At 59.5% G+C, this 115,343-nt stretch carries 102 protein-coding genes and 1 tRNA gene (1 of these 103 running past the window's edge); 50 read left to right on the top strand and 53 right to left on the bottom strand.

Translation table 11 applies throughout. The annotated features are described in order from the left end of the window. Together speD and KGB23_RS12530 are read right to left on the bottom strand one after the other, a co-directional pair. Window positions 1-350, bottom strand: the 5' portion of a protein-coding gene (speD, locus tag KGB23_RS12535) for an adenosylmethionine decarboxylase (protein ID WP_223431298.1). It extends 445 nt beyond the left edge of the window; only the first 350 of its 795 coding nucleotides appear in the window; it begins with the start codon at window positions 348-350; the stop codon falls past the left edge of the window. A 238-nt stretch (window positions 351-588) separates the two neighbouring features. Then, on the bottom strand, window positions 589-1,011 hold the full coding sequence (locus tag KGB23_RS12530; RefSeq protein WP_007941657.1) for an OsmC family protein: 423 nt from the start codon (window positions 1,009-1,011) through the stop codon (window positions 589-591). Window positions 1,012-1,242: 231 nt separating this feature from the next. Between KGB23_RS12530 and crp the strand changes: the two genes are divergently transcribed. After that, window positions 1,243-1,887, top strand: a complete 645-nt coding sequence (crp, locus tag KGB23_RS12525) for a cAMP-activated global transcriptional regulator CRP (protein ID WP_046045393.1) — start codon at window positions 1,243-1,245, stop codon at window positions 1,885-1,887. On the opposite strand, the gene KGB23_RS12520 is transcribed toward crp, so the two are convergent. The 14 genes from KGB23_RS12520 to KGB23_RS12455 all read right to left on the bottom strand — a co-directional run bounded on the left by KGB23_RS12520 (window position 1,884) and on the right by KGB23_RS12455 (window position 17,530). Next, window positions 1,884-2,585 (bottom strand): biotin/lipoate A/B protein ligase family protein, encoded by a 702-nt coding sequence (locus KGB23_RS12520; RefSeq protein ID WP_223431297.1) that lies wholly within the window; start codon window positions 2,583-2,585, stop codon window positions 1,884-1,886. The genes crp and KGB23_RS12520 overlap by 4 nt on opposite strands. Window positions 2,586-2,652: 67 nt before the next feature. Beyond that, entirely contained in the window at window positions 2,653-3,489 is an 837-nt protein-coding gene (gene trpC / locus KGB23_RS12515) for an indole-3-glycerol phosphate synthase TrpC (RefSeq protein WP_223431296.1), read from the bottom strand. Next, the gene (gene trpD / locus KGB23_RS12510; protein ID WP_095127233.1) at window positions 3,486-4,535 is read right to left on the bottom strand and encodes an anthranilate phosphoribosyltransferase; all 1,050 of its coding nucleotides are present in this window, start codon (window positions 4,533-4,535) and stop codon (window positions 3,486-3,488) included. Before trpD ends, trpC begins: the two co-directional genes overlap by 4 nt. 9 nt (window positions 4,536-4,544) lie before the next feature. Continuing rightward, entirely contained in the window at window positions 4,545-5,138 is a 594-nt protein-coding gene (locus KGB23_RS12505; RefSeq protein WP_033056198.1) for an aminodeoxychorismate/anthranilate synthase component II, read from the bottom strand. Between the two features lie 114 nt (window positions 5,139-5,252). Then, window positions 5,253-6,734: an anthranilate synthase component I gene (trpE, locus tag KGB23_RS12500; protein WP_223431295.1), complete on the bottom strand. Its 1,482-nt coding sequence runs from the start codon at window positions 6,732-6,734 to the stop codon at window positions 5,253-5,255. 72 nt (window positions 6,735-6,806) lie between these two features. Then, window positions 6,807-7,625, bottom strand: a complete 819-nt coding sequence (locus KGB23_RS12495) for a phosphoglycolate phosphatase (protein WP_150658518.1) — start codon at window positions 7,623-7,625, stop codon at window positions 6,807-6,809. Continuing rightward, window positions 7,622-8,296 (bottom strand): ribulose-phosphate 3-epimerase, encoded by a 675-nt coding sequence (gene rpe / locus KGB23_RS12490; protein ID WP_008035979.1) that lies wholly within the window; start codon window positions 8,294-8,296, stop codon window positions 7,622-7,624. Before rpe ends, KGB23_RS12495 begins: the two co-directional genes overlap by 4 nt. A gap of 90 nt (window positions 8,297-8,386) precedes the next feature. Further along, window positions 8,387-9,535, bottom strand: coding sequence for an iron-containing alcohol dehydrogenase (locus tag KGB23_RS12485; protein ID WP_223431294.1), 1,149 nt, complete (start codon window positions 9,533-9,535; stop codon window positions 8,387-8,389). A gap of 238 nt (window positions 9,536-9,773) precedes the next feature. Then, entirely contained in the window at window positions 9,774-10,598 is an 825-nt protein-coding gene (locus KGB23_RS12480) for an ABC transporter permease (RefSeq protein ID WP_223431293.1), read from the bottom strand. Window positions 10,599-10,610: 12 nt separating this feature from the next. Beyond that, entirely contained in the window at window positions 10,611-11,858 is a 1,248-nt protein-coding gene (locus KGB23_RS12475) for an ABC transporter permease (protein ID WP_223431292.1), read from the bottom strand. A 169-nt stretch (window positions 11,859-12,027) separates the two neighbouring features. Further along, a complete protein-coding gene (locus tag KGB23_RS12470) occupies window positions 12,028-13,071 on the bottom strand; it encodes an ABC transporter substrate-binding protein (protein WP_046045383.1) in 1,044 nt (347 codons plus the stop codon). 49 nt (window positions 13,072-13,120) lie between these two features. Beyond that, window positions 13,121-14,245, bottom strand: a complete 1,125-nt coding sequence (locus KGB23_RS12465) for an ABC transporter ATP-binding protein (protein WP_150658514.1) — start codon at window positions 14,243-14,245, stop codon at window positions 13,121-13,123. Between the two features lie 255 nt (window positions 14,246-14,500). Continuing rightward, the gene (locus tag KGB23_RS12460) at window positions 14,501-15,130 is read right to left on the bottom strand and encodes a response regulator transcription factor (protein WP_003210977.1); all 630 of its coding nucleotides are present in this window, start codon (window positions 15,128-15,130) and stop codon (window positions 14,501-14,503) included. Beyond that, complete coding sequence (locus KGB23_RS12455) at window positions 15,131-17,530, bottom strand: PAS domain S-box protein (protein ID WP_223431291.1); 2,400 nt, start codon at window positions 17,528-17,530, stop codon at window positions 15,131-15,133. 73 nt (window positions 17,531-17,603) lie between these two features. On the opposite strand from KGB23_RS12455, the gene KGB23_RS12450 reads away from it, so the two are divergent. Next, on the top strand, window positions 17,604-18,593 hold the full coding sequence (locus tag KGB23_RS12450) for an alpha/beta hydrolase family protein (protein ID WP_223431290.1): 990 nt from the start codon (window positions 17,604-17,606) through the stop codon (window positions 18,591-18,593). 100 nt (window positions 18,594-18,693) lie between these two features. On the opposite strand, the gene KGB23_RS12445 is transcribed toward KGB23_RS12450, so the two are convergent. Genes KGB23_RS12445 through KGB23_RS12435 form a run of 3 tightly spaced genes read right to left on the bottom strand, consistent with a single transcriptional unit; the run spans window position 18,694 to window position 21,150 of the window. Next, window positions 18,694-19,461, bottom strand: coding sequence for a TerB family tellurite resistance protein (locus tag KGB23_RS12445; RefSeq protein ID WP_046045379.1), 768 nt, complete (start codon window positions 19,459-19,461; stop codon window positions 18,694-18,696). A 1-nt stretch (window position 19,462) separates the two neighbouring features. After that, window positions 19,463-20,134 (bottom strand): N-acetylmuramate alpha-1-phosphate uridylyltransferase MurU, encoded by a 672-nt coding sequence (murU, locus tag KGB23_RS12440; protein ID WP_223431289.1) that lies wholly within the window; start codon window positions 20,132-20,134, stop codon window positions 19,463-19,465. Then, on the bottom strand, window positions 20,131-21,150 hold the full coding sequence (locus KGB23_RS12435; RefSeq protein WP_223431288.1) for an aminoglycoside phosphotransferase family protein: 1,020 nt from the start codon (window positions 21,148-21,150) through the stop codon (window positions 20,131-20,133). Before KGB23_RS12435 ends, murU begins: the two co-directional genes overlap by 4 nt. A 130-nt stretch (window positions 21,151-21,280) precedes the next feature. On the opposite strand from KGB23_RS12435, the gene KGB23_RS12430 reads away from it, so the two are divergent. The 11 genes from KGB23_RS12430 to KGB23_RS12380 all read left to right on the top strand — a co-directional run bounded on the left by KGB23_RS12430 (window position 21,281) and on the right by KGB23_RS12380 (window position 35,471). Continuing rightward, the gene (locus tag KGB23_RS12430; protein ID WP_223431287.1) at window positions 21,281-24,082 is read left to right on the top strand and encodes an LPS-assembly protein LptD; all 2,802 of its coding nucleotides are present in this window, start codon (window positions 21,281-21,283) and stop codon (window positions 24,080-24,082) included. Next, complete coding sequence (gene surA / locus KGB23_RS12425) at window positions 24,063-25,379, top strand: peptidylprolyl isomerase SurA (protein ID WP_223431286.1); 1,317 nt, start codon at window positions 24,063-24,065, stop codon at window positions 25,377-25,379. The genes KGB23_RS12430 and surA overlap by 20 nt, the downstream gene beginning before the upstream one ends. Then, a complete protein-coding gene (pdxA, locus tag KGB23_RS12420; protein ID WP_223431285.1) occupies window positions 25,376-26,365 on the top strand; it encodes a 4-hydroxythreonine-4-phosphate dehydrogenase PdxA in 990 nt (329 codons plus the stop codon). Before surA ends, pdxA begins: the two co-directional genes overlap by 4 nt. Continuing rightward, the gene (rsmA, locus tag KGB23_RS12415) at window positions 26,362-27,180 is read left to right on the top strand and encodes a 16S rRNA (adenine(1518)-N(6)/adenine(1519)-N(6))-dimethyltransferase RsmA (protein WP_056741305.1); all 819 of its coding nucleotides are present in this window, start codon (window positions 26,362-26,364) and stop codon (window positions 27,178-27,180) included. The genes pdxA and rsmA overlap by 4 nt, the downstream gene beginning before the upstream one ends. Before the next feature lie 121 nt (window positions 27,181-27,301). Then, a complete protein-coding gene (gene apaG, locus KGB23_RS12410) occupies window positions 27,302-27,682 on the top strand; it encodes a Co2+/Mg2+ efflux protein ApaG (RefSeq protein WP_008147202.1) in 381 nt (126 codons plus the stop codon). After that, window positions 27,682-28,563 carry a symmetrical bis(5'-nucleosyl)-tetraphosphatase gene (locus KGB23_RS12405; protein WP_223431284.1) on the top strand — a complete coding sequence of 294 codons (882 nt, stop codon included), beginning with the start codon at window positions 27,682-27,684 and terminating at the stop codon, window positions 28,561-28,563. The genes apaG and KGB23_RS12405 overlap by 1 nt, the downstream gene beginning before the upstream one ends. A 33-nt stretch (window positions 28,564-28,596) precedes the next feature. Then, the gene (glpE, locus tag KGB23_RS12400) at window positions 28,597-28,926 is read left to right on the top strand and encodes a thiosulfate sulfurtransferase GlpE (protein WP_030130002.1); all 330 of its coding nucleotides are present in this window, start codon (window positions 28,597-28,599) and stop codon (window positions 28,924-28,926) included. 296 nt (window positions 28,927-29,222) lie between these two features. After that, complete coding sequence (locus KGB23_RS12395; protein WP_033056218.1) at window positions 29,223-31,145, top strand: PrkA family serine protein kinase; 1,923 nt, start codon at window positions 29,223-29,225, stop codon at window positions 31,143-31,145. 202 nt (window positions 31,146-31,347) lie between these two features. Next, on the top strand, window positions 31,348-32,619 hold the full coding sequence (locus tag KGB23_RS12390; protein WP_046045371.1) for a YeaH/YhbH family protein: 1,272 nt from the start codon (window positions 31,348-31,350) through the stop codon (window positions 32,617-32,619). Continuing rightward, a complete protein-coding gene (locus tag KGB23_RS12385) occupies window positions 32,616-34,178 on the top strand; it encodes a SpoVR family protein (protein ID WP_046045370.1) in 1,563 nt (520 codons plus the stop codon). The genes KGB23_RS12390 and KGB23_RS12385 overlap by 4 nt, the downstream gene beginning before the upstream one ends. Window positions 34,179-34,241: 63 nt before the next feature. Beyond that, window positions 34,242-35,471: a multifunctional CCA addition/repair protein gene (locus tag KGB23_RS12380; protein ID WP_223431283.1), complete on the top strand. Its 1,230-nt coding sequence runs from the start codon at window positions 34,242-34,244 to the stop codon at window positions 35,469-35,471. Window positions 35,472-35,565: 94 nt separating this feature from the next. Here KGB23_RS12380 and folK read toward each other — a convergent pair whose 3' ends face one another. Together folK and folB are read right to left on the bottom strand one after the other, a co-directional pair. Further along, window positions 35,566-36,084 carry a 2-amino-4-hydroxy-6-hydroxymethyldihydropteridine diphosphokinase gene (gene folK, locus KGB23_RS12375; protein ID WP_223431282.1) on the bottom strand — a complete coding sequence of 173 codons (519 nt, stop codon included), beginning with the start codon at window positions 36,082-36,084 and terminating at the stop codon, window positions 35,566-35,568. After that, window positions 36,075-36,431, bottom strand: coding sequence for a dihydroneopterin aldolase (gene folB / locus KGB23_RS12370; protein WP_150658500.1), 357 nt, complete (start codon window positions 36,429-36,431; stop codon window positions 36,075-36,077). The genes folK and folB overlap by 10 nt, the downstream gene beginning before the upstream one ends. A 74-nt stretch (window positions 36,432-36,505) precedes the next feature. Here folB and plsY point away from each other — a divergent pair, with 74 nt between their 5' ends. Further along, window positions 36,506-37,075: a glycerol-3-phosphate 1-O-acyltransferase PlsY gene (plsY, locus tag KGB23_RS12365; protein ID WP_223431281.1), complete on the top strand. Its 570-nt coding sequence runs from the start codon at window positions 36,506-36,508 to the stop codon at window positions 37,073-37,075. Window positions 37,076-37,110: 35 nt separating this feature from the next. On the opposite strand, the gene tsaD is transcribed toward plsY, so the two are convergent. Next, a complete protein-coding gene (gene tsaD / locus KGB23_RS12360; protein ID WP_046045367.1) occupies window positions 37,111-38,136 on the bottom strand; it encodes a tRNA (adenosine(37)-N6)-threonylcarbamoyltransferase complex transferase subunit TsaD in 1,026 nt (341 codons plus the stop codon). 199 nt (window positions 38,137-38,335) lie between these two features. Here tsaD and rpsU point away from each other — a divergent pair, with 199 nt between their 5' ends. The 5 genes from rpsU to KGB23_RS12335 all read left to right on the top strand — a co-directional run bounded on the left by rpsU (window position 38,336) and on the right by KGB23_RS12335 (window position 46,880). Further along, complete coding sequence (gene rpsU, locus KGB23_RS12355) at window positions 38,336-38,551, top strand: 30S ribosomal protein S21 (protein ID WP_002551877.1); 216 nt, start codon at window positions 38,336-38,338, stop codon at window positions 38,549-38,551. 482 nt (window positions 38,552-39,033) lie between these two features. Continuing rightward, window positions 39,034-41,001, top strand: coding sequence for a DNA primase (dnaG, locus tag KGB23_RS12350; protein ID WP_046045366.1), 1,968 nt, complete (start codon window positions 39,034-39,036; stop codon window positions 40,999-41,001). 67 nt (window positions 41,002-41,068) lie between these two features. Beyond that, window positions 41,069-42,919: an RNA polymerase sigma factor RpoD gene (rpoD, locus tag KGB23_RS12345; RefSeq protein WP_223431280.1), complete on the top strand. Its 1,851-nt coding sequence runs from the start codon at window positions 41,069-41,071 to the stop codon at window positions 42,917-42,919. 122 nt (window positions 42,920-43,041) lie between these two features. Further along, the gene (locus tag KGB23_RS12340) at window positions 43,042-46,788 is read left to right on the top strand and encodes a bifunctional diguanylate cyclase/phosphodiesterase (protein WP_223431279.1); all 3,747 of its coding nucleotides are present in this window, start codon (window positions 43,042-43,044) and stop codon (window positions 46,786-46,788) included. Between the two features lie 15 nt (window positions 46,789-46,803). Next, window positions 46,804-46,880, top strand: a tRNA-Ile gene (locus KGB23_RS12335). A gap of 80 nt (window positions 46,881-46,960) precedes the next feature. Here KGB23_RS12335 and KGB23_RS12330 read toward each other — a convergent pair. Continuing rightward, window positions 46,961-47,266, bottom strand: coding sequence for a helix-turn-helix domain-containing protein (locus KGB23_RS12330; RefSeq protein WP_056741296.1), 306 nt, complete (start codon window positions 47,264-47,266; stop codon window positions 46,961-46,963). Next, the gene (locus tag KGB23_RS12325; protein WP_223431278.1) at window positions 47,259-47,624 is read right to left on the bottom strand and encodes a type II toxin-antitoxin system RelE/ParE family toxin; all 366 of its coding nucleotides are present in this window, start codon (window positions 47,622-47,624) and stop codon (window positions 47,259-47,261) included. Before KGB23_RS12325 ends, KGB23_RS12330 begins: the two co-directional genes overlap by 8 nt. 492 nt (window positions 47,625-48,116) lie before the next feature. On the opposite strand from KGB23_RS12325, the gene KGB23_RS12320 reads away from it, so the two are divergent. After that, window positions 48,117-48,425 carry a DUF3077 domain-containing protein gene (locus KGB23_RS12320; RefSeq protein WP_056741294.1) on the top strand — a complete coding sequence of 103 codons (309 nt, stop codon included), beginning with the start codon at window positions 48,117-48,119 and terminating at the stop codon, window positions 48,423-48,425. Between the two features lie 54 nt (window positions 48,426-48,479). Here the strand turns inward: KGB23_RS12320 and KGB23_RS12315 are convergent, their stop codons facing one another. Next, window positions 48,480-49,136, bottom strand: coding sequence for a peptidase M41 (locus KGB23_RS12315; RefSeq protein ID WP_223431277.1), 657 nt, complete (start codon window positions 49,134-49,136; stop codon window positions 48,480-48,482). Between the two features lie 111 nt (window positions 49,137-49,247). Here KGB23_RS12315 and KGB23_RS12310 point away from each other — a divergent pair, with 111 nt between their 5' ends. The 10 genes from KGB23_RS12310 (at window position 49,248) to KGB23_RS12265 (ending at window position 60,161) form a co-directional block, all read left to right on the top strand. Further along, a complete protein-coding gene (locus tag KGB23_RS12310) occupies window positions 49,248-49,709 on the top strand; it encodes an Lrp/AsnC family transcriptional regulator (RefSeq protein ID WP_007980298.1) in 462 nt (153 codons plus the stop codon). A 156-nt stretch (window positions 49,710-49,865) separates the two neighbouring features. Continuing rightward, window positions 49,866-51,548 carry a flavin monoamine oxidase family protein gene (locus KGB23_RS12305; protein ID WP_223431276.1) on the top strand — a complete coding sequence of 561 codons (1,683 nt, stop codon included), beginning with the start codon at window positions 49,866-49,868 and terminating at the stop codon, window positions 51,546-51,548. A gap of 12 nt (window positions 51,549-51,560) precedes the next feature. Then, window positions 51,561-52,355, top strand: coding sequence for a carbon-nitrogen hydrolase family protein (locus tag KGB23_RS12300; RefSeq protein WP_223431275.1), 795 nt, complete (start codon window positions 51,561-51,563; stop codon window positions 52,353-52,355). 48 nt (window positions 52,356-52,403) lie between these two features. Beyond that, complete coding sequence (pqqF, locus tag KGB23_RS12295) at window positions 52,404-54,836, top strand: pyrroloquinoline quinone biosynthesis protein PqqF (RefSeq protein WP_223431274.1); 2,433 nt, start codon at window positions 52,404-52,406, stop codon at window positions 54,834-54,836. Window positions 54,837-54,991: 155 nt separating this feature from the next. Further along, the gene (pqqA, locus tag KGB23_RS12290) at window positions 54,992-55,066 is read left to right on the top strand and encodes a pyrroloquinoline quinone precursor peptide PqqA (protein ID WP_009045898.1); all 75 of its coding nucleotides are present in this window, start codon (window positions 54,992-54,994) and stop codon (window positions 55,064-55,066) included. Between the two features lie 75 nt (window positions 55,067-55,141). Next, window positions 55,142-56,053 carry a pyrroloquinoline quinone biosynthesis protein PqqB gene (pqqB, locus tag KGB23_RS12285; RefSeq protein WP_223431273.1) on the top strand — a complete coding sequence of 304 codons (912 nt, stop codon included), beginning with the start codon at window positions 55,142-55,144 and terminating at the stop codon, window positions 56,051-56,053. A 144-nt stretch (window positions 56,054-56,197) separates the two neighbouring features. Further along, window positions 56,198-56,950: a pyrroloquinoline-quinone synthase PqqC gene (pqqC, locus tag KGB23_RS12280; protein WP_223431272.1), complete on the top strand. Its 753-nt coding sequence runs from the start codon at window positions 56,198-56,200 to the stop codon at window positions 56,948-56,950. Further along, a complete protein-coding gene (pqqD, locus tag KGB23_RS12275; protein WP_223431271.1) occupies window positions 56,947-57,222 on the top strand; it encodes a pyrroloquinoline quinone biosynthesis peptide chaperone PqqD in 276 nt (91 codons plus the stop codon). Before pqqC ends, pqqD begins: the two co-directional genes overlap by 4 nt. Next, a complete protein-coding gene (gene pqqE, locus KGB23_RS12270) occupies window positions 57,215-58,369 on the top strand; it encodes a pyrroloquinoline quinone biosynthesis protein PqqE (protein WP_176471511.1) in 1,155 nt (384 codons plus the stop codon). The genes pqqD and pqqE overlap by 8 nt, the downstream gene beginning before the upstream one ends. After that, complete coding sequence (locus KGB23_RS12265) at window positions 58,335-60,161, top strand: S9 family peptidase (protein WP_223431270.1); 1,827 nt, start codon at window positions 58,335-58,337, stop codon at window positions 60,159-60,161. The genes pqqE and KGB23_RS12265 overlap by 35 nt, the downstream gene beginning before the upstream one ends. A gap of 141 nt (window positions 60,162-60,302) precedes the next feature. Here KGB23_RS12265 and KGB23_RS12260 read toward each other — a convergent pair whose 3' ends face one another. The 4 genes from KGB23_RS12260 to KGB23_RS12245 form a co-directional block, all read right to left on the bottom strand. Continuing rightward, window positions 60,303-60,461, bottom strand: coding sequence for a YqaE/Pmp3 family membrane protein (locus KGB23_RS12260; protein ID WP_007904205.1), 159 nt, complete (start codon window positions 60,459-60,461; stop codon window positions 60,303-60,305). A gap of 83 nt (window positions 60,462-60,544) precedes the next feature. Beyond that, window positions 60,545-60,865, bottom strand: coding sequence for a helix-turn-helix domain-containing protein (locus KGB23_RS12255; protein ID WP_223431269.1), 321 nt, complete (start codon window positions 60,863-60,865; stop codon window positions 60,545-60,547). After that, the gene (locus KGB23_RS12250) at window positions 60,858-61,214 is read right to left on the bottom strand and encodes a type II toxin-antitoxin system RelE/ParE family toxin (protein ID WP_223431268.1); all 357 of its coding nucleotides are present in this window, start codon (window positions 61,212-61,214) and stop codon (window positions 60,858-60,860) included. Before KGB23_RS12250 ends, KGB23_RS12255 begins: the two co-directional genes overlap by 8 nt. Window positions 61,215-61,467: 253 nt before the next feature. Continuing rightward, complete coding sequence (locus tag KGB23_RS12245) at window positions 61,468-62,751, bottom strand: aspartate aminotransferase family protein (protein WP_223431267.1); 1,284 nt, start codon at window positions 62,749-62,751, stop codon at window positions 61,468-61,470. A gap of 169 nt (window positions 62,752-62,920) precedes the next feature. Here KGB23_RS12245 and KGB23_RS12240 point away from each other — a divergent pair, with 169 nt between their 5' ends. Next, complete coding sequence (locus KGB23_RS12240; RefSeq protein ID WP_223431266.1) at window positions 62,921-63,850, top strand: LysR family transcriptional regulator; 930 nt, start codon at window positions 62,921-62,923, stop codon at window positions 63,848-63,850. Between the two features lie 227 nt (window positions 63,851-64,077). Here KGB23_RS12240 and KGB23_RS12235 read toward each other — a convergent pair whose 3' ends face one another. From KGB23_RS12235 to KGB23_RS12225, 3 genes are all read right to left on the bottom strand, one after another. Further along, entirely contained in the window at window positions 64,078-65,856 is a 1,779-nt protein-coding gene (locus tag KGB23_RS12235) for an acyl-CoA dehydrogenase C-terminal domain-containing protein (RefSeq protein ID WP_223431265.1), read from the bottom strand. Window positions 65,857-66,043: 187 nt separating this feature from the next. Further along, the gene (locus KGB23_RS12230) at window positions 66,044-67,840 is read right to left on the bottom strand and encodes an acyl-CoA dehydrogenase C-terminal domain-containing protein (RefSeq protein ID WP_223431264.1); all 1,797 of its coding nucleotides are present in this window, start codon (window positions 67,838-67,840) and stop codon (window positions 66,044-66,046) included. Between the two features lie 90 nt (window positions 67,841-67,930). After that, window positions 67,931-69,220: a GGDEF domain-containing protein gene (locus tag KGB23_RS12225; RefSeq protein ID WP_223431263.1), complete on the bottom strand. Its 1,290-nt coding sequence runs from the start codon at window positions 69,218-69,220 to the stop codon at window positions 67,931-67,933. 407 nt (window positions 69,221-69,627) lie between these two features. Here KGB23_RS12225 and KGB23_RS12220 point away from each other — a divergent pair, with 407 nt between their 5' ends. After that, on the top strand, window positions 69,628-71,211 hold the full coding sequence (locus tag KGB23_RS12220; RefSeq protein ID WP_223431262.1) for a hypothetical protein: 1,584 nt from the start codon (window positions 69,628-69,630) through the stop codon (window positions 71,209-71,211). Between the two features lie 88 nt (window positions 71,212-71,299). Here KGB23_RS12220 and KGB23_RS12215 read toward each other — a convergent pair whose 3' ends face one another. The 7 genes from KGB23_RS12215 to bioB all read right to left on the bottom strand — a co-directional run bounded on the left by KGB23_RS12215 (window position 71,300) and on the right by bioB (window position 78,383). Further along, the gene (locus KGB23_RS12215; protein ID WP_056741279.1) at window positions 71,300-73,105 is read right to left on the bottom strand and encodes a phenylacyl-CoA dehydrogenase; all 1,806 of its coding nucleotides are present in this window, start codon (window positions 73,103-73,105) and stop codon (window positions 71,300-71,302) included. A 278-nt stretch (window positions 73,106-73,383) separates the two neighbouring features. Next, window positions 73,384-73,680, bottom strand: a complete 297-nt coding sequence (locus KGB23_RS12210) for a pyrroloquinoline quinone biosynthesis protein PqqE (protein ID WP_150658478.1) — start codon at window positions 73,678-73,680, stop codon at window positions 73,384-73,386. Window positions 73,681-73,787: 107 nt separating this feature from the next. Further along, a complete protein-coding gene (gene bioD, locus KGB23_RS12205; RefSeq protein WP_223431261.1) occupies window positions 73,788-74,468 on the bottom strand; it encodes a dethiobiotin synthase in 681 nt (226 codons plus the stop codon). Next, window positions 74,465-75,277, bottom strand: a complete 813-nt coding sequence (gene bioC / locus KGB23_RS12200) for a malonyl-ACP O-methyltransferase BioC (protein WP_223431260.1) — start codon at window positions 75,275-75,277, stop codon at window positions 74,465-74,467. Before bioC ends, bioD begins: the two co-directional genes overlap by 4 nt. Beyond that, a complete protein-coding gene (locus KGB23_RS12195) occupies window positions 75,270-76,001 on the bottom strand; it encodes an alpha/beta fold hydrolase (RefSeq protein WP_223431259.1) in 732 nt (243 codons plus the stop codon). Before KGB23_RS12195 ends, bioC begins: the two co-directional genes overlap by 8 nt. Further along, window positions 75,994-77,172, bottom strand: coding sequence for an 8-amino-7-oxononanoate synthase (bioF, locus tag KGB23_RS12190; protein WP_223431258.1), 1,179 nt, complete (start codon window positions 77,170-77,172; stop codon window positions 75,994-75,996). The genes KGB23_RS12195 and bioF overlap by 8 nt, the downstream gene beginning before the upstream one ends. 155 nt (window positions 77,173-77,327) lie before the next feature. Further along, window positions 77,328-78,383, bottom strand: coding sequence for a biotin synthase BioB (bioB, locus tag KGB23_RS12185; RefSeq protein WP_223431257.1), 1,056 nt, complete (start codon window positions 78,381-78,383; stop codon window positions 77,328-77,330). A 92-nt stretch (window positions 78,384-78,475) separates the two neighbouring features. Here bioB and KGB23_RS12180 point away from each other — a divergent pair, with 92 nt between their 5' ends. The 5 genes from KGB23_RS12180 to rarD all read left to right on the top strand — a co-directional run bounded on the left by KGB23_RS12180 (window position 78,476) and on the right by rarD (window position 84,268). After that, window positions 78,476-79,216 carry a ComF family protein gene (locus tag KGB23_RS12180; RefSeq protein ID WP_223431256.1) on the top strand — a complete coding sequence of 247 codons (741 nt, stop codon included), beginning with the start codon at window positions 78,476-78,478 and terminating at the stop codon, window positions 79,214-79,216. A 63-nt stretch (window positions 79,217-79,279) separates the two neighbouring features. Continuing rightward, window positions 79,280-80,044 (top strand): TOBE domain-containing protein, encoded by a 765-nt coding sequence (locus tag KGB23_RS12175; protein WP_223431255.1) that lies wholly within the window; start codon window positions 79,280-79,282, stop codon window positions 80,042-80,044. A gap of 58 nt (window positions 80,045-80,102) precedes the next feature. Continuing rightward, window positions 80,103-82,004, top strand: coding sequence for a PhoX family protein (locus KGB23_RS12170; protein WP_223431254.1), 1,902 nt, complete (start codon window positions 80,103-80,105; stop codon window positions 82,002-82,004). Window positions 82,005-82,214: 210 nt separating this feature from the next. After that, entirely contained in the window at window positions 82,215-83,189 is a 975-nt protein-coding gene (locus KGB23_RS12165; RefSeq protein ID WP_033056251.1) for a serine/threonine protein kinase, read from the top strand. A 191-nt stretch (window positions 83,190-83,380) separates the two neighbouring features. Beyond that, window positions 83,381-84,268, top strand: coding sequence for an EamA family transporter RarD (gene rarD / locus KGB23_RS12160; RefSeq protein WP_223431253.1), 888 nt, complete (start codon window positions 83,381-83,383; stop codon window positions 84,266-84,268). A 103-nt stretch (window positions 84,269-84,371) separates the two neighbouring features. On the opposite strand, the gene KGB23_RS12155 is transcribed toward rarD, so the two are convergent. After that, the gene (locus KGB23_RS12155) at window positions 84,372-84,890 is read right to left on the bottom strand and encodes a glycine cleavage system protein R (RefSeq protein ID WP_007947710.1); all 519 of its coding nucleotides are present in this window, start codon (window positions 84,888-84,890) and stop codon (window positions 84,372-84,374) included. A gap of 477 nt (window positions 84,891-85,367) precedes the next feature. Here KGB23_RS12155 and KGB23_RS12150 point away from each other — a divergent pair, with 477 nt between their 5' ends. Then, window positions 85,368-87,545 (top strand): malate synthase G, encoded by a 2,178-nt coding sequence (locus KGB23_RS12150; protein ID WP_223431252.1) that lies wholly within the window; start codon window positions 85,368-85,370, stop codon window positions 87,543-87,545. 78 nt (window positions 87,546-87,623) lie between these two features. Here KGB23_RS12150 and KGB23_RS12145 read toward each other — a convergent pair whose 3' ends face one another. Beyond that, entirely contained in the window at window positions 87,624-88,070 is a 447-nt protein-coding gene (locus KGB23_RS12145) for a response regulator (protein WP_223431251.1), read from the bottom strand. A gap of 253 nt (window positions 88,071-88,323) precedes the next feature. Here KGB23_RS12145 and KGB23_RS12140 point away from each other — a divergent pair, with 253 nt between their 5' ends. From KGB23_RS12140 to KGB23_RS12105, 8 genes are all read left to right on the top strand, one after another. After that, window positions 88,324-90,264: a putative nucleotidyltransferase substrate binding domain-containing protein gene (locus KGB23_RS12140; RefSeq protein WP_223431250.1), complete on the top strand. Its 1,941-nt coding sequence runs from the start codon at window positions 88,324-88,326 to the stop codon at window positions 90,262-90,264. After that, entirely contained in the window at window positions 90,261-90,968 is a 708-nt protein-coding gene (locus KGB23_RS12135) for a PolC-type DNA polymerase III (RefSeq protein ID WP_056741265.1), read from the top strand. The genes KGB23_RS12140 and KGB23_RS12135 overlap by 4 nt, the downstream gene beginning before the upstream one ends. A gap of 182 nt (window positions 90,969-91,150) precedes the next feature. After that, a complete protein-coding gene (locus KGB23_RS12130; protein ID WP_033053398.1) occupies window positions 91,151-91,669 on the top strand; it encodes an RNA polymerase sigma factor in 519 nt (172 codons plus the stop codon). Further along, window positions 91,666-92,640, top strand: coding sequence for a FecR domain-containing protein (locus tag KGB23_RS12125; protein WP_223431249.1), 975 nt, complete (start codon window positions 91,666-91,668; stop codon window positions 92,638-92,640). Before KGB23_RS12130 ends, KGB23_RS12125 begins: the two co-directional genes overlap by 4 nt. 239 nt (window positions 92,641-92,879) lie before the next feature. Then, window positions 92,880-95,309, top strand: coding sequence for a TonB-dependent siderophore receptor (locus KGB23_RS12120; RefSeq protein WP_223431248.1), 2,430 nt, complete (start codon window positions 92,880-92,882; stop codon window positions 95,307-95,309). 72 nt (window positions 95,310-95,381) lie between these two features. Further along, a complete protein-coding gene (locus tag KGB23_RS12115; RefSeq protein WP_223431247.1) occupies window positions 95,382-96,512 on the top strand; it encodes a PepSY-associated TM helix domain-containing protein in 1,131 nt (376 codons plus the stop codon). After that, a complete protein-coding gene (locus KGB23_RS12110) occupies window positions 96,509-96,688 on the top strand; it encodes a hypothetical protein (RefSeq protein ID WP_074871475.1) in 180 nt (59 codons plus the stop codon). Before KGB23_RS12115 ends, KGB23_RS12110 begins: the two co-directional genes overlap by 4 nt. 68 nt (window positions 96,689-96,756) lie before the next feature. Next, window positions 96,757-97,386, top strand: a complete 630-nt coding sequence (locus KGB23_RS12105; RefSeq protein WP_223431246.1) for a glutathione S-transferase — start codon at window positions 96,757-96,759, stop codon at window positions 97,384-97,386. 210 nt (window positions 97,387-97,596) lie between these two features. Here KGB23_RS12105 and creD read toward each other — a convergent pair whose 3' ends face one another. From creD to KGB23_RS12085, 4 genes are all read right to left on the bottom strand, one after another. Further along, on the bottom strand, window positions 97,597-98,967 hold the full coding sequence (creD, locus tag KGB23_RS12100; protein WP_223431245.1) for a cell envelope integrity protein CreD: 1,371 nt from the start codon (window positions 98,965-98,967) through the stop codon (window positions 97,597-97,599). Between the two features lie 271 nt (window positions 98,968-99,238). Continuing rightward, on the bottom strand, window positions 99,239-100,660 hold the full coding sequence (gene creC / locus KGB23_RS12095) for a two-component system sensor histidine kinase CreC (protein WP_223431244.1): 1,422 nt from the start codon (window positions 100,658-100,660) through the stop codon (window positions 99,239-99,241). Next, a complete protein-coding gene (creB, locus tag KGB23_RS12090; RefSeq protein ID WP_223431243.1) occupies window positions 100,660-101,340 on the bottom strand; it encodes a two-component system response regulator CreB in 681 nt (226 codons plus the stop codon). Before creB ends, creC begins: the two co-directional genes overlap by 1 nt. A 74-nt stretch (window positions 101,341-101,414) precedes the next feature. Next, a complete protein-coding gene (locus tag KGB23_RS12085) occupies window positions 101,415-101,921 on the bottom strand; it encodes an ATP-dependent zinc protease (protein WP_095127169.1) in 507 nt (168 codons plus the stop codon). 334 nt (window positions 101,922-102,255) lie between these two features. Between KGB23_RS12085 and KGB23_RS12080 the strand changes: the two genes are divergently transcribed. Continuing rightward, entirely contained in the window at window positions 102,256-103,143 is an 888-nt protein-coding gene (locus KGB23_RS12080; protein ID WP_223431242.1) for an acyltransferase, read from the top strand. 1 nt (window position 103,144) lies between these two features. On the opposite strand, the gene KGB23_RS12075 is transcribed toward KGB23_RS12080, so the two are convergent. Further along, a complete protein-coding gene (locus tag KGB23_RS12075) occupies window positions 103,145-103,705 on the bottom strand; it encodes a DUF2780 domain-containing protein (RefSeq protein ID WP_223431241.1) in 561 nt (186 codons plus the stop codon). 215 nt (window positions 103,706-103,920) lie between these two features. Here KGB23_RS12075 and KGB23_RS12070 point away from each other — a divergent pair, with 215 nt between their 5' ends. The 3 genes from KGB23_RS12070 to KGB23_RS12060 are packed head-to-tail and all read left to right on the top strand — an operon-like array spanning window position 103,921 to window position 105,871. Then, window positions 103,921-104,511 (top strand): fasciclin domain-containing protein, encoded by a 591-nt coding sequence (locus KGB23_RS12070; RefSeq protein ID WP_223431240.1) that lies wholly within the window; start codon window positions 103,921-103,923, stop codon window positions 104,509-104,511. 53 nt (window positions 104,512-104,564) lie between these two features. Then, window positions 104,565-105,200 carry an RNA polymerase sigma factor gene (locus KGB23_RS12065; RefSeq protein ID WP_223431239.1) on the top strand — a complete coding sequence of 212 codons (636 nt, stop codon included), beginning with the start codon at window positions 104,565-104,567 and terminating at the stop codon, window positions 105,198-105,200. Then, window positions 105,197-105,871, top strand: a complete 675-nt coding sequence (locus KGB23_RS12060; protein WP_223431238.1) for an anti-sigma factor domain-containing protein — start codon at window positions 105,197-105,199, stop codon at window positions 105,869-105,871. The genes KGB23_RS12065 and KGB23_RS12060 overlap by 4 nt, the downstream gene beginning before the upstream one ends. 248 nt (window positions 105,872-106,119) lie before the next feature. Here the strand turns inward: KGB23_RS12060 and fdhA are convergent, their stop codons facing one another. From fdhA to glyA, 7 genes are all read right to left on the bottom strand, one after another. Beyond that, the gene (gene fdhA, locus KGB23_RS12055) at window positions 106,120-107,319 is read right to left on the bottom strand and encodes a formaldehyde dehydrogenase, glutathione-independent (protein WP_007947729.1); all 1,200 of its coding nucleotides are present in this window, start codon (window positions 107,317-107,319) and stop codon (window positions 106,120-106,122) included. Between the two features lie 86 nt (window positions 107,320-107,405). After that, entirely contained in the window at window positions 107,406-108,263 is an 858-nt protein-coding gene (purU, locus tag KGB23_RS12050; RefSeq protein WP_046045318.1) for a formyltetrahydrofolate deformylase, read from the bottom strand. 210 nt (window positions 108,264-108,473) lie between these two features. Beyond that, window positions 108,474-109,106, bottom strand: coding sequence for a sarcosine oxidase subunit gamma (locus KGB23_RS12045; RefSeq protein WP_046045317.1), 633 nt, complete (start codon window positions 109,104-109,106; stop codon window positions 108,474-108,476). A 91-nt stretch (window positions 109,107-109,197) separates the two neighbouring features. Further along, window positions 109,198-112,215, bottom strand: a complete 3,018-nt coding sequence (locus KGB23_RS12040) for a sarcosine oxidase subunit alpha (RefSeq protein WP_223431237.1) — start codon at window positions 112,213-112,215, stop codon at window positions 109,198-109,200. Next, window positions 112,212-112,541 (bottom strand): sarcosine oxidase subunit delta, encoded by a 330-nt coding sequence (locus KGB23_RS12035; RefSeq protein WP_123368610.1) that lies wholly within the window; start codon window positions 112,539-112,541, stop codon window positions 112,212-112,214. The genes KGB23_RS12040 and KGB23_RS12035 overlap by 4 nt, the downstream gene beginning before the upstream one ends. A 14-nt stretch (window positions 112,542-112,555) precedes the next feature. After that, on the bottom strand, window positions 112,556-113,806 hold the full coding sequence (locus KGB23_RS12030) for a sarcosine oxidase subunit beta (protein ID WP_007947735.1): 1,251 nt from the start codon (window positions 113,804-113,806) through the stop codon (window positions 112,556-112,558). A 23-nt stretch (window positions 113,807-113,829) separates the two neighbouring features. Beyond that, window positions 113,830-115,083, bottom strand: coding sequence for a serine hydroxymethyltransferase (glyA, locus tag KGB23_RS12025; RefSeq protein WP_223431236.1), 1,254 nt, complete (start codon window positions 115,081-115,083; stop codon window positions 113,830-113,832). Window positions 115,084-115,343: the final 260 nt, after the last annotated feature.

Below are 115,343 nucleotides of genomic sequence, written 5' to 3'. Positions count from 1 at the left end.
ACCGTGATGTGGCTCTTGTCGAGGTGGGCCAGGATAATTTCAGGCAGCGGGCCCGGGGACTCTTCGATCTGACTGTCGGTCGGGGTCACCGGCTCTTCAGAGATCAGAATCGTGACGCTGGCGCCTTGGGGCTCATAATCCTGACTGGCGATGTTCAGGATGTTGGCACCAATGATATCGACAACTTCTGTGAGGATCTGCGTCAAGCGCTTCGCGTTGTACTCTTTATTGATGTACTCGACATAAGCCTGTTGGTCTTGCGGGGTTTGCGCGTAGCAGATGTCATAGATGTTGAAGCTCAAGGTCTTTGTCAGGTTATTGAACCCGTGGAGCTTGAGTTTGCTTTTCACCGTTAAAGACTCTCTATGTATTGCGGCCCGGCCGCATGATCAAGCATGCCCGTCAGATGCGAACGACACACCTGCGTAGGACGGTTAACACCTCTTCACAATGGCGACTTTGGTTGTCTGTTGGAGTGCGCGGCCTGTCGGCGGACAGGCCACTACCCTGAAAAAAGTGGCGCATTGTGCAGACGTCAGCTTGGGATCGCCACAGTCTGCACTGCCTTTATGATAGTTGAATGTCGATTCAACCGAGCTCGATGATCTCGTAGTCATGGGTAATTGCCACGCCAGCCGCACCGAGCATGATCGACGCCGAGCAATACTTCTCGGCAGACAGCTCGATGGCGCGTTTGACCTGGGCTTCTTTCAAGCCTCGGCCCTTGACCACGAAGTGCATGTGGATCTTGGTGAAAACCTTCGGATCTTCGGTGGCACGCTCAGCTTCGAGGAAGGCTTCGCAGCTTTCAACGGCCTGACGGGACTTCTTGAGGATGCTGACCACGTCGAAATTGCTGCAACCGCCAACACCCAGCAGGAGCATTTCCATCGGCCGGACACCCAGGTTGCGACCGCCGGCATCGGGCGGACCGTCCATGACCACGACATGACCGCTGCCGGATTCGCCGAGGAACATGGCTTCGCCAGCCCATTGGATGCGTGCCTTCATCGCCAAGACTCCACTGTATAAAAAAGGGTCGCCAGCTTAGCACAGGGGCCTTGATTGACGGCGTCTCGCCTTCCTACGACGCAAGCCGCTGCGCTGTAGGTAAATTCTCGAATATTGCAGGAAGTGTCTGTTAAGCTGGCGCCAATTCACTGGCGCATGGCCAGCTTTGTAGCAACCTCAGCGACTCATAAGAAAACCAAACACACCGTGAAGTCTTTTCGGGATACAACCATGGTTGCTATTACCCCAACACCCAAAATCAAGAACCTCGACAAGCTGCTGATGCACTGCCAGCGCCGTCGTTATGCGGCCAAAAGCAACATCATTTGTGCCGGCGATCGCTCGGAAACCCTGTTCTTCATCATCAAGGGTTCGGTCACCATCCTGATCGAGGATGACGACGGCCGCGAAATGATCATCGCCTATCTGAACTCCGGAGACTTTTTCGGCGAGCTGGGCCTGTTCGAACAGGCCGGCCTGGAACAGGAACGCAGCGCATGGGTGCGCGCCAAGATCGAATGCGAAGTCGCGGAAATCAGCTACGCGAAATTCCGCGAGCTGTCCCAACAGGATCCAGACATTCTTTACGTGCTCAGCGGACAAATCGCACAGCGCCTGCGCAACACCACCCGCAAGGTGGGTGACCTGGCATTCTTCGACGTTACCGGCCGCGTCGCACGTTGCCTGCTGGAACTGTGCAAGCAGCCAGATGCAATGACCCATCCCGACGGCATGCAGATCAAGGTGACCCGTCAGGAGATCGGGCGGATTGTCGGTTGTTCACGCGAGATGGTCGGTCGCGTACTCAAGGACCTGGAAGAACGCAACCTGGTGGACGTCAAAGGCAAGACCATGGTGGTCTTCGGTACGCGCTAAACCCTGAACATGTCTGCCAGCAACTGGCGGTACAACGTGTCGAGTCGCCCCAACGCATCAGGTGCTGCATATTTTTCATGAAGGGCAATGTGGCTCTCGGCGCGAACTCGCTGCTCCAGGCCACAGGCTTCATTGAAACGGTTAACCGCCGCAACCATCGACTCACGCTCGTTATCGAGCAACAAAGCACCGTGCACCAACCCTACCGGACGCGTACCGCCCTTGCTCTGGCGCCAGCGTTGAGCCGTGCCGACCATCTTGCGCCCATCAAGGTTGACGTTGAAACGCCCATCACAGAACGCCCCCTCTATTTCGCCCAAAGACGAAACGCCGCCCAGTTCATCGAGTAACTGACAAATCGGATCGCACAGCCGGCGATAACCGGTTTCGATGCGGTTCTGGTCACCCTCGCTACGCGGTGGCGCGTAGACCAGTGCGATGTTGATCGTTGAGGCCGATTGCGGCACCGGTTCACCGCCGGTTTCACGCAGCAACACCGGCCAACCTGCCGCCGCCGACACCTCGCACGCGGCCTCGAACCCAGGCAGACGATTCAACCGTCGCGGCATGACCAGCGCCTTGTCACTGGGCTGCCAGAACAACAGCCCAAATTCCGAATCGCCGGTGCACACATGGGCCAACAGATCCTGTTCGGCGAGCAGGCCGGCTTCGACGGTCAAGGCGATGGGCTGGGTCATGACAGTAGACATCCTTTGTTTGGGGTATAAAAAAGCCGGCATCGCCGGCTTCTTCATCAAGTCACGTTCAGTCGAGTGTAGAACCGCTCACCGCGATACCACGCTCAGGAAAGAACAGACGCTGCAGCTCGGTGCCCGGGCTTTCGGCGCGCATGAACGCTTCGCCAACCAGGAACGCGTACACATCGCTGATTTCCATCAGTTCAACATCGGCCCGGTTGAGAATGCCACTTTCGGTGATCACCAAGCGATCACGCGGGATACGCGGCAACAGATCGAGCGTGGTTTCCAGATTGACTTCGAAGGTGTGCAGGTTGCGGTTGTTCACGCCGACCAACGGAGTGTCGAGGGTTTTCAAGGCCCGCTCCAACTCGTCGCCATCGTGAACTTCCACCAGCACATCGAGGCCGACACTTTTGGCGACGGCAGCCAGCTCGGCCATTTTCACGTCATCCAGTGCGGAGACGATCAGCAGCACGCAGTCGGCGCCCAACGCGCGGGCTTCAATGATCTGGTACGGATCGATCATGAAGTCCTTGCGGATCACCGGCAGTTTGCACGCCGCACGCGCCTGTTGCAGATACACATCGGCGCCCTGGAAGTAATCGATATCGGTGAGCACTGACAGACAGGTCGCGCCGCCCTTCTCGTAACTCTTGGCGATGTCGGCGGGAACGAAGTTCTCGCGGATAACGCCTTTGCTCGGTGAAGCTTTCTTGATTTCTGCAATGACCGCTGGCTGCTTGAGCTTGGCCTGAGCCAACAATGCCTTGGCAAAACCACGGGGTGCATCGGCCGCCTTGGCCAGACTTTCCAGCTCTGCCAGGCTTACGCGAGCGCTACGCTCGGCGACTTCCTGGATTTTACGGGCCAGAATGTTTTCCAGAACCGTCGGTACACTCATCCCTCATTCTCCACTTTGAATACCGCGGTAAATGCACCCAACTCCTCCAGTTTTTCCCGAGCGAGGCCTGTGTGCAGCGCATCGTGCGCCAGGGCAACGCCTTCTTTCAAACTGCTGGCATGGTCGGCGGCGTACAGCGCGGCACCGGCATTGAGCACAATCATTTCCGCGGCTTTCTGACCGTTCTCGGTCTTGCGCTTGCCCAGGGCATCGCGAATCAGCTCCAGCGAGGCCGCCGGGCTATCCACTGCCAGACCGTGCAGGCTCTGGCTCTTCATCCCCAAGTCTTCTGGCTCGACCCAATACTCGGTGATCTGGTCATCCTTCAATTCCGCCACAAAGGTCGGCGCTGCCAGACTGAATTCGTCCAGGCCATCCTTCGAGTGCACCACCAGCACGTGCTTGCTGCCCATACGCTGCAAGACTTCAGCCAGCGGCCGGCACAACGCCTGATTGAACACGCCCACCACCTGATGCTTCACACCGGCCGGATTCGTAAGCGGGCCGAGCATGTTGAACAGCGTGCGCAAGCCCAGCTCCCGGCGCGGGCCGGCGGCGTGCTTCATGGCACTGTGATGGGTCTGGGCGAACATGAAACCGATGCCGACGTTGTCGATGCAGCGTGCGACCTGAACCGGCGTCAGGTTCAGGTAGATACCCGCCGCCTCCAGCAGATCGGCGCTGCCGCTTTTGCCCGAGACCGCACGGTTACCGTGCTTGGCGACGGTACAACCGGCGGCCGCGACCACGAACGAGGAAGCGGTCGATACGTTGAAGATATTGGCACCGTCACCGCCGGTGCCCACCACATCGACAACGCCGTCGAGGGTCTTGAGTTCGACCTTGTCCGCCAGCTCGCGCATGACCGACACGGCGCCGACGATTTCGTCGATGCTTTCACTCTTCATGCGCATGGCCATCATGAACGCGCCGATCTGCGCATCCGTGCATTGACCGGTCATGATTTCGCGCATGACATCGCGCATCTCATCGGTGCTGAGGTCGAGCTGTTCGACGATACGGCTCAGGGCTGTCTTGATATTCATGAAAAGTCCTTAGCGCGTGCCGCCGGTTTGTTTGAGGAAATTAGCGAACAGCTCGTGGCCCTGTTCGGTGAGGATCGACTCAGGGTGAAACTGGACGCCCTCGATGTTCAGTGTCTTGTGGCGCAGCCCCATAATCTCGTCGACCGAGCCGTCTTCAAGCTGGGTCCAGGCGGTCAGCTCCAGGCAATCGGGCAGGGTTTCGCGTTTGACGATCAGTGAATGATAGCGGGTGACCGTCAGCGGATGGTTCAGGCCTTCGAAAACGCCTTTGTCCTCGTGGAACACCGGGCTGGTTTTGCCGTGCATGACCTGACGGGCGCGCACCACATCACCGCCAAAGGCCTGGCCGATGGACTGATGCCCCAGGCAGACGCCGAGGATCGGCAATTTACCGCCAAAATGTTTGATCACATCAATCGACACGCCGGCTTCGTTCGGCGTGCAAGGGCCGGGGGAAACGACGATCCGCTCAGGGTTGAGGGCTTCGATTTCTGCAATGGTGAGCTCATCGTTGCGCACGACTTTGACCTGGGAGCCGAGCTCACCGAGGTATTGCACAACGTTGTAAGTAAAAGAGTCGTAGTTATCGATCATCAGCAACATGGCTTAAGAACCTCTTGAATTTACTGACTTTGAATACAGCCTTCGAATGATTTACCCGCAGCGTCCTGCACTTTGTCAGTCAAAGCGACATGTCATACGGGCAACGTTCTTCGGTCAGCTATCCGGGGTTTGTTCAGCCAGGGCCACTGCACGGAACATCGCGCGGCGCTTGTTCAGGGTTTCTTCCCATTCCAGCGCCGGTACCGAGTCGGCAACGATGCCGCCACCGGCCTGCACGTGCAGTTCGCCGTTCTTGATCACCGCGGTGCGGATCGCGATTGCGGTATCCATGTTGCCGTTCCAGGCGAAGTAGCCGACGGCGCCGCCGTAGACACCACGCTTGACCGGTTCCAGTTCGTCGATGATTTCCATCGCGCGAATTTTCGGCGCACCAGACAAAGTGCCCGCCGGCAGAATCGCCCGCAGTGCGTCCATCGCCGTCAGCCCGGCCTTCAGTTGGCCGGTGACGTTGGAAACGATGTGCATCACGTTGGAATAACGCTCGATCACCATTTTTTCGGTGAGTTTCACCGACCCGATTTCCGAGACCCGACCGGTGTCGTTACGACCCAGGTCGATCAGCATCAAGTGCTCGGCAATTTCCTTGTCGTCGGACAGCAGGTCTTTTTCCAGTGCCAGGTCGGCCTCTTCATTGGCGCCGCGCGGACGGGTGCCGGCGATCGGGCGCACGGTGATCAGGTTGTCTTCGACCCGCACCAGCACTTCCGGCGAACTGCCGACGACGTGGAAGTCGCCGAAGTTGAAGAAGTACATATAAGGCGTCGGGTTGAAGCAACGCAGCGCCCGGTACAGATCGATCGGCGCAGCCTTGAAGTCGATCGACATGCGCTGGGACGGCACGACCTGCATGCAGTCTCCGGCCAGGATGTATTCCTTGATGGTGTCGACGGCTTTTTCGTAATCGTCCTGGGTGAAGCTCGAACGAAACACCGGATCAGCAGACTGTTGCTTGCTGAAATCCAGGCCACGGCGCGGGGTAATCGGCTGGCGGAGTTTTTCCAGCAGCTCCTCCAGACGCGCCTGACCTTGCTCGAAAGCATCGTCCTGCGAGGGATCGGCCAGGACAATCGCGTGCATCTTGCCGGCGAGGTTGTCGAACACCACTACCGCGTCGGAAACCATCAGCAGAATGTCCGGCACGCCCAGTGGATCCGGGTTCGGGCATTTGCCCAGACGCTTCTCCACATAGCGCACGCAGTCATAACCGAAGTAACCCACCAGGCCGCCATTAAAGCGCGGCAGGCCTGGGATGGTCGGCACGTTGTAGCGGGCTTTAAATTCTTCGACGAAGGCCAGTGGATCTTCAGCTTCGTGGCTTTCGATCTCGATGCCGTCGTGGGTCACGCTGACGTGATGGTCGTGAACCCGCAGCACGGTGCGGCACGGCAGGCCGATGATCGAGTAACGCCCCCACTTCTCCCCGCCCTGCACCGATTCCAGCAGGTAGGAGTTGGGCTCGTCGGCCAGTTTCAGGTAGATCGACAGCGGTGTGTCGAAGTCGGCCAGGGTTTCGCAGGCAAGCGGGATGCGGTTGTAGCCGGCAGCGGCCAAACGCAGGAATTCTTCGCGGATCATGGGGTAGCCTCGTGGCTTGAGGGTCTAACAGTCAGGTATGCAAACGCGCCGGGTATGCCGGCCAGGAACAAGTCAGGCGCGCCAACGCCAGCGGGCCAGGGCCTTGATGACTTTCATCCAGAGTTTGCGAGTGACCACCACGATGGCGTTTCCAGAAGGGGGTTGAACAGCGTCGGGCAACGTTATCTCAGCGGCCGGATCCAGGCAACCGCGAATTAACTTGCGCAGATCGTCGATCACCAGCGCCGGCGACTCTTCGGCAATCGGCCGGCCATGGTTATAGCCGTAACTGAGCGCCACGCATTTGACCCCCGCCGCTTTCGCCGCCAGCACATCGCTACGCGAATCACCGACGAACAAGGATTGCGACGCCGGGATATTGGTCATTTTCATCACGAAAAACAGCGCTGCCGGGTCCGGCTTTTTCTGTGGCAGGGTGTCGCCGCCGATGATCAAGCGGAAATAACGGCCGATTTTCATCTGATCCAGCAGCGGCGCGACGAAGCGCTCCGGTTTGTTGGTGATCAGCGCCATCTCGACACCCTGCTTGTGCAGCCATTTCAGGGTGTCGCGCACGCCGGGGTAAACCACCGTCAGCTCGTGACCGTCCTCATAAAAACCGTTGAACAGCTCCAGGGCATGCTCGGCCTCGACTTCATCGACACCCTCGGCGTCGATGTGGTTGGCCAAGGCCCGGCGTACCAGCGTGTGCACGCCGTTGCCCACCCACTCACGCACCGATTCGATGCCGGCAGGTTGACGCCCGAGTTTGAGCAGCATGTTATCCACAGCCGCTGCGAGGTCGGGGACCGAATCGACCAGCGTGCCATCCAGATCGAACATCACCAGCCGCGGCAGAGACCCCGGGAACAGCTGCTCAAAGCCACTCATGGGCGGGCCAGCGCCAGTTCGGAACGCATCTTTTCAATCACCTCTTGGTAGTTCGGTGCATTGAAGATCGCCGAGCCGGCGACGAAGGTGTCAGCGCCAGCAGCGGCGATTTCACGAATGTTGTTCACGTTCACTCCGCCGTCGATTTCCAGGCGGATGTCGCGCCCGGAAGCATCGATCAGCGCCCGCGCTTCACGCAGCTTGTCGAGGGTGCCGGGGATGAACTTCTGCCCGCCGAAGCCCGGGTTGACGCTCATCAGCAGGATCATGTCGACCTTGTCCATCACGTACTTGAGCACGTCCAGCGGGGTCGCCGGGTTGAACACCAGGCCCGACTTGCAGCCACCTTCGCGGATCAGTTGCAGGGAACGGTCGACGTGCTGCGTGGCTTCCGGGTGAAAAGTGATGTAGGTCGCGCCGGCTTCGATGAAATCACCGACGATGCGGTCCACCGGGCTGACCATCAGGTGCGCGTCGATCGGCGCGGTCACGCCGTACTTGCGCAGTGCGGCACACACCATCGGGCCGATGGTCAGGTTCGGCACGTAGTGGTTGTCCATGACATCGAAGTGCACGAAGTCGGCGCCAGCGGCCAGGACGTTGTCCACTTCTTCACCCAGGCGGGCGAAGTCGGCGGAGAGAATCGACGGAGCAATTACGAAGGGCTGCATGACGCACCTTTTTTGAGCAGAATCACGATGGCGCGCATTGTATACCTCATGCTTTGACCCGCGCACCGTGGCCGCGATGATTGACCCGCCCTAGTAAGCCGCTCGGTAGATCTTCTCGATATCGATGGCACTCAATTTGCGCGGATTGTTGCGCATCAGGCGCTCAATTCCCGCCGCCTCCACCGCCATGGCCGGGATGGCATCTTCTGGAACGCCGAAGCTGTGCAGGCCGGGCGGGATTTCCACCGCAGCGCACAACTCGGTCATCGCCTCTACGGCCTTGTCCGCTGCGTCGTTGGCGCTCAGATGAGCGGTCTTCACCCCCATGGCCTCGGCGATATCTTGCATGCGCTCCACGCAGGCCATTTTGTTCCAGGTCATGACATATGGCAGCAGCAAGGCGTTGCTGACGCCATGGGCAATGTTGTAACGGCCGCCCAGCGGGTACGCCAGCGCATGCACCGCGCCGACCCCGGCATTGCCGAATGCCATACCGGCCATCAGGCTGGCGGTGGCCATGTCTTCGCGGGCCTGGAGATTGGACGGATTGGCGTAAGCCTTCGGCAGCGCCTTGGCGATGAGCTTGATGGCGCCGATGGCCAACGCGTCGGTAATCGGTGAGGCGTTCAGCGACAGATAGGATTCGATGGCGTGCACCAGTGCATCGACGCCACTGGCGGCAGTGACACTGCGCGGACAGGTCAGGGTCATTTGCGGGCTGACCAGCGCCACGTCCGGCAATAGATAGTCGCTGACGATGCCTTTCTTCAGTTGCGCGACCTTGTCGGAGAGGATCGCCACGTTAGTGACTTCCGAGCCAGTGCCGGCGGTGGTCGGAATGGCGATCAGCGGCGGGCCTTTGCGCGGCACCTGATCGATGCCGAACAGATCCTCCAGCGCCCCGTGATAACCGGCGTAGGCCGCGACACTTTTAGCGATATCGATGGCACTGCCGCCGCCCAGGCCGATCAGTCCGTCGTGCCCGCCCTCGCGGTAGACCCGCATGCAGTCTTCGACGATGGCGATTTCCGGGTCTGGCAGCACACGGTCAAAAATTTCGTAGGTTCGGTCGCCCAGCTGCGCCAGCGCCAGCTCGACCGTGCCGGACTTGACCAGTGCGGCATCGGTGACGATCAACGGGTTGTCGATGTCCAGGCGTGTCAGTTCAGCCGCCAGTTGCTCGATGGCACCTGCGCCGGTGATCAGTTTGTGAGCGATTTTGAAAGAGGAAATACTCATGTGCGCAGCCTCTTATAGATAGGGGAGCTGGGCACAAGAGTAGCTGGGGATTGGGGTTTGTCTGCTTTCAGGCAGTGAATGACTTCATATCCATGACAGGGTCGACACAAATCAACTGTGGGAGCGGCGGTGCGACGATTCGACTTGCTCGCGAAAGCGTCAGCACATCCAACATCTATGTGACTGAAAGACCGCTTTCGCGAGCAAGCCCGCTCCCACATTTTGACCGTGTACGGCCTCAGACCTGAGCGGTACGCAGTTTTTCGCTACGGCCGCGCAGCCATTCCAGGGTCAGCAGCAGGATTACCGAGAAGGCAATCAGCAGGGTCGCTGCGGCAGCAATCGTTGGGCTGAGGTTTTCGCGGATGCCGCTGAACATTTGCCGAGGCAACGTCGCCTGTTGGGGGCCGGCGAGGAACAGCGTTACCACCACCTCATCGAACGACGTCGCGAAGGCGAATAGTGCCCCCGAGATCACTCCCGGCGCGATCAACGGCAAGGTCACGCGGCGGAATGCCGTCAGCGGCGAAGCGCCAAGGCTGGCCGCCGCACGCACCAGGTTCTGGTTGAAACCTTGCAAGGTAGCCGACACGGTAATGATCACGAACGGCACACCCAACACCGCATGCACGACGATCAGCGAGACAAAACTGTTACCAAACCCCAGCGGAGCGAAGGTCAGGTAACTGGCCACACCAATGATCACCACCGGCACCACCATCGGTGAAATCACCAGCGCCATCACCAGCGGTTTGCCGGGGAAGTCACCCCGTGTCAGGCCGATTGCCGCCAGCGTACCGAAGATCATCGCCAGCACAGTCGCCGCCGGAGCAACGATGATGCTGTTCTTCAGCGAACGCATCCACTCGGCCGAAGCGAAGAAGTCCTGGTACCAGTGCAGCGAAAAGCCTTGCAGCGGGTACACCAGAAAACTCCCGGAGTTGAACGACAGCGGAATAATCACCAGCACCGGCAGGATCAGGAACAACAGGACCAGCCCGCAGAGAATGCGCAAGCTGTAAAACCACATCCGCTCAATGGGCGACATATAAGGACTCAGCATTTCGTTCTCCCCTTAGCTCAGACGCAGGCGACTGGCGCCCACCAGCCAGCTGTAAATCAGATAAAGCACCACGGTCGCCAACAGCAGCAGCCCACCGAGTGCGGTCGCCATGCCCCAGTTGATGCTGGTGTTGGTGTAGAAGGCGACGAAGTAACTGACCATCTGATCGTTCGGGCTACCCAGCAAGGCCGGGGTGATGTAGTAGCCGATGGCGAGGATGAACACCAACAGGCAACCGGCGCCGACACCGGCATAGGTCTGCGGGAAATACACCCGCCAGAAACTGGCGAACGGATGGCAGCCGAGGGAAATCGCGGCACGCATGTAGGTCGGCGAGATGCCTTTCATCACGCTGTAGATCGGCAGAATCATGAACGGCAGCAGGATGTGCACCATGGAGATGTAAACCCCGGTGCGGTTGAACACCAGCTCCAGCGGTTTATCGATAATGCCCATCGCCATCAGGCCGCTGTTGATCAAGCCACCCGATTGCAGCAACACGATCCACGCGGCGACCCGCACCAGAATCGAGGTCCAGAACGGCAGCAGCACCAGAATCATCAGCAGGTTGCTTTGACGTGATGGCAGGTTCGCCAGCAAGTAAGCCAATGGATACGCCAGCAGCAGGCAGATCATGGTGATGATCAGCCCCATCCAGAAGGTCCGGGCGAAGATGTCGAGGTAGATCGCCTGATCGGGCGTGGCCGGGGCGATTTCGCCGAGATCGTCGATACGGTGATCGACCGCCGCCAGTAAATAATAAGGCGTGATGCTGCTGGTGTTGCGGCGCACCGCTTGCCAATAGGCCGGGTCGCCCCAGCGCTCGTCGAGACCTTCCAGCGCTTCTTTATAAGAGGCCGGTTCGGTGGCGAACGGTAAAGCACGTGCAGTTTTGGTCAGCAGGCTGCGGTAGCCGGCCAACTCCATGTTCAAGCGCTTGGACAGGTCGCCCAGGGTCTGATTCTTGCGGGCTTCAGCGAGGTCTTCGCTGGCCGCCTTGTAAACCGGTTCAGCGGGCAGGCCTCGGCCATCCCAACTGGCGATAGCCGCCACGGTGCGCGGCATGCCGCCGACCACTTCCGGGTTACCAACGCTTTTGTAGAGCAGCGCCACGATAGGCACCAGGAACACCAGCAACAGAAACAGCACCAACGGCGCGATCAAGGCTTGTGCTTTCCAGCGGTTGATCCGCTCGGCGTGCTTGAGCCGCTGCTTCAAGGTGGGGTCGGTGCCCGCGTTCAGGGGAATGGCGGTGGCCATGGCGTACTCCGGAAATCTTTGGATGGGCGGCATCACATAGCGTGATGCCGCATTGCATCAACTCTTGAAGCAAACACCAGCCCTGTAGGAGCTGGCGCAGCCTGCGATCTTTTGGCGGCTTTGAGACCGCTGAAGATCAAGATCAAAAGATCGCAGCCTTCGGCAGCTCCTACTTGGCAGCCCAGGAATTGAAGCGCTGTTCCAGTTGCTCACCGTTGTCAGCCCAGAAGCTGACATCGATCTGCACCTGGTTGGCGATGTTTTCCGGGGTGGTCGGCATGTCTTTCAGGACATCCTTGGCCAGCAACGGTACGGCCTGGGTGTTGGCCGGGCCGTAGGCGATGTTTTCCGAGTAGGTCTTTTGCTGCTGCGGCGCCACCGAGAAAGCGATGAATTTCTTCGCCGCTTCAGCGCGTGCCTTATCCAGACCTTTCGGGATGGCCCATGCGTCGAAGTCGTAGATACCGCCGTTCCACACGACTTTCAGGTTGCTTTCTTTCTGCACGGCAGCGATCCGGCCGTTGTAGGCCGAGCTCATGACCACGTCGCCGGAAGCGAGGTACTGCGGCGGTTGCGCGCCGGCTTCCCACCACTGGATGCTTGGTTTGAGCTCATCGAGCTTCTTGAACGCGCGATCCTGACCATCCTTGCCGGCCAGTACTTTGTAGACGTCTTTCGGCGCAACGCCGTCGGCCATCAGAGCGAATTCCAGGGTGTACTTGGCGCCTTTGCGCAGGCCACGTTTGCCCGGGAATTTCTTGGTGTCCCAGAAATCCACCCAACTGGTCGGTGCGGAGGCCAGTTTGTCGGCGTTGTAGGCCAGCACGGTCGACCACACGAAGAAGCCCACGCCGCATGGCTGGATGGCGCCTTTGACGTAGTCTTCGGACTTGCCGAACAACTTCGGATCAAGCTGCTCGAACATGTCTTCGTCGCAACCACGGGACAGTTCTGGCGATTCAACTTCTACCAGGTCCCAGGACACGCTCTTGGTGTCGACCATAGCTTTGACCTTGGCCATTTCGCCGTTGTACTCGCCCGCCACGATCTTGCCGTTGCCTGCCGCTTCCCACGGTGCGTAGAAGGCTTTGACCTGCGCGGCCTTGTTCGCCCCGCCAAAGGACACCACGGTCAGGTCCGGGCCCGCCGCCATTGCGTGTGCCGCACCGATCATGCCCATGACCAAAGCGGTGAATTTCAGGGATCTCAACATTTATTGTTCTCTCCACGTGCAGGGTTGTGTTGTTGAAGCAGGGGGGCGATCAATGCGCCTCTAGAAGTGGGTCGAGCGCGCGAACGTGTTCGACCTGCCAGCCAAGCGGTACCACGTCGCCGACGGCCAGCGCGGGATCGAGCTCGGCAATCGGTTGTTTCACAAAGAAATCGGTCTTGCCGCAGACTTCCAGGCGAACCCGGACGTGGTCGCCCAGATAGATGAATTCCGCCACCCTCCCTGAGAAGCGGTTGACGCATTGATCGCTTGCGCCGTTGAGGCTAATGCGCTCGGGGCGAATCGACAGCGTGACGGGTTCGCCGGTCTTGCCGACGTTGACCGCCAGGGCTTCGACCTTTTCACCGCGACCCAACTCAACCACGCAGCGGTCGCCGGTGTGGCTGTGCAAGCGGCCATTGAGGCGGTTGTTCTCGCCGATGAAGTTGGCGACGAAGGTATTTTTCGGTTCTTCATACAGAGTGCGCGGCGGCGCGATCTGCTGAATCTCGCCCTGGTGGAACACGGCCACGCGATCGGACATGGTCAGGGCTTCGCCCTGGTCGTGGGTCACGTAGACCACAGTCACGCCGAGGCGCTGGTGCAGATGCTTGATCTCCATCTGCATGTGTTCGCGCAGTTGTTTGTCCAGTGCGCCGAGGGGTTCGTCCATCAGCACCAGTTGCGGTTCGAACACCAGGGCGCGGGCCAGGGCCACACGCTGCTGCTGACCGCCGGACAGTTGTGCCGGATAGCGCTGGGCGAAGGTATCGAGCTGAACCATGCTCAGGACTTTTTTGACCTTGTCGTTGACATCGCTCTTGTTCAAACCGCGCACGGTCAACGGGAACGCCAGGTTCTCGGCAACGGTCATGTGCGGGAACAACGCGTAGTTCTGGAACACCATGCCGATGTCGCGCTTGTGCGGCGGCACGTTGTTGATGGAACGCCCGGCCAGCTGGATTTCGCCTGCGGTCGGTGTTTCGAAACCGGCGAGCATCATCAGGCTGGTGGTCTTGCCGGAGCCGGAGGGCCCGAGCAAGGTGAGGAATTCGCCTTTGCGAATCTCCAGGTTGAGGTCTTTGACGATCAGGTTCTCGCCGTCGTAGCTTTTTTGTACTCCACGAAAGCTGACCAGAATATCGCTGGCCCCTGCGCTTGAATCGACCTGGCTCATACCCACACCTTTGTTGTTGATGACTGCTGTGGACTAAGCCTAGTGGACGCTGCCGACCACGCAAATCGGGGCGCAGGAGAGAATGACCTCAGCCAGATGGAATGTTGGGGGTAGGGATTGCCCTACAAGGATGGCGGGATTGGATAGGGGCAGCGGCAATCTTGAAGCTGCAAGCCGCAGGAACGGGCAAAAGAAGGTTGTCGGGCATGTCGCAAATGGACATGGCGACGCTTCATCCCTGTAGGAGCACAGCCTTTAGAGGAGTTTGTGTTCCATCGCGTACTTCACCAGTTCCGCCAGGGAGGTGATGTTGAGCTTCTGCATCAGCCGCGCCTTGTGGGTGCTGATGGTTTTACTGCTCAAGGCCAGTTGCTGGGCGATGTCGTTGACGTTGGCGCCCTGGGCCAGGCGCTCGAACACCGAGAACTCGCGCTCGGACAGCAACGAGTGCAACGGCCGCGAATCGGTCAGGCCGACTTCGAAGACCATGCGGTCGGCCAGGTCCGGGTCGATGTAGCGCCCGCCCGCCGCGACCTTGCGGATCGCCGTCAGCAGCAGTGCAGGATCGCTGTCCTTGGTCGCATAACCGGCGGCGCCAACCTTCAACGCACGGGCGGCCATTTGCGCTTCGTCGTGCATCGACAACACCAGAATCGCCGGCGGATTGTTCAGCGCACGAATCCGCGGAATCGCCTCCAGCCCGTTAACCCCTGGCATGGAGATGTCCAGCAAAACCACTTCGCAGGGAACATGGCGCAAGGTCTCGAGCAACTGCTCACCATTGCTCGCCTCCCCTACCACCAGCAAATCCTTGGCCAGGCCGATCAATTGCTTGATGCCTTCGCGGACGATGGTGTGGTCTTCGGCTACCAATACACGGATCACTTACTTCTCCTCATCCAGCGGCACTCGCACGCTCAGGGTCGTGCCTTCACCCGGTTCACTCTCAAGCGACAACTGCCCGCCCATGATCAACACTCGCTCGCGCATGCCGACCACCCCGAAGGATGTTGCTCTACCGGTGGCAGGGACAAATCCTACGCCATCATCGCTGACGGTCAGACACAACTCGTCGCCTTCCAGCGCCAATGTCAGTTCGACAGTATGCGCCTGGGCATGGCGCATGACATTGGTCAGCGCTTCCTGGAGTATCCGGAACAGGCCAATCGCCTTGGCATCACTGAGCACCGGCAGATTCTCCGGCACCTGCACCAGACACGGAATCTGCGTGCGCGCCTCGAATCGGCGAGCCTGCCATTCAATGGCCGAGGCGATCCCGGCGTCGAGAATCGGCGGTCGCAGCGCCGTGGCTACATCGCGAACCAGTTGGAATAGCTGAGCGATCAGTCGCTTCATGCTGTTCAAGCGTTCGTTCAGACCGGGGTCGAGCTGCGCATAGGCCAGTTCGCACATGGAGGTTTCCAGCTTCAGCACGGTCAACATCTGACCCAGTTCGTCGTGAACTTCCCGGGCGATGCGGGCCTTTTCCTCTTCCCGCACACTCTCCAGGTGCGCGGACAACTCACGCAACTGCTCGCGAGAGCTGGCCAGTTCCAGTTCGATGCGCTTGCTCTCGCTGATGTCCCAGACGATCCCGTCCCAGACATAGGCGCCGTCTTCGAGTCGGCGGGTGATGGCTTTGATCTCGGCCCAGCGCTGTTCGCCGGATCGGGTGAGAATCCGTCCCTGCCACGACCAGTCACTGTCAGTATCCAGCGCATGGTCCTGGGTTTGGTGATAACTGGCCTTGTCGTCCGGGTGCACCAGGCTGCGCAGGCCTTTGTCGCGATGGGCCAGGGTGGCCGGTGCGTAACCCACCAGGCTCTCGCTGCCTTCACTGATGTAGGCAAAATCGATCTGCCCCGTCACCGGCGCCCGTTCCAGACGAAAGACCAGTCCTGGAACGTTGGCGGCGATCCCTTGCAGCCGCGCCTCGCTTTCCCGCAACGCAGCCAATGCACGACGGCGCTCGGTGACGTCGTTGAGGTAGACCACCAGGTATTCTCCGTCGCGAAACCGCAAAAAGCTCAGCGAAACATCCACCGGCAGATTGCTGCCATCCGCCCGTATGCAGTTGGTTTCAAAACTTTGCGGGCCGTCCTCACTGGCCCGGGCGCGTTTCCACAGGTTCAGCCAGCGGTCCATGTGCAAGCCGGGCTCGAAGTCGATCAGCGGCCGATCAATGATCCCGCCCGCCGGATAACCCAGCATGGTTTCGGCCGCGCGATTGGCGTAGCGCACATGGCTGTCCCAGTTGACCCACAGGATGCCGACGGTGCTCTGATCGATGGAAAACTGAGTGAGTCGCAAGGCTTCTTCGCTGGCGGCACGCAGCGCAATGTCTTCGCGCGCAGCCCGCAAACGATGCTCAAGACTGTGCTGCTGCCGACGCTGCCAGAACACGATGGCCATGCTGCTCAGCATCACCACCGCCAACAACAGACAGAGGTTTTGCCAGAAACCCGGGGACTCGGTCAGCCGCGGGTATTTGGGTTGCAGCCATTGGTTGTGCAGTTGCTCCAGGTCCTTGGCCGGGATCGCCCGCAACGCACTTTCGACGATGCCGGCCAGTTCCGGCCAGTCCCGGCGCGTGGCCACCCGCAACAGTTGCGGCAGGCCGATGTCGCCCACCACCACCAGACCGGCGAACTCTGGCTCGGCGGACAAACGCCCCAGCTGCGCTTCGTCGACCACGGCGTAACTGGCCTGCTGACTCAACAACAGTTGCAGCGCCTGGCGCTCGATCGGTACGCCTTGAAGGTTCAGGTGCGGGTAATTGCTGCGCAGGTAATCGGCGGTGGCGCCGGGCATGCGCACGGCGACGCGGGTCTGGCTGTCGAGTTTTTCCAGCTCTACCACGCCGGTGCTTTTCTGGTCGCTGACCACCAGTTGCGGCACCCGCATATACGGGTCGGAAAACTGCCAGAGCCGCAGGCCATCGGGTGTTTGGGTCAGCCCCGGAGCGATGTCGATTTCACCCTCGCGTGCGGCGTCTTCCAGCTGCGCCAGGTCGGGAAAGTTGCGCCAGCTCAGTTCGACTTTAAGCGCCTTGGCCAGCCACTTCATCAGCTCGACATTGACCCCGGACAAACGCTGCAAGCGGCGATCGTATTGGGCGTAGGGCACTTGCAACACAAGCCCCACGCGCAATTCGCCATGTTGCGCCAGCCATTGCTGCTGGCCCACGGACAATTGCGCGACATGCACCGGTGGCGCGGGAGCCGCCCAGCCCATCAAGGGAAACCACAAACAGCCGATAACCCACAGGCAGCGAAAACGCATCATCGAAATCTCACACACTGACAAATACTGACCAACCCATTAGGCTGCCGGAATAACTTCTGGCCTGGAATATCCGATGCCCCCTGTCTACCGCCTGGCACTGCCAGCATTGTGCCTGTCGCTGATCCTGCCTTGTGCCTTTTCTGTCGAGGCCGCCGACCCGGCGCCAGCCACTACGGAAACACCCGCCGAAGAAAAACCGGTCGAGCGCCAGCCGCTGCTTGAGCGTAGTCAGGAAGAAGCGTCTGCACTTGAGCGACAGATCCCTGCTCAGGAACAGCAGCAACTGCAAGCGGGCAGCGACACGTTTCTGGCCTTGTGGAAACCGGCCAATTCCGCCGCCCCCAAAGGCGCGGTGATTATCATCCCGGGCGCCGGCGAAACCGTTGACTGGCCGCAAGCAATCGGTCCATTGAGACGGAAATTGCCGGACGCCGAGTGGAGCAGCCTGAGTATCACCTTGCCGGACCTGCAAAGCGATGCCATTGCGCCGCGTATCGTCGAAGTGCCGCCCACACCAAAAGCCCCTGACGCCGGCAGCAAAGACTCGACCACCGCAGCGCCCATCGAACAAGCGGCGGGCGGCGAAGCGGAGGTGGCGGACAAGGCGATCGCCGAAACCACCGAGGAACAGGCCAAAGCCGACGCTGAACGAATCTTCGCCCGCATCGACGCCGCGATCGCCTACGCCGAACAGCAAAGCGCTCGCAGCATTGTCGTGCTGGGGCATGGCACTGGCGCTTACTGGGCCGCGCGCTACCTGAGCGAGAAGCAGCCCTCGCAAGTGGAGAAGTTTGTGATGGTCGCCGCTCAGATGCCGGTGAAAGCCAAACCAGAGCTGGCCGAACTGACACCGACCCTGAAGCTGCCCACCGCAGACATCTTCTATATGGATAGGCCGCTGGACCGCAACCTGGCGCTGGAACGCTTACAGGCCAGCAAACGCTTGAAGACTTCGGGGTTCAGTCAGGTTTCGCTCAAGGCTTTGCCGGGTAATTCCAATGCAGAGCAAGAGCAACTGTTCCGTCGGGTGCGGGGCTGGTTGAGTCCACAGACCGCGAATTAAGCAAAAGCAAAAGATCGCAGCCTGCGGCAGCTCCTACACCGGGTTATGCGTACACCTGTAGGAGCTGCCGCAGGCTGCGACCTTTTGATCTTCCCGGCCACTAGCGAAAATCCCGCCGCTCGCGAATCAATGTGTAGGCGCTATGCAGTTCGCGAGTCTTGTCAGTGGCTTCGCGCACCTGCAGCGCCGTCGCACCGCTGCCGGCGATCTTGTCCGGGTGATGGCGACTCAGCAGGCGTCGATAAGCACGCTTGATCTGCGCCGGCTCACTGGTCGCCGAAACGCCCAAAAGCCGCAGGGCATCTTGATAGGTCAGCACGCTGCTGGCCTGTGCAAACTTGTGCTGCTCGTAATCGGCCGACAGAGCCCGTACCTGTTGTGACGACCAGCCCAGCCATTTACCCCACTGCCTGATCAGCTCTCGCTCAGCGCTACCGGCGCGGCCATCGGCCCAGATCATCCGCCAACAGGCGCGCAAGACGCCTTCGGCGGCATGAGGTTGATGACTCAAGCGGCGCAGGTAACCGCGCAACCGGTCATCTCCCGACTTGCCGCGATTAAACGCCGCAATGGCCCGACGCTGGGCCGACTCGGTCATGTCCAGCGAGCGCATTTCCTGACGGGCCTGCTGGATATGCCCTTCCACCACCCGTCCATCGCACTTGGCCAGCCGTCCCAACAATACAAACAGCAGTTCATCGTTGCGCAGCACCGAGCGGCCACCGAGCCTTTCTCGCAAGTGCGCCCAGCTTTGTATGTGCAAGTGCCGATCCAGCACCTGCCCCAACAAGGCGCCTAGCATGGCCCCCGGAATGCTGGCGATGTAAAAGCCCGCTCCGGCTCCAATCAGAGTCCCTGGCCACAACATGTCAGCGTCTCGCTTCTAACAGGGTTTCGACTTCAGCCAGACGTTCGTGAGTGCCGACATCCACCCAATGTCCATTCAAGCGCTCGCCGGTGACGTGTCCATCGGCCATGGCCTTGCGCAGCAGCGGTGCAAGCTTGAAGGCGCCGGCGGAGCAACCGTCGAACAGCTGCGGGTGCAGGACCGCGATGCCGCTGTAGGTCAGGGTTGCAGTGTCCGGTTGGCCGTCGCGTACTTGCCCGTCGATCAGACTGAAATCGCCGGTCGGGTGATGGGCAGGGTTATCCGCCAACACCAAATGCGCCAGCCCGGTGATCGGTTGGTGCAACACGCTGAAGTCGTAGTCGGTCCAGATGTCACCGTTGACCACCATAAAGGCCTCGTCACCCAGCAACGGCAGCGCACGGAAAATCCCGCCTCCGGTTTCCAGTGGCTCACCTTCCGGCGAGTACTGAATACGTACGCCGTATTGCGAGCCATCACCCAGGTAGTTTTCGATCAGTTGGCCGAGCCAGGCATGGTTAATCACCACCTCGGTAAACCCCGCCACCGCCAAGGCCTTCAAGTGATACTCGATCAACGGAATACCGCCAGCGCGAACCAGAGGCTTCGGCGTGGTCAAGGTCAGCGGGCGCATGCGCTCGCCTTTCCCTGCAGCCAGAATCATTGCCTTCATGCATTCACTCCAGCACGCAGACTCAGCAGCAACACATCCAGCTCGGCCAGTTCAGGGCGGCGGGCGATCACAGCGTCTATATAAGCGAAGAAGCGTGGTACATCACCGAGATAACGCGGCTTGCCGTCGCGGTGGCAGATGCGGGCAAAGATGCCGATCACTTTCAGGTGCCGCTGCACACCCATCAGGTCACTGGCACGCAGGAAATCTTCGAAGTCGGGCTGGACCGGGATCCCGAGATCGCCCGCTTGCTGCCAGTAGGCTTCCAGCCAACCGCGCACACGCGCCTCGGGCCAGCTGAGGAACGCATCCTTGAACAGGCAGGTCACGTCGTAGGTCACCGGACCATAGACTGCATCCTGGAAATCCAGCACGCCGGGATTGGGCTCGCTGAGCATCAGGTTGCGCGGCATGTAGTCGCGGTGCACCAGCACTTTGGGCTGGGCCAGTGCGCTGTCGATCAATAGCTCGGTCACGTTCTGCCAGAGCATTTGCTGCGCCGAGTCGAATTCGATGCCCAACTCGCGCTTCACGTACCACTCAGGGAACAATTCCAGCTCGCGACGCAGCAGCGCCACGTCATAACTTGGCAGCGGTGCAACCATCGGCAGCTGCTGAAAAGCCAACAGCGCTTGCAGGGCATCCTTGAACAAATCGTCGGCATTTTCGCTGTCGATCACGTCCAGGTAAGTCTTGTTGCCCAGGTCATTGAGCAAAAGAAAACCACGTTCGAGGTCTTCGGCATAAATTTGCGGAACATTTATTCCGGATTTCGCCAGCAAAAAAGCGATATCCACGAAGGGTTTACAGTTTTCCTGGGGCGGTGGCGCGTCCATCACGACGAAGCTTCTGCCCTCGCCTTCCCAGCGGAAATAACGTCGAAAACTCGCATCACTGCTGGCCGCGGTCAACGTGGCCGGGGGTACGACGCCCCAGTCCTGTTCTGCAAAGAGGGCAGCCAATTGCTCATCGAGCCAAACTTTCAGGTGTTGCAAACGTACATCTTGGTCAGGCATTGCAAGGGTCTCCGACGGCGCTAGCCGTCAAGCGGGTCATGCTTTATTATCCAGCATCTTTTTCAGACCATCGAGAGGCGTGCGGCCCACACCGCGGGCAGATGGCACGCAGGAAGCCCGGACTAATAAGATGGCATTGAAATCCCCCGCGTTTCGTAAAAAATTTCCGTTGTTGGTTACCGGCAGTCTGCTGGCCCTGCAACCTCTAGCCACTTCGTTCGTGGTCGCCGCGGAACAGTATGACTGCTCAGTCTCTGCTTCGGGTGCCTGGAACTGTGCGCCAAAATCTCCAGCAGCTGCGCTACCACCTCGCCCCGTCCATGACGGCAGTGCGGCGGCAAGCACGAGCGGCGAGACTCCGGCTGACAGCGGTTTAAGTCAAGACACCGGCGCAAAACCTGTGCTGGTGACCGAATCCAAGGGCCGCGGCCTGAAGTCGCGTAGCGAAGACTACAGCCACCTCGATTGGGTTCCGCGCGAGAAGCTCACTGCCGCGCAATTGGCCGAAACCGGTCCTTACTGCGCTGGTTCCTATATCGAACCGATTCGTCCTGGCATGAATGACAAGACGAATAAAAGTGACGCTCCGACCTTTCTCGGCGCCAAAGCCTCTCGCTATAAGCAGGATGAGCAGGTCGCGACCCTGGCGGGTGATGTGGTCATGCGTCAGGGCAGCATGCAGGTCGAAGCCGACGAAGCAAACCTCTACCAGGCCGAGAGCCGTGGCGAACTGAGCGGTAACGTCCGTGTTCGCGACAACGGCGCTCTGATCGTGGGCGACCACGCCGACGTGCAGCTCGACACCGGTGAAGCCAAGGTCGACAACGCCGAATACGTGATGCACAAATCCCGTATCCGCGGTAATGCGCTGTACGCCAAACGTGCCGAGAACGCGATCATCCGCCTCAAGGATGGTACGTACACCACGTGCGAACCGGACAGCAACGCCTGGCAGCTCAAGGGCAACAACATCACCTTGAACCCGGCCACCGGCTTCGGTACCGCGACCAACGTGACGTTGCGGGTCAAAGACATTCCGGTTCTATACACGCCGTACATCTATTTCCCGATCGACGACCGTCGCCAGTCCGGCTTCCTGCCACCGACCATCGGCACCGGCAGCGATACCGGCTTCATGCTGGTCACACCGTATTACTTCAACCTGGCACCGAACTACGATGCCACGTTGTACCCGCGCTACATGAGCAAGCACGGGCTGTTGATGGAAGGCGAATTCCGTTACCTGACCCCGTCCAGCGAAGGTCAGTTCGGCGCCGCGTACCTCAACGACGAAGATACCGACCGCAGCAAGCAGACCGACTACCAGAAAAACCGCTACATGTATAACTGGCAGCACAAGGGCGGTCTCGACTCGCGCGTTCTGACACAAGTCGATTACACCAAGATCAGCGATCCGTATTACTTCCAGGATCTGCAAACCGATCAGATCGGGGTAAAAAGCTCTGACTTCGTGAACCAGCAGGGTTCTGTCACCTATCGTGGTGACAGCTACACCGCTCGCTTGAATGCACAGGCTTATCAGCTCGCGACCGTTTCGGACATTACGCCGTACGACCGCTTGCCGCAGATCACTTTCAATGGTCAGTTGCCGACTCACCCTGGCGGCCTGAATTTCGACTACGACACAGAAGTCGTACGCTTCGACCGTGATTTGAAGAACGGTAACTTCGTTAACGAAGACGGTACCGTTGAACCGCGCCTTGATAACAACGTTACGGGACTGGCACGTGCCAATGGCGACCGTTTGAATCTCAAACCGGGTGTCAGCCTACCGTTGGACTGGACTTATGGCTTCGTGAAGCCATCTCTCAAGTACCAGTACACCCAGTACCAACTGGATCTGGACGGTACCGGCAAAAGCCAGATTGACGCGCAAACCGCGGAGCAGCAAAAGCTCAACGGCACCTTCAGCAGCAGCCAGAACCGTGGCGTGCCGATTGCAAGCATCGACAGCGGCCTGTACTTCGATCGCAATACCCAATGGTTCGGCAAGAACTATCGCCAGACCCTCGAACCGCGCCTGTTCTACCTGTACGTCCCTGAAACGGATCAGGAAGACATTCCGGTATTCGACACCACCGAATACACCTTCAACTACGCGTCGCTGTTCCGTGACAACCGCTTCTCCGGCTCCGACCGTGTCGGCGACGAGAACAAACTGTCTCTGGGCATCACCAACCGCTGGATCGAAGAAAATGGCTTCGAACGTCAACGCATCAGCGTCGGCCAGGCCTTGTACTTCAAGGACCGCGAAGTCCAGTTGCCGGGTATCGATGCAAAAACCCGCGACGACGCGCATGCTAATGTCTCGCCTTATGCGCTGGAATACGAATATCGCTGGAACCGCGATTGGCGCACCACGGCCGATTACAACTGGGACCCTGACAGCCGCAGCCCTCGCTCCGGCAGCGCGATGTTCCACTACCAGCCTGAAGACAACCCGAACAAGGTCATCAACGCCGGCTATCGCTATCGTAATGACCAGGTCCGTTACGACCAGAACACCGGTAAATGGCAAGTCGGCGGTGGTGACTACGGCACCCCAGGCCAACCTGGCTACGTGAAGGACTACTACAAGATTGAGCAGCACGATTTCTCGGTGATCTGGCCGATCGTGCCGCAATGGAACGCCATCAGCCGCTGGCAGTATGACTACAACCGTAACCGTACCCTGGAAGCTTTCGGTGGTTTCGAGTACGACAACTGCTGCTGGAAACTGCGCCTGATCAACCGTTACTGGGTCAGCTATGACGAATTCAGTCAGAACGCCCCGGAAAACGAAAAAGGCGACCACGGCATCTTCCTACAAATTGTTCTGAAGGGACTCGGCGGCCTCACCGGCGCCAAAGTAGAGAGCTTCCTCGACAAAGGCATCCAAGGTTATCGTGAACGTGAAGACCAAGCTTTCTGATTGTCTGCGCCCGCTGATGCTGGGCGCGCTGTTCCTGGGTACCGCGGCGAACGCCGCGGTGCAGTCCATCGATAAAGTGGTGGCCATTGTCGACAACGACGTGGTCATGCAGAGCCAACTGGACCAACGCGTTCATGAAGTTCAGCAAACCATCGCCAAGCGTGGTTCTGCCGTACCGCCGGCCAACGTGCTGGATCAGCAGGTACTTGAACGTCTGATCGTCGAAAACCTGCAACTGCAGATCGGCGAACGCTCCGGTATCCGCATTACCGATGAAGAACTGAACCAGGCTGTCGGCACCATTGCCCAGCGCAATAACATGTCGATTGAACAATTTCGCGCCGCCCTGACTCGCGACGGTCTGTCTTACGACGACGCACGCGACCAGATTCGCCGCGAGATGGTCATCAGTCGTGTGCGTCAGCGTCGTGTGGCCGAGCGTATTCAGGTTTCCGAACAGGAAGTGAAGAACTTCCTCGCTTCCGACCTTGGCAAAATGCAGCTGTCCGAAGAATTCCGCCTGGCCAACATCCTGATTCCTACGCCGGAAAGCGCCAACTCCGACGCGATTCAGAACGCAGCCAAACAGGCAGACGCGGTTTACCAGCAGCTCAAGCAAGGCGCTGACTTCGGTCAGTTGGCAATCGCCAAATCCGCCAGCGAAACCGCACTGGAAGGTGGCGACATGGGCTGGCGTAAAGCCGGTCAATTGCCACCTCCGTTCGATCGCATGCTGGGCACTATGGCTGTCGGCGACATTACCCAGCCAATGCGCACACCGGGCGGCTTCATCATCCTGAAGATCCTCGACAAGCGTGGCGGTGAGACCCAGACACGCGATGAAGTGCATGTGCGCCATATCCTGGTCAAACCTAGCCCGATCCGCGACGAAGCAAAAACCAAAGCCCTGGCTCAATCGCTCTACTCCCGTATCGAAGCGGGCGAAGATTTCGGCGAACTGGCGAAAAGCTTCTCGGAAGATCCGGGTTCCGCCCTCAACGGCGGCGACCTGAACTGGATCGACCCGAATGCACTGGTGCCTGAATTCCGTGAAGTGATGGCCAAGACCCCACAAGGTCAGCTGTCCAAGCCATTCCAGACCCAATATGGCTGGCACGTTCTGGAAGTCCTTGGCCGTCGCGCCACTGACAGCACCACCCAGGCTCGTGAGCAGCAAGCAATGACCGTATTGCGTAACCGCAAATACGACGAAGAACTGCAAACCTGGCTGCGTCAGATCCGTGACGAAGCGTACGTAGAGATCAAACTCCCTGGTGCAGACCAGGCAGCGCAGTGAAACCCAAACGTTTCGCGCTGACACCCGGCGAACCGGCCGGCATAGGTCCTGACCTGTGCCTGCTGCTCGCCTCGCAAGCCCAGCCACATCCCCTGATTGCCATTACCAGCCGCGACCTGCTCCTTGAGCGGGCCGTGCAGCTGGGTGTGGTTGTCGATTTGCTGCCGGTAAACCCGGACAACTGGCCGGATGTACCCGCGCCAGCCAACAGCCTGTATGTCTGGGATACACCGCTCAACGCCAAGGTCACCGCCGGGCAACTGGACAAGGCCAATGCGGCTTTCGTTCTCGAAACCCTGACTCGAGCTGGCCAAGGCTGCCTGGACGGGCATTTTGCGGGCATGATCACGGCCCCTGTGCACAAGGGCGTGATCAATGAATCCGGGATCGCCTTTTCCGGGCACACAGAATTTCTCGCCGACCTGACCCATACCGCACAAGTGGTGATGATGCTCGCCACTCGCGGATTGCGCGTGGCGCTGGTCACCACTCACCTGCCTCTTCGCGAGATTGCCGATGCGATCACGCCGGAGCGTCTGGAACGGGTCACGCGAATCCTGCACGCCGATCTACAAGAAAAATTCGGCATTGCCCGGCCACGCATCCTCGTCTGTGGGCTCAACCCCCATGCCGGCGAAGGCGGACACCTGGGCCATGAAGAAATCGACATCATCGAACCTACATTAGAGCGCCTGCGCGGTGAAGGAATGGACCTTCGTGGCCCCCTGCCCGCCGACACTCTGTTTACCCCCAAATATCTGGAGCACTGCGATGCAGTGCTGGCGATGTACCACGACCAGGGCCTGCCTGTGCTGAAGTACAAAGGCTTCGGCGCGGCAGTCAACGTGACCCTCGGCTTGCCGATCATCCGCACATCGGTCGACCACGGCACTGCCCTGGACCTGGCCGGCAGCGGCAAAATCGATACCGGCAGCCTGCAAGTCGCCCTGGAAACCGCCTACCAGATGGCCGAGACCCGTTTATGACCGAGCATTACCAACACCGTGCGCGCAAGCGCTTCGGCCAGAACTTCCTGCACGATGCCGGCGTTATCGACCGCATCCTGCGCGCCATTCGCGCCAAGCCTGAAGACCACTTGCTGGAAATCGGCCCTGGCCAGGGTGCGCTGACTGAAGGCCTGCTTAACAGCGGTGCCCAGCTGGACGTGGTGGAACTGGACAAGGATCTGATCCCGATCCTCAACCAGCAATTCGCCGGCAAGAGCAACTTCAACCTGCATCAGGGCGACGCACTGAAGTTCGACTTCAACAGCCTGAACGCTGCGCCGAACAGCCTGCGGGTGGTCGGTAACCTGCCGTACAACATCTCTACGCCGCTGATTTTTCACCTGCTGCATAACGCCAGCCTGATTCGCGACATGCACTTCATGCTGCAAAAAGAAGTGGTCGAGCGCCTGGCAGCAGGCCCTGGTGGTGGTGACTGGGGTCGCTTGTCGATCATGGTTCAGTATCACTGCCGGGTTGAGCATCTGTTCAACGTTGGCCCCGGCGCGTTCAATCCGCCGCCCAAAGTCGATTCGGCTATCGTGCGCCTGGTGCCTCACGCGGTGCTGCCGCACCCGGCCAAGGATCACAAGTTGTTGGAGCGCGTCGTGCGCGAAGCCTTTAACCAGCGCCGCAAGACCCTGCGCAATACCCTCAAGCTGCTGCTGAGCAACGCTGAAATCGAAGCCGCTGGCGTTGATGGCAGCCTGCGCCCCGAACAGCTCGATCTGGCCGCCTTCGTGCGCCTGGCCGACAAGCTCAGCGAACAAGTCCTACAGACACCCGCCGCCGACTGACAGGCAATGAGCGTTATCGGGTAGGACACCAGCCTTCATGTCTGGTTTACTACCCGATACTTGGCCTAGACTGAGTTCTATCAGCTACGCCCCGCGTTCCGCTTCGTTTAAGGCCTCTTGCATGTCCGATCCTCGTTACCAGGTCGACGTCAGCGTCGTCACCCGCTATCTGGCAGAACAATCGCAACCCGAGCAAAACCGCTTTGCCTTCGCCTACACCATCACCGTGCACAACAATGGCGAGCTACCGGCCAAGCTGTTGTCACGGCACTGGGTGATCACCGACGGTGACGGGCATGTCGAAGAGGTTCGCGGAGCCGGCGTTGTTGGCCAGCAACCGTTGATCGAGGTGGGCGAGAGCCACACCTACAGCAGCGGCACCGTCATGACCTCCAAGGTCGGCACGATGCAGGGCACTTATGAAATGGTTGCCGACGACGGCAAACACTTCGACGCCATCATCGCCCCATTCCGTCTGGCGGTGCCCGGAGCCCTGCACTGATGGCAACGTATGCCGTCGGCGATCTGCAAGGCTGTCTTCAAGCATTGCAATGCCTGCTCAAGCAGGTCGCCTTCGACCCGACACAGGATCGTCTGTGGCTGGTCGGCGATCTGGTCAACCGTGGCCCGCAGTCCCTGGACACCTTGCGCTTCCTCTATAGCATCCGCGAATCGCTGGTGTGCGTGCTCGGCAACCATGACCTGCACTTGCTGGCGGCCGGAAAAAACATCGAACGCCTGAAGAAGTCCGACACCCTGCTCGAGATTCTCGCAGCGCCCGATTCCGCGGAGCTGCTGGAGTGGCTGCGTCAGCAAAAGCTCATGCATTACGACGAACAGCGCGATGTCGCCCTGGTACATGCTGGCATTCCGCCCCAGTGGTCACTGCGCAAGGCCTTGAAGTATGCCGCCGAAGTCGAGACTGCATTGCGCGATGACAACCTGTTGCCGCCCTACCTCGATGGCATGTACGGCAACGATCCGGCGAAATGGGACAACGACCTCAAAGGCGTGACACGCCTGCGGGTGATCACCAACTATTTCACCCGCATGCGGTTTTGTACCGCCGAGGGCAAGCTTGACCTCAAAAGCAAGGAAGGCCTCGACAATGCGCCACCGGGCTACAAACCCTGGTTTCAGCACAAAGAGCGCAAGACCAAGGGCCTGAAAATCATCTTCGGCCACTGGGCCGCACTGGAAGGCCGATGCAATGAGCCGGGCATCTCGGCCCTCGACACCGGTTGTGTCTGGGGTGGCGCCCTGACCCTCATGAATGTCGACAGCGGTGAACGCCTGTCTTGCAAATGCGACGAGCATGGCCTTGCCCTGCCGCCAGTCGCCGCACTTACCCCCGAACCATCGTCAGCCAGCGCCCCGCGCTAGACTGCGCTTTCAGCCGAGCCACAGGAGCCCGCCATGAGCGAATTCAAACGTATCCCCCCAGAACAGGCCCAGGCCCTGCGCGAACAAGGCGCAGTGGTGGTCGATGTTCGCGACCCAGCGACCTTTGCCGCACTGCACATCGCCGGCTCGAAGCATCTGGATAACCATTCGCTGCACGCCTTCATCCAAGGCGCCGACCTCGACGCACCGACGGTGGTGGTCTGCTATCACGGCAATTCCAGCCAGGGCGCCGCCGCTTACCTCATTAGTCAGGGCTTCTCCGACGTCTACAGTATGGATGGCGGTTTTGAGCTGTGGCGTACGACTTATCCTTCGGAAACGGCGCAAGGCACTTCCGAATAATTTTTTTGTAACGCGCAAGCCCCGGCCCCCGCGGGCTCGCGCGGTGGCAGACGAACGGTCTGCCACAACTAATTACGTATCTCGCCTTTACCTCCCGAATTCCCAACTATCCTTAAGCGCAGGCCATCCAAAACAGGGGAGAGCCGGTACACCGGCGCGCGGGTCATCGGGAGTAGCTTTCGGGGTAGTCAGCTTCGAAAGAGTTCTGGGGGGTAAACAGCGACTGCATATTCGGTCGCTGCCAGCATCGACTGAATGATCCGGCGTCGGCTCCACGTATCGAGCGAGGTGACGTCATGAGTATCTTTAGCCACTTCCAACAACGCTTCGAGTCCACACGCCAGGAAGAACTCTCGCTGCAAGAGTATCTTGAGCTGTGCAAAAGCGACCGCAGCGCCTACGCCTCCGCCGCCGAGCGTCTGTTACTGGCCATCGGTGAACCGGAGCTTCTCGACACCTCGGCCAACTCGAGGCTGTCGCGAATCTTTTCCAACAAGGTAATCCGCCGCTATCCGGCCTTTGAAGACTTCCACGGGATGGAAGAATGCATCGACCAGATCGTGTCGTATTTCCGCCATGCCGCTCAGGGCCTGGAAGAGAAGAAACAGATTCTTTATCTGCTCGGCCCTGTGGGTGGCGGTAAATCGTCCCTGGCCGAAAAGCTGAAACAACTGATCGAAAAAGTGCCCTTCTACGCGATCAAGGGCTCGCCGGTATTCGAGTCGCCTCTGGGTCTGTTCAACGCCACCGAAGATGGCGCGATCCTCGAGGAAGACTTCGGCATTCCACGGCGCTACCTCAACACCATCATGTCGCCATGGGCTACCAAACGCCTGGCCGAATTCGGCGGCGACATCAGCCAGTTCCGTGTGGTGAAGCTCTATCCGTCGATCCTCAACCAGATCGCCGTGGCCAAAACCGAGCCGGGAGATGAAAACAACCAGGACATCTCGGCGCTGGTGGGCAAGGTCGATATCCGCAAACTCGAAGAATTCCCGCAGAACGACGCCGACGCCTACAGCTACTCGGGCGCACTGTGCCGGGCCAACCAGGGCCTGATGGAATTCGTTGAAATGTTCAAGGCACCGATCAAGGTGCTGCACCCACTGCTGACCGCCACTCAGGAAGGCAACTACAACAGTACCGAAGGTCTGGGGGCGATTCCGTTTACCGGGATCCTGCTGGCCCACTCCAACGAATCGGAATGGCACACCTTCCGCAACAACAAGAACAACGAAGCCTTCATCGACCGGATCTACATCGTCAAAGTGCCGTACTGCCTGCGGGTCAGCGACGAAGTGAAGATCTACGACAAGCTCTTGTTCAACAGTTCCCTGGCCAAGGCTCACTGCGCGCCTGACACCCTGAAGATGCTTGCCCAGTTCACCGTACTCTCGCGACTGAAAGAGCCGGAAAACTCCAACATCTACTCCAAGATGCGCGTGTATGACGGCGAAAACCTCAAGGACACCGATCCGAAGGCCAAGTCGATCCAGGAATACCGCGACAACGCGGGTGTCGACGAAGGCATGAACGGCCTGTCGACCCGCTTCGCGTTCAAGATCCTGTCGAAAGTGTTCAACTTCGATCCGCACGAAATCGCCGCCAACCCGGTGCACTTGCTTTACGTGCTGGAACAACAGATCGAACAGGAACAATTCCAGGCGGAAACCCGCGAACGCTATCTCCGCTTCCTCAAGGAGTACCTTGCACCGCGTTATATCGAGTTCATCGGCAAGGAAATCCAGACCGCCTACCTCGAGTCTTACAGCGAGTACGGCCAGAACATCTTCGATCGCTATGTGCTGTACGCCGACTTCTGGATCCAGGACCAGGAATACCGCGACCCGGAAACCGGCGAGATCCTCAACCGCGTAGCGCTGAACGAAGAACTGGAGAAAATCGAAAAACCGGCCGGCATCAGCAATCCGAAGGATTTCCGCAACGAAATCGTCAACTTCGTACTGCGCGCCCGGGCCAATAACAACGGCAAGAACCCGACCTGGCTCAGCTACGAAAAACTGCGGGTGGTCATCGAGAAGAAAATGTTCTCCAACACCGAGGACCTCCTGCCCGTCATCAGCTTCAACGCCAAGGCCAGCAAAGAGGACCAGCAGAAGCACAACGACTTCGTCACACGGATGGTCGAGCGGGGCTACACCGACAAACAGGTTCGACTGCTGTCCGAGTGGTACCTGCGGGTCAGAAAATCACAATAACCCGCTGCCGGTCAGACCGGTTGTCGTCAGCCAGAGGCCTGTGTACGCATTTTCTGTTACACAGACCTCTGGAAGGTGTTCGAAAGTCGGTAGCGAGGTTCAGGCAGCGTCCAAAAGCGCTTGGGGGAGTGTGAACATCCCTTGGCTCGGTCGATGCTGCATAACCGCTCGCCCCTTTCAGGACAGCTTCTAAGGAGCAGTCATGAGCTATGTGATCGACCGACGTCTCAATGGCAAGAACAAGAGCACGGTGAACCGTCAGCGGTTTCTGCGGCGTTACCGTGATCACATCAAAAAGGCTGTCGAAGAGGCGGTCAGTCGGCGCTCCATTACCGATATGGAGCACGGCGAACAGATCAGCATCCCCGGTCGCGACATTGACGAGCCGGTGCTTCACCACGGTCGCGGTGGCAAGCAGACCGTCGTGCACCCGGGCAACAAGGAATTCACCAGCGGCGAGCACATTGCCCGCCCGCCCGGAGGTGGCGGTGGCAGAGGCCCCGGCAAGGCCGGCAACTCAGGCGAAGGGATGGACGAATTCGTCTTTCAGATCACTCAGGAGGAATTCCTCGAATTCATGTTCGAGGACCTTGAGCTGCCGAACCTGGTCAAGCGCAACCTGACCGGTACCGACACCTTCAAGACCGTTCGTGCCGGGATCAGTAACGAGGGCAATCCGTCGCGGATCAACATCATCCGCACCTTGCGCTCGGCCCATGCACGGCGAATCGCCCTGTCTGGCAGCAGCCGGGCAAAATTACGCGAAGCCAAAGAAGAACTTCTGCGCCTGAAGCAGGAAGAGCCAGACAACTTCGGCGATATTCAGAAAATCGAAGCAGAAATCGAAAAACTCAGTGCGCGGATTCATCGCATACCGTTCCTCGATACCTTCGACCTCAAGTACAACTTGCTCATCAAACAACCCAACCCCAGTTCCAAAGCGGTGATGTTCTGCCTGATGGACGTGTCCGGCTCCATGACCCAAGCGACCAAGGACATCGCCAAGCGTTTCTTTATCCTGCTGTACCTGTTTCTCAAGCGTAACTACGACAAGATCGACGTCGTGTTCATCCGCCATCACACCAGCGCCCGGGAAGTGGATGAGGAAGAGTTTTTCTATTCTCGCGAAACCGGCGGCACCATCGTTTCCAGCGCCTTGAAACTGATGCAGGAAATCATGGCCGAACGCTATCCGAGCAATGAATGGAACATCTATGCCGCCCAGGCCTCCGACGGCGATAACTGGAACGACGACTCGCCAATCTGCCGCGACATTCTGATCAACCAGATCATGCCGTTCGTGCAGTACTACACTTACGTTGAGATCACCCCGCGCGAACATCAGGCCCTGTGGTTCGAGTACGAACGCATCGCCGAAGCCTTCTCAGACACTTTTGCCCAGCAACAACTGGTCTCGGCCGGCGATATCTATCCGGTCTTCCGTGAACTCTTCCAGCGCAGGTTAGTGACATGACCGCCAAAGAGCAGAAGCGCCAACCCATTTCCACCGGCTCCGAATGGACGTTCGAGCTGATTCAGGCCTACGACAAAGAAATCAGTCGTCTGGCGGCTCGCTACGCGCTCGATACTTACCCTAACCAGATCGAAGTGATCACCGCCGAGCAGATGATGGACGCCTACGCCTCCGTCGGCATGCCGCTGGGTTATCACCATTGGTCCTACGGCAAACACTTCCTCAGTACCGAAAAATCCTACTCTCGCGGCCAGATGGGGCTGGCGTACGAGATCGTGATCAACTCGGACCCGTGCATCGCCTATTTGATGGAAGAAAACACCATCTGCATGCAGGCGTTGGTCGTCGCCCATGCCTGCTACGGGCATAACAGCTTTTTCAAAGGCAACTACCTGTTCCGCACCTGGACTGACGCCAGCTCGATCATCGATTACCTGGTCTTCGCCAAGCAATACATCATGCAGTGCGAAGAGCGCCACGGTATCGACGCGGTCGAGGACCTGCTGGATTCCTGCCACGCCCTGATGAACTATGGGGTCGATCGCTACAAACGCCCCTATCCGATTTCCGCCGAAGAAGAACGTCGCCGGCAAAAGGATCGGGAAGAGCATTTGCAGAAACAGATCAACGATCTGTGGCGGACCATTCCAAAAGGTGCGGACAAGTACAGTGACAAGGACAACGCGCGCTTCCCCGCCGAACCTCAGGAAAATATCCTCTACTTCATCGAAAAACACGCACCACTGCTGGAGCCATGGCAGCGGGAAATCGTGCGGATCGTGCGCAAGATCGCTCAGTATTTCTACCCGCAACGTCAGACTCAGGTGATGAACGAGGGGTGGGCCACGTTCTGGCATTACACCCTGATGAACGACCTGTATGACGAAGGCCTGGTGACCGACGGGTTCATGATGGAGTTTTTGACGTCCCACACCAGCGTGGTCTATCAACCTGGCTTCGACAGCCCCTACTACAATGGCATCAACCCCTACACCCTCGGCTTTGCCATGTACCGGGACATTCGCCGCATGTGTGAACACCCGACCGAAGAGGACTACCGCTGGTTCCCTGAGATTGCCGGCACCGACTGGCTGTCGAGCATCAAGTTCGCCATGAGCAGCTTCAAGGATGAAAGCTTCATCCTGCAGTACCTGTCACCCCAGGTGATCCGTGATCTGAAGCTGTTCAGCATTCTTGATGACGATCAGAAGGACGATCTGCTGGTCCCGGCCATTCATGACGAAGGTGGCTACCGCATCATCCGTGAAACCCTGGCGGCGCAGTACAACCTCGGTAATCGTGAACCCAACGTGCAGATCTACAGCATCGACCGGCGTGGTGACCGCTCGCTGACCTTGCGTCACCAGCAACACGACCGCAAACCGCTGGGCGAGTCCACCGAGGAAGTGCTCAAACACCTGCACCGACTCTGGGGCTTCGATATTCATCTGGAAACCCTGCAAGGGGACCAGGTGATGAAAACCCATCATGTTCCGCCCAGAGGTGAACACAGCGAAGGGGACTACGGCCGGCTGGACCTGGCTGTCATCCATCTTTGATCCTGTTTGTGCCTCCGGAGGTTCGACGCAAAGGTTATTCTGTCGGGCTAACGGAGGTTTTTTATGCAGATTTATAAAGTCGGCGGCGCGGTACGCGATCGCCTGCTAGGCAAGCCTGTCACAGACATCGACTGGGTTGTGGTTGGCGCCACCACTGAAGAAATGCTCGCCAAGGGTTTTCGCCCGGTGGGTGCGGATTTCCCGGTTTTTCTTCACCCCAAAAGCGGTGAGGAATACGCCCTCGCCCGGACCGAGCGCAAAAGCGGACGCGGTTACGGCGGCTTTACCTTTCACGCCAGCCCCGAAGTCACCCTCGAAGAAGACCTGATCCGTCGTGACCTGACCATCAATGCCATGGCCGAAGACGATCAGCAGAACCTGACCGATCCTTACCACGGCCAGCGCGATCTCGAGGCGCGCTTGCTTCGTCACGTTTCCCCCGCGTTCGCCGAAGATCCGCTCCGGGTTCTGCGTGTTGCTCGCTTCGCTGCTCGTTATGCGGGGCTGGGTTTCACCGTCGCGCCGGAGACACTGGACCTGATGCGCCAACTCAGTGAATCAGGTGAACTTGAAGCCTTGACCGCTGAACGCAGCTGGAAGGAAATTTCCCGCGCCCTGATGGAAGATCAGCCACAGGTGTTCATCGAGGTGCTGCGAGAGTGTGGCGCTCTCAAGGTATTGATGCCGGAAGTCGATGCCCTGTTTGGCGTACCGCAACCGGAAGCCCACCACCCGGAAATCGACACGGGCGTGCACACTTTGAGCGTGCTGGAGCAAGCGGCACGGCACAAACAACCACTCACAGTGCGCTGGGCCTGTCTGCTGCATGACCTCGGCAAGGGACTGACGCCCGAGGAGGAGTGGCCGCGACACATTGCTCATGAGCACAAGGGCTTGAAGCTGATCAAAGCGGTCAACGAACGCTTCAAGGCGCCGAAGGACTGTCAGGAGCTGGCACTACTGGTGGGCAAATATCACACCCACGGCCATCGCGCCCTGGAGCTGAAGCCGTCGACGCTGCTGGAGTTGCTGCAAAGTTTTGACGTTTACCGTCGGCCGCAGCGGTTCGAGGAATTTATCGCGGCGTGCGAGATGGACGCGCGCGGACGCAAAGGGCTGGAGCAGCGAAGTTATCCACAAGCGGATTATTTGCGGGGAGCGGCGAATGCTGCTCGGACCGTGGCGGTCCAGCCATTGCTGGAGAACGGATTCAAAGGACCGGAGCTGGGTGAGGCGATCAAGCGAGAGCGGCTCAAGGCATTGAAGACTTACAAAGAGGCGGCGTCCGCCTGAAAAAGCTTCGCGAGCAAGCCCGCTCCCACATTGAATCTGCGTCGTACACAAATCAAATGTGGGAGCGGGCTTGCTCGCGAAGGCGTCATCAGCATCACAACAATTCTGAAGGGGTCAACTGCTCACCGCGCCACTCAAACGCCACCGGTGCCAACACCTGATCAATCTGCGCCTCGCGCCACAACACGGCAAAGCTCTTGCCTACACCCGGATGCACGCGATCCGGTGCGATCAGCGACAACGGCCACAGCACAAAGGCGTTTTTCAGAATTTCTGCCCGCGGCAGGATCAAGCCATCGAAGTTGCCCACCAGATCACCGAACAGCAAAACGTCGATATCCAGCGGCAAACCTTTGCGGTCCGGCGCATAACGGCCATTGTCCGCCTCGATGAATTTCAGCCGGCGATCCAGTTCCATCAGCGGCAAATCGGTAAATGCCGACACCACAAAATTGAAGAACGGCCCGCTCTTGATCCCCACCGGCTGGCTTTCGAACACCGCCGAGCAGCGTATATCCACCAGAAAACCTGTCAGGGCTTCCAGGCCAGCCTGCAAATGGGATTCGCGCTCGATATTGCTACCGAGCCCGAGAAACACCTGAGTCAGCGACATCCGCGCTCGATCTCCACGCCCACACCACCTGTGGCAGCCGGGATGGCACCTGGCTTGGTCAGCTTGAGGCGCATCCAGGTGATGCTGAATTCGCTCATCAGCACTTCAGCCAGACGCTCGGCGAAGGTCTCGACCAGCTGGAACTGCGCCTGCTCGGCAAAAGCCTGGATACGCGACGACACACTGGCGTAATCGAGCGCCAGCGTCAGGTCATCACCGGCGGCGGCCGGACGATTGTCCCAGGCGAAGCTCAGATCAAGACGCAAGCACTGTCGGATGCCTCGCTCCCAATCGTAGGCACCAATCACGGTGTCGACTTCCAGGCCCTCGATAAACACTCTGTCCAAGCACTTTTCTCCGCTGCACGACAAGGGCGCAATGCGCCGTTAGAATCAGGGCGTCCTCGCCCGGAATAGTTAGCATGTTTTGGTTACTGGCGACCCTCGCCTACCTGCTCGGCTCTCTGTCCTTCGCCATTTTGCTCAGCCGCCTGACCGGTAACCCCGATCCGCGAATGAGTGGCTCGGGCAATGCCGGTGCCACCAACATGTTGCGCCTGGCCGGCAAAAAACTCGCCGTCCTGACCTTGACCGGGGACCTCTTCAAAGGCCTGCTGCCCGTACTTATCGCCGGCGTTGCGGGCCTTTCGCTTCAGGAGCAGGCCTGGATCGGCGTCTGTGCCGTCATCGGTCACCTGTTCCCGCTGTACTTTCGTTTCCGCGGCGGCAAGGGTGTCGCCACCTCCGCCGGCATGCTGCTGGGGCTCTACCCGCCCGCCGCACTGCTGGCAGTCTGCGCCTGGCTGCTGACGTTCTACCTGACTCGCACCAGCTCACTGGCAGCCTTGATCGCCACACCGCTGACCCTGCCGCTACTGGCCTGGCAAGAACCGGCGGCATTGCTGCCCATGAGCGCACTCACGGGGCTGATCGTCTGGCGCCATCGGGGCAATCTACGCGACCTGTTTGCCGGGCGCGAACGGCATTTTTAAATACCGGGCATGAGCGCCGCTCATCCCGCACATCATCACAGCGCCGACAATTGCTCCATCGGCCAACGCGCCTGCACGCTGATCGCCAGGCTTTCATGCTGACCGGCCTGTAAGCGCTGGCAGCCGGCAAACGCGATCATCGCGCCATTGTCGGTACAGAACTCCGGACGGGCGTAAAACACATCGCCCTTCATGTCCCCGAGCATTTTCTCCAGTGAAGTACGCAGTGCCTTGTTGGCGCTGACGCCGCCAGCGATCACCAGACGCTTCATACCGGCCTGTTTCAGGGCACGCTTGCACTTGATGGTCAAAGTCTCCACCACGGCCTGCTGGAACGCCAGCGAGATGTCGCAACGGGCTTGCTCGCTGTCGTCCCCGGCGCTGACACTCTGCTGCCAGGTGTTCAGGGCGAAGGTTTTCAAGCCACTGAAACTGAAAGCCAGGCCCGGACGGTCGCACATCGGGCGCGGGAACGTGAAACGTCCTGCAACCCCTTGCTCTGCCAGGCGCGCGATTTCCGGGCCACCCGGATAATTGAGACCCATCATCTTCGCGGTCTTGTCAAAAGCCTCACCGGCGGCATCGTCGAGAGTTTCGCCCAAGAGCGTGTATTGACCGATCCCGTCGACCTGAACCAGCTGCGTATGACCGCCAGACACCAACAAAGCGACGAACGGGAATTCGGGCGGTTGCGACTCCAGCATCGGCGCCAGCAAGTGACCTTCCATGTGGTGCACACCCAGCGCCGGAATACCCCAGGCGAAGGCCAGCGCCTGAGCACAGGAAGCGCCCACCAACAAGGCACCGACCAGGCCAGGACCCGCGGTGTAGGCGATGGCGTCGATTTCGGTTGGCACACAGTCAGCTTCGGCCAACACCTGACGAATCAAGGGCAGCATGCGCTTGACGTGGTCACGCGAGGCCAGCTCCGGCACGACCCCGCCATAGGCGCGGTGCAGGTCGATCTGGCTGAACAGCGCGTCGGCCAGCAGGCCGCGTTCACTGTCATATAATGCGACACCGGTTTCGTCGCAGGAGGTTTCTAATCCCAGTACTAGCATGGGTTTGCGCCTTGTTTAGGCTGAATTCGAAGGCGCGCATAATAGTCGCCACGGGATGCCCCGACTAGCGGTTTTCGATCAGAGGCTTTGCATTCCGGTCGATGAGGGGTTAACATCCGCAACCCTTAAAAACCGACGTCTTCAAGTGCTCTTTTGCCACGAGGATGTTGACCCCGGTAATGAATGAAGGTAGCTCTGGATGCCAGCCGTCAAAGTAAAAGAGAACGAACCCTTCGACGTAGCTCTGCGTCGTTTCAAGCGCTCCTGCGAAAAAGCCGGTGTACTGGCTGAAGTTCGTAGCCGCGAATTCTACGAGAAGCCTACTTCTGAGCGTAAGCGCAAAGCAGCAGCCGCTGTTAAGCGTCACGCCAAGAAAGTTCAGCGCGAACAGCGCCGCGCCGTTCGTCTGTACTAATACACAGACGTCCGTAGCAAGCTTCTGCCAAGCCCGGCCCTCAGCCGGGCTAATGGCATTTGCGGAAAACGCTTGATGCTTCACCGTCAAAGCCGCAGACGCGACCGAGACAAATCTGCTTCACAGCGTCAGACCTGGCTCTTTTGCCAGCGGTGCACGTCTTTTCTGACGAGCCTTCCAAGGCTACTGACGAGCACACCCACTGATTCCTCTCACGACGATCAGCCCAAGGCACCTTCTTGCGTGCCAGCTTATGAGCTATCCGAGGCCATCGACAGGCCGCAGCCGGATTCAGCGCAACACTTTCAAATAGTCGAATACTGATTGGTACTAACGTCAGTGGATTTTCGGCAGATACACTTCCCGACAGCGATTACGCAGACGACACTGGTCGAGCCGCACATTTTGCGCGCCTCAAACAACGACCCGCGCTCAGCCGCTCTTCGTTTCGGATTCATTGCAGCGCAGATGACGAGAACGCCATGGCCGGGCTAATTCCCCAGAGCTTCATTGACGACCTTCTGAACCGCACCGACATCGTCGATGTGGTCAGCTCGCGCCTGCAAATGAAAAAGGCCGGCAAGAATTACACCGCCTGCTGCCCGTTTCACAAAGAGAAAACCCCTTCCTTCAGCGTCAGCCCCGACAAGCAGTTCTATTATTGCTTTGGCTGCGGCGCTGGCGGCAACGCCCTCGGCTTCATGATGGACCACGACAATCTGGATTTCGTCCAGGCTGTCGAAGAACTGGCCAAAGCCGCTGGCATGGAAATCCCCCGCGAAGAAAGCGGACGGCCGCACAAACCGCGGCAGCCGACCGATTCGCCGCTTTACCCGCTGCTCACTGCGGCTGCCGATTTTTACCGCCAGGCACTGAAAAGCCATCCATCGCGGAAAGCGGCTGTGGATTATTTGAAAGGTCGCGGACTGACCGGCGAAATCGCCCGAGACTTCGGCCTCGGCTTTGCCCCGCCCGGCTGGGACAACCTGTTCAAGCACTTGAGCAGCGACACCCTGCAACAGAAAGCCATGATCGATGCCGGCCTGCTGATCGAGAACGCCGAAACCGGCAAACGCTATGACCGCTTCCGCGATCGCGTAATGTTCCCGATCCGCGACAGCCGCGGGCGAATCATCGCCTTCGGTGGCCGGGTATTGGGCGACGACAAGCCGAAATACCTGAACTCACCGGAAACCCCGGTATTCCATAAGGGCCAGGAACTCTACGGCCTTTATGAAGCACGCAAGAACAACCGCAACCTCGACGAAATCATCGTCGTCGAAGGCTACATGGATGTTATCGCCCTCGCCCAGCAAGGCCTGCGCAATGCTGTCGCGACCCTGGGCACCGCCACCAGCGAAGAGCACTTGAAGCGCCTGTTTCGCGTCGTGCCCAACGTGCTGTTCTGTTTCGACGGAGATCAGGCAGGTCGAAATGCCGCCTGGCGGGCATTGGAGGCAGCGCTGCCGAGCCTGCAGGACGGGCGGCGCGCACGCTTTCTGTTCCTCCCCGAAGGCGAAGACCCGGACACGCTGGTCCGCTCCGAAGGCACTGATGCCTTCCGTGCACGGATCAACCAGCACGCCCAACCACTAGCGGATTATTTTTTTCAACAGCTGACCGAGGAATCGGACCCACGCTCGCTCGAAGGCAAGGCCCACATGGCCACCCTCGCCGCGCCGCTGATCGACAAAGTCCCGGGGGCGAACCTGCGCATCCTGATGCGTCAGCGCCTGACCGAAATTACCGGGCTTAGCGGTGAAGCCGTGAGCCAACTGGTGCAAAGCGCGCCTCAAGAAGCCCCACCGGCTTACGATCCAGGCATCGACTACGACGCGATGCCGGATTACAGCGACTACCATCAGCCGCAGGCGCAAGAGATGTATGTGCCGCAGCAGGAATGGACGCCGAAGAAACCCGGCGCAGGCGGCAAAAAATGGGACAAAAAACCGTGGGACAAAAACGGCAAACGCGGTGGTGATCACGATCAACCCCGCGCGCCACGGGTGCCGGCCGCTGTAGAGCCGCCGACCCTGGCCGCCTTGCGTACGCTATTGCATCACCCGCAATTGGCCGAGAAAGTCGAGGATGCCGGGCACTTTGCTGCCGAGGATCACACCAACACGCAATTACTGGTGGCCCTTCTCGAAGCCGTACAGAAGAATCCCAAGCTAAACTCATTTCAGTTGATTGCACGCTGGCACGGTACGGAGCAAGGACGTTTGCTCAAGGCGCTGGCGGAAAAGGAATGGCTGATTGATGGAGATAACCTTGAACAACAGTTTTTCGACACCATTACTAGCTTGTCAGCCCGCCAACGCGAGCGAAACCTGGAACAACTTCTCAGAAAAGCACGTCAAAGTGAACTGAGTACCGAAGAGAAAAATCAACTGCGCGACCTATTAAGTCGCAATGTTTCCGCAACAAGCCCGACCTCAACTGGCGCGTGAGGTCATAGCTCAGGTATAATCCTCGGCTTGTTTTTTGCCCGCCAAGACCTTCAGTGGATAGGGTGTTATGTCCGGAAAAGCGCAACAGCAGTCTCGTATCAAAGAGTTGATCACACTTGGTCGTGAGCAGGGTTACCTGACTTACGCGGAGGTCAACGACCACCTGCCGGAGGATATTTCAGATCCGGAACAGGTGGAAGACATCATCCGCATGATCAATGACATGGGGATCAACGTATTCGAGGTTGCGCCAGATAAGGATTCCCTTATGCTGGCCGACGCCGATACTGACGAAGCCGCGGCCGAAGAGGCAGCAGCAGCGTTGGCAGCGGTCGAGACCGACATTGGTCGCACCACCGACCCAGTGCGCATGTACATGCGTGAAATGGGTACGGTAGAGCTCCTCACACGTGAAGGCGAAATTGAAATCGCCAAGCGTATTGAAGAGGGCATCCGCGAAGTGATGGGCGCAATTGCGCACTTCCCTGGCACGGTTGACCACATTCTGTCCGAATACACTCGCGTCACCACCGAAGGTGGCCGCCTGTCCGACGTCCTGAGCGGTTATATCGACCCGGACGACGGCATTGCGCCGCCTGCTGCAGAAGTGCCGCCGCCTGTCGACCCGAAAGCCGTGAAAGCGGACGACGACACCGACGACGACGACGCTGAAGCCAGCACCGACGACGAAGAAGAAGCCGAAAGCGGTCCGGATCCGGTCATCGCAGCTCAGCGCTTTGGCGCTGTCTCCGATCAGATGGAAATCACCCGCAAGGCGCTGAAAAAGCACGGTCGTAGCAACAAGCTGGCAATTGCCGAGCTGGTGCTTCTGGCTGAGCTGTTCATGCCGATCAAACTGGTTCCGAAGCAATTCGAAGGCCTGGTCGAGCGTGTTCGCAGTGCCCTGGATCGCCTGCGTCAGCAAGAGCGCGCGATCATGCAACTTTGCGTTCGTGATGCCCGCATGCCGCGTGCCGACTTCCTGCGCCAGTTCCCGGGCAACGAAGTTGACGAAAGCTGGTCCGACGCACTGGCCAAAGGCAAAAGCAAATACGCTGAAGCCATTGGTCGCCTGCAACCGGACATCATTCGTTGCCAGCAGAAGCTGACCGCGCTGCAAACCGAAACCGGTTTGACGATCGCCGAGATCAAGGACATCAACCGTCGCATGTCGATCGGTGAGGCCAAGGCCCGCCGCGCGAAGAAAGAGATGGTAGAAGCGAACTTGCGTCTGGTGATCTCCATCGCCAAGAAGTACACCAACCGTGGTCTGCAATTCCTCGATCTGATCCAGGAAGGCAACATCGGTTTGATGAAAGCGGTAGACAAGTTCGAATACCGCCGCGGCTACAAGTTCTCGACTTATGCCACCTGGTGGATCCGTCAGGCGATCACTCGCTCGATCGCCGACCAGGCCCGCACCATCCGTATTCCGGTGCACATGATCGAGACGATCAACAAGCTCAACCGCATTTCCCGCCAGATGTTGCAGGAAATGGGTCGCGAACCGACCCCGGAAGAGCTGGGAGAACGCATGGAAATGCCTGAGGACAAAATCCGCAAGGTATTGAAGATCGCTAAAGAGCCGATCTCCATGGAAACCCCGATCGGTGATGACGAAGACTCCCATCTGGGTGACTTCATCGAAGACTCGACCATGCAGTCGCCAATCGATGTCGCCACTGTTGAGAGCCTTAAAGAAGCGACTCGCGAAGTTCTGTCCGGCCTCACTGCCCGTGAAGCCAAGGTTCTACGCATGCGCTTCGGTATCGACATGAATACCGACCACACCCTCGAGGAGGTTGGTAAGCAGTTCGACGTGACCCGTGAACGGATTCGTCAGATCGAAGCCAAGGCGCTGCGCAAGCTGCGCCACCCGACGAGAAGCGAGCATTTGCGCTCCTTCCTCGACGAGTAATAACAAAACCCCCGGCCCAGGCCGGGGGTTTTGCTTTTATACAGATTAAATCCCCCGCACCTCCCCCCCTCCGAATTGCCCGTCTACACTCGAAACATTCCCCGAGCCATAACGAGACCGTTATGCCCAGACTGCCGACCGTGCTTTTTTTGCTGTCGCTATTGACCTGGACCGCAACGGCTGGCGCGCTGACTCTGACCGACGAAGAACGTAGCTGGCTGGCGGCTCACCCGGACTTGCGTCTGGGTGTCGATGCGTCATGGCCACCCTTCGAGTTTCGCGACGATCAGGGCCGTTATCAGGGCCTTGCAGCAGACTATATCGACCTCATCCGTCAACGCCTGGCCATCAAGCTCACGCCCATCGAGCCCGTCAGCTGGACCGTCGTCCTGGAGCAAGCCAAAAAAGCCAGGCTGGACCTGTTGCCCGGCATAATGTCGACCCCGGAGCGCCAGACTTACCTCTCATTCACCCGCCCCTACCTGGACTTTCCGATTGTCATCCTTGCCCATGTCGGAGGCCCCCAGCCACGCAAACTCAAAGACTTGTACGGGCTGAAAGTCGCCGTGGTGGAGAACTACGCACCCCACGAGCTGTTGCGCACCCACAATCCCGACCTCAATCTGGTGGCGATGCCTAACGTCAGCTCAGCGCTGCAGGCGCTGGCTACCGATGAAGTGGATGCGGTGGTCGGCGATCTCGCCTCCAGCGTCTGGAGCCTGCGTCAGCTCAAGCTCGACGGGCTCTATGTCAGCGGCGAAACCCCCTATCGCTATCAATTGGCGATGGGTGTGCCCCGGGACAACAAGATACTGGTCGGCATTCTGGATAAAGTCCTGGCGGACATGACCCCGAACGAAATCAATGAGATTCAGGAGCACTGGGTCGGCAACGTCCTCGATCATCGGACATTCTGGAACGATCTGCTGGTTTACGGTCTGCCAGGTTTGCTGCTGCTGATCATCGTGCTGGCGATGGTTATCCGGATCAACCGCCGGTTGAGTTCAGAAATTGCCCGCCGGGTCGACCTGGAACAAGAACTGCGCAGCAGCGAATACCATTACCGCGGGCTGGTGGAGAGCCTTTCGGCCATCGCTTGGGAGGCGCAGATCAGCGATTTCACCTACAGCTATGTGTCGCCCCATGCCGAGGATCTGCTCGGCTACCCCTTGTCTCATTGGCTGATTCCGGGCTTCTGGCGCAACATTATCCACCCGGCCGACCTGACCCGTGCCCAGACCTTCTGCGATCACGAAGTACTGGCCGGGCGCGATCACAGCCTCGATTACCGGGTCATCACCGCCGATGGCCGCTGCATTTGGGTGCGCGATATCGTCAGTCTGATCGAGCACGGCCATGAACCGGTGATGCGCGGGCTGATGATCGACATCAGCGAAGCCAAGCGCACCGAAGAGGCGTTGCGCCTGTCGGAACAGAAGTTCGCCTCGGTGTTCCAGCAATGCCCGGACATTCTGGTCATCGCGCGACTCTCCGACGGCTGCCTGCTAGAGGTCAACGAAGCGTTCGAAGAACAGATCGGCCTCAAGGCCGAAGACGTCATCGGCCAGACGGCCACCGACCTGAACATCTGGGGCATACCCGGCGTCGGGCCGGGTTTGTTGCAACGGTTGCAGGCCGGCAGCATCCGTAACCTGGAGATGCCCTTTCGCCGCAACAATGGCCAAGTGTTTACCGGCCTGATCTCCGCTGAACCGTTCGACCTCGATACAACCCCTGCGCTGGTAGTGGTCGTACGGGACATCAGCCAGCTCAAGGAAACCCAGAAACAGCTGCAAACCTCCGAAGAGAAATTCGCCAAGGCCTTCCATGCATCACCCGACGGCTTGCTATTGTCCCGGCAGAGCGACGGTTTACTGATTGAGGTCAACGAGGGTTTCAGTCGCATTACCGGTTTCAACAGCGCGATGTCTGTGGATCGCTCCGTCCTCGAGCTGGGAATCTGGGTCAATCTCAACGAACGCAAACAGATGCTCGATCTGCTTCACCGGGATGGTTTCGTCCGCGACTTCAGTTGCCATATACGCCGCAGCGACGGACAGATCCGCCTCTGCGAGGTGTCCAGCCGTCCGCTACCGATCGGCGATGAAGATTGCATGTTGACCATCGCCCGGGACATCACCGAGCGACACGTGATGCAGGAGAAACTGCAACAGGCTGCCACGGTATTCGAGAGCACCGCCGAAGGTGTATTGATCACCGACACTCAACAGCACATCAGCGCAGTCAACCGTGCGTTTACCGAAATCACCGGCTACAGCGAGAGCGAAGCATTGGGCCACACCCCTCGCCTGCTCGCCTCAGGCCTGCACGACAGCGCGTTCTATGCCGCCATGTGGCATCAACTGACCGCCGAAGGTCATTGGCAGGGCGAAATTTCCAACCGGCGCAAGAATGGCGAGCTCTATCCGAGCTGGCTGACCATCAGTGCCGTGCGCAACCGGGACAGATTCGTCACCCACTTTGTCGCAGTATTCGCGGACATTTCCAGCCTCAAACACGCCCAGGCCAAGCTCGATTACCAGGCACACCACGACCCGCTGACCGGTCTGCCGAATCGCACGCTATTCGAGAGCCGATTGCTGACTGCGCTCAACAACCAACAGGAAAACGGCGGCCAGGGCGCGGTGCTGTTCCTGGACCTGGACCGTTTCAAACATATCAACGACAGCCTGGGTCACCCTGTCGGCGACTTGCTGCTCAAGGGCATTGCCGTGCGCCTCAAGGAGCAGTTGCGCGACATCGACACCGTGGCGCGCCTGGGCGGCGACGAATTCATCATCTTGCTGCCCGGGCTGCAGCAATCCAGTGACGCCGACAACATCGCGACCAAATTGCTCAATTGCTTCGGCGCACCGTTCCAGGCTGGCGAACATGAGTTTTTTATCAGCGCCAGTATCGGCACCAGCCTGTACCCCAAGGATGGCTGCGACGTCGCCACGCTGGTCAAGAACGCCGATGCGGCGATGTACCGCTCAAAGGCCAAGGGTCGCAACCGGGTCGAAAGCTACACCCGCGACCTCACCGCTCAAGCCAGCGAGCGAGTGGCACTGGAACATGAACTGCGACGCGCGATCGAGCGCAACGAACTGCACCTCCATTATCAACCGAAGATCAGCCTGGTCGACCATCGCCTGGTCGGTGCAGAAGCGCTCATTCGCTGGCGCCACCCGACCTTCGGCGATGTGCCGCCGGAGCATTTCATTCCGCTGGCCGAAGAAAACGGCATGATCCTGCAAATCGGCGATTGGGTTCTCGAAACCGCCTGCCGGCAGATGTTCGAGTGGCATCAGGTTTACGAACCCGTCGGCCCGCTGTCGGTCAACCTCGCGGGCGCTCAATTGCGCCAGCCGAACCTGCTCGGCCGGATCGAACAATTGCTCAAGGACAACCGCCTCAAACCCGGTTTCCTGCAACTGGAAATTACTGAAAACTTCATCATGAGCCAGGCCGAAGAGGCGCTGGCAGTGCTGCATCAACTCAAACACCTGGGCGTGCAACTGGCGATCGACGACTTCGGCACCGGTTATTCGTCCCTGAGTTACCTCAAACGTCTGCCGTTGGACATTCTCAAGATCGACCAGTCTTTCGTCCGCGGCTTGCCGGACGATCCCCACGACGCAGCCATCGTTCGCGCCATTATCGCCTTGGGCCGCAGCATGCAATTCACCATCATTGCCGAGGGCGTGGAAACCCTCGCACAGCAGCAATTCCTCGCGACCGAAGGCTGTGAACAGATCCAGGGCTACATCGTCAGCCTGCCCTTGCCACCGGAAGAATTTGCCGCGACGTTTCTTCGTATAGCCATTTCAGACTTTTCGGATAGCACAGCCGAGAAACCGTCGCTATAATCCGCGGCCTACTGAGGGCCTATAGCTCAGTTGGTTAGAGCAGGGGACTCATAATCCCTTGGTCGTAGGTTCGAGTCCTACTGGGCCCACCAAACAAGAAAGCCGCGCAATGCGCGGCTTTTTCGTGTCTGTTGGAATACTCAATCGCGACGAGCGCCTGCCGAAACATCACTCAATTGGCGAAATTCTCGATTCTGACCTGGCCCTCAGGAAAGGTCGCGATAATTTCCAGTTCGCCGCCCATGGCGCGGATGTAGTTTCGCAAGGTGCTGATGTACATGTCTGTTCGCCGCTCCATTCTGGAGATCGCTGCCTGGTTGACGTGCAACGTCTTGGCCAGCGTTTCCTGACTCAGCTCCTGGGCCTTACGCAGCTCGTGCAGAGGCATTTCTTTCAGGTGCTGCTGGAACAACCGCTCTGCGTTAGCGCGAGACTCCGGCGTCATGCGAGCTTGAAGTTCAGCAAATTTTTTAGCCATCGTTGCGGCCCTCTTTACGCAATGTTTCCAAATGGTCGTCGTACAATATTTCCGCCTGTGGGACATGCTCGTCATACCAACGGTTTCGACCGGTTTTGTCCCCTCCGATTAAAAGTAACGCGCATCGGCGTGGATCAAACGCATAGAGCACACGATAAGGCCGACCCGCATGCTGGACCCGCAACTCTCGGAGATTGCCCAGTCGTGAGCCTTTAATATCGCTGCTATGCGGGTAACGCAGACCCGGCCCGAAAAACCCCAGCAGATCGACGCTGGCTGAAACCGAGGCTTGCTCCTTTGCATCCAACCCCTCCCACCAACCTTCAAATTCATCGGTGTATTCAATTTCCCAGCCCATACCAATATGCCACCCAAGGAATATGATCTCAAGGGAATAACTCTAGGCTTTAACGGCCGTGTGGCCGCCTTGGTTGCCAATGAAATTGTTAACAGTGGTTTCTGGTTGGATCGGGGTGTTCGGTGCCTGGCGTTTAGTTGTGTTTACTTAAGGTGTCGAAATATCGGATGACGCCCGCAGACCTTGTAGGCAAACTCCGAAACTTGCATTTGGGGCACTTTGCCGCCTTGTTGGGCTTTTCTTTGACGGGATACTCTCCGGACGTCGCTGACCATTCAGCGATCGGGCTTGGAAACCCGACGAGCGAATCGCAACAACGCGCCCAACATGACCGCAGACGTTTTACGGCTGCAACCCTGTGTCATGGCGGCTGTGCGTGGGACGTCTTCGGACGTGCCGGTTTCCTAAGCTCCCGGTTTCCAACCTGCGCACAGCTGCCACCCATTCGCTTGGAAACGAACGTGGCAGCTCATCAAGCTTAGGAGCTAGACCATGAGCAAAACAAACCCGTCCGAACCTTCAGAACTGAAAACCATCGGCTTCACCCCGTTGATTTTTTGCTCGAATCAAGCGCTGTTCAACGTCCGCGCCGGCGTCCCGATCAGCGATGCGTTGGCTCAGGCTTCCGATCTGCTGTTCCTCGCCAAGGCGTTCGCCGTTGACGCCGCCTACGCAAAAGACACCGACCGCCACGCCTGGGCCGCGCACTACCTGACGGCGATGAGTAAAGCGGTGATCGATGATGTGGTGAAAGTGCTGACACGAAAACCAGTTCCGACAGCAACGAAATCCAAAGCGTAGCGCCCGACAGTTCTACGAGATGAGCCCCGAGTCTTCGGGGCTTTCAATGCTCACTTACGTATCGGTAGAAGCCACCGCTATCGATGGAATAGCCTGCACCGGCCCCAGCCGCTCCAGCATTTCCTTCGTCATCACAACCTCATACGTATCCGCTGCCCTGCCCCACTGCTCCACGATGACCATGCCGTCCACCAGCGCCCGCGCCAATCCACTAACCGTATCAGCCAACGCCTCGACGATTTTCTCAGTCCGCAGCCAAACACGATCGGTAATTTCTTTAAGCTCAGTCGTTACGCGGTCGGACGACGCGGGATCCGTACCGGGGTAGGCGATATTGCGCAGCAAATGCCGCAACTCCCTTACTTTTGCGTAATCCTGTTCCGCCCCCAGCCCGCCCTTGAGGATGGCGGCCGCTTCCGACTTATCGACACGCCTCCTGGGCAAATGTTTTGAAGATAATGTCTGCCCCATGGCGCCAGCGAAGAGGACCATCATCCGCGCTTCCAGATACTCCTTCATGGCTTCTATCGACGGAATTGGCCGCGTCAAGGTGATGGAAGCTCCTCCTTGATGCATCAAGTCCATGGTGACTGTCAGGGTCACACCGCCCGTTGCGAACCCCAAGGCGCGGGCCACGACGTAGTGCCCCATTTCGTGATGCGCTATCTGCAATGCATGATCCCGTATTACGGGAGGCATCTTGTTCGTCATTTCCATCGCCTCGCGTCACTGCCCTCAATTGCTCATTCGACTATGAGCTACTTTTGGCGTCCATCCTATGTAACATGCTCGCCCATTGATCTGTACCGCTGGAGACGACCCTTGCCTGACACCCGCCCGCCCGTTCTTGACGAAATCGACCGCCAGTTGATTGCAGCCCTGCAGATCAATGCCCGCGAAAGCGTGGCCATGCTCGCGCGACAATTGGGCATCGCTCGCACCACCGTGACTTCGCGCCTGGCCCGGCTGGAAAAAGCCAAGGTGATCACCGGTTACGGCGTGCGTTTGGGTCAACGTGTCGTGGATGGCGGCTTGCAGGCGTACGTCGGGATCACGGTGCAACCGCGCTCGGGCAAGGAAGTTTTGCGACGTCTCAGCGCGATGGCTCAGGTGCAGCAATTGTGTGCAGTCAGTGGCGAATTTGATTACGTGGCGTGGTTGCGCACCGATTCACCTGAGCAGCTGGATCAGTTGCTGGATCAGATCGGCAGTGTGGATGGGGTGGAGAAGACCACGACCTCGATCATTCTCAGCAGCAAGATTGATCGGGGCCAACCGGTTTAATCCAATCTGTTCGTCACACTCGTCAAATTGCAGCATAAACAAGAAAAACGACGACACATTGCGTCTTATTAACGTGTTCTACGCTCTCTAGAATGGCTGCCATCTTTTCCTATACTCAGACGCGTATACCGCGTCCGGTCGCCAGCAAGGTCAGCCATGAACAAGAACAATCGCCATCCTGCAGACGGTAAAAAACCAGTCACCATTTTCGGTCCGGACTTTCCCTTCGCCTTCGACGACTGGATTGAGCACCCGGCCGGTCTGGGCAGCATCCCTGCGCACAACCATGGCGCCGAAGTCGCGATCGTCGGTGCTGGCATCGCAGGTCTGGTGGCCGCGTACGAATTAATGAAACTGGGCCTGAAACCCGTCGTCTACGAAGCCTCGAAAATGGGCGGTCGTCTGCGCTCGCAGGCGTTCAATGGCGCCGAAGGCATCATTGCCGAGCTCGGCGGCATGCGTTTCCCGGTGTCGTCCACCGCGTTTTATCACTACGTCGACAAGCTCGGCCTCGAAACCAAACCTTTCCCGAACCCGCTGACACCTGCCTCGGGCAGCACGGTGATCGACCTCGAAGGTCAAACCCATTACGCACAGAAGCTGGCGGATCTTCCTGCACTGTTCCAGGAAGTCGCCGACGCCTGGGCCGATGCGCTGGAAGCCGGTTCACAGTTCTCGGATATCCAGCAAGCAATCCGCGACCGCGATGTACCGCGCCTCAAAGAACTATGGAACACCCTCGTCCCGCTGTGGGACGACCGCACGTTCTATGACTTCGTTGCCACTTCCAAAACTTTCGCCAAGCTCTCGTTCCATCACCGCGAAGTGTTTGGTCAGGTCGGTTTCGGTACCGGCGGCTGGGACTCGGACTTCCCGAATTCGATGCTGGAAATCTTCCGCGTGGTCATGACCAACTGCGACGATCACCAGCACTTGGTGGTCGGTGGCGTGGAACAAGTACCGTTGGGGATCTGGCGTCATGTGCCGGAACGTTGCGTGCACTGGCCGGAAGGCACCAGCCTCAGCTCCCTGCACAACGGCGCACCGCGTACCGGCGTGAAAAAAATTGCCCACGCGGCAGACGGGCGCTTTGCCGTCACCGACAACTGGGGTGACACCCGCGAATATGCAGCAGTGCTGACCACGTGCCAGAGCTGGCTGCTGACCACCCAGATCGAATGCGACGAAACCCTGTTCTCGCAAAAGATGTGGATGGCCCTCGACCGTACGCGCTACATGCAATCGTCGAAAACTTTCGTGATGGTCGACCGGCCATTCTGGAAGGACAAGGACCCGGAAACCGGCCGCGACTTGATGAGCATGACCCTCACCGATCGCCTGACCCGTGGCACCTACCTGTTCGACAACGGCGACGACAAGCCGGGCGTGATTTGCCTGTCGTACTCGTGGATGAGCGACGCGCTGAAAATGCTTCCGCAACCCGTGGAAAAACGCGTGAAACTGGCGCTGGATGCGTTGAAGAAGATCTATCCGAAAGTCGACATCGCGGCACGGATCATTGGCGATCCGATCACCGTGTCCTGGGAAGCCGACCCGCATTTCCTCGGTGCTTTCAAGGGTGCCCTGCCCGGCCATTACCGCTACAACCAGCGCATGTACGCGCACTTCATGCAGGCCGACATGCCAACCGAGCAGCGCGGGATTTTCATCGCCGGCGACGATGTTTCGTGGACGCCGGCGTGGGTCGAAGGCGCGGTGCAGACCTCGCTCAATGCGGTGTGGGGCATCATGAAACACTTCGGCGGTGAAACTCACGCCGAGAACCCGGGTCCAGGAGATGTGTTCAACGAGATCGGCCCGATCGCCCTGCCCGAGTAAGAGGAATCCGAAATGCGCGTAGCCCTTTACCAATGTCCACCGCTGCCCCTGGATGTCGCCGGCAATCTGCAACGCCTGCATCAATTGGCGCTGGAAGCCAAGGGTGCGGATTTGCTGGTGCTGCCGGAGATGTTTTTGACCGGTTACAACATCGGCCTCGACGCGGTCAGCGTGCTGGCGGAGGTGCACAACGGTGAGTCGGCGCAGCAGATCGCGCGCATCGCCAAGACGGCCGGGATCGCCATTTTGTATGGCTATCCCGAGCGCACCGAGGACGGACAGATCTACAACGCCGTGCAGTTGATCGACGCCAATGGCGAGCGCCTGTGCAACTACCGCAAGACTCACCTGTTCGGTGACCTCGATCACTCGATGTTCAGCGCCGGGCCGGATGAGTTTCCGCTGGTTGAATTCAATGGCTGGAAGCTCGGTTTCCTGATCTGCTACGACCTGGAGTTCCCGGAAAACGCCCGACGCCTGGCCCTGGCCGGCGCCGAGCTGATTCTGGTGCCGACGGCGAACATGATTCCCTACGACTTCATTGCCGACGTCACCGTCCGCGCCCGGGCTTTCGAAAACCAGTGCTATGTGGCTTACGCCAACTATTGCGGTAACGAAGGCGAGATCCAGTATTGCGGCCAGAGCAGCATTGCCGCGCCGGATGGCAATCGCATCGCCCAGGCGGGTCTTGATGAAGCGCTGATTGTCGGCGAGCTGGATCGTCAGTTGATGGTCGATTCCCGCGCCGCCAATCGCTACTTCCTCGATCGCCGTCCCGAGCTTTATGGCGAGCTGAACAAGCGCTGATCACCCCTAATCCGCTAGCATTAGCGCTTCTCTGCTCTGGAAGTGCTCATGCCTGCGCTGAATCACCCCCACCTTCACACTGAAACCCTGGCCAACGGTCTGCGGGTGACGCTGCGTCATGTTCCCGATTTGAAGCGCAGTGCTGCGGCGTTGCGGGTCGCGGCGGGCAGCCATGACGTGCCGCTGGCCTGGCCCGGACTGGCGCACTTTCTCGAACACCTGCTGTTTCTCGGTACAGAGCGTTTTCCTGCGAGTCAAGCACTGATGGCCTACGTCCAAGGCCATGGCGGTCAGGTGAATGCGCGGACCAGCGAACGCACCACGGACTACTTTTTCGAGTTACCGCCTCAAGCGTTTGCCGGGGGACTGGAGCGCCTGTCGGACATGCTCACTCATCCACGTATGAATCCGGACGATCAGCGGCGGGAACGGGAAGTGCTGCACGCAGAATTTGTCGCCTGGTCTCGGGATACGACCGCTCAGCAGCAATTCGCGCTGTTCGATGGTCTTTCAGCCGCGCATCCACTGCGGGCGTTTCATGCCGGCAACCGCTACAGCCTGCCGGTGCCGCAACCTGAATTTCAGCAAGCCTTGCAGGGTTTCTATCAGCGGTTTTATCAGACCGGGCAAATGACCTTGTGCTTGGCTGGGCCGCAGAGTCTCGATGAGTTGAGGGCGATGGCTCAGAGCTTTAGCGCTGCTATTCCCATAGGGGAAAAAGTCCCGCAACAAGCGCCTGCATCGCTGATGGACTCTTCGGACAAAAGTTATCAACAGGCTGGAGCGCGTCGACTGGATCTGCTGTTTGCCTTCGACGCGTTGCCCGATTCATCGCCTGAGGCGCTGGCGTTCCTGTGTCATTGGCTGAACGCCGCGAAACCCGGTGGCCTGCTGGCGCAATTGCGCGAGCGTGGGCTGGCTGACAGCCTGAAAGCTGCGCCGCTGTATCAATTCGCCGGCCAGGCTTTGTTGCACATCGAGTTCACGTTGCCTGCCAACGCGACGCCCAACGGGATCCGCGAGCAGCTACTTGATTGGCTTGGATTCTTCGCCTCACAGCATCCCTGGACCGGGTTGCGCGAAGAATACGCTGCCCTGCTACAACGTCAGCAACAAGTCAGCAGCGCCCTGCAACTGGCCCGACTCGACAGCGAGCAGCGTGAAACAGGGTTATCCGAATCGGGTGTTACAGCCCTCAAGGAAGTGCTGAAACAAATCGGCGCTGTGGATAACTTCACCGGCCAATGGCAATTGCCAACACCTAATCCGTTTTTACGCGCCGAGGCTGCGGCCCCGAGTGCCGGACTGATCCGCGGCCAGACCAGCAAACACCGAGGCTTGCGGACCTTTGCCCAGGATCGCTCACGCGGTCGTCGTGAACGTTCGCCCATGCAGTTCAGTCAGGCGTTGCCCGATAACAGTGCCGAAGGTGCCGTTTACCTGCGCTGGCGTCTGGACTCGACACCTCGCAGCAATGTTCAGATGAGCCTGGAAAACCGCCTTCAGCCGTTGCGTGAAGACGCTCGTCAGGCAGGTGTCGATTTTTCCTTCAGCGCATCAGGCAATGAATGGCTGCTGAAAATGACCGGACTGCAGGAGCCGATGCCGACCGTCCTCGAACATGCGCTGAAAGAACTGACAACACCTGATGCCAGTTTCTCGCAAGAAGAGCTGCCGAGCGTTGCGTTGATGCCGATTCGACAGTTGCTAAAAGCGCTGCCTGATCAATGCCTTGAGCGCACCGCTGACTCGGACGACTTGGCTCAGCTTTGGTCAAGCGCACGCTGGGATGGTCTGGCGACCGGGCTGTCCGCCCAGACCCAAGCGGCGATGGGCCTTGCCTTGAGTCGTGCGCCCGGCACTGCGGACAATCAACTGACGCCGCCCGCCCCGATAAACGCGCAGCGTCTGTGGAGCGCTGTCGACACCGGATCCAGCGAACACGCCTTGTTGCTCTTCTGCCCGACGGCAACCGCGGACATCGCTGACGAAGCCGCCTGGCGCTTGCTGGCTCACGTCTGCCAGACGCCGTTTTACCAACGCCTGCGGGTAGAACTGCAGCTCGGTTATGCGGTGTTCAGCGCCCTGCGGCAGATCCATGGGCAGACCGGGCTGCTGTTCGGCGTGCAATCACCCAGCGTCGCCCCTCTGGATCTACTGGAACATATCGAACATTTCCTGAGCGGATTGGCCGGGATGATCGACGACATCAATGACAAGACCTTCATCGACCAGCGCCAGGCACTGGCCGATCAATTCACTAGCGCGGCGCTGCCCAATGCGCAGGCCGCCGAACTGCTCTGGCAGGGCAAACTGGCCGGCCGCTCGTCGGATTATCTGGAGCTTCTACCTCAGACGATTCTGATGATCGACCGTAAAACGTTACTGGCCGCCGCACAACGATTGAAACAGGTCGAAGGCGGTTGGCGCTGTCTGGCCAGCGGACCGTGCCCGACCTCGCCTTGGCAAGCGGCAAAATGATCATTACCGGTGCTGCAATTAGCTTTCTCAAAGATTCCCGGCCAATCGCCCTGTAGTTTTGAGTAACATAGCCACCTAACTATCTGAACATCTCCGGTTGGAGGTGGACTATATGTATAGATCTCAACTGTCCCATCACCTGAAGGAGCGCTCCTATGTCCTGGTCCAAACCTGCTTACACCGACCTGCGTATCGGCTTTGAAGTCACCATGTACTTCGCAAGCCGCTAATCTTTTTGTAGCGCAGTGCAACGCCTCGGCTCGCCGAGGCGTTTTTATTTTCAGTTTTCGAATGATGGAGCGGCCATGTTTGTCCAGATTCTAGGTTCCGCCGCCGGCGGTGGTTTCCCCCAGTGGAACTGCAACTGCGTGAACTGCGCCGGTTTTCGTGATGGCAGCCTGAACGCCAAGGCTCGGACTCAGTCGTCCATCGCAATTTCCGATAACGGCGTGAATTGGGTGCTGTGCAACGCTTCGCCGGATATCCGCGCCCAGCTCCAGAGCTTCGCCCCGATGCAACCGGGCCGGGCCCTGCGCGATACCGGCATCAACGCGATCATCCTGATGGACAGCCAGATCGACCACACCACCGGCCTGCTCAGTCTGCGCGAAGGTTGCCCGCACCATGTCTGGTGCACCGACATGGTCCACGAAGACCTGAGCACCGGTTTCCCGCTGTTCACCATGCTGACCCACTGGAACGGCGGGCTGACCTGGAACCAGATCGAGCTTGACCGCAGCTTCACCATCCCGGCCTGCCCGAACCTGCGCTTCACTCCTCTGCCCTTGCGCAGCGCCGCCCCGCCGTATTCGCCGCACCGTTTCGACCCGCACCCTGGCGACAACATCGGCCTGATCGTTGAAGACATCAACACCGGTGGCAAACTGTTCTACGCCCCGGGCCTGGGCAAGGTCGACGCACCGCTGCTGGAGATCATGGCCGGTAGCGATTGCCTGCTGGTGGACGGCACGATGTGGGATGACGACGAAATGCAGCGCCGTGGCGTCGGCACCCGCACCGGTCGTGAAATGGGCCACCTGGCGCAGAACGGCGCCGGCGGCATGCTGGAAGTGCTGGAACAGCTGCCCAACCAGCGCAAAGTACTTATCCACATCAACAACACCAACCCGATTCTCGATGAGGATTCGCCAGAGCGTGCAGAACTGGCTCGGCGTGAGGTTGAAGTGGCTTATGACGGCATGAGTATTGTGCTGTAGCGGCTGACGTCTTCGCGAGCAAGCCCGCTCCCACATTCAACCGAGTTCCTTCAGAAGAATACGGTCGAATGTGGGAGCGGGCTTGCTCGCGAAGACGTCAGACCAGACACCAAAGAATCCACCGGTCGTGCCCGGAGAACCGAAATGACTGACACAGCAATGTCCCCCGCCGAGTTCGAAGAAGCCCTACGCGCCAAAGGCGCCTACTACCACATTTATCACCCGTATCACGTGGCGATGTATGAAGGCCGGGCAACGCGCGAGCAGATCCAGGGCTGGGTCGCCAACCGCTTCTACTATCAGGTAAACATCCCGCTCAAGGACGCCGCGATCCTCGCCAACTGCCCGGACCGCGAGATTCGTCGTGAGTGGATTCAGCGCCTGCTCGACCATGACGGCGCCCCCGGCGAAGACGGCGGCATCGAAGCCTGGCTGCGCCTGGGCCAGGCCGTCGGCCTCGACCCGGATCAGCTACGCTCGCAGGAATTGGTATTGCCCGGCGTGCGTTTTGCCGTCGATGCCTACGTCAACTTCGCCCGTCGTGCCAGTTGGCAGGAAGCCGCCAGCAGCTCGCTGACCGAACTGTTTGCGCCGCAAATCCACCAGTCGCGTCTCGACAGTTGGCCGCAGCATTACCCGTGGATCGATCCGGCCGGTTACGAGTATTTCCGCACCCGCCTGGGTCAGGCGCGTCGCGACGTGGAACACGGCTTGGCGATCACCTTGCAGCACTACACGACGCGGGCCGGCCAAGAGCGCATGCTGGAAATTCTCCAGTTCAAACTGGACATTCTTTGGAGCATGCTCGATGCCATGAGCATGGCCTACGAACTGAAACGCCCGCCGTATCACAGCGTGACCGAGCAACGGGTCTGGCATAAAGGAATCACCTTATGAGTTTTGATCGCAGCAAGACCCCGACCTGGCGTCCCGGCTACCGCTACCAGTATGAACCGGCGCAGAAAGGTCATGTGCTGCTCTACCCGGAAGGCATGATCAAACTCAACGAAAGCGCCGCGCTGATCGGCGGTTTGATCGACGGCGAACGCGACGTCGCTGCGATCATCGCTGAACTGGACGCGCAGTTCCCCGGCGTGCCCGAGCTCTGTGACGACATCGAGCAATTCATGGAGGTCGCCCGTGCTCAGCACTGGATCGAACTTGCCTGATTGCGCGTCAGACAAGTTACCGCCCAAACCGGAAATCGGCCTGCCGCTGTGGCTGCTGGCCGAGCTGACGTATCGCTGTCCGCTGCAATGCCCGTACTGCTCCAATCCTCTGGATTTCGCCGAGCAAGGCAAAGAACTGAGCACCGAACAGTGGATCAAGGTGTTCCGCGAAGCGCGGGAAATGGGCGCGGCGCAGTTGGGCTTTTCCGGCGGTGAACCGCTGGTCCGCCAAGACCTCGCCGAGCTGATCACCGAGGCGCGCAAGCTGGGTTTCTACACCAACCTGATCACCTCCGGCATCGGCCTGACCGAGCAGAAAATCAGCGACTTCAAGAAGGCCGGCCTGGACCACATTCAGATCAGCTTCCAGGCCAGCGACGAGCAAGTGAACAACTTGCTGGCCGGCTCGAAAAAGGCCTTCGCCCAGAAGCTGGAAATGGCTCGTGCAGTGAAAGCCCACGGTTATCCGATGGTGCTGAACTTCGTGACCCATCGGCACAACATCGACAAGATCGACCGGATCATCGAGCTGTGCATCGCCCTTGAGGCGGACTTTGTGGAACTCGCCACGTGCCAGTTCTACGGTTGGGCGCAGCTCAATCGGGTCGGTCTGTTGCCGACCAAGGAACAACTGGTCCGCGCTGAACGCATCACCAACGAATACCGCGCCAAACTCGAAGCCGAAGGGCATCCGTGCAAGCTGATTTTCGTCACCCCTGACTATTACGAAGAGCGCCCGAAAGCCTGCATGAACGGCTGGGGCAGTATTTTTCTGACAGTCACGCCGGACGGAACTGCTCTGCCCTGTCACGGCGCCCGACAGATGCCGGTGCAGTTTCCCAACGTGCGCGACCACAGCATGCAACACATCTGGTACGACTCGTTCGGCTTCAACCGCTTTCGCGGTTACGACTGGATGCCCGAGCCGTGCCGTTCCTGCGACGAGAAAGAAAAAGACTTCGGCGGCTGTCGCTGCCAGGCATTCATGCTCACGGGGGACGCGAGCAACGCCGACCCGGTGTGCAGCAAGTCGGAACATCACGGCGTGATCCTCAAGGCTCGCGAAGAAGCCGAACACGCGACCCAGACCATCGAACAACTGGCCTTTCGCAATGAACGAAATTCACGACTCATCGCTAAAAGCTGAACCCTTCAGCGCTGCCAAGGCTGTTGCGGCCGGCATCGACTTCGCCGAGTTGCAGGTCGGCCCACATGGCTTGTTCTGGAACGAGTACCGCCCCGAGGACGCCGCCTGCCGAATCTGGCATTGGCGTGACAGCCAGGCGCATTGCCTGACGCCAGCGGGCTTCAGTGTGCGCAGTCGCGTGTACGAATACGGCGGCGGCGCGTTCTGTCTGACCGATGACGGGATAGTGTTCGTCAACGAGGCGGACCAACAGCTGTATCGGCAGTCGCTTGCTGGCGAGACACCTGAGTTACTGAGCTCAGGCGAATGCCGATACGGCGATCTGCAGTTCGCTAACGGGCAGGTATTGGCGGTTGAAGAAAACCGCGATCGGCATCGTCTGGTGGCTATCGATGTGGCTGGCGGGACACGTCATCTGCTGGCCGAAGGCGCCGACTTCTACGCCGCGCCGACGTTGAGTCCCGACGCGCAACGACTGGCGTGGATCGAGTGGAGTCGTCCGGATCAGCCATGGACCGCGACTCGCCTGATGGTTGCCGAACGCCAGAACGAGGGCAGTTTTGCTCAACCGCTTTGCATGGCTGGCGGCGACGCCGAGGAATCGCTGCAACAACCGAGATTCGATACCAGCGGCCGTCTGTTTTGCCTGACTGATCGCGGCGGCTATTGGCAGCCTTGGGTGGAATCGGCAGACGGTTTGAGCCCGCTGCCGAGTGCCGCCGCTGATCATGGGCCAGCGCCGTGGCAGCTGGGTGGCTGCACCTGGTTGCCGCTGAGCGAAGGCCGCTATCTGGCGAGCTGGACCGAAAACGGGTTTGGCAGGCTGGGTCTTTGCGGCGATGCCTGTGAAGATTTCACGGGCGATTACAGCCGCTTCCGCTCTCTCGCACTGGATGAGCAGTTCATTTACTGCATCGCCGCTTCGCCAGTCAGTTCATCGGCAGTCATTGCCATCGACCGCCAGACCCGGCAAGTCAAAACACTGGCTGGCGGTATTGCACCGTTGCCTGCCGAGCAGATCAGCGTCCCGCAAACCCTGCGCTACCCGAGCGGTTCGGGCGAGGCACACGGCTTCTTCTATCCAGCGATGACCGGTGATGCGAAACCGCCTCTGGTGGTGTTTATCCACGGCGGCCCGACTTCGGCCTGCTACCCCATGCTCGATCCGCGTATCCAGTACTGGGCGCAACGCGGCTTCGCCGTGGCCGACCTCAACTACCGCGGCAGCAGTGGCTATGGTCGGGCTTATCGACAAGCACTGCATTTGAGCTGGGGTGAAGTGGACGTGGAGGATGCCTGCGCCGTCGTCGCTCATCTTGCCGAACGCGGACTGATCGACGGCAACAAGGCGTTTATTCGCGGTGGCAGTGCTGGCGGCTACACCACACTGTGCGCGCTGGCCTTTCACACAGTCTTCCGCGCCGGCGCCAGCCTGTATGGCGTCAGTGACCCTGTGGCGCTGGGCCGGACGACCCACAAGTTCGAAGGCGATTATCTGGATTGGCTGATCGGCGACCCGGTGCAGGATGCCGAACGCTACGCCGCACGAACGCCGTTGCTGCACGCAGGCAACATCCGTGTTCCGGTGATTTTCTTTCAGGGTGAACTGGACGCTGTAGTGGTGCCGCAACAGACCCGCGACATGGTCACGGCGCTACAGGACAACGGCATTCTGGTTGAAGCGCATTACTACGCCGACGAACGCCATGGCTTTCGCAAGGCCGGCAATCAGGCCCATGCGCTGGAGCAGGAGTGGTTGTTTTATCGGCGGGTGATGGAATTGGCGGACTGAAGATCGCGCTGAGTGCGGAAATTGCGGTGCCCCTTTCGCGAGCAAGCCCGCTCCCACACTGACCGAGTCCTCCCAGGGGAATACGGTCGAATGTGGGAGCGGGCTTGCTCGCGAAAGCAATCTAACGGGGCGTCGCGAAACTCAGCGCTTGGCGATGATATACACCGCATGCACGATCCCGGGGATGTAACCGCACAGCGTCAGCAGAATATTCAGCCAGAACGCCCCGGCGAAACCGACTTGCAGAAACACACCCAGTGGCGGCAACAGAATGGCGATGATGATGCGAATAAAGTCCATGGGGTCAGCTCCTGATTAAAGTTGGCTCGCGTGAGCCTACAGCTAATCGACCTTTGCCATTCGTCAGGGTTCAGTGCGGTTCTTCAGGACAGTATCTCAAGACCGTGTTTCTGAACGATGCTCAGCAACTTCAACGCCATGCCGCTGGGGTGCTTGTCTCCCGCTTCCCATTGTTTAACCGTCGAGGCGCTGGTGTTCAGGTAACGCGCGAACACTGGCTGGCTTACATTGTTGCGTTCACGTAGCGCTTTGATCTGCTCGGCCGGGATCGCGTCCGGAACCGTTGCAAGACATGACTCATCGAATTCGCGCATGGTTGCCTTGCTGATTGCACCGATGGCAAACAAGGCACTAGCTGACTCGTGTATCGATTCCGAAATTTCACTTTTGAATTTTTTACTCATGAGATATCTCCACAAACTCCTTCATATCCAGCAAGCGCTGGATTTCCATCTCGGTCAGCCCTCCATACGTCTTGGCTAACTCGCGCAAGTCGGCCAATTGCCTCGGACTGATATTGCTCTGGTCTTTCTTGGCATACAGAAACTGATAAACCCAGTAACGGCCACCTTTGGCCAAAACAATCGACCGATGGCGGTTGGCATTCAAGCGCTTCTTCCAGACCCCGCCGCCGAGATTGTCCGCCTGGCCATTGAGCATTTCGGTGAATGCTTCCCGAAGCTCGTCGTCATCGATCCAGGCCTTCCCGACCTGCATCGAAAAGCGTTTCGTTTTGAACAACCTTGGTGACATTGGCATCCCTTCCACAAAACATACCACCCAGTGGTATAGAAATCAAAGCCAGCTCCACCCACATATCGTTTCGCTGGCACCGGCACTCCTTGCCGACACCCTCTAAAAAGCCATTGATCCCGATACGGCTCAAGCACTGAAATGCATTTGGCAAAACGCAGAGACAAAAAAACGCCCCACGCCAAAAGAATCAGGCATGGGGCGATGCGTTATACCGCGAGACGGTTCGGAAATTCGTGTAGGGCGGGTCTGATCAGACGGCAATCCCTTTGCGGCACTGCAGTTGCGCAGTGCGCACGCGGGAGAAGGCGCGGGCCAGGCGCAGGAGCATTTCGTCGATGTTGGTTTTGCTGACGGTCAGGGCCGGGGTAAAGCGCAGGCAATCGGGCTGCGGAGCGTTGAGCAGCAAGCCTTCGTAAAGCGCCGCTTTGACGACGGCGTCAGCCGATTCGTCGGACAAGGTAAGCCCCCAGAACAGACCTAGCCCGCGCAACTCGCCGTGACCATAGCGATGAGATAAACGCTGCAGACCTTCGCTCAGGTGCTGACCGGTTTCCCCGACATGATCGAGAAATCCCTTGTCCTGCACGCTGTCGAGGACGGCAAGACCGGCCGCCGTCATCAGCGCATTGCCATGATGAGTTCCTGTCACTTCACCGACGTCGAAACAGCAGGCTTTGCCCCGCGCCAGCAACGCTGCCAATGGCACGCCACCACCCAGCCCTTTGCCGAGAACAACGATATCTGCCCGCACGCCGTAGGATTGTTCGGCGAGTAAAGTGCCGCAACGACCGATGCCGGTTTGCACTTCGTCGAAGATCAACAGAATGCCCAGCTCACGGCACAGGCGCTCGACCCCTTTGAGGTAATGCTCGGTGGCCGGTATCACCCCGGCTTCGCTCTGGATCGGTTCGAGCATGATCGCCACGGTCTGGGCGTCGACGGCCGCATGCAAGGCCGGAAGATCATTGAACGGCACGTGACTGAAGCCCGGAAGCAGCGGCTCGAATCGGTTAGTCAGATTCGAACTGTCCGACGCCGAAATCGTCCCCAGACTACGACCATGGCAGCCGTTGTTGGCAACGATGATCCGCGAAGCCCCGCCGCGATGCCGTTGGCCCCATTTGCGCGCCAGTTTGATCGCCGCTTCACAGGCTTCGCTACCACTGTTGAGCAGGTACGCCTGATCACTCCCGGTGCTGGAACACAGTCGCTCAGCAAGATTGAGCATGCCGCGGTTATGCAGGCCGAAACCGGGATTAATCAGCGACTGAGCTTGCATCGCAATGGCGTTGACCAGTACCGAAGGGCTGTGTCCAAGGCTATTGGCCCCGCCACCCTGTGAGAAATCCAGATAAGCGCGGTCATCGCTGTCCCACAACCATGAGCCCTGGCCGCGCACGAATATCTGTTTCGGTCGCTCGACACTGGGCATCAGGTACTCGCTGGAAAGTTTGTCGTCTGTGGACGGCAAGAAGGTGCCCACCGCCAGGTCATCAAGACTCGGAGGATTGCGCCGCAAGCTGAACAAGTTCAACTGATCAAACCTCGTGCGAGGTTTTTTGCCTTACCTATGTAAACACCCTCGAAGCAAACGGTACTCATGGCGCTCTGTGGCCCTGTAAGCCTTGTGAATGCGGTTAGACTAGGCTCAGCCAAGGCCTTGAGCCATTTCGATTTCCCAGCATTTTCGATAAGCACACCTTATGGATTTCAAGCAACTGCGTTATTTCGTCGCGGTCTACGAAGAAGGTCATGTGGGCCGGGCTGCCGAGCGGCTTTCAATCTCCCAACCGGCGCTGTCCCAGCAGATCCGTCACCTCGAGCAAAACCTCGATGTGAGTCTGTTCGAACGCAGCAGCAAACGTCTGCTGCCAACCCTCGCTGCTCATACTTTGTACAACCATGCCCTGCCCTTGCTGGATGGATTGCAGCGGGCACGGGAAGCCTTGGGCAATTTCAAGGGCCAGGCACTGCGTACTCTGGCTATCGGTGTATTGCAGACCGTCCATACCAGCCTGGTGCCGCAGATGCTCGAACGCGTGCGCAAGGCGCAGCCGCATTTGGTGGTGCAGATCTATGAACTGACGGGGCTGGAAATCGAGCGGCGCTTGCTCAACGGTTCTCTGGACATCGGCATCAGCTATCTGCCACCTCGTCAGCCGGGGTTGCACGGCGTAATGCTGTACGAAGACGAACTGACCCTGGTCATCCCGGCGGATCACCCGTTGCGGGAATTCAAGAAAGTCTCGATGAGTCAGGCCGCCGAATTGCCGATGTTGCTACTGGGTGAAGAGTTTCAAGTACGGCAGATCTGGCAGGCGCAATTGGCCAATCTGGGACGACGTCCGCAGGTACAGGCAGAACTGAACAACATGGCGGGGATTCTCGACAGCCTGCCGCACACGCGACTGGCGACGGTGCTGCCCGGACGCTCACAACAGGCACACGGCAACAAGGAACTGTTGTGGAAACCATTGAGCGAGCCGAGGGTGCCGCTTAAAGTTGGATTGGTGTGTCGGGATGTGCAGCGACAACAGGCCTCGCTGGCCTTATTGCGTACGTTGCTGGAAGAAGTGATGAATGGCTCGGATAGACGTTTGAGTAGCCCGGCAACACGGGATGAAATGAGCTGAGCACTTTTCTGCAGACAAAAGAAAACCCCGCCGAAGCGGGGCTTTGCAGACTGTTTCCCTGACATCCATTTCACTCCGCCGTCCTGGCAGAATCCTACGTGTCCGTGTTGTTGCTTTGCGCTTCCTGCGCGACGTCCATGTGAAGTAGATTAGCTGTGGATCCAATTTGCATCTATGGGAGAAGAGCAGCACGTCATGTAAGAGAATGCTTACACGACGTTACATTGTCAGAACTGTCCTGCATCCAGCAGGAACAATGACTCGCTACCGGCCTTCACCGACGCGCTCAACGAGTGAATACGCGGCAGAAGGCGTGCGAAATAGAACCGCGCCGTGCCCAACTTGCTCGCGTAGAAATCGTCCTGCACTTCTTTGCCAAAAGCGGCCTTGGCCATCAGTGCCCACATGTACGCATACGCCACGTAACCGAATGCTTGCAGATACTCGACCGAGGCAGCGCCGATTTCGTTCGGGTTGTTTTTCGCCCGGTCGAGCAGCCAGGCGGTCAATTCGTCGAGGGTGGTCACGGCATCGTTCAGCGGCTTGGTGAACTCGGCCAGATCAGCACTGGCAGTCGCAGTGAAATGACGGATCTCGTCGGCAAACAGGTTGTAGAACGCCCCGCCAGTACCGACGATCTTGCGTCCGACCAGGTCCAGCGCCTGAATGCCGTTGGTGCCTTCGTAGATCTGGGTGATGCGCACGTCGCGGACCAGTTGCTCCTGGCCCCACTCACGGATGTAACCGTGGCCGCCGAAAACCTGCTGGCCGTGAATCGTGGTTTCCAGACCCAGGTCGGTCAGGAACGCCTTGGCCACCGGGGTCAGCAAGGCCACCAAATCTTCCGCGCGTTTGCGGGTGGTGGCGTCTTCGCTGAACTTGGCGGTGTCCAGCTGCATGGCCACGTAGGTCGAAAAGGCACGACCGCCTTCGTTCGAGGCTTTCATGGTCAACAACATGCGCCGCACGTCCGGGTGGACGATGATCGGGTCAGCGACCTTGTCCTTGTTCTGCGCGCCGGTCGGCGAACGGCTTTGCAAACGGTCGCGGGCGTACTCGACGGCGTTCTGGTACGAACGCTCGCCGCTGGCCAAGCCTTGAATACCAACACCCAGACGTTCGTAGTTCATCATGGTGAACATCGCGGCCAGGCCTTTGTTCGGCTCGCCGACCAGATAACCCACGGCCTCGTCGAAGTTCATCACGCAGGTCGCGGAGGCCTGGATGCCCATCTTGTGTTCGATCGAACCGCAGGTCGCCGGGTTGCGCGCGCCCAGGCTGCCATCGGCATTGACCATGAACTTCGGCACCAGGAACAACGAAATGCCTTTGGGCCCCGCCGGTGCGTCGGGCAGTTTGGCCAGTACCAAATGAATGATGTTCTCGGTCAGGTCGTGCTCACCGCCGGTGATGAAGATCTTGGTACCGCTGACTTTGTAGGAACCGTCGGCCTGAGGCTCGGCTTTGGTGCGGATGATCCCCAGGTCAGTACCGGCGTGTGGCTCGGTCAGGCACATGGAGCCGGCCCAGACGCCGGCGTACATGTTCGGCAGGTATGCGGCTTTCAGCGCTTCACTGGCGTGGGCGTTGATCGACAGGCAGGCGCCTGCGGTCAGCATCGGGTACAGGCCGAACGACAGGCTCGCGGAATTGACCATTTCTTCGACCTGCGCCGAAACAGCCTTGGGCATGCCCATGCCGCCGTAGGTCGGATCGCCACCGACACCGACCCAACCGCCTTCAGCGTAAGTCTGATAAGCCTGTGGGAAACCTGCCGGCGTGGTGACGGCACCGTCCGCCCAATGGCAACCTTCTTCGTCAGCCGCACGGCTCAGGGGCGCGATGCTTTTGCTGGTGACCTTGCCGGCTTCTTCAAGAATGGCTTCGACCGTTTCAGCATCGACAGTCTCGGCCAGCGCAGGCAGCTCGGCCCAGAGTTTGGCGACCTCGAACACTTCATTGAGGACGAAGCGCATATCGCGCAGGGGCGCTTTGTAGTCAGCCATGGCAAACCTCGCAAGATCTAAACAGGTGATTCGTAGGAGTGGTGCTTTCGTTGGGTCCGAGTGTAACCCAACAACATTTACGACACATAGGGTCAGCTCATGACCGTTTTGTTATTTTTAGTCACTGAAAAGCGAACCATTAAAGAAGCCCGCAACCAGGCGGGCTCTTTTACGTCGGCTTGAAACACTATAGTGCGAACAACTCCGCAGGCAGGTTCATCAGACAGTCGCTGCCCGCCTCGATGGCCGCCCGATGAGCCGCCGTGCGTGGCAACAATCGCTTGAAGTAAAACTCGTTGGTCGCCAGTTTTGCCTGGCAGTAATCGGCATCGCCGCTGCCCGAATCGAGCTGTGTCTGAGCGACCAGCGCCATGCGCAGCCACAGATAGCCGAGGATGATGTAACCGCTGTACATCAGGTAATCCACCGACGCCGCGCCGACTTCATCCGGATTTTTCATCGCAGCCATACCGACCTTGGTAGTCACCTCTCCCCACTGCTGATTCAGGTCGTTGAGCTGCGCCACGTAGCTGGCAAGTTGCGGATGTCCCGCGTTTGCCGCACAGAACTTGTGAACGATTTTGGTGAACCCGCGCAGCAATTTCCCCTGGCTGCCGAGGACTTTTCTACCAAGCAAGTCCAGCGCCTGAATGCCGTTGGTGCCTTCGTAGATCGGTGCGATGCGGCAGTCGCGTACCAGCTGCTCCATGCCCCACTCGCGGATAAAACCGTGACCACCGAACACCTGCATGCCGTGGTTGGTCACTTCCAGCCCGGTATCGGTCATGAAGGCTTTGCAGATCGGCGTGAGGAACGCCAGCAGGTCTTCGGCATCCTGACGCGCCGTTTCGTCCGGGCTCAGATGCGCAACGTCCAGCAACTGCGCGGTGAAATAGGTCAGCGCCCGGTTGCCTTCGTTGAAGGCTTTCATGGTCAGCAACATCCTGCGCACGTCAGGATGAACAATGATCGGATCGGCTGGTTTTTCCGGCGCTTTCGGGCCGGTCAGCGCGCGCATCTGCAGACGATCATTGGCGTACTTGATCGCCCCCTGAAAGCTCGCCTCCCCCAGACACAAACCCTGCATCCCGGTGCCCAGTCGCGCATGGTTCATCATGGTGAACATGCAATTCAGGCCCTTGTTCGGCTCACCGATCAGGAAGCCCTTGGCATCGTCGAAATTCAGCACGCAGGTGGCCGAGGCCTTGATGCCCATTTTGTGTTCGATCGAGCCGCAGGAAACGCCATTGCGCTCTCCCGCCTCGCCTTCGTCGTTGGGTAGGAATTTAGGAACGATGAACAGTGAAATGCCCTTGGTCCCGGCCGGAGCGTCCGGCAGTTTCGCCAGCACCAGGTGAATGATGTTTTCACTCATGTCGTGCTCGCCGGCAGAGATGAAGATCTTGCTGCCGGAGATCGCATAGCTGCCGTCGGCCGCAGGCACGGCGCGGGTTTTGATGATGCCCAGGTCAGTGCCGCAATGGGCTTCGGTCAGGCACATGGTGCCGGTCCATTGACCAGCGATGAGTTTGCTCAGGTAAGTCTGTTTCTGTTCTTCGGTGCCATGGGCGTGGATCGCCGACATTGCACCGTGAGTCAGACCGGGGTACATGCCCCAGGAGGTGTTGCTGGAGCCGACCATTTCGCTGATGACCAGCCCCAGTGAGCTCGGCAAACCCTGGCCACCGTAAACCGGATCAGCCGCCAGACCGTGCCAGCCACCTTCAACGTATTGTGCGAAGGCCTGCTTGAAGCCTGTAGGCGTAGTCACCACGCCATTGTCGAGATGGCAGCCTTCTTCGTCGCCGCTGCGGTTCAGCGGTGCGAGAACGTTCTCACAGAACTTTGCGCCTTCTTCGAGGATCGCATTGACCATGTCCGGGCTGGCATCGGTGGCGCCCAGCGCGGCGTAGTTGCTGTGAAAATCGAAGACGTGGTCGATCAGAAAGCGCATGTCGCGCAGGGGTGCTTTGTACTCAGGCATGGTCATTTCTCCGGCAGCAGATTCCCCAAACCTACTGCCGCGCACCCGGCCTCACAATCACAGTCCAGACGCTGAATGCGCCATCATCACTCAATCATTAGCGGCGTCCATGCGCACCGCGCCACGACGGCTCTGACCGAACGCCACCACACAGTTGCGTCCTGCGCCCTTGGCACTGTAGAGCGCCTCGTCAGCGGACTTGAGCACTTTCTCGGGAGTGCGCTGCTCCAGCCGTTCGGCGACGCCAATGCTGACGGTGACCGACACACTTGAGGCGCCCGAGCCCGCGCGACGTTGACGACCTTGCTGGTCGTCCTGAGGACGGCTGTCCTGATTGCGCAGTTGAATGTTGTAGGTGGCGATGGATTCGCGGATGACTTCCAGGTGCGGCATGCACTCTTCGAGGGTCTTGCCTGCGAACACCAGGGCGAATTCTTCACCGCCGTAGCGATACGCCCTACCGCCTCCGCCGATTTTCGACAGCTTGCTGGCGACAAGTCGCAATACCTGATCGCCGACATCGTGACCGTGGGTGTCGTTGAATTTCTTGAAGTGATCGACGTCGCTCATCGCCAGCACGTAATTGCGCCCCAATCGCTGCATCCGCTCATTCAAGGCGCGGCGCCCCGGCAGGCCGGTAAGCTCGTCGCGGAAGGCCATCTGATATGCCTCGTGCGCCACGGCGGCCGCGATCATCAACATGACCTGGCTGCACATGATGTTCAAGGTGAACGGCAGGATGAAGGTTTTCGGCAACATCCAGAACAAGCCGAGCAAACCGACCAACTGCGCCGCATGCAGCGGTCGCGGGTTGCGCCAGTACTGCCAGGCGAGCAGCACGAAAGAGGCGATGAACACCGGATACGACAGCTGGATCAGGCTCATCCACGCGCCATGCAGTGCCGGCCAGCGAATTTCCGAGAGCCACATCAACAGCGCGTGTGGATAACTTTGTTCGAGACCGAGCGCGACGCTACCGAACGCCAGCAACACAGCGAACCGCGCCACCATGTCCTGAAACAAATGAGTGCGTTCCTGCCACGCGGCGAAGATGCCGAACAGCAGCGGCAACAGCAGGCAACACAAATGGAACACCACGGCTGCGTCTTCGCGGACCTTGCCGTTATCGCGGTAAAAGTCGGTCTGGGTGTCGAGCAAAAAGTAGGCGATGTACACCGTGACCATCAGGAACAGCTCGCGCTGTCGCCGATAAACCGCACAATACGACCCGCCAAGCAGCAGGACCAAGGTCGGCAGGACGTTGAACAATGACGTGAAGAATACGTTGAGATCTTTGACGTAGGCTGCGGCAAGCCCCGCCAGCAACAGGACCAGCGACGGCAGGAAATGGTTGATATGAACAGCAGAAGAACGCGGCAAGGGGGTTGAGCTCCGGCCCGGGCAAATCAAAGATGGCATTGTGCCTTCGCTTGGCGCAGTTAAGCACACGCAATGTGATCTGCATCACACCGCACCCTCTATAGCGGCAGGAATTCGGTTTTTCTGAGCGATTTGCCAGGTATTTCAGAAATAAAGTGGCTGATAGCCATTAGATCGATCAGCCATGGCTTTTTTACAGATGTCGGATCGCCGGAGCAGAAAAGCCTTCAGCGTTTGGCGTTTGGCAACATCACGCCTCATGCAACATGCGCGCCATTTGCAACTGTCAGTTATGACAGTATCGGCCGGTGTTTTAACGGCGTTTAATCCCCTGTACCACTCACCGGAGCCCTACCACCACTTTCGGGATAGGAGAGTGTCGTCCAAACCTGACAGGAGTGACACGCATGGAAGACCCAGTTATCGAGGCAGTCAGCACCACTTCACTTACTCTGATTCGTGATGCGATACCCAGGCTGCTACCGCTGAGAGTGGTGGAAGCCATACCCAATTCCGGTGGTTTGATTCCTCTGGCCGCGACGGCACGTGACCTGCGTATTGGCATCCCGGCATTGCCACAACCCGGTCCCGCCGGGTCGCGCCCCATTATCCGGATATACGCAGAGTTACCGTCTCCGGGTGAGTATGAAATCATTGCCTACCATCAATTGCCGGCGTATCCCGCCGGGGATTTCGAGCTGCTTGTACCGCGCTCTAAGCTATGCTGTGAAGGCGTGCATCGGCTCACGTACGTTCTGGATGATGGCGACAATTTACTGAGCGCCACCGCCAGCACCCAGTTGCTGATTCAGAAGACTGCACCTTTTGGCCACCTGACCATCACTCCGCCACGCCCGCTGCTACCGCCCAACCTCGACACTGCGCTGATCACCGAGGCTTATCTGCTCGCCAACGACCCCGTCATGTTCCGGATACCACCGCACCCCGAAATCGATAACCAGATTGGCCTGCGCTGCGTTTTCTACTATGGATACACTTATAGTCACATGGAGGTTTCTTACGCCGTTCCGCCGGTTGTCACCTTGCCCGACAATCCGGCTGACCGATTTATCCCCGTATCAGCGGAAACTTTTCGCAACCGAGGCAATGGCACACAGCAACTGAAATACCGCCTCATAGACCAGGCCGGCAATCGCGTTCGAGACTCATTGATCCTTGAAGTCAGGGTCGCGATTCAAATAGCGCCTTCAAATATTCCCGTGCCGCGGGTGACGCAGGCTATTGCGCCAGACAACACGGTGACCCTGGCTGACATCACACCAGCCGGGATGGAGGTGTGGCTGGACAGTGTCGACGGTTTGCAGATTGGCAACTCCATCACGGTACTCGTCGGTACGCTGGCGGCGGTGGCTGTTGTATATGCCGGGCAGTCGTTGCCGATGCGGTTGGTGGTCCCTGCGGCACGCGTGCAAGCCGCTGTTCCGGGAGCCACCACCAATGATACGCCGGCCTCCGTCAGGTTCAGGATCACCAGTGGCGGGGTAAACTTCGACGGGCTGGTCGCCAGGAATCTGATCTTCAATCTGTCGACCTTCATGCAGTTGCCGCCGTCAGTGGTGAGATACCTGAACAACGGCAATCTCACCTGCAACTCCCCGCAACCCAGCGACCTGCCCTATTCCAACCGTAACATTGAGGTATTTATCCCGCCCTCGGAGCTCTTGCGGGCCAATGCGACGGTTACTGTGAACTGTGCACTCAGTCGACAGGACGATGGCTCGACGCTGATCAATCCGCCAGTCACCGTCTCTGCCTTGCTGTCAGCCGACGCTGCGACGCTGGGGCAGACCTTGAACGTGCCGTACCCATTGACCATGGGCCTGATCGGCAGAGGGGTAATGTACGTCTTCTATACGACGCTCAATGCGGCCGGGCAAGCGATTCGGTCAGCCCCGGTGGCCGTACCGGTCAGGGGTGTTTTGCCGGGGAACTTCTATTGCGACGGCACGCCGTTTATCCCGACGCCTTGATGGACGCGGCAGCGTTGCGTGTCTGGCGCCCATAAAAAAACCGCCGCTCCCAAAAGAAGCGGCGGTTTATTGAAGAGCGGCGTGAGGCTTAGTAGCCGAGCGCGAAGTCTTCTTCTTTCATGTCCATCAGATTGTTAGCGCCCGACAGCATGGTGACAACGTGAGTGCGGGTACGCGGCAGGATGCGCTGGAAGTAGAAGCGCGCAGTCTGCAGCTTGGCGGTGTAGAACGCCGTTTCGGTGGTGCCGGCAGCCAGTTTCTCGGCAGCCAGACGCGCCATGTCAGCCCAGAAGTAAGCCAGGCAGGCGTAACCGGAGTACATCAGGTAATCCACCGAGGCCGCGCCGACTTCTTCGCGGTCTTTCATGGCAGCCATACCGACCTTCATGGTCAGCTCGCCCCATTCTTTGTTCAGCGCAGCCAATGGCTCGACAAACTCTTTGACCGCTTCGTTGCCTTCGTTGGTCTGGCAGAACTTGTGGACGATCTTGGTGAAACCTTTCAGGGCTTCGCCTTGAGTCATCAGCACTTTACGGCCCAGCAGATCGAGTGCCTGGATACCGGTGGTGCCTTCGTACAGCATCGAAATGCGGCTGTCGCGAACGTTCTGCTCCATGCCCCACTCGGCGATGAAGCCGTGGCCGCCGTAGATTTGCACGCCGTGGTTGGCAGATTCGAAGCCGACTTCAGTCATGAAAGCTTTGGCGATCGGCGTCATGAACGCCAGCAGTGCGTCGGCCTTCTTCTTCTCTTCTTCATCTACACCGTATTTGACGATATCGACTTGCTTGGCAGTAAAGTAAACCATCGCACGGTTACCTTCGGCGAAGGCCTTCATGGTCAACAGCATACGACGTACGTCAGGGTGAACGATGATCGGGTCAGCAGCTTTTTCCGGCGCTTTCGGGCCAGTCAGGGAGCGCATTTGCAGACGATCACGAGCGTATTTCAGACCGCCCTGGAAGCCGATTTCGGCGTGAGCCAGACCTTGCAGCGCAGTACCCAGACGTGCGGTGTTCATGAAGGTGAACATGCAGTTCAGGCCTTTGTTCGCCGGGCCGATCAGGAAACCAGTGGCCGCGTCGAAGTTCATCACGCAGGTGGCGTTGCCGTGGATGCCCATCTTGTGTTCCAGGGAACCACAGGTCACAGCGTTGCGTGCACCGACCGAACCGTCTTCGTTTGGCATGAACTTGGGAACGATGAACAGCGAAATGCCTTTGGTGCCCGCAGGTGCATCCGGCAGACGTGCCAGCACGATGTGGACGATGTTGTCGGCCATGTCGTGTTCACCAGCCGAGATGAAGATCTTGGTGCCGGAGACTTTGTAGGAACCGTCGGCCTGAGGTTCGGCCTTGGTGCGCAGCATGCCCAGGTCGGTGCCGCAATGCGGTTCGGTCAGGCACATGGTGCCGGTCCATTCGCCGGAAACCAGCTTGGTCAGGTAAGCCTCTTGCTGCTCAGGCGTGCCGTGCTCGGAAATGGTGTTCATCGCGCCATGGGACAGGCCTGGGTACATGCCCCACGACCAGTTGGCTTCGCCAACCATTTCGCTGACGGCCAGACCCAGAGATTCCGGCAGGCCTTGGCCGCCGTGCTCTACGTCATGGGCCAGGCTTGGCCAGCCCCCTTCGACGAATTGTTTGTAGGCTTCTTTGAAGCCCGTCGGGGTTTTAACGCCGGACTCGCTCCAGGTGCAGCCTTCGGTGTCACCCACGCGGTTCAGCGGAGCCAGCACCTGCTCACAAAACTTGGCGCCTTCTTCGAGAATGGCGTCAACCATGTCTGGAGTAGCGTCCTGGCAAGCCGGAAGGCTCTGATAGTGCGCTTCGTAGCCGAGCAGTTCGTCACGAACGAAGCGAATATCACGCAAGGGGGCCTTGTAGTCAGGCATAGCGATAAACCTCTGCTGATGTAACCGGGAATGAACGACCGCGTTGATTTGTTGTGGCGGTCAAACAGTTGTTTGAAACATACGTTTACGCCCAAATCTTGTCAAGCGCCGATCCTTTGCCGTTCGTCATCACCCGAGGCAAATACCAGACCCACAGCAACGCAACACCGTCGCCTGAGCAATTACGCTGTGGAGGAAAGATTAGTTGAGAGAGAAGGACTCACGCAGAAAAACGCCGCGAACATTCGCGGCGTTGAGGGAGCGGGTTCAGCGAGGGTTCAAGCGAAAGTATCGATCAGCGTACCGAGTACTTCGTCGGATGCCTTGGCGACTTTGACGCCCAGTTCAACCTGAAATTTGCCTTGGGACATCTCGACCATATTGCTGGCCAGGTCCGACTGCTGACTGCGATCCACCGAGCGCAGACGATCAACCTGAGCCTCGGAAGACTGGCTGGTGACCGAACGCTCGATCGTCGTGTTGGCGATCTGGCCAGAGGCTTGATCGACACGGTTCTGCCCTGTCTGAATAGTGCTCAGACCGGCATAAAAAGCGGTGTTTCCTGAGATTTCCATGGGAGAACTCGTCCTACAAAGGATCAACAGCGGCCATTGAACCAGACCCACTGACAAAAGACCCGACAAAAACACTAATGGCACAGTGCCTTGTCATAGCTAGAACCCTAGTCCAGCAGATCCAGCTGCAGATACTCCGCCACCGCTTCAGCCGTCACCACCTTGAGTTTCGGCACTCGCCCAAGGCACGGTGCCGGGATCCGCTCAGCGAGTGTCGCGAGGTTTTCTTCCAGACGCGAAGTCTTTGGATCGATGATATTGGCCACCCACCCTGCCAACTGCAAACCGTCCTGAGCAATCGCCTCGGCCGTCAGCAGCGCATGATTGATGCAACCCAGGCGCACGCCCACCACCAGGATCACCGGCAGATCCAGCGCCATCGCCAGGTCCGACAAATTGTCCTGATCCGCCAAAGGCACCCGCCAGCCTCCAGCACCTTCGATCAAGGTGAAGTCCGCTTGCATATCGAGAATCTCCCGCATGGGCGTCAACAGTGATTGCACCGTCAATGCCACGCCGGCCTCCCTCGCTGCCAGATGCGGTGCGATCGGCGGTTCGAACGCCATAGGGTTGACCTGTGCATAAGTCAAAGGCACTGAGCACTGCGCCAACAACGCCAATGCATCAGCGTTGCGCAAGCCCTTGGGCGTCACATCGCAACCGGAGGCGACCGGCTTGCCCGCCGCCGTGCTCAAACCGGCCGACCGCGCGGCATGCAGCAAAGCTGCGGCAATGGTGGTCTTGCCGACATCGGTGTCAGTACCGGTGATGAAATAGGCTGCGCTCATAAGGGTTTCTCCAACACGGCGTAGACCACTTGATAAGTCGCCGGCAATCCTTTGTCCTGACGAAACCGCTCATAAGCCTCGATCAAACCGAGGATCCGCGCCCTGCCGGTCAAACCGCCCGGCCGACCGGGGTTCAGGTTGTGTGCGCCCAGCGCCTTCAGCTCATGGGTCAGGCTGCGCACATCCGGGTAATGCAACACGTGCGGTCGGGTTTCCAGACTCGCGACGCTCAACCCACTGTCCGCGCAAAGCTGTTGATAAACCCCGAACTCGCGGAAGCGGTTGACGTGCACCATGCCATCCACCTGACGCCAGCTGTCACGCAGCTCGATCAGTGTGCCTACACACAGACTAGCAAACGCGAAAATTCCGCCTGGTTTCAGCACCCGATTGGCTTCACTGAGCACCGAAGCGAAGTCCGCACACCACTGCACCGCCAGGCTGGAGAAGATCAGATCGCAGGTCGAATCCTGCAACGGCAACTGCTCGGCATCGCCAGCGATGAAATGCGTTGCACCACCCAACGGCCGAGCGTGATTGAGCATGCCTTCGGCGATGTCCAGTGCCAGGCCGTGACTGGCAGGAAATCGCTCGCCCAATGCACGACTGAAATGCCCGGTGCCGCAGCCCAGATCCAGCCACACACCCGGCACGAAGTCCTCAGGCAAACGACTCGACAATTCACTGCCAACGTCGCGCTGAAATTCGGCCACGCTGTCGTAGCTTGCCGCCGCACGGGAAAAAGATGCCGCCACCTGGCGTTTGTCGGGCAAGCCGCCGGGCAGGTTGGGAAGAGATAAATCAGTCATCACCGGACTCATGCAAAAAGGCCTGAATCGCCCCCGCCACACCGTGAGGGTCTTCCAGAAGAAACGCGTGACTGGCCTGCTCGATCAGACCGATTTCAACATCCGGCAGCAATGTCAGCAGGTCGCCCGCCGCTTCGGCTGGAACCAGTCCATCGAGGCCGGCGAACAAGTGCAGTTGCGGGCCACGAAACGCCTGCAAAGCCTGGCGGGTATCCAGTTGTGCGAGCAACTCCAGGCCGCTCATCAATACCTCTGCCGAAGTATGTGGCGCGCCACCGAGCAACAGCCGAGACAACCCGCGCGGGTCTTCGGCCCCCTGAGCGCAGAGCAGCGAAAAACGCTTCAACGTCATGCGCGGATCAGCCTTGCAACCGGCCAGAAACGCATCGAAGGTTTCGGCAGGCATCGCACTCGGCCATTGCTCATGGGCGACAAAAGAAGGATTGCTCGCCAGGGTCAACAAGCCGCAGCAGCGATCGCCGCGCCGGGCCGCCAACTCTGAAGCGAGCATGCCGCCGAGCGACCAGCCGCCGAGCCAGGCGTCCTGAGGCAACGTCGAGTCCAGCTCATCGAGCCACTCCTCAAAATCGCTTGATTCCAGTTCCGGCAACGGCTCGATCTCGACCCGCAAGTGTTCATCCAGTCCTTGCAACGCTGCCGCCAAGGGCTCCAGCGGAGAAATTCCGAGGCCCCAGCCGGGCAGCAGAATCAGACGATCACGCATGGCTTGGCTCCGGTCCCAGCTGTTGAAAACAATCGGCCAGTCCATTTAACAATAGCTGTACCTGCGCCTCGCTGTGCGCAGCGGTCAGGGTCACCCGCAGTCGGGCGCTGCCAGCGGGCACGGTCGGAGGACGGATCGCAGTGACCATCAGACCGCGCTCACGCAGCATCTGCGACAGTCGAACCGCACGTCCGGCATCACCGATCATGATCGGCTGGATCGGCGTGAAGCTGTCCATCAACTCCAGGCCGATTTGTTCGGCACCGTGGCGGAACTGGGCAATGAGCGTCTTCAGATGCTCACGACGCCAGTGTTCGGTGCGCAGCAACTCGAGGCTTTTCAGCGTCGCGCAGGCCAGCGCCGGCGGCTGGCTGGTGGTGTAAATGTAGGGGCGGGCGAACTGGATCAGGCTCTCGATCAGCTCTTCGCTGCCAGCCACGAAAGCCCCGGCCGTACCGAATGCCTTGCCGAGGGTGCCGACCAAAACCGGCACATCTTCCTGGCTCAGGCCGAAGTGCTCGACGATCCCGCCACCATTAGCGCCCAGCGGACCAAACCCGTGAGCGTCATCGACCATCAACCATGCACCTTTGGCCCTGGCTTCCCGAGCCAGCGTCGGCAGGTCGGCGATGTCGCCGTCCATGCTGAACACGCCGTCGGTGACCACCAGGGTATTGCCGGTCGCCTTCTCAAGACGCTTGGCCAGACTCGCTGCGTCGTTGTGCAGATAGCGATTGAAGCGCGCACCGGACAACAGACCCGCATCCAGCAGGGACGCGTGATTGAGCCGGTCTTCCAGCACCGTATCGCCCTGCCCGACCAGCGCGGTGACTGCGCCGAGGTTGGCCATGTAACCGGTGGTGAACAACAGCGCACGCGGTCGTCCGGTGAAATCGGCCAGGGCCTCTTCCAGCGCGTGATGTGGGCTGCTGTGGCCGATAACCAAATGCGACGCGCCGCCGCCGACACCCCAACGGGCCGCACCGGCGCGCCAGGCTTCGATCACTTGCGGGTGATTGGCCAGGCCCAGGTAGTCGTTGTTACAGAACGCCAGCAACGGCTGACCATCGACCACCACTTCCGGGCCTTGGGGGCTTTCGAGCAATGGGCGTTGGCGGTAGAGATTTTCGGCACGACGGGCAGCAAGGCGCGCGCTGAGATCGAAAGACATGCAGGCCTCGGGCAGTCAGATTACATAATCCAAGGTTGGGTACAATCAATGTGGGAGCGGGCTTGCTCGCGAAGACGGACTGACATTCAACGTTGATGTCGACTGTGCCGCCGCTTTCGCGAGCAAGCCCGCTCCCACACTCGATTTGTGTCGAATCAGATTGCAGCGTTATAGAACTGCTCGCTGCTCTTCTGCTCAACCAGCGCTTGTTCGATCGCGGCCTGATGCACTTCGTCAGCGTGCTCTTCGCGCGCTTCCGGCAGGATGCCCAGACGCGAGAACAGTTGCATGTCCTTGTCCGCCTGCGGGTTGGCGGTAGTCAGCAGTTTTTCGCCGTAGAAAATCGAGTTGGCACCGGCGAAGAACGCCAGGGCCTGCATCTGCTCGTTCATCGCTTCGCGGCCGGCGGACAGGCGCACGTGGGATTGCGGCATCAGGATACGTGCGACAGCCAGCATGCGGATGAAGTCGAACGGGTCGATATCGTCAGCATTTTCCAGCGGCGTACCGGCGACTTTCACCAGCATGTTGATTGGCACCGATTCCGGGTGCTCCGGCAGGTTGGCCAGCTGGATCAGCAGATTGGCGCGGTCATCGAGGGACTCGCCCATGCCGAGGATGCCGCCGGAGCAGATCTTCATCCCCGATTCACGCACGTAAGCCAGGGTTTGCAGGCGCTCGCTGTAGGTGCGGGTGGTGATGATGCTGCCGTAGAACTCCGGCGAGGTATCGAGGTTGTGGTTGTAGTAGTCGAGGCCAGCGTCGGCCAGTGCAACGGTCTGGTCCTGATCCAGACGACCGAGGGTCATGCAGGTTTCCAGGCCCATGGCTTTCACGCCTTTGACCATTTCCAGCACGTAAGGCATGTCTTTGGCCGACGGATGTTTCCACGCCGCGCCCATGCAGAAACGGGTCGAACCGATGGCCTTGGCGCGCGCGGCCTCTTCGAGGACCTTCTGCACTTCCATCAGCTTTTCTTTTTCCAGGCCGGTGTTGTAGTGACCGGACTGCGGACAATATTTGCAATCTTCCGGGCAGGCACCGGTCTTGATCGACAGCAGCGTCGACACCTGGACCCGATTGGCGTCGAAATGCGCGCGGTGCACCGTCTGCGCCTGAAACAACAAGTCATTGAATGGTTGAACGAAGAGTGCTTTGACTTCGGCCAAAGACCAGTCATGACGCAGGGTTGCAGTGGTGCTGGCGCTCATGGGCGTTTCCTTTGTTTTATGCTTGGCAAGCGACTGGGGAATGGAATACCCACAGACGCGACACGGATGTTCGGCATATTTAAGGAAGACTCATGCGCTGTCAACCACGATACGAAGGACAGGTTTACATCTGGTTAAAAAATGAACAATTCTGTTTGCTCTGTTCAGAACCCGCCGATGAATGCACACCCATCTGCATGGCCTGTGAAACGGAGTTGCCCTGGCTGGGCGATAAATGCCAAACCTGCGCCCTGCCGTTGCCCACCGCTGGTCTGACCTGCGGCCAATGCCTGAAACAACCGCCAGCGTTTGAACGGGTCGCTACGCCCTGGACTTACAGTTTTCCGGTGGACACGCTGATCACACGCTTCAAACACTCTGCGAAGTGGCCGTTTGGTCGCCTGCTCGCCGAACTTCTCGCTCAGTTCCTGCAACATCGCTTCGATGAAGACCTGAATCGACCCGACGCGCTCATCCCGGTTCCGCTGGCCACCAAACGCCTGCGCCAACGGGGTTTCAACCAGGCCGCGATGCTCGCCCGCTGGCTCAGCACCCGCCTCGACATTCCGTGCGATGAAACGCTGTTGCTGAGGATTCAGGACACCAGCGCCCAACAGGACCTGAATGCCGAGGCCCGCAAAAAGAACCTGCGCAACGCCTTCGCCCTGACGCCCGATGCGTGCATCAAGGGTCGTCACTTGGCGTTGGTGGACGATGTGTTGACCACCGGCGCCACGGCGCAAGCCTTGGCTCGTCTGTTGATGGACGCCGGCGCCGCACGTGTCGACGTCTATTGCCTGGCCCGCACACCCAAACCCGGCGATGCGCCCTGACTTGACTCCCGGGCCCCAAGCCGCCAACGTCCTTCCCATCGCCACAGCCCAAAGCGTCTTGCCATGTCCTTGCCTACGTTGTTGTCCCAGCACATCGTCCGTCGTCCGCAGCGCATCGCGTTGCTGCAACACATCGCCGAACAGGGCTCGATCACCCGTGCCGCGAAAAGCGCGGGGCTGAGCTACAAAGCGGCCTGGGACGCCATCGACGAGTTGAACAACCTCGCGCAAAAACCGTTGGTGGAGCGCAGTGTCGGCGGCAAGGGCGGCGGCGGCGCCAAACTCTCCAGCGAAGGCGAGCGCGTATTGCGCCTGTATCAAAAGCTGCAAGCTTTGCAGGCTCAGGTGCTGGAAGCCGCCGAAGATGCCAGCGATCTCGACCTGCTCGGCCGACTGATGCTCAGAACCAGCGCGCGCAATCAACTGCATGGCAAGGTCGTGGCGATTGATAACCAAGGGCACAACGACCGTATTCGTCTTGAATTGGCCGAAGGTTTGAACATCGATGCGCAGATCACTCACGACAGCACCCTGCGTCTGGAACTCGAAACCGGCACCGAAGTGGTCGCACTGATCAAGGCCGGCTGGCTGGAGTTGCTGGGCATCGATCAAGGGGCAACACCCGGCAATAATTGCCTGAAGGGGATCATCGAGGAAATTCTCGACGCCGAGGACGGCCCCAGCGAAGTGCGCATCGGCCTGCCCAATGGCCAGACACTCTGCGCACTGGCCGAACCGCTGCACTTGAGAACCCTCGGCCTCGCCGCCGATAAACCGGTACGGGTGCAGTTCGCGCCATCCAACGTTTTACTCGGTACACCGCTTTGAAACACAAGTGTCATTAACGCTCATTAAGGTGACTGCAAAAACCCGCAGGGAGCCTGATGTGAGCCTATTAGAAGACAACCAATCCACCGACCTCGAGAAAATGGTCGGCCTCAGCCGCCGAGGTTTCATCAGCGCCGGCGCCCTTTGTGGTGCCGCGATGTTCCTGGGCGGCAACCTGCTGAGCCGCAGCGTGCTGGCCGCGAGCGTCAGCGCCGGCTCCAGCAAACTGTTGGGTTTTGACAGTATTCCCGCCGCCACCAGCGACGCCATCACTCTGCCGCCAGGCTACAAATCTTCGGTATTGATCAGCTGGGGCCAGCCCCTGCAGAAGAACGGCCCGGCGTTCGACCCAAGTGGCAACGGCACAGCCGAACATCAGGAAGCGCAGTTCGGCGACAACAACGACGGCATGAGCCTGTTCGAGTTTCCCGGTGACAAAAACCGGGCGCTGATGGCGATCAACAACGAATACACCAACTATCGCTACCTCTACGCCCACAGCGGCATGCCGCAGTCGGCTGCTGACGTGCGCAAGGCGTTGGCCTGCGAAGGCGTGTCGGTAATCGAAGTGCAGCGCAAGAACGGCCAGTGGCATTTCGTCCAGGGCTCGCGCTACAACCGGCGCATTCACGGCAACGCGCCAATCAGCCTGAGCGGCCCGGCCGCCGGCCACGAACTGCTGAAAACCAGTGCCGACCCACACGGCAAGAACGTCCTGGGCACCTTCCAGAACTGCGCCAACGGCAAGACGCCGTGGGGCACGTACCTGACCTGCGAAGAAAACTTCACTGACTGCTTCGGCAGCAGCAATGCCGAACAAAAGTTCGACGCCGCGCAGAAACGCTACGGCGCGGTGGCGGCGAGCAAAGAGATCAACTGGCACCCACACGACGAGCGTTTCGACCTGGCGAAAAACCCCAACGAACTCAACCGTCACGGTTGGGTCGTGGAGATCGACCCGTTCGACCCGCAATCGACGCCAGTCAAACGCACTGCGCTGGGCCGCTTCAAACATGAAAACGCCGCCCTGGCCGAAACCAGTGACGGTCACGCCGTGGTGTACATGGGCGACGATGAGCGCGGTGAGTTCATCTACAAATTCGTCAGCCGCGACAAGATCAACCACAAAACCCCCAAGGCCAACCGCGACCTGCTGGACCACGGCACCTTGTACGTGGCGCGCTTCGACGCGGGCGACGGCAATGCCGATCACCCTAAAGGCCAGGGCGAATGGATCGAACTGACCCACGGCAAAAACGGCATCGACGCCAGCAGCGGTTTCGCCGATCAGGCCGAAGTGTTGATTCACGCCCGCCTCGCGGCCAGCGTGGTAAAAGCTACGCGCATGGACCGTCCGGAATGGATCGTCGTCAGCCCCAAGGATGGCCAGGTCTATTGCACGCTGACCAACAACGCCAAGCGAGGCGAGGACGGGCAACCGGTGGGCGGGCCGAACCCTCGCGAGAAGAACTTCTACGGACAGATTCTGCGTTGGCGCACCGACCGTGACGATCACGGTGCCAAAAGCTTTTCCTGGGACCTGTTTGTGGTCGCCGGCAACCCCGGTGTTCACGCCGGCACGCCGAAGGGCGGTTCGTCGAACATCACGCCGCAGAACATGTTCAACAGCCCGGACGGCTTGGGTTTCGACAAGGACGGAAGGTTGTGGATTCTCACCGATGGCGATTCGAGCAATGCCGGCGACTTCGCGGGCATGGGCAACAATCAGATGCTCTGCGCTGATCCGGTCACCGGGGAGATACGTCGCTTCATGGTCGGGCCGGTGGGTTGCGAAGTGACGGGGATCAGCTTCTCGCCGGATCAGAAGACCTTGTTTGTCGGGATTCAGCATCCGGGGGAAAACGGCGGGTCGACGTTCCCTGAGCATCTGCCGAATGGCAAGCCGCGGTCTTCGGTGATGGCGATTTCCCGCGAGGATGGCGGGATCGTCGGCGCCTGATAAGGCCTCTTCGCGAGCAAGCCCGCTCCCACACTGGATCTCCTGTGTGTCACAAAAAGTGTGAACACCAACGATCCAGTGTGGGAGCGGGCTTGCTCGCGAAGGCGTCAGCCCAGACAACACTCATCTCAAGCCCAACCCCCTAAAGAAGCCCCGTCTGCGCTACCATGCTTGGCCGGACGCGGCAGCCTGCTGCGCGCAGGAGTCAGCATGGCCCACCCGTTTGCAACCCTCACCCCAGACCTCGTGCTCGATGCCGTCGAAAGCATCGGCTTTCTCAGCGACGCGCGCATTCTGGCGCTCAACAGCTACGAGAACCGTGTCTATCAGGTCGGTATCGAAGACTCCGAGCCGCTGATCGCCAAGTTCTACCGTCCGCAGCGCTGGACCAATGAAGCGATTCTCGAAGAACACCAATTCACCTTCGAACTCGCCGAGTGCGACGTGCCGGTGGTCGCGCCGATGATTCACAACGGCGCCAGCCTGCACGAACACAACGGTTTCCGATTCACCCTGTTCCCCCGTCGTGGGGGCCGAGCGCCGGAGCCCGGCAATCTCGATCAGCTGTATCGCTTGGGGCAACTGCTCGGTCGTCTGCACGCCGTCGGCACTACAAAACCGTTCGAACACCGCGAAGCGCTGGGTGTGAAGAACTTCGGGCATGACTCGCTGACGACATTGCTCGAAGGCAATTTCGTACCTAAAAGCCTGCTGCCGGCCTACGAGTCCGTGGCCCGAGACCTGCTGAAACGGGTGGAAGAGGTCTACAACGTTACGCCGCACAAGAACATCCGCATGCACGGCGACTGCCATCCCGGCAACATGATGTGCCGCGACGAGATGTTCCACATCGTCGACCTCGACGACTGCCGCATGGGCCCGGCGGTGCAGGACATCTGGATGATGCTGGCGGGGGATCGTCAGGAATGTCTCGGTCAGTTGTCGGAATTGATGGACGGCTACAGTGAGTTCCACGACTTCGATCCGCGGGAACTGGCGTTGATCGAACCGCTGCGCGCCTTGCGCCTGATGCACTACAGCGCCTGGCTCGCCCGCCGCTGGGACGACCCGGCGTTCCCGCACAGTTTTCCGTGGTTTGGTAGTGAACGGTATTGGGGCGACCAAGTGTTGGCCTTGCGCGAACAGTTGGCTGCCCTGAATGAAGAACCCCTAAAGCTCTTCTAACCACCACAGATCCCCTGTGGGAGCGGGCTTGCTCGCGAAGACGGACTGCCATTCACCGATGATGTCGACTTTACTGACGCCTTCGCGAGCAAGTCGAATCGTCGCACCGCCGCCCCCACATTGGTCCGCGACCATTCCTGCAAATCTCCTTACAATCCCCTCTTTGTTAGCTGCCTAAGCAAGGATTCTGCATGCAAGCCGCCAACCCGCGTCGCGGGTACATCCTGGGCCTGAGTGCCTACATCATCTGGGGACTTTTCCCGCTCTACTTCAAAGCCATCGCCAGCGTGCCCGCCGTGGAGATCATCATCCACCGAGTGCTCTGGTCCGCGCTGTTCGGCGCCTTGCTGCTGATGGTGTGGAAACATCCGGGCTGGTGGCGCGAGTTGCGTGATAACCCGAAACGCCTGGCGATCCTGGCCCTGAGCGGCACGTTGATCGCGGCCAACTGGCTGACCTACGTCTGGTCGGTGAACAACGGGCGCATGCTCGAAGCCAGTCTCGGTTACTACATCAACCCGCTGGTGAACGTGCTGTTGGGCATGCTGATCCTTGGCGAACGACTGCGGCGCATGCAATGGCTGGCGGTTGGCCTGGCGGCGGTAGGCGTCGCGCAGCAGGTCTGGCAAGTCGGCAGTCTGCCGTGGGTGTCCCTGGTGCTGGCGCTGACGTTCGGTTTCTACGGACTGATCCGCAAGCAGGCACCGGTCAAGGCGTTGCCGGGTCTGGTGGTGGAAACCTGGATGCTGGTCCCGATTGCCGTCGCGTGGTTGTTGTTCAACCCCACTGCAAGCAGTGCTCAAGCCGAATTCTGGACCACGTCCGAAGCCTGGTGGCTGGTGGCCGCTGGTCCGGTGACGCTGGTGCCGCTGGTGTGTTTCAACGCCGCAGCAAGGCATTTGCCCTACACGACGTTGGGATTTCTCCAGTACCTGGCGCCGACGCTGGTGCTGTTGCAAGCCGTTCTGCTGTTTGGCGAACAGTTGTCGTCGAGCACACTGGTGGCATTCATCTTTATCTGGGCGGGCCTGGCGGTTTACAGCGTCGACGCGTGGATAAGTCTGCGACGCCGCTGCTGATCAAAAAACGTACAAACCTCTGCAGGCCACGGCTACCTTGGCCTGGCGGGCTGTCTCTACAGGTTATCCACAGGCAGGTGCACGTATAACTTGGATAACCTGCTCAGGGTTCACTGCGCAGCACCAATTCGACCATCAAATCATCCGCCAGGGTTTCCAGGCGCGATTGCAGCACGTCCAGAGACAGCGTCAGCGGCACCGCCAGAATCGCTTCAGCGTGAAATAAAGGCTCGCTGCTCATCGGCGCCGGACGTACTTCGGTCACCAGACGCTCCAGGTTCACCCCCTGCTCACTCAGCAGACGCGTGATGTCACGTACGATCCCCGGGCGGTCATTGCCCACCAATTCCATGGCTATCGGTTTCCAGGTGCAGGATTGCTCGATGCCGCTTTCGGCAATCAGCACGCGAATGCCATGGGCCGACAGCGCCTGTAGGGCATCCACCAGTTCGTCGTAGGCCTCGGCCGGCACGCCCACACGAAGAATCCCGGCGAACTGCCCGGCCATGCGCGACATGCGGCTCTCCAGCCAATTGCCGCCGTGCTCGGCGATGCATTGGGCTATGCGCTCGACCTGCCCTGGCTTGTCCGGAGCGAAAACAGTGAGTACGAGGTGGTCCATGGCGCAGCCCTCTTGTCATGACTTTTGTTATAGAAGACCAAGTATAGGCAAGGGCCGGGAATCGGCTCGGCGTCTCAGAAAACCAAAGCCTCATAGCAGGGCGCTGAAGATTATGTGTACAAGTTTTTATATTTAACTGGAACAATCCAATGGTTTTTTGAGAACATCCCGTACCCCGACGTGACCGCAATGCGTCATAGCGTCGCAGAACGACGTAATTAGTCTAATTTTCACAAGCGCAATTCATCATGTAGTATGCCGCAGCGCGCACTACATAACGCTGGATCGATGTCTGCCGCAGGTGCAGCCACAACCCTGAAAGCCCCGTCAGCAAGGCCTCAATGCCGTTGATTGGTCATAACCCAGCCGCCCGCAATGGCATGTACTGGTCAAAAGGTTTGTGGTTTAAATGCCAAAGGCTTCATTGTTAAATTGAAGAGCTGAAAAGCGAAATAGCTGAGCAGAGTGAGGCAAGCAATGACTGAACACGTTCAAGTCGGTGGCCTGCAGGTCGCCAAAGTCCTGTTCGACTTCGTGAACAACGAAGCCATTCCCGGTACCGGCCTCACCGCCGATAAGTTCTGGGCCGGTGCCGATAAGGTCATTCATGACCTGGCGCCGAAGAACAAAGCCCTACTCGCCAAACGCGATGATTTCCAGGCTCGTATCGACGGCTGGCACCAAGCGCGTGCCGGCCAGGCACACGACGCCGTGGCTTATAAAGCCTTCTTGCAAGACATCGGTTATCTGCTGCCAGAAGCGGCCGATTTCCAGGCAACGACGCAAAACGTCGATGACGAAATCGCCCGCATGGCCGGTCCACAGCTCGTGGTGCCGGTGATGAACGCCCGTTTCGCGCTCAATGCCTCGAACGCCCGTTGGGGTTCGCTGTATGACGCGCTCTACGGCACCGATGCCATCAGCGAAGCTGACGGCGCGGAAAAAGGCAAAGGCTACAACAAGGTTCGCGGCGACAAGGTCATCGCCTTCGCCCGCGCCTTCCTCGACGAAGCGGCGCCATTGGCTGCCGGCACTCACGTCGATTCCACCGGCTACAAGATCGTTGACGGCAAACTGGTGGTCGCCCTTAAAGGCGGCAGCAATACCGGCCTGCGCAACGATGCACAGCTGATCGGTTTCCACGGCGATGCAGCCGCACCGACCGCGATCCTGCTGAAAAACAACGGCCTGCACTTTGAAATCCAGGTCGATGCCAGCACCCCGGTCGGCCAGACCGATGCTGCCGGCCTCAAAGACATCCTGATGGAAGCCGCGCTGACCACCATCATGGACTGCGAAGACTCGGTCGCCGCCGTCGATGCCGATGACAAAGTGGTGATCTACCGCAACTGGCTCGGCCTGATGAAGGGCGATCTGTCGGAAGAAGTCTCCAAGGGCGGTCAGACCTTTACCCGCACCATGAACGCCGACCGCACTTATACCGGTGTCGATGGTAAAGAACTGAGCCTGCATGGTCGTTCGCTGCTGTTCGTGCGCAACGTCGGTCACCTGATGACCATCGATGCGATCCTCGATAAGGATGGCAACGAAGTGCCGGAAGGCATCCTCGACGGCCTGGTCACCAGCCTCGCGGCAATCCACAGCCTCAACGGTAACAACTCGCGTAAGAACAGCCGTACCGGCTCGGTCTACATCGTGAAGCCGAAGATGCACGGCCCGGAAGAAGCGGCGTTCACCAACGAGCTGTTCGGTCGCATCGAAGAAGTCCTCGGCTTGCCAAGCAACACGCTGAAAGTCGGGATCATGGACGAGGAACGCCGTACCACGGTCAACCTCAAGGCCTGCATCAAGGCTGCCAGCGAGCGTGTAGTGTTCATCAACACCGGGTTCCTCGACCGTACCGGTGATGAAATTCACACCTCCATGGAAGCCGGCCCGATGGTGCGCAAGGCGGACATGAAGGCTGAGAAGTGGATCGGCGCCTACGAGAACTGGAACGTCGATATCGGTTTGAGCACCGGCCTGCAAGGTCGCGCCCAGATCGGTAAAGGCATGTGGGCCATGCCGGACCTGATGGCAGCGATGCTCGAACAGAAAATCGCTCACCCGCTGGCCGGTGCCAACACTGCCTGGGTTCCATCGCCGACCGCTGCTGCGCTGCACGCGCTGCACTATCACAAGGTCAATGTGTTCGCCCGTCAGGCTGAACTGGCCAATCGTGCGCGCGCTTCGGTGGATGACATCCTGACCATCCCGTTGGCCGTCAATCCAGACTGGACTGCAGAGCAGATCAAGAACGAACTGGACAACAACGCCCAGGGCATTCTCGGTTACGTGGTGCGCTGGATCGACCAGGGCGTGGGTTGTTCGAAAGTGCCGGACATCAACGACGTCGGCCTGATGGAAGACCGTGCGACGCTACGGATTTCCAGCCAGCACATCGCCAACTGGCTGCGTCACGGCATCGTCACCGAAGATCAGGTCATGGAAAGCCTCAAGCGCATGGCGCCAGTGGTTGACCGTCAGAACGCCAATGATCCGCTGTATCGTCCGCTGGCACCTGACTTCGACAGCAACATCGCCTTCCAGGCGGCGGTCGAACTGGTGGTCGAAGGCACCAAACAGCCGAACGGCTACACCGAGCCGGTTCTGCACCGTCGCCGCCGCGAGTTCAAGGCTGCCAATGGCCTGTAACTAAGCGATGACGCCGGACAAAAAAAGCCCTGATCGAAAGATCAGGGCTTTTTTATTTGAAGCAAAATCAAAAGCGGTTTACACATCCATTCCCAACTCATGCTTGACCAGCTCCAACAGCTTGCCGGTATCGACAGGCTTGAGCAGGAAGTCGACCACGCTCAAGTGCATCGCAGCGATCGCATCTTTCACGTCGGCGTCACCGGAAACGATGATGAACGGCATTGCCGCCCGAACCGATTCACGGACCTGCCGGATCAGGTCCAGACCACCGACATTTCTCATCCGCAGATCAGTAATCACCAGGCCAATCGATGGCATCGTCTCCAACATCCTGAGTGCAGTTTCGCCACTGGCGGCAGTCATGCAGCGCACTCCGTCCAGCGCCAGAATCTCCGACAGCAACTCGCGCGCGTCTTTATCGTCGTCGACGATCAGCACCCGCTGCGGCGGCAGGTCAGGTTCCAGCATGACGTCACTCAGCGCCTTGCGCTCGGCGTCACTCAAAATATCGTGGTCGGACATGGCTTTCTCTGCTTTTCCAATTCAATTGCCTATCACTTCCGTGTGACATCACCCGGCAGACCTTCAGGGTGCACTTCGTCGGAAAGCTTTCCTATAGCCAATGTAGGAGGTTTTTCCCACAGTTGCGTAAGACATTTCCCAAATACCTACAGGTTCACTGCCTACCTAGACTTACGTCCAATGGGCACCCCGCGCGCAGGGGCCGACCATGGCCAGGTCATCCGACAACAACAATTCAAAATAGACTGCGGTAATGGTTATGAGTAAAGCGGACGCCTTCACACAGGCAGGGAAAACCGCGGTGTTGCAGAACATCCAGGGCACTTTGCAATTCCTTCAGCGCTTCCCGCCCTTCAATCAAATGGAACACGCCCACCTGGCGTACCTGGTCGAGCAGTGTCAGCTGCGTTTTTATGCGCCCGGCGAGAGCATCCTCAAGCCCGCCGACGGCCCGGTTGAGCATTTCTACATCGTCAAGCAAGGCCGGGTCGTGGGTGAACGCCCCCATACGGCCAAGGGCGGCACCGAAACCACCTTCGAGATCACCACCGGCGAGTGTTTCCCCCTCGCCGCGCTGCTGGGTGAGCGCGCGACGCGTACCGAGCATCTGGCCTCCGAAGACACCTTTTGCCTACAGCTGAACAAGCTGGCGTTCATCAAACTGTTCGCACTTTCCAACGCGTTTCGCGACTTTTCCCTACGCGGCGTGAGCAGCCTGCTGGATCAGGTCAACCAACAAGTCCAGCAAAAAGCCGTGGAAACCCTCGGCACCCAGTACTCGCTCAATACCCGCCTGGGCGAATTGGCCATGCGCCACCCGGTGACCTGCAGCCCGACCACGCCACTGCGTGAAGCCGTGACCCTGATGCATGGGCAGCAGGTCGGCAGCATTGTGGTGGTCGACGAACATAAATCGCCGCTGGGCATTTTCACCCTGCGCGACCTGCGCCATGTGGTGGCCGACGGCACTGACGATTTCAACGAAGCCATCGAACGCCACATGACCCGGGCGCCGTTTTACCTGTCGCCGGACCACAGCGCCTTCGATGCGGCGATTGCCATGACCGAGCGGCACATCGCCCACGTCTGCCTGGTGAAGGATCATCGCCTGTGTGGCGTGGTCTCGGAACGTGATCTGTTTTCCCTGCAACGGGTCGATCTGGTGCATCTGGCGCGGACTATCCGCAGCGCCCAGAAGGTGGAAAATCTGGTCGCGATGCGCGGCGAGATCGGCCAACTGGTGGAACGCATGCTGGCCCACGGCGCCTCTTCAACCCAGATCACGCACATCATTACCCTGCTTAACGACCACACCGTCTGCAGGGTGATCGAACTGACCCTCGCCGAGAAAGGTGATCCCGGCATTCCGTTCAGTTGGCTGTGCTTCGGTAGCGAAGGCCGCCGCGAACAGACGCTGCACACCGATCAGGACAATGGCATTTTGTTCGAAGCCCGGGACGCGGCCCACGCCGCCGAGATTCGCGGCAAATTGCTGCCCATTGCCCAGCAGATCAACCAGAGCCTGGCGCTCTGCGGTTTCACCCTGTGCAAGGGCAATATCATGGCCGGCAACCCGGAGCTGTGTTTGTCCCGGGCCGAATGGTCGCGACGTTTTGCGGCGTTTATCCGCGAAGCAACGCCGGAGAACCTGTTGGGTTCGAGCATTTATTTCGACTTGCGGGTGGTCTGGGGCGACGAGCAAGGCTGCGAGCAGCTGCGTAAGGGCATTCTCGATCAGGTGAATGACAACCGACTGTTCCAACGGATGATGGCCGAGAACGCCCTGCGTAACCGTCCGCCCGTAGGACGTTTCCGTGAGTTCGTACTGGCTCGCAAGAATGGCGAGAAAGCCACTCTGGACTTGAAAATCCAGGGGCTGACGCCTTTTGTCGACGGTGCCCGACTGCTCGCGTTGGCCCATGGGGTCGAGGCGAACAACACGCTGGAGCGCTTTCGCCAACTGGTGGACAAAGAAGTCATCGAACGGCTGGACGGTGCGGCGTACGAAGAGGCCTATCACTTCATCCAGCAAGCGCGCATGCAGCAACATCAGCTACAGACCCGGGAGAACTTGCCCTACTCCAACCGGGTCGATCCAGACAGCCTCAATCATCTGGATCGACGGATCCTGCGTGAATCCCTGCGCCAGGCACAACGCCTGCAAAGCAGCCTCGCCCTGCGGTATCAGCTATGAGCCTGTTTTCATGGTTGCGCCCGGCAGGTCCGAGCCTTCCCGGCGAACTCCAACAACGTCTGCAACGCTTGCCCCCGGCGGCAGAGCTCGGCGAATGCAGCCTGCGCGAACAGCGCTGGGTGGTGCTCGACCTGGAAACCACCGGGCTGAACCTGAACAAGGACCGAGTGTTGTCCATCGGCGCGGTAGTGATCGAGGACGGCGCGATCGATTTCAGCCAGCAGTTCGAGCGCACGTTGCAATGCACCGACATGAAGTTGGCTCCCAGCGTGTTGATCCATGGCCTGGGGCCGAGTGCGATTGCCGCGGGCAGCGATCCGGCTCAGGCCCTGGTCGAATTCATGGAATTTGTTGGCGACAGCCCGGTGCTGGCGTTTCACGCGCCGTTCGATCAGCACATGCTCGGGCGCGCCTTGAAAGACCATCTGGGCTACAAGTTGCAGCATCCGTTTCTGGATGTGGCTGATATCGCACCGTTGCTTTGCCCTCAGGCGCACATTCGCGATGCCGGTCTGGATCAGTGGATCGACTGGTTCAAACTGGAAGTGTTCGAGCGCCACAATGCCAGTGCCGATGCGTTGGCCACCGCTGAACTGGCGTTGATTTTATTCAGCCGGGCGCGGCAGATGCAGATTCATAGTCCGTTGAATTTGCAGCAGCGGTTGAGTCAGTGGAAGCGCAGACAGCGAGCGCCTTCTTTCTGACAGCCACCGCAATCCTTTGTAGCAGCTGCCGAAGGCTGCGTTCGGCAGCTGCTACAAAATCCGTGCGGGTCCTAAAAATCTGGTTATCCCAACCCGACCAGCGCCAATTGCTTACCTCCCCCGCCTCTGACACAATCGCGAACAATTCTCGTTAGTTAATACTTCCCAATCGGTGATGCTACGTGTCGTCAGTCCAAAGCCCTCAAAGTGAGCTCGTTGGTGCGTTGTATCGCGACCATCGCGGTTGGCTATTGGCCTGGCTGCGACGCAATGTAGCCTGTCCGCAACGGGCCGAAGACCTGAGTCAGGACACTTTCGTGCGTTTGCTGGGCCGTGAAGAACTGAAGGAGCCACGCGAACCGCGCGCGTTTCTGGTGGCGATTGCCAAGGGTCTGCTGTTCGACTATTTCCGCCGCGCTGCGCTAGAGCAGGCCTACCTCACCGAACTGATGCTGATCCCCGCAGGTGAACAACCGTCGGTGGAGGAACAGCAACTGATCCTCGAAGACCTCAAAGCCATCGACCGCCTGCTCGGCAAGCTTTCAAGCAAGGCCCGGGCGGCGTTTCTCTATAACCGTCTCGACGGCCTCGGCCACGCCGAAATCGCCCAGCGACTGGGCGTGTCAGTGCCGCGGGTGCGTCAGTACCTGGCCCAGGGCATTCGTCAGTGCTACATCGCGTTGTACGGTGAGCCGGTATGAGTCCGGTCAGCTCCAAACCCGTCTCGGCGCAGGTGCTGGATGCCGCGATTGCCTGGCAATTGTCCCTGGACTCCGGCAACCCGGTGGAGCGCGAAGAGTTCGCCAAATGGCACGCCGCCCACGAAGAACATGCGCGGGCCTGGCGCCAACTGGGCATGCTCGACCAGCGCTTCAGCGTCGCCAGCGGCCCGGCTCGCACTGCTTTACTGCAATCGCGGGAAAGCATTCGCCGGCGTGTGCGCAAACTCGGCAGCGGCGTGGCCAGCATCGTCGCGGTGATCGGGTTGGCGTTGTTCGCCGGTGATCGTTATTTGCCGATCGACTATTGGCTGGCCGACCAGCGCACCGCCACCGGTGAGCAACGCACCCTGCGCCTGACCGACGGCACGCTGATCAACCTCAACACCCACAGTGCCGTGGATGTGCGTTTCGATGAAAAACAACGGCTGATCATCCTCCAGGAAGGGGAAATCCTCGTCGAAACCGGCCATGGCGACGCCCGGCCGTTTATCGTCGAAACCCGCGAAGGCAGCATGCGCGCGTTGGGGACAAGGTTCCTGGTCAAGCGCGAAGAAGAAGGCACGCGCCTGAGCGTGCTGAAGTCGGCAGTGGCGGCCCATCCCCAGTCGAGTCCCGAAGAGCAGATTCTGCGTGAAGGCCAGCAAGTCCTGATGCGCAGCAATGGCCTTGGGCCGATTGTCGCGCTCAACCTCGGCGCCGACGCCTGGACCCGCGGCATGCTGGTGGTGGACAACACACGGCTGGAGGACCTGGTTCATGAACTCGGTCGTTATCGCCGCGGGTATTTGGGGGTTGCACCTGAAATCGCCGATCTGCGGATCACCGGCAGCTTCCCGCTGCACGACACCGATCTGGCCCTGAGCGCCCTGCTGCCGACCCTGCCGGTGCAGATCGAACAGCACACGCCGTGGTGGGTGACGGTGGCGGCAAAAACTGAGGCCAAGCCCTGAGAGGGATTGCGTCTGATAGACCGCTTTCGCGAGCAAGCCCGCTCCCACATTCGACCGTATCCTCATGGAAGAACTCGGTGAAATGTGGGAGCGGGCTTGCTCGCGAAGGGGCCATCAGCCTCGCCACATCAAAACGACTTGTTTACTGAATCGAAATTATTTTCAATCAACCCTATCACTTTTGAACTCTCGTTCGGCACCTGAGCAATTGAGAAATATTTCCATTCAGGAGCCGCTGTATGTCCCGTTCGCTCGACACCTTGTTGCGCCCCAGTTTGCTGGCGATTGCCATTGCCCTTTGTGCCCCTCTGGCCAGCAGTCAGCTGATGGCCGCTGAACAGGCGTCCAGCGTTCGCGCTTACAACCTGCCGGCCGCGCCATTGGCCAGCACCCTGAACCAGATCGCCAGCCAGGCCGGTCTGGCGCTGTCGTTGAATCCTTCACTGGCAGCGGGCAAGACCTCGGCGCCGGTCAAAGGCCAGTTCGATGCAGCCGGCGCCCTGCGCGAAGCCTTGCGCGGCAGCGAACTGCAACTGGAACAGAGCAGCGCAGGCACTTATAGCCTGGTGGCCGTGCCTGAAGGCGTGATGGCCCTGCCGGAAACCGCCGTCATTGGCGTGGAAAACACCGAAAGTGCCTGGGGACCGGTGCAAGGTTACCTGGCGACCCGCACCGCCGCCGGCACCAAGACCGATACCGCGCTGGTCGAAGTACCGCGCTCGATTTCGATCGCCACCCGCGAGCAAATGGACGACCGCAATGTGCATAGCCTCGATGACGCGGTGCGCTACATGCCCGGCATCACCGCCAGCAGCTACGGCAGCGACACCCGTGCCGACTGGTTGCGCGTGCGGGGTTTCGAACCGACGCAGTTCCTCGATGGCCTGCCACTGCCAAAAGGCGTGTACGCCAACCCGAAACAGGAGACCTGGAACCTCGACCGCCTCGCCCTGCTGCGCGGCCCGGCCTCATCGGTTTACGGCCAGACCCCGCCAGGCGGTTTGCTGGACATGGTCAGCCGTCGCCCCAGCGCCGTGTCGAGCAGCGAAATCCAGGTGCAATATGGCAGCGATAATCATCGCCAGATCAACTTTGCCAGCACCGGCAGGATCGATGACGAAGGCCAGTTCCTCTACGGTTTGAGCGGTGTGGTGCGCGACAGCGGCACGCAGATCGACCACGTCGACAACAAGCGCTACAACATCGCGCCGAGCCTGACCTGGAACATCGACGAAGACACCAAGTTCACCCTGCTGACGCAATTCACCCGTGACGATACCGGCATCACCAGCCAGTTCCTGCCGGTGCAGGGCACCAGGATCCATTCGCCGCTCGGCAAGATTTCCCATCACAAGAACCTCGGCGACCCGGACTGGGAATTCTACGACCGCACCTACTACGCACTGGGCTACACCTTTGAACATCGCTTGAACGATGTCTGGCAGTTCAAGCAGAACCTGCGCTACACCAAATCGGACCTGTCCTTCCAGGCCCTCACCCCCGGCGCCTACCCGTACACCCAGGTCGATGCGGATGGCAACGTTGGCCGCTCGAGCACCAGTGTCGACGAGGACATCAGCCAGTTCGCCGTGGACAACAACTTCCAGGGCGACTTCGCGACCGGCGACATCCGTCACACCCTGTTGATCGGCCTCGATCACCAGCGCACCAACACCAACTACACCTCGATCTTCGGCGACGGGCTGACCACTAACGTCAACAACCCGATCTATGGCCAGCCCATCGTTCGTCCGCCACGTTCGGCGGCGTTTTACGACTACAACCAGAAGACCTACCAGACCGGCCTGTACGTCCAGGACCAAATGGCCCTCGACCAATGGCGCCTGACGTTGGGTGGTCGTGAAGACTGGGTCCACACCGGCACCAAATTCTTCAACAAAGGCGATGCCACCAACACCGAGCGCGACAAGAACTTCAGCGGCAACGCGGCGATCAGCTACGTGTTCGACTCGGGCTTCGTGCCCTACCTGTCCTACTCCGAATCGTTCCAGCCGACCAGCAACGCCACGGCATCGCCGACCGATTCGCTCAAGCCGACCGAAGGCAAACAGTGGGAACTGGGCATCAAGTACCAACCGCCTGGCAGCAGCACCCTGCTGACCGCGGCGGTCTACGACCTGACCCAGAAAAACGTCTCCGTCACCACGACCAACTCGGACAACGTTTCGGTCACCAGCCAGACCGGTGAAGTGAAAGTCAAAGGCCTGGAACTGGAAGCCGTCTCCGACGTGACCGAGAACCTCAAGGTCATCGCCGCTTACACCCTGGCCAAATCCGAAGTGCAGAAAGGCGATTTCAAAGGCAATCGCCTGCAACTGATGCCTAACCAGCAGGCTTCGCTGTGGACCGATTACACCTGGCACAACGGCGTGCTGGACGGTTTCGGCATCGGCGCCGGCGCTCGCTACACCGGCAACACTTACGGCGACCAAGGCAACACCTCGCTCGGCAAGGCTGACGCCTACACCGTGTTCGACGCCGCGGTTCATTACGACCTGGGCCGTCTGGACAACAGCCTGAAAGGCGCCTCCCTGGCGCTGAACGCCACCAACCTGTTCGACAAGGACTACATCTCCACGTGCGACAGCTTCTACTGCTACTACGGCGACCAACGCAGCGTCGTCGCCAGTGCCACTTACAAGTGGTAATGGCCTGACCTGACACGCCCAAGTCCCGAGCCGTCCGACATGGACGGCTTTGGTATTTCTGAAGGCTATGAAATGAAAAGCAAAACAATTCGCCGCTGGTCCTTCGTCCACACCTGGACCAGCCTGATCTGCACCGTGTTCCTGCTGATGCTCGCGCTGACCGGCCTGCCATTGATCTTCCATCACGAGATCGACCACCTGCTGGGCGATGCCGCTGAATTGAAGGCAATGCCGGCGGACACTCCGCTGCTGAATTTGCAGGAGTTGGTGCAGGCGGCTGAACAGCATCGGCCCGGCGAGGTCATGCAGTATTTCGGCTTCGATGAAGACGAGCCCAACGCCGCGATTACGATCATGGCGGCCACCGCCGGCACTGAACCAAATTCGTCTCACACCTTCATGCTCGACGCCCGCACCGGTGAAGCGCTGGAAATGCCATCGGCCAATGGCGGCTTCATGATGATCATGTTGCGCCTGCACGTGGACATGTTCGCCGGTCTGCCGGGCAAGTTGCTGCTGGCGTTCATGGGGATTCTGTTCGTGGTGGCGATTGTCTCCGGGACGGTGCTGTACCTGCCGTTCATGCGGCGTTTGAAATTCGCCACCGTGCGCCAGGACAAATCCACCCGCCTGCGTTGGCTCGATCTGCATAACCTGATCGGTGTAGTGACGCTGACCTGGGCCTTGGTGGTCGGCGTCACCGGCGTCATCAGCGCCTGCGCCGACCTGTTGATTGCCGCGTGGCGCAACGACAGCCTGAGCGCGATGGTCGCGCCGTACCGCGATGCGCCGCCACTGACACAACTGGCGCCCGCGACCCGCTTGCTCGACATCGTCAAGGAAGTCGCACCGGGCATGCAGCCGGACTTCATTGCCTTCCCCGGCACACGCTTCTCCAGCGAACACCATTATGCGGTGTTCATGAAAGGCAGCACCCACCTGACCTCGCACCTGCTGACACCGGTGCTGATCGACGCCAGTACCCTGCAAGTCACCGCCGTGGCCGAACGCCCGTGGTACATGGACGCCATGGGCATGTCTCAACCGCTGCACTTCGGTGATTACGGCGGCATGCCGATGAAGATCCTCTGGGCGACGCTGGATGGGCTGACCATCATCGTCCTCGGTAGCGGGGTTTATCTTTGGGTGGTGCGACGCAAGGCTGCGAAACCGGTGCTCGATAACGCGGAGAGTCCAGCATGAGGCCGCGGCAGTCGAATTTCTGGAAGGTCTTTTCCACCCCCACGGTTATCGCCCTGCTCAGCGCCGCGGGGTTGTTTTCCGCGTTACTGGGGGATGGCGTGTGGGATGCCCTGAGCTGGCTTGGCTTGGGCATTCCCGCAATCCTCGCCCTGCGCGGCCTGCTGCAACGCCGCTAACAACAGCGAACCTGTTGCGTGAAACACGCGCTATGCTGCCCAGCACTGTCCCACACCGAGACGCTGCCATGTCCGCACCCAGCATGACCCTGTTCCATAACCCTTTATCGCCCTTCGTTCGCAAAGTCATGGTGCTGCTGCACGAAACCGGTCAACAGGACCGCGTGGCGTTGCAAGACTGCGTACTCACACCGGTCAGCCCGGACCTGATACTCAACGAAGACAACCCACTGGGTAAAATCCCGGCCTTGCGCCTGGCCGATGGCAACGTCATCCATGACAGCCGGGTGATCCTCGACTACCTCGATCACCAGCACGTCGGCAACCCGCTGATACCGCGTAACGGCTCGGCCCGCTGGCGGCGCCTGACCCTGGCCTCCCTGGCCGACGGGATCATGGACGCTGCGGTGCTGATTCGTTATGAAGTCGCCCTGCGTGCCCCGGAAAAACACTGGGGCGAGTGGCTCGATGGCCAGCGCGAGAAGATTCGTCGCGGCCTGGCATTGCTGGAAGTGGACGCGATCGCCGAGCTGACCAGCCATTTCGATGTGGCGGCGATCAGTGTTGCCTGTGCGTTGGGTTACCTGGATTTGCGCCATCCGGATCTGGAATGGCGCACGACGAATCCGAAGCTGGCGAACTGGTACTTCGAGGTGAGTCAGCGGGCTTCGATGCTGGCGACGATGCCGAAGGTTTAGAACTTCGCTGGCTGTCAGGGCCTCTTCGCGAGCAAGCCCGCTCCCACAGTTGATCGGTTGTGTGCACGAATTTTGTGTTCACTGGAGATCCCTTGTGGGAGCGGGCTTGCTCGCGAATGCACCACACCGGATCTAACGGAAACAACCCGAATATCAGCGTCGCCAACACCTCCCCCTCCCGCTGATCCTCACGCAACCCCAACGACCGGCTCATTCCACCGCTCCCATATCAAACACCAGCGGCTTGGCCGACTTCTGCCCAATCCCATACCAGTCCAGCTTGCGGGTCAGCACCATAAACACGCCCAACAACCCGAACAACAGCAGCGAACCCATCAATAACGCGTAATCCTCTGCACTCAGCAAGCCATAGAGCAAGCCATACAACGCCGCCAATCCCGCCGAAAAACTCAAGCCGTGACGCACGCTACGCAGCACATGGCAGACATAAAAACCGATCAACAACACACAGCCGCCCGCCGACAGCAGGTACGCCAGGGCAAAGCCGATGTGCTCGGACAGCGACAGCAACAGCAGGTAGAAAAACGCCAGGGCCACGCCCACCAGCGCGTATTGCACCGGGTGTACCGCCAGGCTTTTCAGCACTTCGAAGAGGAAGAAACCGGCGAAGGTCAGGACGATAAACAGCAATGCATATTTGATGGCCCGATCGCTTTTCAGGTACTGATCCACCGGGTCGATGAAGCTCACACCGAAACTGCGGCCGGTGAAGGCGTCGCAGTCGCCGCCGGACACGCAGCTGCTCAAGGCCTCTTGCAAGTTGGTGGAGAAAAACGAGGTCTGCCAATTGGCGGTAAAACCCTGATCGCTGACTTCACGCTGGGCCGGCAGGTAGTTGCCGATGAAACTCGGATGCGGCCAATTGGCGGCCAGCGATACTTTGCTGGTCTTGCCCACCGGAAGAATCTGCAACTGACCAGTGCCTTGCAGACGCAGGTCGAAACCGAAGGCCAGTTCTGTGGCTTGCTTCGTGTCGAGCGCCGGCAGGGTGACATGCACGCCCTCCCCCAACCAGCCCACCTGGCTACCGGGGACGAAGTCGAGTTTCTGGCCATTGAGTTCAAGTTTCAGGGCGTTTTCGATGCCGCGAATGTCGCTGATCCCGACCGCCAAAAACGGCTGGCCGAACTGGTAATCGGCGAAGTCGTCCTTGATGCCCAATTGAGCCGGAAGCGAGAAATGCCCGCTGATGCGGTTGTCCGCATGAAACAGACGCGCCTCATAAATGCCCCGGAAACGCAGTTCGGTCTGGACCTGGCCGTCGAGTTCGAAGCGCTCCGGGAGGAAATACAAACGGCCGCGTTCTTCACCCACGTCCTGGTAACGCTCGTTGGTTTTCTCGTTGCGCTTCCAGGTGCGCACTACTTTGCGATACGGCACCACCATCAGCGGCCCGCTCAGTTGCTGGCTGTAGCTGGAACTGCGGGCGATGTCTTCGAGGACGCCGTCGCGCAGTTGCTGACGGTCCTGGATAACGCCGTTGATCATCAAGAGCGGGATCAGCAACAACAGAATCAGAAGGGCAATTGCCCCGAGTTTTATGGTCAGGCTGCGGTTCATGGGACTCTCCCTGTTTGGATGGGGAGAGTCTGGGTTGGGTGTGTGGGGGATTTATGGGAGGAATGTGGAGACTTTGTGGAGAGTGTTTTCGGCAGGGAAAACCACCCCTCACCCTAACCCTCTCCCCAGGGGGTAGAGGGGACTGACCGAGTTGTTCTTGCAAGTTACATCGACCTGAATTATCGAGCCGAACTCAGGTTTCGAAAACCATGAAGATCGGCTCCCTTTCCCCCTCTCCCCCGTGGGGAGAGGGCTGGGGTGAGGGGTGGATCTAAGCAGGCATACGCAATTTGACTTGAACACCGCCATCGACATTACCGATGCTCACCGCTCCACCATGCAACTTGACCACCTCTTCAACAAAATTAAGCCCCAACCCCGTGCTCTTGCGCCCGCTGTCCGGTCGCGGCAGGGAATAAAAACGTTCGCTCAATCGCGGCAACGCATAGTCGGGAATGGCCTCGGCCTGGTTGAACAGACTGAACTCAATTTGCTCCCCAATGCGTTCGGCGCTGAATCGCAGCAAGCCCAGAGCCGGGGTGAAATCCAAAGCGTTCTCCAGCAGATTCCCCAGCGCCTGCCGCAACAGGAACGGCTCACCGGTCAGCACCAGATCCGTTGCAATGGTTTGTTCCACGCGTAACTGCTTGCCTTCGATGCGCGCCGCCTGAGCGCTCAGCAATTCTTCTACCAACTTCGCCAGCGGCACCGCCACCCGCTCTTCCAGTCCTTGGCGCTGCTCGACCAGGGCCAGATTCAACAGGCGTTCGATCAACTGCTGCATCCGCGCGCTTTCGCTGTCGATGTTGCTGACAAAACGCTGCTGCTGAGCCAGCGGCATCTCGCCGTGCAGCAACTCTGCTGCGCCGCGAATCGCCGCCAGCGGGCTTTTCAGTTCGTGGGTCAATGTGTGCACGTAACGCTCGACATAGGCTTTGCCTTCGAGCTGCGTGCGCATCTGCTCCACCGCCGTCGCCAGCTGTTCCAGTTCGCCGCCACGGTAGTGCGGAACCTCGACCCGCCGGCCTTCACTGACTGCCTGTGCATAAGCCGTCAATCGCCGCAGCGCCGCGCTCAACCACCACGACAACAACGCGCCGAACAGCAGACCGAGGCCGATCAGCCCGGCCCCCCAGGCAAGCAATCGCCGTTCGGTGCGATCAACGTACGGCTGCAACGAGCTGTTGGGTTTGGCGACGGTAACCACGCCGATGATCTGGCCGTTGTCGCGAATCGGGGCGCCGACGTGCATCACTGAGGAATTCGGATCGTTTGGATCGCTGCGGCTGGAACGAGCGCCGTATTCGCCTCGCAGGGTCAGTAAAACGTCGTTCCAGCGTGAGTAATCCTGCCCCACTGCCACACCGCTGGAGTCCAGCACCACGACGCCTTTGGCATCAGTGACGTAAATGCGGTGGTTGACCTGATTCTTCGGCAATCCCCAGATGCTCGCCTTCGGTTGCCGTTCGCCATAAGCCTTGAGCAGTTCGGGCCAGCGGTTCTGGTTCAGGGTGCCGGCCTTGAAGTCGTCGCGCAGGATTTCGGCCATGAGATTGGCGGTGTCGACCAGCGTTTCTTCGGTGGACTGGCGCACGCCGGGACGGATTTCTTCCATCACGGTGTTCAGCACGAAGTAACCGGTCAGGCCGATGAACAGCACGTAGACCAGAAAAATCCGGATCCCCAGAGGCATCAGCTACGCCCCGGGCTATAGCTGTAGCCGAGGCCACGATGGGTCTGGATCGGTTCTGCGTCGGCTTTCACCTGGCGCAGTTTGGCGCGCACGCTCTTGATGTGGCTGTCGATGCTGCGCTCGTACCCGGCATCGGCGGCGACACCCAGCGCATCGAGCAATTGCTCGCGACTGAAGACGCGTTCGGGTTGGTCCAGCAGGCATTGCAACAGACGAAACTCATGGCGGGTCAGGGTTAGAAGCTGACCGCGATAGCTGATCTGCACCCGTTCGTTGTCAATGCGAAACAGCGCCGATGCCACCTCGGCGGTCGCTCGCGGCGCCACGCGTTTGAGAATCGCCCGGACCCGCGCCGCCACTTCCCGAGGGCTGAACGGCTTGACCACGTAATCGTCGGCACCGATTTCCAGCCCCACGACGCGATCGATTTCGGCATCACGGGCGCTAAGGAAGATCACCGGCACTTCGCTGAAACGCCGCAATTGCTTGCAGGTCTCGAAGCCGCTGATGTCCGGCAGACCAATGTCGAGAATGATCAGGTCAGCCGGGGTCTGGCGCTGATGGTCAAGCGCAGCCGCGCCAAGGCTCAGCCAGGTGGTGGTGAAGCCCTCGCCCTGCAAGGCGAAAACCAGGGTGTCGGCAATCGCCGCTTCGTCTTCGACAATCAGGATATGGGGCATGGCGTCCGAGCCCGGCAGTTAAGTGGGCGAACGGTGCCCCAAGGCTCACGTCACGTCAATGAGACCACTTGAAATCAGCAGTCTGGCTTGTCCGCCGTAAAGCGCCGTGCCGGGTTCACCGCCGCGCCGAACTCACGCAAGGCTTTGGCACCGATCAACAAAGGGTAGTTGAAGCTGCTGCGGTCGGTGAGGTTGACCTCCACGGTGCGCTTGACGTTGCCCAGGCACAGTTCCAGATCGACCACCGGACGCTTGGTGGGTTCGACCGCTTCGTTATCGTCCTCGTCTTCCTCGGAGCGGGTCTTGATCTTGCTGATCCGCGCGACCTTGTGTTCGTAGACCTTGTTGCTCGCGCCTTTGGTGGCGAGGCGGAAACGCACCCACTCGTCGCCATCGCGGGTAAAGGTTTCGATGTCTTTGGCCGACAGCGACGCGGTCAGGGCGCCGGTGTCCATCTTGGCCTTGAGGACTTCACCACCGATTTCCGGCAGCGCGATGTATTCGTAGCGCCCGTACAAGGTCGGCTCAGCGGCCAGGACCGGCAGGGCCACGAGGGAAAGCAGTGCAAGGAGGGATTTCACGTAATGGGCTTCCTTGAGGAAATTGGGGCGCAGATGCCAAATTCTAGACCGCAAAAAACAACGATAGTTGGATCAGTACAACCTTTGTGGCGAGGGAGCTTGCTCCCGTTCGGCTGCGCAGCAGTCGTGGTACGGCTCACAGGGTGTACCTGAAAAATTGAAGTGCATGATTGGGGGCCGCTTCGCAGCCCAGCGGGAGCAAGCTCCCTCGCCACAGAGATCTCATAACTCTGGGAGGTTAACGGTCCAAAGGTGAAACATTCGTCGTCACCAATTTGGCCTGCCGTCCGAAGCTGCTTATCATTGCGCGCCCAAAGGCTTTCAAGAGTTATTTATGCGCCGCCTGCTCACCGGCTGTTTCGTTACCCTGCTGCTGTTGCTCAACACCCTGGTCCTGTTCGGGCCGCTGATGGTGTTCGCCTTGCTCAAACTGGTCCTGCCCGGTCGCTTGCGTGATTACGCCTCATGGACGGTGATGGGGATTGCCGAGACCTGGGCCGAAATCGACAAGCTGATTTTCCGCCTGTGCATCCCCACGCAATGGGACATCCGTGGCGGCGATGACCTGCGGGTCGACACGTCGTATCTGGTGATCAGCAACCATCAATCCTGGGTCGATATCCCGGCGCTGATCCAGACGCTGAATCGCCGCACGCCGTTCTTCAAGTTCTTCCTCAAGAAAGAGCTGATCTGGGTGCCGTTCCTGGGGTTGGCGTGGTGGGCGCTGGATTACCCGTTCATGAAACGCTACACCAAGGCATTCCTGGCGAAGCACCCTGAGCTGGCCGGCAAGGATCTGGAGATCACCCAAGCAGCGTGCGAGTTGTACAAACGTCAGCCGGTGACGGTGGTCAATTACCTGGAAGGCACTCGCTTTACCGCTGCGAAACGTGCCCGGCAGCAATCACCCTTCACCCACCTGCTCAGGCCCAAGGCTGGCGGCGTGGCGTTTGTTCTGGCGGCAATGGGCGAACAGCTGGACGCCGTCCTTGATGTGACGGTGGTGTATCCGCAGCAGACGATTCCGGGTTTCTGGGATTTGCTCAGCGGCAACGTGCCGAAGGTCATCATCGACATCAAGACCCGCGAACTCGACCCGGCGCTGTGGCAAGGCGATTACGAAAACGATCCGCAGTTTCGCGAAACCATCCAGAACTGGGTCAACCAGCTCTGGATCGAGAAGGACCAGCGTATCGACGCATTGCGCGCCGAGCGCCGCTGAATCAGGTACCGGTGCCTGCGCCCCAGATCCCGCCCAGGTTTGTCAGCAGTGAGCCGCCGACGCCCTGCTGACCGAAAAATTGCAGAAGCACGGGGGCAAACAGGCCGATCATGCCAGTGTCCATGCCCAATGCGTTGAAGGCACTGTTCAGGTCGTTGGTGTTATTCAGGTTGCCCAAGACGTTGCCCAGACCTGCCGCTTGACCGGACGAGCCAAGCAAGCCGCTGAGGACACCCAGTTCACCGCCACCGGACAGTAAGTCGATTCCGGGCACGCTTTTGGACAACGCCGAGTAGTCGGTCGAACTCAATTGATTCTTCGCCAGACCGAGCATCGCCCCGGCACCGCCAATGGCTTGTTCTGGCGTCACGTTTAACTGGCTGAGGGCACTCAGCAGACCGGCCGTCTGCGCGGTCGTCGCAGTCGGCGCGGACGCGGCGGCGTCATCGTCCTGCGTGCCGGAGAGGGCATTGGCCGCATCGAACAGGCTGAACTGAGCAAAGACCGGACTGGCCGCCAGACACATCAGCGAAGCCAGTGCAAAACCGCGTGAAATCTTCATCCAGACATCCTCATGTGCCATGAAAACCGCCCGGCAATGGGCAGCGAAAAACCGTGTGTTTGACTGGCATCCCTGGGGATTGTTCCGAGTCTTGGCGAGCCCCCGACGAACAGTCGAAAAAGAATTTGCCAGCGCTGCATCCAGTCTGGCCTCGCCCGCGTATATCAAGCACGGACAGACATTCCTGGCCGATTCCCTGCACGAGGATCATCACCATGAAACGCACTTCGATCAAAACGCCGTTGATTGCCAGCCTGCTGACCCTGGCCCTTGGCGGCGGATTCGTCCTGAACACTGTGCAAGCGGCAGACACGAGCCACGCGGTCATCGTTGGCGGCCAAAGCATGATGCCGAGCAAAGACATCATCGATAACGCGGTGAACTCCGCCGACCACACCACCCTGGTCGCCGCCGTGAAAGCCGCTGGCCTGGTGGACACCCTCAAGGGCAAAGGCCCGTTCACCGTGTTCGCCCCGGTCAACTCGGCCTTCGCCGCCCTGCCGGCCGGCACGGTCGATACCCTGCTCAAACCCGCCAACAAGGCGACCCTGACTCACGTCCTCACCTACCACGTGGTCGCCGGGAAGCTCGACATGATCACCCTGGCCGAGAAGATCAAGGCTGGTGGCGGCACGGCCGAACTGACCACCGTCGCAGGCGGCAAGCTGTGGGCAATGATGAACGGTCCGCACAACATCACGATCAAGGATGAAAAAGGTGACGTCGCCGACATCACCACCTATGACGTGTACCAGTCCAACGGTGTGATTCAGGTCATCGACAAAGTACTGATGCCGAAAAGCTGAGGCGTGCCGCCGACCCTGCGCATCAGGGTCGGCGGTTTCCGAGGCGGCCGTCCGTGAATGGAACTACCGCGCACCGTGAACTAACCTCTGCCTGCAACCGGCACCTCACCCAGCCCGCTTCGATTGCCCGGAGAACTGCCATTCCCACCGCCGACGCCGATCAGCTCAGGCAGCTTCTGGCCCAGTGTTCACTGGGCGACCGCCGCGCTTTCGAGACGCTTTACCGCAGCGTCGGCCCACGGCTGCATGGCGTAGCGCTGCGGTTCATGGGGCGGCCGGATCTGGCTGAAGAAGTGTTGCAGGAAAGCTTCGTGCGCATCTGGAACAACGCCTCGCGCTACGACGCCCATCTGTCGGCGCCGCTGACCTGGATGATTAACATCACCCGTCATCAGGCCATCGATCAGTTGCGCAAACACCGCGACCGGCCGTTGAGCGACCTTGAAGAACAGGCGCTGGTGGATGAAAGCCCATCGGCCCACGAACAACTCAGCCGTGCCCGTGAGGCCACCGCGCTGAACCGCTGCCTGGAAAGCCTCGACGGCATGCAGCGTCAATCGATCACTGTGGCTTACTTTCAGGGGTTGTCCTGCTCTGAGCTCGCCGAACACCTGGCCGCGCCGCTGGGCTCGGTGAAATCCTGGATCCGTCGCGGTATGGAGCGACTGCGCAGGTGCCTTGAATCATGAACTATCAAACCCCCACCCTGCGCCGCGCCCTCGCCGCCGATTACGCCATTGGCTTGATGCCTTCTGCCGCTCGTCGGCGTTTCGAACAGCTGTTGCTGGAAGACGCGGCGCTTCGTGCTGAACTGGCGCAGTGGCAGGAACACCTCGCCAGTCTGACTGAAGCTTTGCCAGAGCAGCCGGTGCCGGATCGGGTGTGGCAGGGCATTACGGCGCGGATTGAGCCGCAAGTGCTGCACATGCCGGAAAAACGTCGGTTCTGGACCTGGTTGCGAGTGACGGCTGCCGTTTGCTCGCTGGTGATCGCCGTGACGTTGGGCGTGTTCTATAACCGCGACAGCGCGCGTTACAGCGCTACATTGCTGACCGCCGACGCGCAGCCTGCGTTGAAGGTTGAAGCGCATGAGGATTATTTGAACGTTGAGCCGCTGACGCTGGCAGCGGTTGATCCCGGGCGCAGTCTGGAGTTGTGGGCGATTCCGGCGGATGGCAAGCCGATTTCACTTGGGGTGATTCCGGCGGGCGGCAAGGGGCGCGTAGAGCTGAGCGATGTGCAGAAAGCGCTGATTGGCAAACCGATTGCGTTGGCAGTCAGTCTTGAACCGAAGGGCGGCTCGCCGACAGGGCAACCGACGGGACCGGTGTTGTATCAAGGGGCGTTGGCGGCCTTGTAAACCACCCCTCACCCTAGCCCTCCCGAAACGTCGGACCGCCCGGAGGTAGAGGGGACTGACCGAGTTGTTCTTCGAGCTACATCGACCTGAAATATCGAATCGAACTCAGGATCTGAAAGGCCCCCAATCTGCTCCCTTTCCCCTATGGGGAGAGGGCTGGGGTGAGGGGTGGCTCTCAGACTCACCAACAATTTTAGCCAAAAAAAAAACGGCGACCCTGGGGTCGCCGTTTTGTCTTGCGTGAAGCCTTACGCTGCGCTGAACAGTTTGTGCGGATCGATCACAAACTTCTTCGGCACGCCCGCATCGAACTCGCCATAACCACGTGGCGCGTCATCCAGGCTGATGACTTCCACACCCACGATGTCGGCAATGTGGATACGGTCCCACATGATCGCCTGCATCAGCTGGCGGTTGTACTTCATCACTGGCGTCTGGCCGGTGTGGAAGCTGTGGGATTTGGCCCAGCCCAGACCGAAGCGGATGCTCAGGCTGCCCATTTTCGCGGCTGCATCGACTGCACCCGGATCTTCAGTCACGTACAGGCCTGGGATACCGATTTTGCCGGCAACCCGAACCACACCCATCAGCGAGTTGAGCACGGTGGCCGGAGCCTCGTGTTTCACGCCGTCATGGCCGTGACCGCGCGCTTCGAAGCCCACGGCGTCGACGGCGCAATCCACTTCTGGCTCGCCCAGCAGTGCAGCGATCTGTTCGTGCAGCGGGGTGTCCAGGGACAGGTCGGCGATTTCGAAACCCTGAGCCTTGGCGTGTGCCAGGCGGACGGTATTGACGTCACCGATGATCACCACCGCTGCGCCCAACAGGCGAGCGGAAGCGGCGGCGGCCAGACCGACAGGACCAGCACCGGCGATGTACACGGTGCTGCCAGGGCCAACGCCGGCCGTCACTGCGCCGTGGTAACCGGTCGGCAGGATGTCGGAGAGGCAGGTCAGGTCACGGATTTTTTCCATCGCGCGATCGCGATCCGGGAGTTTCAGCAGGTTGAAGTCGGCATACGGCACCATCGCGTATTCAGCCTGGCCGCCGGTCCAGTCGCCCATGTCGACATAACCGTACGCACCGCCCGGACGCGCCGGGTTAACGCTGAGGCAAACACCGGTGTGCATTTCCTTGCAGGAACGGCAGCGCCCGCAAGCCACGTTGAACGGCACCGACACCAGGTCGCCGATTTGCAGGTTTTCGACGTCGCTGCCCTTCTCGATCACTTCACCGGTGATCTCGTGGCCCAGTACCAGGCCGGTTTGAGCGGTAGTACGGCCACGCACCATGTGCTGGTCGGAACCACAGATGTTGGTGGAAACCACACGCAGGATGACAGCGTGATTAATCTTCCTGCCGCGCGGGTCCTGCATTTTCGGATAGTCGATTTTCTGTATTTCGACTTTGCCATTGCCGAGATACACCACACCACGATTGCCAGACATGCTTTCACCTCGCTGTTGTTTTTATGTAGCGGTCGCGTCGCCAAGGATCGGCGGCGCGTTGATTGCTCGGGTAGATCACTCGGCAGTTAAAGAACAACCGTTCTGTTCGCGTTCAAAAACACTCGTCTTTCAATGTGATAACCAACAGCCCGCGCCAACGTCAGCCCTTCGATATCCCGCCCCTTGGCGATCAAATCTTCCGGGTAATGACTGTGGTCCACGGCCTCTACGCCCTGGGCGATGATCGGGCCTTCGTCCAGGTCGTTGTTGATGTAGTGCGCCGTGGCGCCGACCAGTTTCACGCCCTTGTTGTAGGCCTGGTGATAAGGCTTGGCGCCCTTGAAACCGGGCAGCAGGGAGTGATGGATATTGATCGCCTTGCCGTCGAGTTTGCGGCACAGCTCGGGCGACAGGACTTGCATGTAGCGGGCGAGAATCACCAGTTCGGCGCCGGACTCTTCGATCACCTGCCAGACCTGACGCTCCTGGGACGGTTTGTCGTTCGGGTCCAGCGGGAAGTGGTGGTACGGAATCTGGTGCCAGTCCGCCAACGGCTTGAGGTCCGGGTGGTTGGAAACCACGGCGGCCACGTCCATCGACAATTGACCGATGCGCTGGCGGTAGAGCAAATCGTTGAGGCAGTGATCGGCCTTGGAGACCATGATCACCACTTTCGGGCGGTAGTTCGGCGCGGTCAGTTCGAAGATCATGCCGAAGGCTTGGCCGCGTTCTTCGAGGCCGGCGCGGAAGGCTTGTTCGTCGAAGCCGTCGGGCTGACGGAATTCCACACGAATGAAGAAGCGACCGGAGAGCCGATCATCGAAGGAATGGTGTTCGGTGACGTAGCAGCCCTGCTCGAACAGAAAGCGGGTCACCGCGTCCACGGTGCCGAGAACGCTTGGGCAGTCGGCGGTCAGAATCCATGTGTCTGGGGCGCGGCTCATAGTGCGGTGACTCCTGTTCATTGTGCTGGGTGTCAGGGAAATCCACCCCTCACCCTAGCCCTCTCCCAGAGGTAGAGGGGACTGACCGAGTTGTTCTTAGAGCTACATCGACCTGAAATACCGAGTCGAACTCAGGTCTTGAAAACTGCGGAGATCTGCCCCCTTTCCCCCTCTCCCCTCTTGGGAGAGGGTTGGGGTGAGGGGTGGCTTTTAAGCCTGAACACTCAAGCCGTATTCAGCCGCAGCATCCTGCAACCACAACCACCAGTAATCCGAGAAGCTGCGACGAATCAGCAGTTCCCAGGTGTCTTCGGCGGTATGGCGGATCATCAGTTGCGACTTGGCAAACACGGTGCCCACAGCCTTGCCCACCGGGAAGCTGTTCGGGTGCACGTCGTAGCTGGTGGACTTCATCAGCACCTGGCGCACGTTCGGGCCGCTCAGTTCGAGGAGCTGCTGGCCGCCACTGACGTTGGTGATCGCGATGTGCAGGTCGCCCAGCGCTTTACGCAGTTTTTGCTCGGCGGCGAATTCTTCACCGGTCGGCACGATCAGCAGCCATTCATCCGGCCCCATCCATTGCAGGCTGGTTTCGCCTTTGACGATAACGGTCAGCGCGCCCGGCAATTCGATACCGAGGGCTTTGTGCACACCGGCAGCGAACGCGGCATCGTGGCCATCGCCACGAATGGTCAGGTGGCCGAGGAGTTTTTTCTCACGCACGATCACGCCGGCGCTTTTGCGGCCCTTGCCCACCAGGCTGGCGAGGTCGGCATGATGCAGCGACGACTCGGCCTTGGCCCCAGTGGTTGGGCGTTGTTGGTAAACATTGGCTGCGGTCATAAAGCACCTGTCCTGAATTCTTTTTGTACTCCCTGTGGAAGCAGCGTTGCCGCCATCGCGAGCAAGCTCGCTCCCACAGGGAATCGCTGTGTCAGACGTTCTGGCGATCGCCTTTCGGATCGAAGAACACCGAAGAAACGATTTCCGCTTCGATCACGCTGCCATCGGCCAGCGGTGCGAACACGCGCTCACCGATACGCTTCAAGCCGCCCTTCACAACACCCATGGCAAACGAATAACCGAGGGAGTTGTGCAAGTAGCTGGAGGTCACGTGGCCGACCATGGTCATCGGGATCGCCTGCTTGGTGTTGAACACCAGTTGCGCACCTTCTGGCAGCCATTTGGTCGGATCGATCGGCTTCAGGCCCACCAACTGTTTGCGCTGATCACGCACGCAGTCTTCACGGTTCATGCCACGCTGGCCGATCCACGAGAACGGTTTGGTGCGACCGACACACCAGCCCATGTTCAGGTCATCCGGGGTCATCGAGCTGTCAGTGTCCTGACCGACGATGATGAAGCCCTTCTCCGCACGCAGTACGTGCATGGTTTCGGTGCCATATGGCGTCAGGTTGTACTGCTTGCCGGCCTCGACGATTTTCTCGAGCACGCCCATTGCATAGTCGGCCTGCACGTTGACTTCGTACGACAGTTCACCGGTAAACGAAATCCGGAACACCCGCGCTGGTACGCCGCCGACCAGACCTTCTTTCCAGGTCATGAACGGGAACGCTTCGTTGCTCAGATCGATGTCGGTGACTTCGCTGAGCAGCTTGCGGCTGTTCGGCCCGGACAGGGTCATGGTTGCCCAGTGATCCGTCACGGACGTGAAGTACACCTTCAGGTCTGGCCACTCGGTCTGATGATAGATTTCCAGCCATTGCAGCACGCGTGCAGCGCCGCCGGTGGTGGTGGTCATCACGAAGTGGTTGTCGGCGAGGCAGGCGGTTACGCCGTCGTCGAAGACCATGCCGTCTTCTTTGCACATCAGGCCGTAACGGGCCTTGCCCACGTCGAGCTTGGTCCAGGCGTTGGTGTAGATGCGGTTGAGGAACTCACGGCAATCCGGGCCCTGGATGTCGATTTTGCCCAGGGTCGAAGCGTCCAGCAGGCCAACGCTGTCGCGCACGGCTTTGCATTCGCGCTTCACGGCGGTATGCAGGTCTTCACCGTTTTTCGGGAAGTACCAAGGACGTTTCCACTGACCGACGTCTTCGAACTCGGCGCCGTTCTTCACGTGCCAGTGATGCAGCGCGGTGAAACGCACAGGCTCGAAGATGTGCCCACAGTGACGGCCGGCTACAGCACCGAAAGTGACCGGCGTGTAGTTCGGACGGAACATGGTGGTGCCCATCTGCGGGATGGTCACGTTCAGCGAACGGGCGGCGATGGCCAGACCGTTGACGTTGCCGAGCTTGCCCTGGTCAGTACCGAAGCCCAGTGCGGTGTAGCGTTTGACGTGCTCGACCGACTCGAAGCCTTCGCGGGTCGCCAGTTCGATGGCGGCCGCGGTGACGTCGTTTTGCAGGTCGACGAATTGCTTCGGCGCCCGTGCGGTGGCTTTTTCGTGGGGCACCTGGAACAGCGCCAGTGTTGGCTCTTCCAGACGGCTCAGGGCTTTCGGCAAGGTGCCTTCGACCACGCTGAAACCGGCTTCGCTGGCTGCGCGAGCGCCGCCTTCAAAACCATCGGCCAGGGAATCGCCGAGACCGTAGACGCCGTTGATGCCACCGACGCACACGCGTTTCTGCGGTGCTTCGCCCGGTACGAAACCGAGGATGTCTTCACGCCAGATCGGCTTGCCACCCAAGTGCGACGCCAGGTGAACCACCGGGCTGTAACCGCCGGAGCTGGCAACCAGGTCGCATTCAAGCCACTCACCTGGGCTGGTCACGGTGTGCGCTTTGACATCGATCGCGGCAACGCGAGCGGCGGTCACGTGCTTGCTGCCACGGGCCTCGATCACGGCGCTGCCGGTCAGGATGCGGATGCCTTTGGCGCGCGCTTCTTCAACCAGCGCACCGCGCGGATTGCTGCGGGCATCGGCAATGGCGACAACTTGCAGGCTGGCGTCGAGCCAATCCAGAGCAACGCGATAGGCGTGATCGTTGTTGGTCGACAGCACCAGTTTTTTGCCCGGAGCCACGCCGTAACGACGCACGTAAGTCGACACAGCGCCGGCGAGCATGTTGCCCGGCACGTCGTTGTTGCCGTAAACCAGCGGACGCTCGTGAGTACCGGTCGCCAGCACTACACGCTTGGCGCGAACGCGGTGGATGCGCTGACGTACCTGGCCAATCGGGGCGCGGTCGCCGAGGTGATCGGTCAGACGCTCGTGAATGGTCAGGAAGTTATGGTCGTGGTAACCGTTGACCGTGGCGCGCGGCAACAGCAGCACGTCCGGGGTGTCTTTCAGTTCAGCGATGACGCTGGCGACCCATTCGGCGGCCGGTTTGCCGTCGAGGCTTTCGCGGGAATCGAGCAGGCTGCCGCCGAACTCTTCCTGTTCATCGGCGAGGATTACGCGCGCACCGCTGCGGGCAGCCGCCAGTGCAGCGGCCAGGCCAGCAGGGCCACCGCCGACGATCAGCACGTCGCAGTGCTGGTTCATGTAGTCGTAGGTGTCCGGATCGTTCTCGGTCGGCGAGCGGCCAAGACCGGCGGCCTTACGAATGTACTTCTCGTAAGTCATCCAGAACGATTGCGGGTACATGAAAGTTTTGTAGTAGAAGCCCGGCGGCATCAGCTTGCCGCCGACCTTGCCGAGAATCCCCATCATGTCGTTGTTCACGCTCGGCCAGCCGTTGGTGCTGGTGGCGACCAAACCTTGATACAGCGCTTGTTGCGTGGCGCGTACGTTCGGGATCTGCGTGGCTTCGGTCGCGCCGATCTGCAGCACGGCGTTCGGCTCTTCGGCACCGGCGGCAAAGATGCCGCGCGGACGGGAATACTTGAAGCTGCGACCGATGATGTCCACACCGTTGGCCAGCAAGGCGGCGGCCAGGGAGTCGCCCTCAAAGCCTTTGTAGCTCTGGCCGTTGAAGGTGAAGCTCAGCACTTTGTTGCGGTCGATCCGTCCGCCGTTGGACAGGCGATTGATCTGGCTCATACCTTCTCTCCCAGAGCCGTGGCGGCCGCTTTCGGGCTATCGGTCTTGTCGGTGAACTGCGGCTTGGCGCCGATCTTGTAAGTCTCGAGAATCTCGTAGGTCACGGTGTCACGGGTGGCGTTGAAGTACTGACGGCAACCGGCGACGTGATCCCACAGCTCGTGGTGCAGACCGCGAGGGTTATCGCGGAAGAACATGTAGTCGCCCCACTCCTCGTCGGTGCAGTTGGTCGGATCCAGTGGACGCGGGATGTGCGCCTGGCCGGATGCGTGGAATTCCTCTTCGGAGCGCAGTTCGCCGCAGTGAGGACAGAAGATATGCAACATGGGGATTTCTCCTGTTAGTGGGCAACCGCAGCAGCGCCGTGTTCATCGATCAACGCACCGTTGTGGAAACGGTCGATGGAGAAAGGTGCAGCCAATGGGTGCATTTCACCCTTGGCCAGACTCGCGGCAAACACGTTGCCCGAGCCAGGTGTTGCCTTGAAGCCACCGGTGCCCCAACCGCAGTTGAAGAACATGTTCGGCACCGGGGTTTTCGAGATGATCGGGCATGCGTCCGGCGTGGTGTCGACGATGCCGCCCCACTGACGGTTCATGCGCACGCGGGACAACACCGGGAACATCTCGACGATGGCCTGAATGGTGTGCTCGATCACCGGGTACGAACCACGCTGGCCGTAGCCGTTGTAGCCGTCGATGCCGGCGCCGATCACCAGGTCGCCCTTGTCGGACTGGCTGATGTAACCGTGTACGGCGTTGGACATGATCACGCTGTCGATAATCGGCTTGATCGGCTCGGACACCAGCGCTTGCAGCGGGTGCGATTCGATCGGCAGACGGAAACCGGCGAGCTTGGCCATGTGCCCGGAGTTACCGGCAGTGACCACACCAACGCGCTTGGCGCCGATGAAGCCTTTGTTGGTTTCAACACCGATGCACACGCCGTTTTCCTTGCGGAAGCCGATCACTTCGGTCTGTTGAATCAGGTCAACGCCCAAGGCGTCGGCGGCACGGGCAAAGCCCCAGGCCACGGCATCGTGACGAGCCACGCCGCCGCGACGCTGGACGGTAGCGCCCATCACCGGGTAGCGAGTGTTCTTGGAGCAGTCGAGGTAAGGAATCTCGTCGGCCACTTGTTTGGCATCGAGCAGTTCGCCGTCCACGCCGTTGAGGCGGTTGGCGCTGACACGACGCTCGGAATCACGGATGTCTTGAAGCGTGTGGCACAGGTTGTAAACGCCGCGCTGGGAGAACATCACGTTGTAGTTCAGGTCCTGGGACAGGCCTTCCCACAATTTCATTGCGTGTTCATACAGGTGCGCCGACTCGTCCCACAGGTAGTTGGAGCGAACGATGGTGGTGTTGCGCGCAGTGTTACCGCCGCCCAGCCAGCCTTTCTCGACCACGGCCACGTTAGTGATGCCGTGCTCTTTGGCCAGGTAGTAGGCGGTCGCCAGACCATGCCCGCCACCGCCGACGATGACCACGTCATAGACCTTTTTAGGGGTCGGCGTGCGCCACATCTTCTGCCAGTTTTCGTGATGGCTGAGGGAGTGTTTGAAGAGGCCGAAGCCCGAGTAGCGTTGCATAGTCATTTACTCCAAAACCGCGCTCAGCGATAAACCGGGAAGTCCGCGCACAGGGCCGAAACTTGCTGCGCAACATTGGCCTCGACGTCGGCGTCGCCGAGGTTGTCGAGGATGTCGCAGATCCAGCCGGCCAGCGTGACGCACTGGGTAACCTTGAAGCCGCGAGTGGTCACCGCCGGGGTGCCGATGCGCAGGCCGGAGGTCACGAACGGCGACTGTGGATCGTTCGGGACAGCGTTCTTGTTCACGGTGATGTGGGCGCGACCGAGTGCTGCATCCGCCTCTTTGCCGGTGAGGCCCTGACGGATCAGGCTGACCAGGAACAGGTGGTTATCGGTACCGCCGGACACTACATCGTAGCCGCGTTTGATAAATACGCCGGCCATGGCCTGGGCGTTGTCGATCACTTGTTGCTGGTAAACCTTGAAACCTGGCTCCAGCGCTTCCTTGAAGCACACCGCTTTACCAGCGATGACGTGCATCAGCGGGCCGCCCTGTGCACCCGGGAACACTGCGGCGTTGAGCTTTTTCTCGATTTCTTCGTTGGCCTTGCACAGGATCAGGCCGCCACGTGGACCGCGCAGGGTCTTGTGGGTGGTGGTGGTCACCACGTCGGCGTACGGCAGCGGATTCGGGTACAGGCCGGCAGCGACCAGACCTGCAACGTGAGCCATGTCGACGAACAGCAGGGCACCGACCTTGTCGGCGATCTGACGGAAGCGTGGGAAGTCGAGGGTCTTGGAGTAAGCAGAGAAGCCGGCGACGATCATCTTCGGCTTGCACTCGACGGCCAGGCGCTCGACTTCGTCGTAGTCGATCAGACCGGTTTTGGTGTCGATGCCGTACTGCACGGCGTTGTACAGCTTGCCCGAGGACGACACTTTGGCGCCGTGGGTCAGGTGACCGCCGTGGGCCAGGCTCATGCCGAGGATGGTGTCGCCGGCCTGCAGCAGAGCCAGGTAAACGGCGCTGTTGGCCGAGGAACCGGAATGCGGCTGCACGTTGGCGTAATCAGCACCGAACAGCTGCTTGGCGCGTTCGATGGCCAGTGCTTCAACTTTATCGACGTGTTCGCAGCCACCGTAGTAGCGCTTGCCCGGATAGCCTTCGGCGTATTTGTTGGTCAGGCCACTGCCTTGCGCTTCCATGACGCGTTTGCTGGTGTAGTTCTCTGACGCGATCAGCTCGATGTGATCTTCCTGGCGTTGCTCCTCGGCATTCATCGCCGCCAGCAGTGCATCGTCGTAACCCTTGATCTGGTCTTGCTTGCTGAACATCGCGTCTCTCCCAGCGGCATCTATGCGCCATTCGTCTCGGTAAGGCACGCGTTTCGGCAGTGCCCTTTGATAGCGATGGTATGACCGGCGCAGACAGGCCAAATGCCTACGGACGCCACGCAAAGGTGCGTTTACGACATGGGCCGAAATGCTTGACCGGACACGATCCCCGAACCAGCAGAGATCCCTGTGGGAGCGGGCTTGCTCGCGAATGCGGTGTGCCAGTCGACAACAATGCTGAATGACACACCGCATTCGCG

The organism is Pseudomonas sp. GL-B-26 (genome assembly GCF_019947405.1).
Taxonomy (GTDB): Bacteria; Pseudomonadota; Gammaproteobacteria; order Pseudomonadales; family Pseudomonadaceae; genus Aquipseudomonas.
The sequence above is the reverse complement of the archived record's forward strand: the minus strand, read 5'-3'. Positions and strand labels throughout refer to the sequence as shown.

Excerpts from the sequence above, each read along its gene's own strand:
- bioD (WP_223431261.1), bottom strand. The coding sequence starts at position 74,468 with ATGAGCGCAGCCTATTTCATCACCGGTACTGACACCGATGTCGGCAAG.
- KGB23_RS12255 (WP_223431269.1), bottom strand. The coding sequence starts at position 60,865 with ATGAGTAAAAAATTCAAAAGTGAAATTTCGGAATCGATACACGAGTCA.
- KGB23_RS12485 (WP_223431294.1), bottom strand. The coding sequence starts at position 9,535 with ATGAGTATTTCCTCTTTCAAAATCGCTCACAAACTGATCACCGGCGCA.
- KGB23_RS12380 (WP_223431283.1), top strand. The coding sequence starts at position 34,242 with ATGCAGATTTATAAAGTCGGCGGCGCGGTACGCGATCGCCTGCTAGGC.
- creC (WP_223431244.1), bottom strand. The coding sequence starts at position 100,660 with ATGCCTCTGGGGATCCGGATTTTTCTGGTCTACGTGCTGTTCATCGGC.
- KGB23_RS12105 (WP_223431246.1), top strand. The coding sequence starts at position 96,757 with ATGTCCGCACCCAGCATGACCCTGTTCCATAACCCTTTATCGCCCTTC.
- KGB23_RS12110 (WP_074871475.1), top strand. The coding sequence starts at position 96,509 with ATGAGGCCGCGGCAGTCGAATTTCTGGAAGGTCTTTTCCACCCCCACG.
- rpsU (WP_002551877.1), top strand. The coding sequence starts at position 38,336 with ATGCCAGCCGTCAAAGTAAAAGAGAACGAACCCTTCGACGTAGCTCTG.
- KGB23_RS12175 (WP_223431255.1), top strand. The coding sequence starts at position 79,280 with ATGTCCTTGCCTACGTTGTTGTCCCAGCACATCGTCCGTCGTCCGCAG.
- KGB23_RS12030 (WP_007947735.1), bottom strand. The coding sequence starts at position 113,806 with ATGCAACGCTACTCGGGCTTCGGCCTCTTCAAACACTCCCTCAGCCAT.
- KGB23_RS12210 (WP_150658478.1), bottom strand. The coding sequence starts at position 73,680 with ATGGAAATCTCAGGAAACACCGCTTTTTATGCCGGTCTGAGCACTATT.
- trpD (WP_095127233.1), bottom strand. The coding sequence starts at position 4,535 with ATGAATATCAAGACAGCCCTGAGCCGTATCGTCGAACAGCTCGACCTC.
- KGB23_RS12070 (WP_223431240.1), top strand. The coding sequence starts at position 103,921 with ATGAAACGCACTTCGATCAAAACGCCGTTGATTGCCAGCCTGCTGACC.
- KGB23_RS12250 (WP_223431268.1), bottom strand. The coding sequence starts at position 61,214 with ATGTCACCAAGGTTGTTCAAAACGAAACGCTTTTCGATGCAGGTCGGG.
- KGB23_RS12505 (WP_033056198.1), bottom strand. The coding sequence starts at position 5,138 with ATGTTGCTGATGATCGATAACTACGACTCTTTTACTTACAACGTTGTG.
- KGB23_RS12080 (WP_223431242.1), top strand. The coding sequence starts at position 102,256 with ATGCGCCGCCTGCTCACCGGCTGTTTCGTTACCCTGCTGCTGTTGCTC.
- bioC (WP_223431260.1), bottom strand. The coding sequence starts at position 75,277 with ATGACTGATTTATCTCTTCCCAACCTGCCCGGCGGCTTGCCCGACAAA.
- KGB23_RS12165 (WP_033056251.1), top strand. The coding sequence starts at position 82,215 with ATGGCCCACCCGTTTGCAACCCTCACCCCAGACCTCGTGCTCGATGCC.
- KGB23_RS12305 (WP_223431276.1), top strand. The coding sequence starts at position 49,866 with ATGAACAAGAACAATCGCCATCCTGCAGACGGTAAAAAACCAGTCACC.
- KGB23_RS12520 (WP_223431297.1), bottom strand. The coding sequence starts at position 2,585 with ATGACCCAGCCCATCGCCTTGACCGTCGAAGCCGGCCTGCTCGCCGAA.
- KGB23_RS12135 (WP_056741265.1), top strand. The coding sequence starts at position 90,261 with ATGAGCCTGTTTTCATGGTTGCGCCCGGCAGGTCCGAGCCTTCCCGGC.
- bioF (WP_223431258.1), bottom strand. The coding sequence starts at position 77,172 with ATGTCTTTCGATCTCAGCGCGCGCCTTGCTGCCCGTCGTGCCGAAAAT.
- KGB23_RS12325 (WP_223431278.1), bottom strand. The coding sequence starts at position 47,624 with ATGGGCTGGGAAATTGAATACACCGATGAATTTGAAGGTTGGTGGGAG.
- rpe (WP_008035979.1), bottom strand. The coding sequence starts at position 8,296 with ATGCAGCCCTTCGTAATTGCTCCGTCGATTCTCTCCGCCGACTTCGCC.
- crp (WP_046045393.1), top strand. The coding sequence starts at position 1,243 with ATGGTTGCTATTACCCCAACACCCAAAATCAAGAACCTCGACAAGCTG.
- trpE (WP_223431295.1), bottom strand. The coding sequence starts at position 6,734 with ATGATCCGCGAAGAATTCCTGCGTTTGGCCGCTGCCGGCTACAACCGC.
- KGB23_RS12060 (WP_223431238.1), top strand. The coding sequence starts at position 105,197 with ATGAACTATCAAACCCCCACCCTGCGCCGCGCCCTCGCCGCCGATTAC.
- glpE (WP_030130002.1), top strand. The coding sequence starts at position 28,597 with ATGAGCGAATTCAAACGTATCCCCCCAGAACAGGCCCAGGCCCTGCGC.
- KGB23_RS12475 (WP_223431292.1), bottom strand. The coding sequence starts at position 11,858 with ATGGCCACCGCCATTCCCCTGAACGCGGGCACCGACCCCACCTTGAAG.
- purU (WP_046045318.1), bottom strand. The coding sequence starts at position 108,263 with ATGAGCCGCGCCCCAGACACATGGATTCTGACCGCCGACTGCCCAAGC.
- KGB23_RS12470 (WP_046045383.1), bottom strand. The coding sequence starts at position 13,071 with ATGTTGAGATCCCTGAAATTCACCGCTTTGGTCATGGGCATGATCGGT.
- KGB23_RS12385 (WP_046045370.1), top strand. The coding sequence starts at position 32,616 with ATGACCGCCAAAGAGCAGAAGCGCCAACCCATTTCCACCGGCTCCGAA.
- pqqD (WP_223431271.1), top strand. The coding sequence starts at position 56,947 with ATGAGTTTTGATCGCAGCAAGACCCCGACCTGGCGTCCCGGCTACCGC.
- creD (WP_223431245.1), bottom strand. The coding sequence starts at position 98,967 with ATGAACCGCAGCCTGACCATAAAACTCGGGGCAATTGCCCTTCTGATT.
- KGB23_RS12220 (WP_223431262.1), top strand. The coding sequence starts at position 69,628 with ATGGAAGACCCAGTTATCGAGGCAGTCAGCACCACTTCACTTACTCTG.
- KGB23_RS12465 (WP_150658514.1), bottom strand. The coding sequence starts at position 14,245 with ATGAGCCAGGTCGATTCAAGCGCAGGGGCCAGCGATATTCTGGTCAGC.
- creB (WP_223431243.1), bottom strand. The coding sequence starts at position 101,340 with ATGCCCCATATCCTGATTGTCGAAGACGAAGCGGCGATTGCCGACACC.
- KGB23_RS12145 (WP_223431251.1), bottom strand. The coding sequence starts at position 88,070 with ATGTCCGACCACGATATTTTGAGTGACGCCGAGCGCAAGGCGCTGAGT.
- KGB23_RS12235 (WP_223431265.1), bottom strand. The coding sequence starts at position 65,856 with ATGGCTGACTACAAAGCGCCCCTGCGCGATATGCGCTTCGTCCTCAAT.
- KGB23_RS12435 (WP_223431288.1), bottom strand. The coding sequence starts at position 21,150 with ATGCCTGACCAAGATGTACGTTTGCAACACCTGAAAGTTTGGCTCGAT.
- KGB23_RS12115 (WP_223431247.1), top strand. The coding sequence starts at position 95,382 with ATGAAAAGCAAAACAATTCGCCGCTGGTCCTTCGTCCACACCTGGACC.
- KGB23_RS12195 (WP_223431259.1), bottom strand. The coding sequence starts at position 76,001 with ATGCGTGATCGTCTGATTCTGCTGCCCGGCTGGGGCCTCGGAATTTCT.
- folK (WP_223431282.1), bottom strand. The coding sequence starts at position 36,084 with ATGTCGCTGACTCAGGTGTTTCTCGGGCTCGGTAGCAATATCGAGCGC.
- KGB23_RS12125 (WP_223431249.1), top strand. The coding sequence starts at position 91,666 with ATGAGTCCGGTCAGCTCCAAACCCGTCTCGGCGCAGGTGCTGGATGCC.
- murU (WP_223431289.1), bottom strand. The coding sequence starts at position 20,134 with ATGAAGGCAATGATTCTGGCTGCAGGGAAAGGCGAGCGCATGCGCCCG.
- rarD (WP_223431253.1), top strand. The coding sequence starts at position 83,381 with ATGCAAGCCGCCAACCCGCGTCGCGGGTACATCCTGGGCCTGAGTGCC.
- KGB23_RS12240 (WP_223431266.1), top strand. The coding sequence starts at position 62,921 with ATGGATTTCAAGCAACTGCGTTATTTCGTCGCGGTCTACGAAGAAGGT.
- KGB23_RS12120 (WP_223431248.1), top strand. The coding sequence starts at position 92,880 with ATGTCCCGTTCGCTCGACACCTTGTTGCGCCCCAGTTTGCTGGCGATT.
- KGB23_RS12320 (WP_056741294.1), top strand. The coding sequence starts at position 48,117 with ATGAGCAAAACAAACCCGTCCGAACCTTCAGAACTGAAAACCATCGGC.
- pqqF (WP_223431274.1), top strand. The coding sequence starts at position 52,404 with ATGCCTGCGCTGAATCACCCCCACCTTCACACTGAAACCCTGGCCAAC.
- KGB23_RS12455 (WP_223431291.1), bottom strand. The coding sequence starts at position 17,530 with ATGATGCGTTTTCGCTGCCTGTGGGTTATCGGCTGTTTGTGGTTTCCC.
- KGB23_RS12300 (WP_223431275.1), top strand. The coding sequence starts at position 51,561 with ATGCGCGTAGCCCTTTACCAATGTCCACCGCTGCCCCTGGATGTCGCC.
- KGB23_RS12215 (WP_056741279.1), bottom strand. The coding sequence starts at position 73,105 with ATGCCTGACTACAAGGCCCCCTTGCGTGATATTCGCTTCGTTCGTGAC.
- KGB23_RS12450 (WP_223431290.1), top strand. The coding sequence starts at position 17,604 with ATGCCCCCTGTCTACCGCCTGGCACTGCCAGCATTGTGCCTGTCGCTG.
- KGB23_RS12480 (WP_223431293.1), bottom strand. The coding sequence starts at position 10,598 with ATGCTGAGTCCTTATATGTCGCCCATTGAGCGGATGTGGTTTTACAGC.
- KGB23_RS12315 (WP_223431277.1), bottom strand. The coding sequence starts at position 49,136 with ATGACGAACAAGATGCCTCCCGTAATACGGGATCATGCATTGCAGATA.
- KGB23_RS12390 (WP_046045371.1), top strand. The coding sequence starts at position 31,348 with ATGAGCTATGTGATCGACCGACGTCTCAATGGCAAGAACAAGAGCACG.
- pqqC (WP_223431272.1), top strand. The coding sequence starts at position 56,198 with ATGACTGACACAGCAATGTCCCCCGCCGAGTTCGAAGAAGCCCTACGC.
- tsaD (WP_046045367.1), bottom strand. The coding sequence starts at position 38,136 with ATGCTAGTACTGGGATTAGAAACCTCCTGCGACGAAACCGGTGTCGCA.
- fdhA (WP_007947729.1), bottom strand. The coding sequence starts at position 107,319 with ATGTCTGGCAATCGTGGTGTGGTGTATCTCGGCAATGGCAAAGTCGAA.
- KGB23_RS12180 (WP_223431256.1), top strand. The coding sequence starts at position 78,476 with ATGCGCTGTCAACCACGATACGAAGGACAGGTTTACATCTGGTTAAAA.
- KGB23_RS12040 (WP_223431237.1), bottom strand. The coding sequence starts at position 112,215 with ATGAGCCAGATCAATCGCCTGTCCAACGGCGGACGGATCGACCGCAAC.
- KGB23_RS12230 (WP_223431264.1), bottom strand. The coding sequence starts at position 67,840 with ATGCCTGAGTACAAAGCACCCCTGCGCGACATGCGCTTTCTGATCGAC.
- dnaG (WP_046045366.1), top strand. The coding sequence starts at position 39,034 with ATGGCCGGGCTAATTCCCCAGAGCTTCATTGACGACCTTCTGAACCGC.
- KGB23_RS12530 (WP_007941657.1), bottom strand. The coding sequence starts at position 1,011 with ATGAAGGCACGCATCCAATGGGCTGGCGAAGCCATGTTCCTCGGCGAA.
- glyA (WP_223431236.1), bottom strand. The coding sequence starts at position 115,083 with ATGTTCAGCAAGCAAGACCAGATCAAGGGTTACGACGATGCACTGCTG.
- rpoD (WP_223431280.1), top strand. The coding sequence starts at position 41,069 with ATGTCCGGAAAAGCGCAACAGCAGTCTCGTATCAAAGAGTTGATCACA.
- KGB23_RS12340 (WP_223431279.1), top strand. The coding sequence starts at position 43,042 with ATGCCCAGACTGCCGACCGTGCTTTTTTTGCTGTCGCTATTGACCTGG.
- KGB23_RS12405 (WP_223431284.1), top strand. The coding sequence starts at position 27,682 with ATGGCAACGTATGCCGTCGGCGATCTGCAAGGCTGTCTTCAAGCATTG.
- KGB23_RS12445 (WP_046045379.1), bottom strand. The coding sequence starts at position 19,461 with ATGTTGTGGCCAGGGACTCTGATTGGAGCCGGAGCGGGCTTTTACATC.
- KGB23_RS12395 (WP_033056218.1), top strand. The coding sequence starts at position 29,223 with ATGAGTATCTTTAGCCACTTCCAACAACGCTTCGAGTCCACACGCCAG.
- KGB23_RS12140 (WP_223431250.1), top strand. The coding sequence starts at position 88,324 with ATGGTTATGAGTAAAGCGGACGCCTTCACACAGGCAGGGAAAACCGCG.
- KGB23_RS12430 (WP_223431287.1), top strand. The coding sequence starts at position 21,281 with ATGGCATTGAAATCCCCCGCGTTTCGTAAAAAATTTCCGTTGTTGGTT.
- KGB23_RS12330 (WP_056741296.1), bottom strand. The coding sequence starts at position 47,266 with ATGGCTAAAAAATTTGCTGAACTTCAAGCTCGCATGACGCCGGAGTCT.
- KGB23_RS12035 (WP_123368610.1), bottom strand. The coding sequence starts at position 112,541 with ATGTTGCATATCTTCTGTCCTCACTGCGGCGAACTGCGCTCCGAAGAG.
- bioB (WP_223431257.1), bottom strand. The coding sequence starts at position 78,383 with ATGAGCGCCAGCACCACTGCAACCCTGCGTCATGACTGGTCTTTGGCC.
- KGB23_RS12075 (WP_223431241.1), bottom strand. The coding sequence starts at position 103,705 with ATGAAGATTTCACGCGGTTTTGCACTGGCTTCGCTGATGTGTCTGGCG.
- apaG (WP_008147202.1), top strand. The coding sequence starts at position 27,302 with ATGTCCGATCCTCGTTACCAGGTCGACGTCAGCGTCGTCACCCGCTAT.
- pqqB (WP_223431273.1), top strand. The coding sequence starts at position 55,142 with ATGTTTGTCCAGATTCTAGGTTCCGCCGCCGGCGGTGGTTTCCCCCAG.
- rsmA (WP_056741305.1), top strand. The coding sequence starts at position 26,362 with ATGACCGAGCATTACCAACACCGTGCGCGCAAGCGCTTCGGCCAGAAC.
- plsY (WP_223431281.1), top strand. The coding sequence starts at position 36,506 with ATGTTTTGGTTACTGGCGACCCTCGCCTACCTGCTCGGCTCTCTGTCC.
- KGB23_RS12045 (WP_046045317.1), bottom strand. The coding sequence starts at position 109,106 with ATGACCGCAGCCAATGTTTACCAACAACGCCCAACCACTGGGGCCAAG.
- KGB23_RS12495 (WP_150658518.1), bottom strand. The coding sequence starts at position 7,625 with ATGAGTGGCTTTGAGCAGCTGTTCCCGGGGTCTCTGCCGCGGCTGGTG.
- KGB23_RS12260 (WP_007904205.1), bottom strand. The coding sequence starts at position 60,461 with ATGGACTTTATTCGCATCATCATCGCCATTCTGTTGCCGCCACTGGGT.
- KGB23_RS12150 (WP_223431252.1), top strand. The coding sequence starts at position 85,368 with ATGACTGAACACGTTCAAGTCGGTGGCCTGCAGGTCGCCAAAGTCCTG.
- KGB23_RS12265 (WP_223431270.1), top strand. The coding sequence starts at position 58,335 with ATGAACGAAATTCACGACTCATCGCTAAAAGCTGAACCCTTCAGCGCT.
- trpC (WP_223431296.1), bottom strand. The coding sequence starts at position 3,489 with ATGAGTGTACCGACGGTTCTGGAAAACATTCTGGCCCGTAAAATCCAG.
- KGB23_RS12155 (WP_007947710.1), bottom strand. The coding sequence starts at position 84,890 with ATGGACCACCTCGTACTCACTGTTTTCGCTCCGGACAAGCCAGGGCAG.